The 115343-nt window shown below is 39.3% G+C and carries 104 protein-coding genes (1 of these 104 cut by a window edge); 40 read left to right on the top strand and 64 right to left on the bottom strand.

Going from position 1 to position 115343, the window contains the following annotated elements:
• Window positions 1-26 precede the first annotated feature (26 nt).
• The 3 genes from IE199_RS03115 to IE199_RS03105 all read right to left on the bottom strand — a co-directional run bounded on the left by IE199_RS03115 (window position 27) and on the right by IE199_RS03105 (window position 2337).
• The gene (locus tag IE199_RS03115; protein ID WP_189767239.1) at window positions 27-1211 is read right to left on the bottom strand and encodes a mandelate racemase/muconate lactonizing enzyme family protein; all 1185 of its coding nucleotides are present in this window, start codon (window positions 1209-1211) and stop codon (window positions 27-29) included.
• Between the two features lie 19 nt (window positions 1212-1230).
• On the bottom strand, window positions 1231-2001 hold the full coding sequence (locus IE199_RS03110) for a class II aldolase/adducin family protein (protein WP_189767238.1): 771 nt from the start codon (window positions 1999-2001) through the stop codon (window positions 1231-1233).
• Between the two features lie 162 nt (window positions 2002-2163).
• Window positions 2164-2337 carry a hypothetical protein gene (locus IE199_RS03105; RefSeq protein ID WP_189767237.1) on the bottom strand — a complete coding sequence of 58 codons (174 nt, stop codon included), beginning with the start codon at window positions 2335-2337 and terminating at the stop codon, window positions 2164-2166.
• Window positions 2338-2493: 156 nt separating this feature from the next.
• Between IE199_RS03105 and IE199_RS03100 the strand changes: the two genes are divergently transcribed.
• The 3 genes from IE199_RS03100 to IE199_RS03090 all read left to right on the top strand — a co-directional run bounded on the left by IE199_RS03100 (window position 2494) and on the right by IE199_RS03090 (window position 5030).
• Entirely contained in the window at window positions 2494-3723 is a 1230-nt protein-coding gene (locus IE199_RS03100) for a threonine/serine exporter family protein (protein WP_189767236.1), read from the top strand.
• A 9-nt stretch (window positions 3724-3732) separates the two neighbouring features.
• Window positions 3733-4335, top strand: coding sequence for a TetR/AcrR family transcriptional regulator (locus IE199_RS03095; protein WP_189767235.1), 603 nt, complete (start codon window positions 3733-3735; stop codon window positions 4333-4335).
• A 71-nt stretch (window positions 4336-4406) separates the two neighbouring features.
• Complete coding sequence (locus IE199_RS03090) at window positions 4407-5030, top strand: PilZ domain-containing protein (RefSeq protein ID WP_189767234.1); 624 nt, start codon at window positions 4407-4409, stop codon at window positions 5028-5030.
• 427 nt (window positions 5031-5457) lie between these two features.
• On the opposite strand, the gene IE199_RS03085 is transcribed toward IE199_RS03090, so the two are convergent.
• A complete protein-coding gene (locus tag IE199_RS03085; RefSeq protein ID WP_189767233.1) occupies window positions 5458-6624 on the bottom strand; it encodes a methyl-accepting chemotaxis protein in 1167 nt (388 codons plus the stop codon).
• Window positions 6625-6828: 204 nt separating this feature from the next.
• Here IE199_RS03085 and IE199_RS03080 point away from each other — a divergent pair, with 204 nt between their 5' ends.
• Together IE199_RS03080 and IE199_RS03075 are read left to right on the top strand one after the other, a co-directional pair.
• A complete protein-coding gene (locus IE199_RS03080) occupies window positions 6829-6993 on the top strand; it encodes a DUF2897 family protein (protein ID WP_189767232.1) in 165 nt (54 codons plus the stop codon).
• Between the two features lie 605 nt (window positions 6994-7598).
• Window positions 7599-10592, top strand: coding sequence for a TonB-dependent receptor (locus tag IE199_RS03075; RefSeq protein WP_189767231.1), 2994 nt, complete (start codon window positions 7599-7601; stop codon window positions 10590-10592).
• A 65-nt stretch (window positions 10593-10657) separates the two neighbouring features.
• Here IE199_RS03075 and ppiC read toward each other — a convergent pair whose 3' ends face one another.
• Window positions 10658-10936: a peptidylprolyl isomerase PpiC gene (ppiC, locus tag IE199_RS03070; protein WP_189767230.1), complete on the bottom strand. Its 279-nt coding sequence runs from the start codon at window positions 10934-10936 to the stop codon at window positions 10658-10660.
• 130 nt (window positions 10937-11066) lie between these two features.
• On the opposite strand from ppiC, the gene can reads away from it, so the two are divergent.
• Window positions 11067-11714, top strand: a complete 648-nt coding sequence (can, locus tag IE199_RS03065; protein ID WP_189767325.1) for a carbonate dehydratase — start codon at window positions 11067-11069, stop codon at window positions 11712-11714.
• A 62-nt stretch (window positions 11715-11776) separates the two neighbouring features.
• Here can and hppD read toward each other — a convergent pair whose 3' ends face one another.
• From hppD to IE199_RS02975, 18 genes are all read right to left on the bottom strand, one after another.
• A complete protein-coding gene (gene hppD, locus IE199_RS03060; protein WP_189767229.1) occupies window positions 11777-12820 on the bottom strand; it encodes a 4-hydroxyphenylpyruvate dioxygenase in 1044 nt (347 codons plus the stop codon).
• A 274-nt stretch (window positions 12821-13094) separates the two neighbouring features.
• On the bottom strand, window positions 13095-14966 hold the full coding sequence (locus IE199_RS03055) for a DEAD/DEAH box helicase (RefSeq protein ID WP_308436235.1): 1872 nt from the start codon (window positions 14964-14966) through the stop codon (window positions 13095-13097).
• Between the two features lie 134 nt (window positions 14967-15100).
• On the bottom strand, window positions 15101-15871 hold the full coding sequence (locus IE199_RS03050) for a DUF4097 family beta strand repeat-containing protein (protein WP_189767228.1): 771 nt from the start codon (window positions 15869-15871) through the stop codon (window positions 15101-15103).
• Between the two features lie 132 nt (window positions 15872-16003).
• Window positions 16004-17434 (bottom strand): NADH-quinone oxidoreductase subunit N, encoded by a 1431-nt coding sequence (locus IE199_RS03045; protein ID WP_189767227.1) that lies wholly within the window; start codon window positions 17432-17434, stop codon window positions 16004-16006.
• A complete protein-coding gene (locus IE199_RS03040) occupies window positions 17435-18871 on the bottom strand; it encodes a complex I subunit 4 family protein (protein ID WP_189767226.1) in 1437 nt (478 codons plus the stop codon).
• Window positions 18868-20727, bottom strand: coding sequence for an NADH-quinone oxidoreductase subunit L (gene nuoL, locus IE199_RS03035; protein ID WP_189767225.1), 1860 nt, complete (start codon window positions 20725-20727; stop codon window positions 18868-18870). The genes IE199_RS03040 and nuoL overlap by 4 nt, the downstream gene beginning before the upstream one ends.
• 4 nt (window positions 20728-20731) lie before the next feature.
• A complete protein-coding gene (nuoK, locus tag IE199_RS03030) occupies window positions 20732-21040 on the bottom strand; it encodes an NADH-quinone oxidoreductase subunit NuoK (protein WP_189767224.1) in 309 nt (102 codons plus the stop codon).
• The gene (gene nuoJ / locus IE199_RS03025) at window positions 21037-21561 is read right to left on the bottom strand and encodes an NADH-quinone oxidoreductase subunit J (RefSeq protein ID WP_229854502.1); all 525 of its coding nucleotides are present in this window, start codon (window positions 21559-21561) and stop codon (window positions 21037-21039) included. Before nuoJ ends, nuoK begins: the two co-directional genes overlap by 4 nt.
• The gene (nuoI, locus tag IE199_RS03020) at window positions 21558-22073 is read right to left on the bottom strand and encodes an NADH-quinone oxidoreductase subunit NuoI (protein ID WP_189767223.1); all 516 of its coding nucleotides are present in this window, start codon (window positions 22071-22073) and stop codon (window positions 21558-21560) included. The genes nuoJ and nuoI overlap by 4 nt, the downstream gene beginning before the upstream one ends.
• Window positions 22073-23044, bottom strand: coding sequence for an NADH-quinone oxidoreductase subunit NuoH (gene nuoH, locus IE199_RS03015; RefSeq protein WP_189767222.1), 972 nt, complete (start codon window positions 23042-23044; stop codon window positions 22073-22075). The genes nuoI and nuoH overlap by 1 nt, the downstream gene beginning before the upstream one ends.
• Window positions 23037-25835, bottom strand: coding sequence for an NADH-quinone oxidoreductase subunit NuoG (gene nuoG / locus IE199_RS03010; protein WP_189767221.1), 2799 nt, complete (start codon window positions 25833-25835; stop codon window positions 23037-23039). Before nuoG ends, nuoH begins: the two co-directional genes overlap by 8 nt.
• The gene (gene nuoF / locus IE199_RS03005; protein WP_189767220.1) at window positions 25828-27132 is read right to left on the bottom strand and encodes an NADH-quinone oxidoreductase subunit NuoF; all 1305 of its coding nucleotides are present in this window, start codon (window positions 27130-27132) and stop codon (window positions 25828-25830) included. The genes nuoG and nuoF overlap by 8 nt, the downstream gene beginning before the upstream one ends.
• On the bottom strand, window positions 27129-27668 hold the full coding sequence (nuoE, locus tag IE199_RS03000) for an NADH-quinone oxidoreductase subunit NuoE (RefSeq protein WP_189767219.1): 540 nt from the start codon (window positions 27666-27668) through the stop codon (window positions 27129-27131). Before nuoE ends, nuoF begins: the two co-directional genes overlap by 4 nt.
• Window positions 27669-27672: 4 nt before the next feature.
• Window positions 27673-29475: an NADH-quinone oxidoreductase subunit C/D gene (gene nuoC / locus IE199_RS02995; RefSeq protein ID WP_189767218.1), complete on the bottom strand. Its 1803-nt coding sequence runs from the start codon at window positions 29473-29475 to the stop codon at window positions 27673-27675.
• Window positions 29472-30110 (bottom strand): NuoB/complex I 20 kDa subunit family protein, encoded by a 639-nt coding sequence (locus IE199_RS02990; RefSeq protein WP_189767217.1) that lies wholly within the window; start codon window positions 30108-30110, stop codon window positions 29472-29474. Before IE199_RS02990 ends, nuoC begins: the two co-directional genes overlap by 4 nt.
• Window positions 30110-30535: an NADH-quinone oxidoreductase subunit A gene (ndhC, locus tag IE199_RS02985; RefSeq protein ID WP_189767216.1), complete on the bottom strand. Its 426-nt coding sequence runs from the start codon at window positions 30533-30535 to the stop codon at window positions 30110-30112. The genes IE199_RS02990 and ndhC overlap by 1 nt, the downstream gene beginning before the upstream one ends.
• 470 nt (window positions 30536-31005) lie before the next feature.
• Window positions 31006-33399: a Lon protease family protein gene (locus IE199_RS02980; RefSeq protein ID WP_189767215.1), complete on the bottom strand. Its 2394-nt coding sequence runs from the start codon at window positions 33397-33399 to the stop codon at window positions 31006-31008.
• 145 nt (window positions 33400-33544) lie between these two features.
• Complete coding sequence (locus tag IE199_RS02975) at window positions 33545-34027, bottom strand: zinc ribbon-containing protein (RefSeq protein WP_189767214.1); 483 nt, start codon at window positions 34025-34027, stop codon at window positions 33545-33547.
• Window positions 34028-34225: 198 nt separating this feature from the next.
• Here IE199_RS02975 and leuS point away from each other — a divergent pair, with 198 nt between their 5' ends.
• From leuS to lipA, 13 genes are all read left to right on the top strand, one after another.
• Complete coding sequence (gene leuS, locus IE199_RS02970; protein ID WP_189767213.1) at window positions 34226-36805, top strand: leucine--tRNA ligase; 2580 nt, start codon at window positions 34226-34228, stop codon at window positions 36803-36805.
• Window positions 36806-36810: 5 nt separating this feature from the next.
• Window positions 36811-37326, top strand: a complete 516-nt coding sequence (locus tag IE199_RS02965) for an LPS-assembly lipoprotein LptE (protein WP_189767212.1) — start codon at window positions 36811-36813, stop codon at window positions 37324-37326.
• A gap of 14 nt (window positions 37327-37340) precedes the next feature.
• Window positions 37341-38387 (top strand): DNA polymerase III subunit delta, encoded by a 1047-nt coding sequence (gene holA, locus IE199_RS02960; RefSeq protein WP_189767211.1) that lies wholly within the window; start codon window positions 37341-37343, stop codon window positions 38385-38387.
• Window positions 38371-39033, top strand: coding sequence for a nicotinate-nucleotide adenylyltransferase (gene nadD, locus IE199_RS02955; RefSeq protein ID WP_189767210.1), 663 nt, complete (start codon window positions 38371-38373; stop codon window positions 39031-39033). The genes holA and nadD overlap by 17 nt, the downstream gene beginning before the upstream one ends.
• Window positions 39034-39122: 89 nt before the next feature.
• Window positions 39123-39440, top strand: a complete 318-nt coding sequence (gene rsfS, locus IE199_RS02950; RefSeq protein ID WP_189767209.1) for a ribosome silencing factor — start codon at window positions 39123-39125, stop codon at window positions 39438-39440.
• A gap of 9 nt (window positions 39441-39449) precedes the next feature.
• A complete protein-coding gene (gene rlmH, locus IE199_RS02945; protein WP_189767208.1) occupies window positions 39450-39920 on the top strand; it encodes a 23S rRNA (pseudouridine(1915)-N(3))-methyltransferase RlmH in 471 nt (156 codons plus the stop codon).
• A gap of 5 nt (window positions 39921-39925) precedes the next feature.
• Window positions 39926-41908: a penicillin-binding protein 2 gene (mrdA, locus tag IE199_RS02940; RefSeq protein WP_189767207.1), complete on the top strand. Its 1983-nt coding sequence runs from the start codon at window positions 39926-39928 to the stop codon at window positions 41906-41908.
• On the top strand, window positions 41908-43023 hold the full coding sequence (gene rodA, locus IE199_RS02935) for a rod shape-determining protein RodA (protein WP_189767206.1): 1116 nt from the start codon (window positions 41908-41910) through the stop codon (window positions 43021-43023). The genes mrdA and rodA overlap by 1 nt, the downstream gene beginning before the upstream one ends.
• A 1-nt stretch (window position 43024) precedes the next feature.
• Window positions 43025-43795: a septal ring lytic transglycosylase RlpA family protein gene (locus tag IE199_RS02930; protein WP_229854500.1), complete on the top strand. Its 771-nt coding sequence runs from the start codon at window positions 43025-43027 to the stop codon at window positions 43793-43795.
• 142 nt (window positions 43796-43937) lie between these two features.
• Complete coding sequence (locus tag IE199_RS02925) at window positions 43938-45131, top strand: serine hydrolase (protein ID WP_189767204.1); 1194 nt, start codon at window positions 43938-43940, stop codon at window positions 45129-45131.
• Between the two features lie 184 nt (window positions 45132-45315).
• Window positions 45316-45579 (top strand): DUF493 family protein YbeD, encoded by a 264-nt coding sequence (gene ybeD, locus IE199_RS02920; protein WP_189767203.1) that lies wholly within the window; start codon window positions 45316-45318, stop codon window positions 45577-45579.
• Window positions 45580-46260, top strand: coding sequence for a lipoyl(octanoyl) transferase LipB (gene lipB, locus IE199_RS02915; RefSeq protein ID WP_189767202.1), 681 nt, complete (start codon window positions 45580-45582; stop codon window positions 46258-46260). It begins immediately after the preceding gene.
• Complete coding sequence (lipA, locus tag IE199_RS02910) at window positions 46250-47218, top strand: lipoyl synthase (protein ID WP_189767201.1); 969 nt, start codon at window positions 46250-46252, stop codon at window positions 47216-47218. The genes lipB and lipA overlap by 11 nt, the downstream gene beginning before the upstream one ends.
• Before the next feature lie 2 nt (window positions 47219-47220).
• On the opposite strand, the gene IE199_RS02905 is transcribed toward lipA, so the two are convergent.
• From IE199_RS02905 to prmB, 4 genes are all read right to left on the bottom strand, one after another.
• Window positions 47221-47970 carry a substrate-binding periplasmic protein gene (locus tag IE199_RS02905; RefSeq protein WP_189767200.1) on the bottom strand — a complete coding sequence of 250 codons (750 nt, stop codon included), beginning with the start codon at window positions 47968-47970 and terminating at the stop codon, window positions 47221-47223.
• A gap of 65 nt (window positions 47971-48035) precedes the next feature.
• Window positions 48036-49190 (bottom strand): MFS transporter, encoded by a 1155-nt coding sequence (locus tag IE199_RS02900; RefSeq protein WP_189767199.1) that lies wholly within the window; start codon window positions 49188-49190, stop codon window positions 48036-48038.
• Window positions 49191-49236: 46 nt separating this feature from the next.
• Window positions 49237-50331 (bottom strand): chorismate synthase, encoded by a 1095-nt coding sequence (aroC, locus tag IE199_RS02895; RefSeq protein WP_189767198.1) that lies wholly within the window; start codon window positions 50329-50331, stop codon window positions 49237-49239.
• A 3-nt stretch (window positions 50332-50334) separates the two neighbouring features.
• Window positions 50335-51324, bottom strand: coding sequence for a 50S ribosomal protein L3 N(5)-glutamine methyltransferase (gene prmB / locus IE199_RS02890; protein WP_189767197.1), 990 nt, complete (start codon window positions 51322-51324; stop codon window positions 50335-50337).
• A gap of 28 nt (window positions 51325-51352) precedes the next feature.
• On the opposite strand from prmB, the gene smrB reads away from it, so the two are divergent.
• On the top strand, window positions 51353-51901 hold the full coding sequence (gene smrB, locus IE199_RS02885; RefSeq protein ID WP_189767196.1) for an endonuclease SmrB: 549 nt from the start codon (window positions 51353-51355) through the stop codon (window positions 51899-51901).
• Here smrB and sixA read toward each other — a convergent pair.
• Window positions 51898-52374, bottom strand: coding sequence for a phosphohistidine phosphatase SixA (gene sixA / locus IE199_RS02880; protein ID WP_189767195.1), 477 nt, complete (start codon window positions 52372-52374; stop codon window positions 51898-51900). The genes smrB and sixA overlap by 4 nt on opposite strands.
• A 184-nt stretch (window positions 52375-52558) precedes the next feature.
• Here sixA and IE199_RS02875 point away from each other — a divergent pair, with 184 nt between their 5' ends.
• From IE199_RS02875 to IE199_RS02865, 3 genes are all read left to right on the top strand, one after another.
• Complete coding sequence (locus IE199_RS02875; protein WP_189767194.1) at window positions 52559-55315, top strand: insulinase family protein; 2757 nt, start codon at window positions 52559-52561, stop codon at window positions 55313-55315.
• A gap of 145 nt (window positions 55316-55460) precedes the next feature.
• On the top strand, window positions 55461-60014 hold the full coding sequence (locus IE199_RS02870; protein ID WP_189767193.1) for an EAL domain-containing protein: 4554 nt from the start codon (window positions 55461-55463) through the stop codon (window positions 60012-60014).
• Window positions 60015-60169: 155 nt separating this feature from the next.
• Window positions 60170-60523, top strand: coding sequence for a hypothetical protein (locus IE199_RS02865; RefSeq protein ID WP_189767192.1), 354 nt, complete (start codon window positions 60170-60172; stop codon window positions 60521-60523).
• Window positions 60524-60708: 185 nt separating this feature from the next.
• Here IE199_RS02865 and IE199_RS02860 read toward each other — a convergent pair whose 3' ends face one another.
• From IE199_RS02860 to fadI, 3 genes are all read right to left on the bottom strand, one after another.
• Window positions 60709-60909, bottom strand: coding sequence for a hypothetical protein (locus tag IE199_RS02860; RefSeq protein ID WP_189767191.1), 201 nt, complete (start codon window positions 60907-60909; stop codon window positions 60709-60711).
• Between the two features lie 231 nt (window positions 60910-61140).
• Window positions 61141-63282 carry a fatty acid oxidation complex subunit alpha FadJ gene (fadJ, locus tag IE199_RS02855; RefSeq protein WP_189767190.1) on the bottom strand — a complete coding sequence of 714 codons (2142 nt, stop codon included), beginning with the start codon at window positions 63280-63282 and terminating at the stop codon, window positions 61141-61143.
• Window positions 63282-64586 (bottom strand): acetyl-CoA C-acyltransferase FadI, encoded by a 1305-nt coding sequence (gene fadI / locus IE199_RS02850; protein ID WP_189767189.1) that lies wholly within the window; start codon window positions 64584-64586, stop codon window positions 63282-63284. Before fadI ends, fadJ begins: the two co-directional genes overlap by 1 nt.
• Window positions 64587-64876: 290 nt before the next feature.
• Here fadI and IE199_RS02845 point away from each other — a divergent pair, with 290 nt between their 5' ends.
• The 8 genes from IE199_RS02845 to IE199_RS02810 all read left to right on the top strand — a co-directional run bounded on the left by IE199_RS02845 (window position 64877) and on the right by IE199_RS02810 (window position 73142).
• Window positions 64877-65833: an AAA family ATPase gene (locus tag IE199_RS02845; protein WP_189767188.1), complete on the top strand. Its 957-nt coding sequence runs from the start codon at window positions 64877-64879 to the stop codon at window positions 65831-65833.
• 11 nt (window positions 65834-65844) lie between these two features.
• A complete protein-coding gene (locus IE199_RS02840) occupies window positions 65845-66849 on the top strand; it encodes a DUF58 domain-containing protein (RefSeq protein ID WP_189767187.1) in 1005 nt (334 codons plus the stop codon).
• Window positions 66837-67322 (top strand): DUF4381 domain-containing protein, encoded by a 486-nt coding sequence (locus IE199_RS02835; RefSeq protein ID WP_189767186.1) that lies wholly within the window; start codon window positions 66837-66839, stop codon window positions 67320-67322. Before IE199_RS02840 ends, IE199_RS02835 begins: the two co-directional genes overlap by 13 nt.
• Window positions 67319-68341 (top strand): vWA domain-containing protein, encoded by a 1023-nt coding sequence (locus tag IE199_RS02830; RefSeq protein WP_189767185.1) that lies wholly within the window; start codon window positions 67319-67321, stop codon window positions 68339-68341. Before IE199_RS02835 ends, IE199_RS02830 begins: the two co-directional genes overlap by 4 nt.
• On the top strand, window positions 68334-70154 hold the full coding sequence (locus IE199_RS02825; RefSeq protein WP_229854498.1) for a vWA domain-containing protein: 1821 nt from the start codon (window positions 68334-68336) through the stop codon (window positions 70152-70154). The genes IE199_RS02830 and IE199_RS02825 overlap by 8 nt, the downstream gene beginning before the upstream one ends.
• A complete protein-coding gene (locus IE199_RS02820; protein WP_229854496.1) occupies window positions 70148-71794 on the top strand; it encodes a BatD family protein in 1647 nt (548 codons plus the stop codon). Before IE199_RS02825 ends, IE199_RS02820 begins: the two co-directional genes overlap by 7 nt.
• 126 nt (window positions 71795-71920) lie before the next feature.
• Window positions 71921-72436, top strand: a complete 516-nt coding sequence (locus IE199_RS02815; protein WP_189767184.1) for a sigma-70 family RNA polymerase sigma factor — start codon at window positions 71921-71923, stop codon at window positions 72434-72436.
• The gene (locus IE199_RS02810; protein ID WP_189767183.1) at window positions 72429-73142 is read left to right on the top strand and encodes a DUF3379 family protein; all 714 of its coding nucleotides are present in this window, start codon (window positions 72429-72431) and stop codon (window positions 73140-73142) included. Before IE199_RS02815 ends, IE199_RS02810 begins: the two co-directional genes overlap by 8 nt.
• An 80-nt stretch (window positions 73143-73222) precedes the next feature.
• Here IE199_RS02810 and putP read toward each other — a convergent pair whose 3' ends face one another.
• On the bottom strand, window positions 73223-74704 hold the full coding sequence (gene putP, locus IE199_RS02805; RefSeq protein ID WP_189767182.1) for a sodium/proline symporter PutP: 1482 nt from the start codon (window positions 74702-74704) through the stop codon (window positions 73223-73225).
• A 245-nt stretch (window positions 74705-74949) separates the two neighbouring features.
• Between putP and IE199_RS02800 the strand changes: the two genes are divergently transcribed.
• A complete protein-coding gene (locus tag IE199_RS02800; protein WP_189767181.1) occupies window positions 74950-76170 on the top strand; it encodes an EAL and HDOD domain-containing protein in 1221 nt (406 codons plus the stop codon).
• Window positions 76171-76217: 47 nt separating this feature from the next.
• Here IE199_RS02800 and galE read toward each other — a convergent pair whose 3' ends face one another.
• From galE to galU, 7 genes are all read right to left on the bottom strand, one after another.
• Window positions 76218-77225 carry a UDP-glucose 4-epimerase GalE gene (gene galE / locus IE199_RS02795; protein ID WP_189767180.1) on the bottom strand — a complete coding sequence of 336 codons (1008 nt, stop codon included), beginning with the start codon at window positions 77223-77225 and terminating at the stop codon, window positions 76218-76220.
• Window positions 77226-77233: 8 nt separating this feature from the next.
• Window positions 77234-78199 carry a DHHA1 domain-containing protein gene (locus IE199_RS02790; protein ID WP_189767179.1) on the bottom strand — a complete coding sequence of 322 codons (966 nt, stop codon included), beginning with the start codon at window positions 78197-78199 and terminating at the stop codon, window positions 77234-77236.
• 5 nt (window positions 78200-78204) lie between these two features.
• On the bottom strand, window positions 78205-78804 hold the full coding sequence (cysC, locus tag IE199_RS02785) for an adenylyl-sulfate kinase (protein ID WP_189767178.1): 600 nt from the start codon (window positions 78802-78804) through the stop codon (window positions 78205-78207).
• A 21-nt stretch (window positions 78805-78825) separates the two neighbouring features.
• Window positions 78826-80553: an SLC13 family permease gene (locus IE199_RS02780; RefSeq protein WP_189767177.1), complete on the bottom strand. Its 1728-nt coding sequence runs from the start codon at window positions 80551-80553 to the stop codon at window positions 78826-78828.
• A gap of 91 nt (window positions 80554-80644) precedes the next feature.
• The gene (gene cysN / locus IE199_RS02775) at window positions 80645-82057 is read right to left on the bottom strand and encodes a sulfate adenylyltransferase subunit CysN (RefSeq protein ID WP_189767176.1); all 1413 of its coding nucleotides are present in this window, start codon (window positions 82055-82057) and stop codon (window positions 80645-80647) included.
• 45 nt (window positions 82058-82102) lie between these two features.
• Entirely contained in the window at window positions 82103-83005 is a 903-nt protein-coding gene (cysD, locus tag IE199_RS02770) for a sulfate adenylyltransferase subunit CysD (protein ID WP_189767175.1), read from the bottom strand.
• 157 nt (window positions 83006-83162) lie between these two features.
• The gene (galU, locus tag IE199_RS02765; protein WP_189767174.1) at window positions 83163-84056 is read right to left on the bottom strand and encodes a UTP--glucose-1-phosphate uridylyltransferase GalU; all 894 of its coding nucleotides are present in this window, start codon (window positions 84054-84056) and stop codon (window positions 83163-83165) included.
• Window positions 84057-84407: 351 nt separating this feature from the next.
• On the opposite strand from galU, the gene IE199_RS02760 reads away from it, so the two are divergent.
• The 4 genes from IE199_RS02760 (at window position 84408) to serA (ending at window position 88773) form a co-directional block, all read left to right on the top strand.
• A complete protein-coding gene (locus tag IE199_RS02760) occupies window positions 84408-85946 on the top strand; it encodes a peptide MFS transporter (protein WP_189767173.1) in 1539 nt (512 codons plus the stop codon).
• 38 nt (window positions 85947-85984) lie between these two features.
• On the top strand, window positions 85985-86578 hold the full coding sequence (locus IE199_RS02755) for a 5-formyltetrahydrofolate cyclo-ligase (RefSeq protein ID WP_189767172.1): 594 nt from the start codon (window positions 85985-85987) through the stop codon (window positions 86576-86578).
• 159 nt (window positions 86579-86737) lie between these two features.
• Window positions 86738-87394 (top strand): ribose-5-phosphate isomerase RpiA, encoded by a 657-nt coding sequence (gene rpiA / locus IE199_RS02750; RefSeq protein WP_189767171.1) that lies wholly within the window; start codon window positions 86738-86740, stop codon window positions 87392-87394.
• 149 nt (window positions 87395-87543) lie between these two features.
• Window positions 87544-88773 carry a phosphoglycerate dehydrogenase gene (gene serA / locus IE199_RS02745; RefSeq protein ID WP_189767170.1) on the top strand — a complete coding sequence of 410 codons (1230 nt, stop codon included), beginning with the start codon at window positions 87544-87546 and terminating at the stop codon, window positions 88771-88773.
• A 54-nt stretch (window positions 88774-88827) separates the two neighbouring features.
• Here serA and IE199_RS02740 read toward each other — a convergent pair whose 3' ends face one another.
• From IE199_RS02740 to ribH, 4 genes are all read right to left on the bottom strand, one after another.
• Window positions 88828-89286 carry a phosphatidylglycerophosphatase A family protein gene (locus IE199_RS02740; protein ID WP_189767169.1) on the bottom strand — a complete coding sequence of 153 codons (459 nt, stop codon included), beginning with the start codon at window positions 89284-89286 and terminating at the stop codon, window positions 88828-88830.
• A gap of 9 nt (window positions 89287-89295) precedes the next feature.
• Window positions 89296-90264 carry a thiamine-phosphate kinase gene (gene thiL, locus IE199_RS02735; protein ID WP_189767168.1) on the bottom strand — a complete coding sequence of 323 codons (969 nt, stop codon included), beginning with the start codon at window positions 90262-90264 and terminating at the stop codon, window positions 89296-89298.
• 91 nt (window positions 90265-90355) lie between these two features.
• Window positions 90356-90772 (bottom strand): transcription antitermination factor NusB, encoded by a 417-nt coding sequence (gene nusB, locus IE199_RS02730; protein ID WP_189767167.1) that lies wholly within the window; start codon window positions 90770-90772, stop codon window positions 90356-90358.
• Between the two features lie 14 nt (window positions 90773-90786).
• A complete protein-coding gene (gene ribH / locus IE199_RS02725; RefSeq protein WP_189767166.1) occupies window positions 90787-91251 on the bottom strand; it encodes a 6,7-dimethyl-8-ribityllumazine synthase in 465 nt (154 codons plus the stop codon).
• Window positions 91252-91973: 722 nt separating this feature from the next.
• Here ribH and IE199_RS02720 point away from each other — a divergent pair.
• From IE199_RS02720 to IE199_RS02700, 4 genes are all read left to right on the top strand, one after another.
• Window positions 91974-92216, top strand: a complete 243-nt coding sequence (locus tag IE199_RS02720) for a helix-turn-helix domain-containing protein (RefSeq protein WP_189767165.1) — start codon at window positions 91974-91976, stop codon at window positions 92214-92216.
• A 13-nt stretch (window positions 92217-92229) separates the two neighbouring features.
• Window positions 92230-92418: a hypothetical protein gene (locus IE199_RS02715; RefSeq protein WP_189767164.1), complete on the top strand. Its 189-nt coding sequence runs from the start codon at window positions 92230-92232 to the stop codon at window positions 92416-92418.
• A 45-nt stretch (window positions 92419-92463) separates the two neighbouring features.
• Window positions 92464-92604: a hypothetical protein gene (locus tag IE199_RS02710; RefSeq protein WP_189767163.1), complete on the top strand. Its 141-nt coding sequence runs from the start codon at window positions 92464-92466 to the stop codon at window positions 92602-92604.
• Window positions 92605-92880: 276 nt separating this feature from the next.
• A complete protein-coding gene (locus IE199_RS02700; RefSeq protein WP_189767162.1) occupies window positions 92881-93171 on the top strand; it encodes a DUF6170 family protein in 291 nt (96 codons plus the stop codon).
• A 329-nt stretch (window positions 93172-93500) separates the two neighbouring features.
• Here the strand turns inward: IE199_RS02700 and IE199_RS02695 are convergent, their stop codons facing one another.
• The 21 genes from IE199_RS02695 to IE199_RS02595 all read right to left on the bottom strand — a co-directional run.
• A complete protein-coding gene (locus IE199_RS02695; protein ID WP_189767161.1) occupies window positions 93501-94817 on the bottom strand; it encodes a hypothetical protein in 1317 nt (438 codons plus the stop codon).
• Window positions 94814-96214 (bottom strand): oligosaccharide flippase family protein, encoded by a 1401-nt coding sequence (locus tag IE199_RS02690; protein ID WP_189767160.1) that lies wholly within the window; start codon window positions 96212-96214, stop codon window positions 94814-94816. The genes IE199_RS02695 and IE199_RS02690 overlap by 4 nt, the downstream gene beginning before the upstream one ends.
• 149 nt (window positions 96215-96363) lie before the next feature.
• On the bottom strand, window positions 96364-97260 hold the full coding sequence (locus tag IE199_RS02685) for a Wzz/FepE/Etk N-terminal domain-containing protein (protein ID WP_189767159.1): 897 nt from the start codon (window positions 97258-97260) through the stop codon (window positions 96364-96366).
• A 20-nt stretch (window positions 97261-97280) separates the two neighbouring features.
• Window positions 97281-98408 (bottom strand): glycosyltransferase family 4 protein, encoded by a 1128-nt coding sequence (locus IE199_RS02680; RefSeq protein WP_189767158.1) that lies wholly within the window; start codon window positions 98406-98408, stop codon window positions 97281-97283.
• The gene (locus IE199_RS02675; protein ID WP_189767157.1) at window positions 98405-99562 is read right to left on the bottom strand and encodes a hypothetical protein; all 1158 of its coding nucleotides are present in this window, start codon (window positions 99560-99562) and stop codon (window positions 98405-98407) included. The genes IE199_RS02680 and IE199_RS02675 overlap by 4 nt, the downstream gene beginning before the upstream one ends.
• Window positions 99562-100575 carry a glycosyltransferase gene (locus IE199_RS02670; protein WP_189767156.1) on the bottom strand — a complete coding sequence of 338 codons (1014 nt, stop codon included), beginning with the start codon at window positions 100573-100575 and terminating at the stop codon, window positions 99562-99564. The genes IE199_RS02675 and IE199_RS02670 overlap by 1 nt, the downstream gene beginning before the upstream one ends.
• A 6-nt stretch (window positions 100576-100581) precedes the next feature.
• Complete coding sequence (locus IE199_RS02665; RefSeq protein WP_189767155.1) at window positions 100582-101457, bottom strand: glycosyltransferase family 2 protein; 876 nt, start codon at window positions 101455-101457, stop codon at window positions 100582-100584.
• A gap of 14 nt (window positions 101458-101471) precedes the next feature.
• Window positions 101472-102356 (bottom strand): glucose-1-phosphate thymidylyltransferase RfbA, encoded by an 885-nt coding sequence (gene rfbA, locus IE199_RS02660; protein WP_189767154.1) that lies wholly within the window; start codon window positions 102354-102356, stop codon window positions 101472-101474.
• 59 nt (window positions 102357-102415) lie between these two features.
• Entirely contained in the window at window positions 102416-103495 is a 1080-nt protein-coding gene (locus IE199_RS02655) for a TDP-N-acetylfucosamine:lipid II N-acetylfucosaminyltransferase family protein (RefSeq protein WP_189767153.1), read from the bottom strand.
• 19 nt (window positions 103496-103514) lie between these two features.
• Entirely contained in the window at window positions 103515-104585 is a 1071-nt protein-coding gene (gene rfbB / locus IE199_RS02650; RefSeq protein WP_229854495.1) for a dTDP-glucose 4,6-dehydratase, read from the bottom strand.
• 104 nt (window positions 104586-104689) lie between these two features.
• Entirely contained in the window at window positions 104690-105793 is a 1104-nt protein-coding gene (locus IE199_RS02645; protein WP_189767152.1) for a DegT/DnrJ/EryC1/StrS family aminotransferase, read from the bottom strand.
• A 151-nt stretch (window positions 105794-105944) separates the two neighbouring features.
• Window positions 105945-107297, bottom strand: coding sequence for a Slr4 family S-layer protein (locus tag IE199_RS02640; RefSeq protein WP_189767151.1), 1353 nt, complete (start codon window positions 107295-107297; stop codon window positions 105945-105947).
• A gap of 295 nt (window positions 107298-107592) precedes the next feature.
• A complete protein-coding gene (locus IE199_RS02635; protein ID WP_189767150.1) occupies window positions 107593-109665 on the bottom strand; it encodes a secretin GspD/PilQ domain-containing protein in 2073 nt (690 codons plus the stop codon).
• Between the two features lies 1 nt (window position 109666).
• Window positions 109667-110215, bottom strand: a complete 549-nt coding sequence (locus IE199_RS02630; RefSeq protein ID WP_189767149.1) for a hypothetical protein — start codon at window positions 110213-110215, stop codon at window positions 109667-109669.
• 11 nt (window positions 110216-110226) lie between these two features.
• Complete coding sequence (locus tag IE199_RS02625; RefSeq protein WP_189767148.1) at window positions 110227-110802, bottom strand: GspMb/PilO family protein; 576 nt, start codon at window positions 110800-110802, stop codon at window positions 110227-110229.
• A gap of 1 nt (window position 110803) precedes the next feature.
• Window positions 110804-111958 carry a hypothetical protein gene (locus tag IE199_RS02620; RefSeq protein WP_189767147.1) on the bottom strand — a complete coding sequence of 385 codons (1155 nt, stop codon included), beginning with the start codon at window positions 111956-111958 and terminating at the stop codon, window positions 110804-110806.
• Window positions 111959-111961: 3 nt separating this feature from the next.
• The gene (locus IE199_RS02615) at window positions 111962-112846 is read right to left on the bottom strand and encodes a type II secretion system protein GspK (protein WP_189767146.1); all 885 of its coding nucleotides are present in this window, start codon (window positions 112844-112846) and stop codon (window positions 111962-111964) included.
• Complete coding sequence (locus tag IE199_RS02610) at window positions 112846-113553, bottom strand: prepilin-type N-terminal cleavage/methylation domain-containing protein (protein WP_189767145.1); 708 nt, start codon at window positions 113551-113553, stop codon at window positions 112846-112848. The genes IE199_RS02615 and IE199_RS02610 overlap by 1 nt, the downstream gene beginning before the upstream one ends.
• Window position 113554: 1 nt before the next feature.
• Window positions 113555-114040, bottom strand: a complete 486-nt coding sequence (locus IE199_RS02605) for a hypothetical protein (RefSeq protein WP_189767144.1) — start codon at window positions 114038-114040, stop codon at window positions 113555-113557.
• Entirely contained in the window at window positions 114018-114440 is a 423-nt protein-coding gene (locus tag IE199_RS02600) for a type II secretion system protein (RefSeq protein WP_189767143.1), read from the bottom strand. The genes IE199_RS02605 and IE199_RS02600 overlap by 23 nt, the downstream gene beginning before the upstream one ends.
• Window positions 114441-114461: 21 nt before the next feature.
• On the bottom strand, window positions 114462-115343 hold the 3' portion of the coding sequence (locus IE199_RS02595) for a type II secretion system F family protein (protein WP_189767142.1). 321 nt of this gene lie beyond the right edge of the window; only the last 882 of its 1203 coding nucleotides appear in the window; its start codon lies beyond the right edge, outside the window — the gene reads right to left on this strand; the stop codon is at window positions 114462-114464.

Raw genomic sequence — 115343 nt, 5'->3', positions numbered from 1 at the left:
TTGAAGCCACAATGGTTAAATCGAAGTTATTTCAATGCGTTGACGATAACGTGAGGTGAACGTTTTACCACTTCATCATTTAATTCTATGCCAATGCCTGGCTCTTCTGATACTTGGAATATGCCGTTTTTAGGCTGTGGATCTTGAATACATAATTCACGGTTCCAGTGTTTAATCGCATAAGTATGATGCTCATGGATCAAAAAGTTAGGAATTGCAGTTTCTAGATGAAGTGACGCCGCCGTTGCTACCGGGCCACCACAAACATGAGCTTGAATGCGAATATCATAAGTATCTGCATAATCACATACTTTTTTCGCTTCAGTAAAGCCACCACATAAACCTACATCTGGCTGTAATACATCGATACTTTGATCTTCAAAATAAGGGCGAACATCCCAACGATGATACAAACGCTCACCACCAGCGATTGGCACATTAACACGATCAGATACTTTTTTATGTACTTTAGAGTTTAAGTAATTCACTGGCTCTTCGTACATCATACAGCCAACTTCTTCTATGATTTCGCCCATTTGAATAGCAGAAGCCGCCCCCATTAACGAATGAGATTCAAAAATAATATCAACGTCTTCGCCAACAGCATTTCTTATGGCTCTTAATCTATCACCAAATAGACGCATTTGTGGCTTGGTAAATAGTTTGGTGCGATCAAATGAAGAACTGCCATCTTGGTTATAGACAATTGGATCAACTTTAACGGCATCATAACCTTCGGCAACAGCTTTTAATGCCGCTTCAGCATACTCTTGTGGTTCAATCAGCTTTTTACATTCTTTATCCCAGTCAAACTGTAATTGACTCGCATAAGTACGTAATTTGTCATTCACCTTTCCACCAAGAAGTTGGTATACCGGTACACCTAACGCTTTACCTTTAATATCCCATAGAGCAGTATCAATTGCGCTCATTGCGGCATAAAGTACAGGACCTCCGCCTAAGCCCCAAAAACTCTCGCGCAACATGCGCGACCACAGTAGCTCAGTTTGAAACGGATTAAAGCCAATTAATACAGCTTCAGATATTTCTTTAATCATCGCAGCGGCTGCGCTGTGGCCCCAGTCGTAAGCCAAACCAGCTTCACCGACACCAGTTATGCCTTGGTCAGTATGAACACGGATAAAAACAGGGTTCCATGGTGGCCTTTCAGGACAGTGGATATCAAAAATTTCAACGTGAGTTACTTTCATTTTTTTCTCTTAATTGGGGTTAACTGGCAAATGATGGATCGTGTTTATAAACCTTTCTTAACATAGCAGGCCAAGATTTTTGCCCGCCAGTTAAACCAGTATGAACAATATTCGCTTGTGCTTTTATGCCATCAACAATGCTTTGATCAACTAAAACTGGTTTCATTCCAGTAGCCATTATTTGCAACTGCACCTGACATGCTCTAGTTAAATCATACATATGCATAAAGGCATCACCAATGGTTTTACCCAGTGTTAAACCGCCGTGATTTCGCAGTAGCATAAAATTTGCTGTGCCTAAATCATCTTGCAATCTTTGTTTCTCATCCGCGTTAACGGCTAAACCTTCATAGTCATGGTAGCTCATTGACGCCAATGCAAACATCGCATACTGACTTAACGGTAATAAGCCCTCTTCTAAGCTTGCAACCGCAATAGTTTCGTTAGTATGCAGATGCAATACACATTGATCTTCATGGCGCGCCTCATGAACAGCACTATGAATGGTGAAACCTGCTGGGTTAATATCAAATGGACAATCTGGGTCAATTTTGTTGCCGTGAATGTCAATTTTAACCAAGTTAGACGCGGTGATTTCATCAAATGCCAAACCAAAGGCATTAATTAAAATATGCTCAGTACCAGGAATTCTCGCAGAGATATGGGTATAGATAAGATCATCCCATCCATGCATGGCCACTAGACGGTAACAGGCCGCTAAATCAATACGGGTTTGCCACTCTTCTTGAGAAACTTTTTCTTTTAAATTTAATTGTGGAATATCGAACATTTAAGATCCTTGCTTAGCGCAACATCAGAATTACAGTCGCTAAGTTATAACCATTTTAAATAATGAGTGCTTTGAGATAAAGCAAAGTATAGCGTTAAAAGGGCATAACTTATGCGAATTCCCTTCAATGCATCAGCTTTGCTTAAAGATAAGTAATAGAGCTTAAAACATCATTTTTAACAGTGCGGCGAAAATGAGCGCAAAAACTAAAATACGGATCCACTTACTGTATTTAGCTTGCTGCTCTACATCCATTGGTTTTCCGTACCTTTCGCCAAAAAATACCATCAATGCGACACCAGCAAAAACTAGCCCTAAAATAATTAATAGCGTCATAATAAAATTACTTATTTTGCGATATCTAAAACTTAACATAAAATATCAAACAGTTAACGCTATTTTATTAGGGGCTGTTGAACTTTTTTGTTTAACTTAACCAAGTAGCAAAGAACGTAATACCACCGGTATATGCCCTTAACATTGGAAAACGAGATGACTAGTTCAAGCGATTTTGACGATAAACGTCGATTTATTATTAGGTTAGGAAAGGCTTTGCATAAATTTGGCACACCAGCCTATCGTATGGAAGCCCACTTACAAACAGTAGCTAACTTTTTGGGCATTTATGCCAGTTTTATCGTTACGCCAACGTCATTAACCTTTATTTTATCTGACAACGAAGAACACCAAGAATATAACCATATGGTTAGGGTTACTCCTGGAGAAATAGACTTGGGATCGTTAGCCCGTACCGATGAACTTGTAGATGAATTAAGTTCAGGTCAACGTACTTTATCTGAAGCTATTGAACGACTAGATGAGATTGTTAACAAACCCAATCCCTATGGTCGATTTTTAACATTTTTAGCCTTTGGTGCGTCAAGTGGTGCATTTGCCATGTTAATGCATACCAGCTGGAACGATGTATTTTGGTCAACCGTTTTAGGCTTACTTGTTAGTATTTATGTCTTTTGGGCCGAACGTTCCAAACGTGTTACTGCAATGCTAGAACCTTTGTCTGCGCTAACTTGTGCGTTACTTGCCTCGTTAATTTCACAATATGACCCCAGTATTAACGCAAACTTGGTTGTATTGTCTGCGGTAATTGCCTTTATTCCTGGTCTAGCGTTAACGCTAGGCTTTTCAGAGCTTGCCGAACGAAATTTAATTTCAGGAACAGCACGTATCATGGACGCCATCATGGTGTTATTTAAGCTGTTTTTTGGCGCAATTTTGGGTATGGCTTTAGGGGTTAAATTTTGGGGCGTACCGGAGTTTGTTCAACCGAGTGTAATGCCAGATTGGACGTCATGGGCCGCGGTAACGACTTTATCAATCAGCCTTGTTATTTTATTTAGAGCACGTATCAAAGACGCTCCTTGGGGCATTATCTCAGGTTATGTTGCCTTTGCTGCCAGCATTTGGGGCGCTAGTTACTTAGGCCCAGCACTAGGTGCTTTTGTTGGAGCCTTTGCTTTAGGTATTTACGGCAACTTGTTTTCAAGAATTATGAATTTACCGTCAAGTATTGTTAAAACATTAGGTATGGTTGTACTGGTTCCAGGAAGTAAGGTGTACATGGGGCTAAATATTGCTGTTTCAGGGCAAATGATTTTAGCAAACACTACCGATATAAATTCACAAGCATTTTTAATATTTATGTCGTTAGTTGCAGGGCTTATCTTTGCCAATGTTATTGTAACGCCGCGTAAATTGTTATAGCTGGGCACTATGTCAAAGGAAAACTATCACCACGGTGATTTACATCAAGCGTTACTTGAGGCAGCAAAAATAATGCTAACCGAAAACGGCGTTGACGCATTATCACTAAGAAAACTGGCTGAACGAGTCGGTGTTTCGCGAACAGCTGCGTATCATCACTTTGCCGATAAACACGCTCTTTTGTGTGATATCGCCGCCAGTGGTTTTCATTTGTGGCAAGAACAAATGAACCAAATTCAAGCAACATCTTATGCAAGTAAAAAAGCACAATATCGAGATTTTGTTTATCGATATTTGGCATTTGCCACACAAAACCCACACCTGTATAACTTAATGTTTGGTCAAGTGGTTTGGCAGGAGCAACAAGCGACAGAAGCTCTAAAAGCAGCTGCATTTCCCACCTTTGACAATCAGGTAAGCGTGGTAAAACAGTGGCAACAACAGGCGTTACTGCCTAAAAGTCACTCACCACTACGTTTATCACAGGTCATATGGGGCACTTTACATGGCATCGCCAAGCTGACTATTGATGGAATTTATACCGAACAATCAAGTATTGATGAAATGTGTGAATGTGCAATTGAAATGATGTTACAACAAGCAGTTGATTAGTCACTGTTAGGCATTGTTAAGTTGCAAACTTTCTTTCATAATCAAATAACTAACCATAGCTCTAATTTAATATGACTGGATCAGATTTAACTGACAAACTTGCTCAATTTAATGAGTTTTTTTCTATTGACGATGACTTTACTGTCAACGTAACCCTGTTAGATCCACAGCACATTGGCAGCTACCAAACATTTGTAGATTGCATACCTGCGCCTTTTAAAATGGCTTCTGAGATTGCAACAATTGATCAATCGGCATTAAAACCTATACAGGCACTTAGCGGAATTGCAGGCCAACTTGTTGATTACCTCAACTTTCAAGCTCAAAAAATTGACTTAATGATGAGTTATATCGTGCAGCAAGAAAATCAAAAAGAAAATAGGCATCAAGGCAAAAGCTTTGGTGGTGGTGGTTTTAGCTTTGAAAGCAACACTGAATTTTCAGTAGGTGACATGCTCGAAGCTAAAATATTTATCCCCGCAGATAACTGCGCTATTTTCTGTTACGGTGAAGTGATTACGGTCAATCACGCTGACTCCTCTTTACCAGAAGGTGACCTATTCACCTACCAAGTTATCTATCACTATATCCAAGATGAAGACCGTGATTTATTAGTGCGAGCCAGTTTGCACAAACAGTCAAAACAACTTAAAAAGTTGGCCGAGGAAAGGCGCCAACATAAAACTAATGATTAAGAGAAAATGCTAAAAGACAAAAAAAGCGCGATCCTAAACCCCAAGTTGTTTTTTTTGGGGGGGGGAGGCACTTGGATAGGATCATCTATTGGAATGTTACTAGATTTAAATCTTCCTGCAATGATGTTGACTATCATCATAGGCATGACAATTGGCATTGCTCTCGGTCGCCTAGAAGCAAATAAATCAAACGAAAACTAAAACCAAAGATGCGTCGTAACGCTTTCTAAATAACTTCAGGTTTGTATAAGAAATAGCGCTAAATCAAAGAAAACAATAAGTTAGCAGTCTCTTATTTTTCTAGGTTGATATTTTTGTCTGAATTCAAGGTGTTTTGCAGCAGGAATAGCTAGCTATTTCGCTTCAAAATAACGCAGAAGTCAGTAAAAATAGCACCTAGAAACGCATTGCTTATGCGAAGCTGAGGTTAAATACACACTCTATTTAAGGTTGAGTCAACATCTTCCGAAGTCGCCTTTTGACGCTCAGCGTGTTCTGCCACTTTATTCAATGCGCTATTAATATCTTGGCTTAAAGCTACAACGGCAGCCATATTATCGTTAATTGATGCCGTAGCATGTTGCTGTTGTTCAGTGCCACTAGCAATTTGGGAAGTGAGATTATTCACTTCATTAAAGACATCCGCCACTTTGTTTAATGCTGCAACCACATCTTCCGATTGCGCCAAGCTATCTTGAGTTAACGCTTGCCCTTTGCCAATTGCACTCACTGCATTATTCGACTTTTCTTGAAGGCCTTCTACCATAGATTGGATTTCAACCGTAGACTCTTGTGTACGATGCGCTAAAGCTCTAACTTCATCGGCCACTACTGCAAACCCCCTGCCTTGTTCACCTGCTCGTGCTGCCTCAATGGCAGCGTTTAAAGCGAGTAGATTAGTTTGATCCGCAATCCCTCTAATGACATCTAGCACAGAGCCTATTCTTGCGCATTCTTCTTGCAAAAGCGCCAAGTCGTTTGCCATTTCATTAACTTCTGAGGCAAACGCAGTGATAGTTTGCTGACTTGTACTAGAAGCTGTTTCCCCCTGACGTAAAATATCCACTACTTGGTGGGTTGTATCACTTACTTGTGCAGCACTCTGAGATAATGTTGCCGATGTTGATGCGATATCATCGATTGAATTTGCCATTTGAGTAATTTGTTCACTCGATTGATCAACAGCCAACACAGCATCACTTATTTGACTTGTAAGCGCTCCGGCACCACCTCGTAGTTGTTCAGACTCTTGTCGAATATCTGCTAATACTCTGCTTAATTCATCAATAAATTGACTCAGTTCATTAGTCACTTCTGCCAATTCATCTTGTTTATCATCTTTAAAATTTGAAGGAGGAGCTTTATCAATATCTGTCGCTAAACTTAAATACTGCTTTAAACTAACAAGCCTTTGAATTAGTTGGTGTTGATAAAAGAAAAAACAGCAGATAACTTGGAATAACAAGCTTGCTAAAACTAAGGTAATAGCACCCGTTTTAGACAACTGATCAACAAACACAGCAACCATTAATAGTACTAGCAAACCACTAGCCAAAAGTGGAATCATTAACTTGAAATGCAGCTTATTATTCATATCACGTCCAGTTTACTTTTGTTATATTTCACAGGGGCTTAAATTAACTTACAGGTAAATGTTAATTTTTGCGAATATTTTTTAAGCGTTGTACTGTAAAATTAACAAACATTAGAGCCATTTATATTTGTTATACATCAAAGTACGTACCCAGCTTTATTTATCTTTAAGTGGCTCGAAATTTAAAACAAGGAGAAAAGGACATTGGCTACCTATTTAATCATCGGGCTCGTCATTATTGTTATTGTCGGTGCTTTACTACACATTTTATCAACCGCGAAAAAGTTTAAGTTAGATGAGTCACAACTAAAAAAGATAAAACAACGAGAGCGTGAACAAAAAATTAAAGATCAGCAGTTTAAAAAGTAAATTTCACCGAGTTCATGACTATTATATGTTGTACGACGCTACACGCTTATTAAGTGTGTTTCTTAAGTTTATCGGTATATATACATCTAAAAGCCTTAGATAAATTCAGTTACAGTTTATTGAGCAATTATCCCCCACACAAATCGTTCAAAAAAGTAACGTTAACTGTACAAAAATCATTAAACCCCACATTATCAATAAGTTAAATTTTACTGTTTGGATACAAATTTTCAGACAAAACATCTCCAGCCTTTAACATTATTTCAATAATCCACGTCCGTAAACACATGTTTTAATTGCACTTTAAAGCCATACCTCCAGGTTTTTATATAAACTGGCCATTCGATATGTTTCATTTGTGAAACATTTCAGTATCCGCTGCACTCAATCCCTTACTTTTTATGCATACATAGAAATCAAATATATTTCAAAGTGTTTCAAACCACTTATGTTTACCCCTTAGCGTTATTGCACTTTTTTAGATGCTAGACCTACTATCAAACGAGCGTCTAAAAATACAGCAACGATTTTTAAACACGATCGATAAAAAGCTAGCGACGCTAAACAATAATCATAAATTTATAAAAATATTCAGGGAGAACACTATGAAAAAATCTAGTTACACTAAGATTTTTACCCGTTCATTAACTGCAATCGCTATATCCTCCGTAATCGGCATGTCTACGGCAAGCGCTGAAGATATTCGTGGTGTGATATCAATCACCAAAGGTGTTGCAGAAGGTATTACGGTAAAAGCGGTCAATGTTGATACAGGCACATCGCGAACAATAGAATTAGATGCTGATGGTAGCTACCGTTTAGCGAAATTACCTACAGGTAACTATGAAGTTACGGTTTCAAAAGGCAATCAGGTGTTAGCACTAGAAAAAGTGCGCTTATCACTGGGTGCAAATACCATCACTAACTTTGAAATTGAAGCACCTAATGATGATACGGAAGTCATCGAAGTGGTAGCTTCATCAGTTGCTACTTTAGATTTAACCTCTTCAGATTCAGGCTTAGTTATCGGTGAAGCAGAAATTGATCGCCTGCCCGTATCACGTACTTTAACTTCTGTTGCACTATTAGCACCTGGTGTTATCGGTGGTGACCAAGCGTTTGGTGCTAACACAGCATCTTTTGGTGGTTCGTCGGTCGCAGAGAACATATGTTACATCAATGGTATGGAAGTTACTAACACACGTAACGGCTTAGGTTGCGGGGAACTACCATTCGAATTTTATAAAGAATTCCAAGTAAAAACCGGCGGATATTCAGCTCGCTATGGGCGTGCAACAGGTGGTGCTATTAACGCGACAGCTAAAAAAGGTACTAATGAGTGGGAATTTGCTGTAACAGGTACATACACACCAGATGCTTGGCGCAGTGATAATGAGCAAATAGCCCGCGCTAATGGAGGTACCGGAACAATTTATCGTGACGATACGCTCAATGAACAAACAAACAAAGAAATGACTTTTTCAGTTGGTGGTCCAATCATCGAAGATAAGTTGTTCTTCTATGCGATTATCAACCCTAAAGATGATACCCGCACATTAACTTTCCAACCATCATTTTGGAATCACTACTTAGCAAACAGTCAATACATTAAGCGCGAAGCGTCTGGTAGCGATAATTTGTTCTGGGGTGCAACAGTAGATTGGGATATTAATGACAACCACCGTTTAAGCTATTTTGGTTATTCTAATCGAACTGACTCACTTGAAACCATCTATGCATACAATGCTAATTTAGGTAAAGAAGGTATTGGCGACGTTACTGGTACACAACTTCGTAGTCGTGGTGGTGAAACACACAGTATTAGTTATACAGGTTATATCACTGACGATTTAATTGTTACCGCAATGGCTGGCCGTATTGAAACTGAATATGAAACCAGTGCATCGAATATTGAATGTTCAACTGTTAACGATGGACGCACTAATCCGGCTAACCCTGCTGTAAGTTGTGGCCCTGGTGGTTCATTTGGTGAAAACAACGACACCAATACACAGTATGCGTTGGATTTAGAATACACCATTGGTAACCATACCATCACTGCTGGTTATGAAAAACAAGAACGTGATACAACAAGGTTCACGATACCAACTGGTCCTGGCGGCGGCCACTCATATACATACTACACAGTTCAACCAGGTGCTTCGATTCAGGGTACTGATGGCGTGTTATTCACTAATACCAGTGACCAACCACAAGACTACGTTCAAGATCGCGTATTTTCTAATGCTGAAAAAGGCGGCGGATTTACCAGTGATATTAAAGCTTACTTTATTGAGGATGTTTGGACAGTTTCTGACGACTTGACTCTAACTCTAGGCTTACGTGTTGATGATTTCACCAACACAGGGGTTACTGGTCGTGTCATCAGTTCATTTACTACAGACGTTGCTCCACGCTTGGGCTTCTCTTGGGATCCTACAGGAAATGGCGAAAGTAAATTGTTTGGTACTTTTGGTCAGTATTACTTGCCGATTGCTAATAACACAATTTACCGCGCCGCGTCAGGGGTTGACGATAGAACCACGCACTACACGTTTACTGGTATTGATGCTAACGGTGAGCCAATTGGTGCAACACCTGTCAACGGAACAATGGAAAACTCACAAGTAGTAAACTCAATTGCAACCTTCCCAGAAGAGAAAACGTTTGTATCGAATAATGCGGAGCCTTTCTCTAAAATTGAATATATTTTAGGCTACGAAACCACCTTAACTGACGAATATACCATGTTAGTTAAAGGTACATATCGCTACGTAGACTCAGCATTAGATGATTATTGTGGTGCATATTCCAACGCACACTGTTTAATGATCAACCCTGGTAAAGATGCTATTTTTTACGTAGACGCTGATGATGATGGCCTAGCTGATACCGACACCCCTGTAACCTACGACAACAAAACGACTGTTCGATTACCAAAAGGTGAGAATAAGTACTATGCGTTAGAAACAACATTGAATTACCGTGTTGATGACTTCGCTTGGACTGCAAGTTATACCTGGTCACACAGCTATGGAAACTTTGAAGGTGCTGTTAAATCAGATAATGGTCAGCAAGACGCTGGTATTACGACTGATTTTGACTTCCCAGCACTAATGGATGGTTCATACGGTAATCTGCCAAATGATAGACGTCATGTATTTAAATTCTTTGGTAGTTACAATCTAACCGAAAACTTTGTTGTTGGTTGGAACTCAACATTAGCTAGTGGTCGTCCACGCTCTGTTGTTGGTGGTAGCTATTGGAGTGATGATCCAGACTTATATGGCAGCTATGGTGATACTTACTACGTAACACAAGATGATGGCACGATTACTTACCACCCTAGAGGTAGTAATGGCACAACGCCATGGACCTTTAAGTTGGATCTATCGGCAAGTTACTCGTTTGAATTCAAAGGTGTTGACATGAAAGCATCATTGGATATCTTCAACGTGTTAGATAGCAGCCAACCAACAAGTTATGTAGATAACTATGAAGCATTCTGGACCGCAGGTTCTCGCAACCAGTTCTACAATGCACCACTAGCATGGCAAACGCCACGTTATGCGACACTTAACCTAGAAGCTCGCTTTTAGGTTAGATAATTAATCAATCAAAAGCCGCTAACATATTTAGCGGCTTTTTCATTTGATAAGCAGTATTAAGAGCGGTAAATGGTTTGAATAATATGAAAGCCAAATCGGGTTTTTACTGGACCATGAAATTTCAAGACTTCCTTTTTAAATACCACATCATCAAATGCCTTAACCATTTGACCACGTCGAAACTCCCCTAAATCACCACCTTTTTTACCCGACGGACACGTTGAAAACTTTTTAGCAAGCTGGCCAAAATCAGCACCATTGTGCAGCTTTTCAATAAGTTCTTTAGCCTGCTTTTCCGTTTTTACTAAAATATGTCGAGCACATGCTGTAGACATGCCTAAACTCCAATAAACGAGGTCAAGTAGCCATTATAGCGGTTTAACAAAGCAATTCGCAGTAAAACATTTACTTATCATTTCTAAGGCGGCTACAATGCGTTACTTTTTCATCATAATCCAATACCCCATGTCATATATTGAACAGCTATTTGAAAATAATCGCAATTGGGCAGATAAAATTAATCAAGAAGATCCTACGTTTTTTGATACCCTTTCCAAACAACAATCTCCCGAATATTTATGGATAGGCTGCTCAGACTCAAGAGTCCCAGCAAACCAGTTACTAGGGTTAATGCCCGGTGAGATATTTGTTCATCGCAATATTGCAAACCAAGTAGTACATACCGATATCAACTGCTTATCGGTAATACAGTTTGCCGTGGAGTACTTAAAAGTTAAGCACATTATTGTGTGTGGGCATTACGGCTGTGGTGGTGTTCAAGCTTCATTAGATGATAAAAGTTATGGATTAATGGACAATTGGCTCAGGCATTTAGAAGACGTTCAACGTATGCATATGGAAGAGCTAAATGCGGTGTCAGATCCGCAACAGAAATGGGACTTGTTATGTGAACTGAATGTTGTTGAACAAGTTGCTAATGTAAGTAAAACTACAGCGGTAATTGACGCATGGAAAAGAAATCAAGAACTTACTGTTCATGGATTGGTTTACAAACTAACGGATGGGTTACTACGAAATTTAAACGTAACTGTATCAAATGAAACTTATCAAAGTGACACCCTCAAATTCCACACAAAAAGCAGCAGTAAATAATCCTAAATATTCCCATTAAAAAGCCGGCAATATGCCGGCTTAAAAACTAATATGGTTGTAGCTTACAAGACGCCACGTTCCATTTGGTTAAGTTCAATTGACTTAAACAGTGCAGTAAAGTTACCTTCACCAAATCCTTTATCGTCTACACGCTGGATCATCTCGATAAAGATAGGGCCAAAAATGTTCTTAGTGAAGATTTGCAACAAGTAAGAATTTTCTTTTTGACTATCTACCAAAATTTGGTGCTCTTTAATACGCTCTTTGTCTTCTTTAACCCATGGAATACGGTCAAAAACGTCATCATAGTACTCTGGCACAATGTTTAATGTATCGATAATCGATTTATCGATTTTATCCAAAGAACCAACTAAGTCATCAGTGATGAATGCTAAATGTTGTACACCAGGACCATTATACTCGTCTAAGTACTCATCAATCTGGTTATTATTAGTGCCTTTACCTTCGTTGATTGGAATAGAAAAGTTTCCACACGGAGATTGTAGGGCATATGAAACAAGCGCTGTTTTTTCACCTTTGATATCAAAGTAACGTACTTCAGTAAAACCAAATACATCTTTGTAAAAGTTAGCCCAGTGCTCCATTGTGCCTTGGTAAACGTTATTAGTTAGATGATCTACAGCCTTGAAGCCTTTGTCTTCAACAATTACTGGCTCAGCTAAATCTTCAAAGTCATCTTGATAGATATTACCCGCTGCGCCAAACTTGTCGATAAAATAAATCAAACTATCGCCAATGCCATAAATAGCAGGGTAAGGTAATTTGTTTTCTTCTTGCTGTGCAGATTTTGCACCACGAGCAATCGCTTGTTCAAAAGCAAAAGCTGCGTCTTCTACACGCCAACCCATTGAGCAAATCGCTGGACCATGAGATTTAGCAAACTCACGTGAAAAACCTTTTTGCTCATTGTTTAATAAAAAGTGAATATCGTTTTGATTAAAGTAAACAATGTCACGTCCTTTAAACTTTTTAGTTTTAGAAAAGCCAAAGCCATAAAAAGCTTTTTCCATGAAATCCGAATCAGGAGTTGCATATTCGGTAAACTCAATACCGCATAGTTTAAGAGGGTTAGTCACTTCAGTCATTGTTTTATCTCTCCAACAGTTATGCTCCTATTATTACCAGCTAACGGTTGCGGGAAAAGCATTGCCGATCAGTGAAATTAAAATCAGGCGTAAATCAAAATGTACGTCACTTTTGATTATTAATTATTACACTCAAATACAGGCCATACACTGCATAGCGCCGGCCTGTAAACTTTTGGATACACATAAGAATTAAGCGTGAATTAAAGCCATTATTTGCTTAATTAACACCGACATTATAGGAAAAAAAAAGCGCCTTAACGGCGCTTTATTTTTAAGAAACTCTTGGTGACTTTCTTGGTTTGTCACTTCGACGTTTTGGCTTGTCATTAATCACAGGAGCACCTGCGACTGAAATTTCCAACGCCTGACGACGAACGCGAACACGTTTCAATTGACTAAACACTTTGTCAGGCATACCTTTCGGTAGCTGAACTAAGCTGTGTCTATCGTGTAAGTTGATTTGACCAATGTAACTGCTGTCTAATGCAATTTCATTTGCAATAGCACCAACAATGTCACCTGGCTTAGCGCCATGCTCTTTACCAACTTCTAAACGATAAGTTTCCCAATCAACATCGCTACGTAAAGATTTAGCTTTACGAGGTGCTCTTTCTTTACCAGCTCTATTCTCACGACTTCTATCATCTCTTCGACGACCTTGATCACGGTCACGGCTTTCACGATTTTCACGACGTGGACGTGGATCTTCTTTTGGTCTCAGAGGTTGCTTTAACTGGTTGTTATACAACAAGGCTGCAGCAAGATCTGTCATTGACAATTCACTTTCGTTTGCCATTGACTCTAAAATCTCACGCATCTCAGATAAATCGTGTTCTGCCACTAATTTAGCCAAAGCATTTTTTGTGCGTTCAATACGCGTTTCACCTATGGCTTGAATTGTTGGTAATTCAAACACTCCAATTACGCCAGAAGTTAATCGCTCATATTGACGCAATAAATACATCTCTCTTGGACGTACAAAAGAAATAGCAGTACCTGTGCGACCTGCTCTACCTGTTCGACCAATACGATGTACATATGATTCATTATCACCTGGTAAGTCATAGTTGATAACTAATGAAATTCTTGGAATGTCTAAACCACGTGCAACAACATCTGTTGCAATTAAAATAGATGCTTTACCCGATTTAATTTGATCAACTGCACGCTCACGTTGCGCCTGGTTCATGTCACCATTTAACGCAAGTGCGGGGTAACCTGAACGCTCAAGTTTTTCAGCGACTTCTACCGTATCACTACGTGTACGAACAAAAATGATCATCGCATCATAATCTTGTGTTTCAGCGATACGCTCTAATGCTGTTACTTTATTGATGCCACTTACTTTCCAAGCAAGTTGCTCAATATTAGCTTTTTCTTGTTTAACTGCAGCAATTTTTACATGAACAGGATCTTTTAAAAATCTATTGGCTACTTTTCTAATCTGGCTTGGCATAGTTGCAGAAAATAGCGCCATTTGAGTCGATTCTGGTAAATGTTCTAAAATCCATTCAATGTCTTCTAAAAAGCCCATGTTTAACATTTCATCGGCTTCATCTAACACACAAACAGAAACGTCTTGAAGCTTTAAGCTTTTACGACGTAAGTGATCCATTAAACGCCCAGGTGTACCAACAACAACTTGCGCACCGCGCTCTAGCTGTTGGAATTGTGGGCCATATGATTGACCACCATATAAAGTAGCAACACGCAAACCTCGAATATTTTTAGCAAAAGCTTCGATAGCTTCTGCTACCTGAATTGCTAATTCACGCGTAGGTGCTAATACAAGCATTTGCGGTTTACGTAATTGAACGTCGATTTTAGTTAATGCAGGTAAACTGAATGCCGCTGTTTTACCAGTACCGGTTTGTGCCTCACCTAACACGTCATAACCTTCAAGTAATGAAGGAATAGTTTTCGCTTGAATAGGAGTTGCTTGTGTAAAACCAAGTTCAGTAACAGCAGAAAGGATATTTTCAGGCAAGCCGAGGCTAGCAAAGCCGGTTTCGGCATTGTCAATATTTAACATAAATTGTCTTCCCAAGGTAAAGCGAGATATAGCTAACTGCGCTTTACGTGATATTAAGAGGAAATCACCAGGAAGACTCATCACAGGATCTGATGTTTTTATATACTGCAAACATCAGCTAAGTCTATTGGGATCGCCCCACTCGTTTCGTGTTAAAGGACTACCTTTAACAGTGAGGCGCGCATTATACAGAGGTTCAGTGAATATACAAGTTTTAATGCATATTTTTTAAACACGAGGGCAATTTAGCTGTCAATTTCAAACCCAGCTTTAACGTTTTTAACAGATAAACCACCTGAGCCAGACTCAACAATAGTTAAAGAGCCGACATTATCAATGACAATGCCACCAGAACCATCATCTACTTTTACATGACCTGTAACTTGTTTTACTGTTAGCGAGCCTGAGCCGTCTTCTATTTCAGCATTTCCCGCGACTTGCTCAAGTAAAATACTGCCTGAGCCATCATTTATTTGCACATCACCATTGACGTCTTGAACATTGATTGAACCTGAACCATCGTCAATCTTTAAATTACCTTTAACATTGTTAATTGCAATACCACCAGAGCCATCCTTTATCTTGGTATCACCGACAATATTATCAATTGTTAATGCACCTGAGCCATCTTCAATATCAAGCATCATGCTTTGTGGCACCTGAACTGTTAAATCTATTTTTGGAGATTGGCCATTCCAAATACCACTAGTGTTGCCATTTTTCGCAACCAATTTAGCGCTATCACCTTGTTTAACAAGTGTCAGTTGATAATCATCACGGGCCTTTTTATCAGTATAAATATCAGCAGTTACTTGAATCGTGTCTAGCCCTTCAACGCCTTTAATTTTTAAAAAGCCAGCACCAGCTTCAACATTTAACGCAGTCAAATCACTTGCCTGTATATCTAACGTTTTTTGCTGATGAAAATCAGCTTTGGAAGGAGTTCCAGCAATAACCACGCAACCTGACACTGTGGTCACTACACTTAATGCAATTAAAGACTTTAATAAATTCATATGGCTTCCTAATTTAGTTTTTATAAGTTTCCCAAACTACAGCAATGTTCAAACCAACTATCAAAAACATTATTTTTCAACAACTTAATTATTAATATAAATTTTAACTAACTAAATAAACCAATTTATTCGTCAATTTGCTAAAAAATTGGCGAATACGTCGGGGTAAAGACCAAACACTAAGGTTGTTACAACAATAAACATTGAGAAAATTCTTTGCCCGGCACTTGTTACTAACGTTGAAGGTTGTTGTACTTCATCATCTTTAAACAAAGCAAATATTAATGGCATGTAGTAACCTAAAGCGATTCCACTCCCCACAATTAGTGCACTTAACATCCACCATAACTGCCCATGACTTGCCGAGATTATTAAATAAAATTTACCAATAAAGCCTGCAGTTAATGGGATACCAGCCAGTCCTAACACAGATACCAGCACAACGATTCCTTGGCTAGGGTTACGCCAAATCAAACCACGCCAATGACATAAATGAATATCCGGTTCGTTTTTGTTTTGTTTTTCTTGCCAACATAACACTGAAAAAAGACCTGCATTGGCCAACAAATAGGCAAATAAATAATACGAGGCACTGTATTGGATCATGGAGTGATGTTGCTTGCCCAAGACCATAAGCAATACTACAAGATAGCCCATATGTGCAATCGACGAATAAGCCAATAAACGTTTTATTGATTGTTGACCAAGGGCTAAGCAATTTCCCACTATCATTGACGCAATACTAATAAACATCATTGCCAACAAGATTTTTTCACCAGCAAGTAAATTTATTAAATTAGAATCGACAAGACATTTATAAAGCGCAACAAACATCGCAGTTTTTGACACGCTAGCCAATATAAAAGTTACAGCACTACTTGCGCCTTGATATACATCGGGAGTCCAATAATGAAAAGGGACCAGTGATAATTTAAATGCAATACCAGAAAATAACAGTAAAACTCCTAGCTGCATGATCATGTTTTGAATATCAGTTACACCAGCCAAACTAAAATTTAATGTTCCTGTTTGGCTGTAAATAAATGCGATGCCTAGCAACATAAAACTTGAGGCACTCGCGCTTAAAATTAAATATTTAAAACTCGCTTCTACACTGTGCTGCCTATTTCGAAAGTAGCCCGTTAAGCCGACCAGCGAAATACTTAACAGTTCAAACCCTAAAAACAAACTCGCATAGTGCTGACTAGTGACTAATACCCCTGCCCCTAGTAGTGTCAGTAACAGTAATATATAAAATTCATCGTGCACTTCAGTGCCAGTTTCTAACTCTCCCATAGCTAAAAGGGTGGCAATAGCGCCAGCTATTAGCACTAATATCCACATGGTTTTAGCAAACAAATCCACTTTAACAAGTTGAGTTAGCTCGATACTAGGTATAGGGAAAATGTACAAGGTTGCCAAAATCGCTAGGGTAATAACCGCTAGAGAAAAATAACCAATGAGGCGGTGGCTTCTGCGCCAAGCAATCGTAAGCATCCCAAATATAATGCCGGTTGCAACAATAAGCTGTGGGGTAAAAGCGAGCCAAGCAGTGACATCCATTTAAACACCTCCAACAAAACCGAGGTTCAACAATATATTTGGCCACAAGCCAAGAACAACCAGTAACAATATCAAGGGCAATAGAATCAGCCACTCTCGCACAGTTAAATCACTAATCACATGAGTCGAAGGCCCATGAAATGTAGATTGAAACAGCCGTATACCATAAACAGCCGAGCCAATAATTGCCATCGCTGCAGCCGTAGCATGTATTGGATATTTACTAAATACCCCAACAAGACTATAAAATTCGCCAATAAAATTAGCAAAACCCGGTAAACCTGTTGCAGCTGCCACTAACATCAGAGAAAGCCCCGCAAAAAAAGGAGCGCTTTGCCAAAAGCCTCCCATATTGTTGAGTTGACGAGAGTGAATTCGCTGGTAAATCATCCCTGCTAAACAAAATAGTGCCGCACTACTTAATCCGTGGGCAATCATAGTAATGATGGCTCCTTGATAAGCGTTAACGTTAAAAGCAAATATTGCCATCATCACAAAGCCCATGTGACTGATACTGCTATAGGCAACTAATCGTTTAAAGTCTTGCTGAGCAAAGGCGAGTTTCGCCCCATACAAAACACTAATTGCGCCAAGTGTCATCGCCACGTAAGCAAAACTTTTTGCCGCATCTGGAAACAATTGAATGACAAAACGGATCAGGCCATAAGCACCGGTTTTTAATAAAATGCCAGCTAACAATACACTGCCTGCTGTGGGTGCTTGAGTGTGCGCGTCAGGTAGCCAAGAGTGAACTGGCACTGAGGGTAATTTGACGGCAAAGGCAATAAAAAAGCCCAGCATAATATAAAACATCCAAGCGTTTGGTTTGGCCATTTGCTGCCAATCAAACCAAGACCAACTTAAATGCCCTACTTGGTTTTTATAAAGAATTGCCATAGTGACAATTGCCACTAACATGCAAAGGCTACTTAACTGGGTAAATATAAAAAACTTAATTGCGGCAAAACGCCGGTTTTCGTGCCCCCAAATCGCGATAAGTGCGGTAATGGGTAGTAACATTACTTCCCAGAAAAAGAAAAATAAAAAAACGTCTGTGGCAAGAAAGACACCGACAGTGCCAGCTACTGCCAAAAGTAAGTTGAAATAATAAAAGCCAAGGTTTTCATTTATTTCCCGCCAGGAAATGAGTACAGCGATAAAGCCAAGTAATAAGGTCAAAGCGATCAGCGTGAGGCTAAGATAATCAACAGCCAGTAAAAAGAAAATGTTTAAGCTGCTTATCCACATATGTTTGTCTGTCACGACCAAACGAGTCAGCGAATTATCGATGCTTAAACAAAACACTAATAGATAAATTGCAGCACCAAGCAAAGTAAAAAAAGCGATCCAGGGGGCGCTACCTTTTTTTGTTCTATCCCCCTGCCACGCAGCCATAGCCCCAACAAACATAATTAAAAGAAGTGGTAGCATCGTCATAACAACCACCCAGCAGTGAGTAACACAAAACCAAGAGCAAAAGCAGAGGCATACCAGCGCAAATGTCCGTTTTGGCTTGATTGCCATACTTCTTTAAATAGATGAGTGTACCAAGCTAACAACATCACAGCGCCGTCAATGATATCTTTGCGATTTAACTGACTTAGCCGAATATAGGGTGTCACTAATAAGACCTGGTAAAGCCTATCGATACCTAACCCGCGATGACAAAATAGGTAAAATGTTTTCTCATTTAAATTTTTACCTGATTGGCTAATTTGCTGTTTATCGCCCTGCCTAAAGCCAGAGAAATAAAACCAGGAAAACAATAGCCCGATAAATGGCGTTACGATGGCAATAACGTGTAGCCAAGCAGGATCATTTGTCGTTTTTGTAATTTCGGCGCTAAACCAAGGCGTTAAATCAGCATAAAACCAGCTTCCTATTAACGACAACATTGCCAAGGTAAATAAAGCGACCTTGAAAGCGATGTGCATTGTTGGCTCTAGGTTTACCGTATTTCTTGCCGTCCCCAAGCACACTAAAAAAAACAGTCGACAGCTATAAATACTGGTAATGAACGCCCCGATTATGGCAGCCCACCAAAAAACGGGGCCCGCTGTTGGTGAAGACCAAAGCTCGGCAATTATTGCTTCTTTTGAAAAAAAGCCCGAAGTGCCAGGAAGGGCAATCAAACACACAAGCCCAATGGTCAATAATATGGATTCAACGGGTAAACGCTTAAACATGCCGCCCATGCGATAGATATTTTGCTCATGGTGCAATGCCCAAATAATGCTGCCTGCAGTTAAAAACAGTAAAGCTTTGAAAAAAGCGTGGGTCATTAAATGAAAAATACCTGCGCTCCATGCACCAGCCCCAAGTGCCAGCATCATATAGCCTATTTGGCTCATGGTTGAATATGCTAGTACGCGTTTAATATCGTATTGAAATAATGCGGCAATTCCAGCAAGTAATAAGGTCAACGCGCCTATCATAGCGACAATTGTCATTACCTCTGGCGCTAAAATAAAAACATCATGTAAGCGAGCAATAAGATATACACCGGCTGTCACCATAGTGGCAGCATGGATCAGTGCACTGACAGGTGTTGGACCCGCCATGGCATCAGGCAGCCAAGTGTGTAATGGCAATTGCGCTGATTTACCGACGGCTCCACCGAGTAACAATAATGCGATCCAAAAAACGGTATTGTCACCCGTTTGCCAAGTTTGAATGGCTAACTGATTAACACTTTCGATGTTTAAAGAACCTAAACTGTTAAAAAGCCAAAATAAACCTATCGCCATTGAAGTATCGCCAATGCGGGTAACGATAAACGCCTTGCGCGCAGCAGCGACATTTTCTTTTGACTGATACCAAAAACCAATCAATAAAAAGCTACAAAGTCCTACACCTTCCCAGCCTAAATATAAAAGCACTAAGTTATCAGCTAACACTAAAATTAACATGGCGACGATAAATAGGTTCATAAACGCCATAAACCGATGAAAATTATCATCTGTTTTCATGTAGGCAGCGGCATATAAATGGATCAAGAAGCCAACACCACTGACCACAGCACACATCACCGCAGACAGTGCATCAAAGTTAAAGGCAACATTTACCGGCACTTCACCATTGCCGTAAAGTGAAAACCAAGACCATAACGTTACTTGGATTGCACCTTGTTCTTGTATAGCTAATTGCGACATCAAGATGGCAGTAGAAATTGCAGAAGCTAAAACACTAGTAACACTTAACACCGACGCCAAGAACCATGGCAAACGTTTACCTAAGGTTAGCAATGCCATTGCACTTATTAGAGGGTAGAAAGGTAAAAGTGCCAAGATCATTAGCTCACCCCTTTAACCGACTTAGCACGTCAACATCTAAGGTTTGGTGTTTGTTTTGCAAACAAATGAGTAACGCCAAACCCACTGCAACTTCAGCAGCAGCCAAAGTTAATATCAAAATAAACATCACTTGGCCGTCAGCTTGTTGCCATGTCGCGCCAGCCCCAATAAAAGCAACGCCTGTGGCGTTTAACATCACTTCTAAGCTCATCAACATAAACAAAGCGTTTTTGCGGACAATGACACCTACAAAGCCAATACCAAAAAGCGTGCTGGCTAAGATTAATACATGCATCAGTGGGATAGTCGTCATAAATCACCACCTTGCTCACGTGGTTTTGCAAAATGAAATCCGGCAATTAAGCCTGCAAGCAATAAAAACGAGGCAATCTCTACCGCCAACAAATAAGGGCCATAAAGTAAAATTCCCACTTGTTTTGAGTCAACAACCGTCGCCGATAATTGTGCTTGAATTCCATCATGTTGTAAGACATAGACAAGTTCAGCTAATAAACACAGCGCCAGCACACAAGGCCCAAGCCAAACACTAAAGCCAGTATTTTTTGGCGCGAGTCGCGTTTCATCTTGACGTAAACCAAACAACATAATGGCAAAAACAAATAACACCAAAATAGCGCCAGCATAAACAATCACTTCAAGACCAGCAGCAAACGGTGCTCCCATAAGGTAAAAGCACACCGCCACGGCAACCAGTGAAATAACCAGATAAAGCAGAGCATGAACTGTATTATTGCGTGTTACGACTTTAATACTGGCAACGATGGCGATCAGCGCAGCTAAATAAAATAAAATCACCAAAGGATTAGCGTTCATGGCATGAGTCCTTTTACATCCACTGGTGGCTTTTCCTTAGCTCCCTGCCCTTTGCCTTTTTTAGCAATAGCAATGCCCGAATGTTGATAAAAACTATAATCTGGGTATTTGCCGACACCATCTATTAATAAGTGTTCTTTTTCATAAACTAGGTTTTGCCTATCATATTCAGCGAGTTCAACATCAGGCGTTAATTGAATGGCATAAGTTGGGCAGGCTTCTTCACAAAAGCCACATAAAATACAGCGGGAAAAGTTTATACGGAAAAACTCTGCACGTTTACGGCCGTCATCATCAATTGTTTGTTGCAGCGCAATACAGTCAACAGGGCAAGCAACGGCACATAAATTACAAGCGACACAGCGCTCTTGGCCATCAGGCTCTCGGGTCAGGACTATGCGACCACGATAACGAGGCGCTAAATAGGGCTTTTTCTCTGGATACTCAACGGTATCAGCCTTAGTAAAGGTATGTTTTAACACTAACCAGATAGTGCGTAATTGACTCCACATTACAACACCTCCAATAACGATAATAATGCGGTAACTAACAAATTTAATAACGCCAGCGGTAACATCACTTTCCAGCCAAATCCCAACAACTGATCAAACCTTGGCCTAGGTAAAGCCGTTCTTAACAAAATGAAAAAGACGACAAAAAAGCTCACTTTTAAGACAAACCACATAAAGGGCGGTAGCCAATTATCAAGCGGCTCAGGCATTAACCAGCCACCAAAAAATAACACCACTGACATACAAGAAATGAGCGTGACACCTAAATATTCTCCCAGAAAAAACAGGGCAAATTTAAGGCCTGAATACTCGGTATGAAAACCTGCTGTTAACTCGGTTTCAGCTTCGGGTAAATCAAATGGCAAACGATGGCTTTCAGCAATGCCAGCAATAAAAAACACGACAAAACCAACAAATTGTGACTGGATAAACCAACCGTGCTGCTGGGCAAGAACAATTTCAGTTAGATTAAAACTACCAGCTAATAACACCACGCCCATTAACGACAAGCCCATAAACACTTCATAACTCACCGTTTGCGCCGCTGCTCGCATACCGCCAAGTAAGGCATATTTGGAATTAGAGGCCCAGCCTGCAAGCACAACGGAATAAACAGCCAACGACGCCATGGCTAAAAAGAAAAGTAAGCCAATGTTTAAATCCGCAATTAAAATATCGGGGGAAAATGGCAGCACAGCAAAGCTCATTAACACGCACACAGCTCCAATAACAGGCGCTAACACAAACACTAATTTATCGGCAAATGGTGGAACCCAGTCTTCTTTACCAAGGATTTTTAATAGGTCCGCAAACGATTGCAAAACCCCAAAAGGTCCAACACGATTTGGCCCAAGTCTGTCTTGCCAAATACCAATAAGCCTGCGCTCTACCCACACTAACATCGCGGCAATTGGAATGAGCAGTGCCAACATAATGGTGATTTGTATTAACTTGATCACATTATCAGGCATCGTCTAAGCCTCCCGCGACAAGGCGAATAGGAATGTACTGATCTTTTTGCTTTAACCTTACAAGTGTTGCTTGTTTTTCGGCTAATGCCGCCTGGTACTGATCTTCTTTTGCTGTTAAATATTTATCTATAGCTGATGTTGACGCGATCGAGGCACTGTTTAATTCCGCGGTGCCTGCGCAATACTCGTCGAGTTTTAACGCCATGTGCAAACCACTAAATCTAGGTTCAATGATAACTTTTGCCATGATGCTTTTGCGTTCAACATTAAAGTCAATATCCAGTTCAAGCCAAGTACCTTGCTGCCAATGTTCTCGTTGTGCCCATTCATTGGAAACCAATAACTGATTGCCTTGATGTAACAACTGAAATTCTGGAATACACTGGCTTTGATACTGTTGGCAATACCACGCAAGCATGATTGGCAATTGACGCTCAGCAGTATGTTGATGGCTGTTTTCGAAAAGCTCAGGGTTATAGTCAATTGTCACTTGTTTTACGTCTTTTTTATGAATTAACTCATCATTCACTTGTCGCTGATATTTACTAATGGCTTGATTTGAGTTCCAACCTGGTGACCAAACATAAGGCATATTGGCATCTAATGAGGCTTTGCCCCCTTCCATAGAAAATCGATAACCATCATCATTGCTTTGTGTGACTTTAGGTTCATGAACTGATTGATTGGCGGATTTTGCCGTTCTTCCACTGACTCTTGGTGTTTCTCTTGCGATATTTTTTGCTAGCTCTTCAGTCGAAATAGACCAGTTATCAATATCAGTGGCCAATTGCTCATGCAGTTGATGAAAATCCTTAATGCCTTGCCATTTACTTTTTGATGAAGTAACCGCTTCAGCCAGTAACACTAACCACTGCCAGTTTTCTTGGACAGGGCGTTGTGTGGGTAATGCAGGAAAATAATGTTGAATCACACCTTGATAATTCACCAAATGACCATGGCTTTCACTTATCGGTGCACAAGGTAAAACTACATCTGCAATGTGACTCAGTTCAGAATGACAATGATCGATCACCAGCAACTTTTTACCGCTGTGTTTTAGCGCGTCTCGATCGGCTTCAGTTAAACAATTCAGTTCATTTTCTAAAACAACTACCCCAGCAATGTCAGGGTTAGTTATCGCTAAATGCCACGCTTGCTGCACTGTTAACGTCTTACCATCCAATAAGGTTAGCTGCCCTAACGTATTGGCATCGGGCGGCACAATGACAAAGCGCGAATTGGCATTAAGCGCTATTAAAAATTCAATGCAAGCTAATGTATGGGTGAAGGCTTTAATGTTTTGATGCTGCCAGCCACAAATAAACACAGGAGATTTTGCATGTTGCCACGCGTGAATAAATGCTTTGATAAATGTGCAATAGTGATGAGCTGTCACATCTTGCTCAATCAACTGGTGCAGCACCTCAGTGATCATCAAATGAGAGCCAAGCAATAATTGTTCGGCTTCTTGATCTAATTTTGACGGTTGGCTAGATAAAATAAAAAGAGGCGACTTTTTCTCGCCGGCAATAGTGCGCACCGCGCTGTCTTGCCATTGAGGAATGCCCATGGACTCAGCTTTTTTGATGCCTTTATTGCGTAGTGCCTGTCTGACTGACAACGCCATTCTTGGCGCTGTTTGACTAATATCTTCATCGACTATAAAAACACAATCAGCCTGTTCAATTTGATGCAAGTTAACACTTTTATTCGCATCAAAATAATGTGCGTGATATTTCGCTAATTCAAAGGCTTTGTTACTAAATCCTGCACTAAACTGTTCATTGCCAACTAACTGTTTAAGTAAGGCATTTGCCTCTAAACTTGACCGAGAAGAACCTATACCAATCAGCGATTGTCCATTCATCCAAGCGAGGCTTTTTAGTACATCTGTGCGGCTTATTCCCGTGGGCAAAGATGCTGCTATGCCTTTAGTTTCTGTCATTCGGTTTTGTTGATTAACATGGGCAATGCCATAACGGCCATGATCACATAGAAAATAGCCGTTAATATCATGCTTATAACGATTGACCACGCGGCGAACACTGCCATAACGTTCACCTATACTGGTATTACAACCTACCGAACACAAATGACATACAGACGGTGCAGATTGCAAATCCCATTTTCGCGCATAGTGTTCTGAAAACAACTTGTTGGTAAATACCCCTGTTGGACACACTTCCACCAAGTTGCCACTAAATTCACTTTCAAGCTGTCCATCCTCATGTCGGCCAAAATACACTTGGTTTTTTGAGCCAAAGACACCAAAATCTTGCCCGCCCGCGTAATCATGATAAAAACGCACGCAGCGATAACACGTTATACAGCGATTCATTTCATGACCAACAAATTGACCTAAATCTTGGTTTACAAAGGTACGTTTTTCACCACTATATTGGCGTTTGGTATGCCCAGTCATGACTGTCATATCTTGCAGATGACATTCACCTCCTTCAGCACAAACAGGGCAATCATGAGGATGATTGGTCATCATGGCAGCAATCACTTGTTCGCGAAACTCACTTGCCGCTAGATCTTTAATGGAAATGCGCATGCCATCAAATACTGGCGTGGTACAAGCCATGGCTAAACGACCACGGGTATCATTTTCATCTTGAAACAAGGTAACAGCACATTGACGACATGCACCAACAGAGCCCATTGCAGGGTGCCAGCAAAAATAAGGCAAATCGAACTTGTTAGATAATACACCGGCCAATAAATTATCATTGGCATTCACTAACACTGGCACATTATCAATGTAGATGGTTAATTGATTGTCAGCCATGGCGTTCTCCATGGTGATAGGGGCAATGATGCAATTCAATGTGTTGAACAAAGTCATCATTAAAATAATTGAGTGCACTTCTAAGTGGTTCAACCGCACCAGGCGCTAATGCACAATGTGTTTTACCAATCCACATAAAGTCACATAAACGATACAGTTCATCAATATCAGCTAACTGCCCCTTGCCTTGCTCGATTTTTTCTAAAAGCTGAACCGCCCATGGCGTACCGTCTCGACACGGTGTACACCAACCACACGACTCCTGAGCAAAAAAGCGCAATAAATTTAGCACCATAGCCACAGGGCATTGTTTATCGTCTAAAACAATCAGCCCGCCAGTGCCTAAGCGACTACCAGCTTTAGCAACATGGTCATAATCCATAGGCACATCCAAATGTTGAGGTAATAAAAAGTCGGTTGATGCACCACCGGGTAATAAACCTTTTAACTTTAATCCTGATTGCATTCCACCAGCACAGTCATTTAGCACCTTGCCAATGGGGGCCCCCATAGGTAATTCCCACAGCCCTGGCTTAGCAACGCGGCCGCAAGCCCCATAAATTTTTGTGCCAGCATCACTTTCGGGCGCATGGCTTTGATACCACTCAATACCATGCCTGAAAATATGTGGTAAATTGCATAATGTTTCGACATTGTTGACTATGGTTGGTTGGCCAAAAAGCCCAGCCACTTGCGGAAATGGTGGTTTAGCCCGAGGGTTAGCGCGCTTACCTTCAAGCGCGTTAATTAATGCAGTTTCTTCACCGCAGATGTATCGCCCAGCACTGGTGTGTAAATGCAGTTCAAAATTAAACCCTGTACCTTGAATATTATCTCCCAGCCAATTGGCGGTTTTGGCTTCGTTTAATGCATGAGTGATTCGCTGCGCTGCTAAATGGTATTCACCTCGCAAAAAGATGTAGCCTTTATTGGCACCAATAGCATAAGCCGCGATAACCATAGCCTCAATGAGTTGATGAGGAACTCCTTCTAACAATAACCGGTCTTTAAATGTTCCTGGTTCCATTTCATCTGCATTACAAACAAGGTAGGTGTTTTCATTTTCTGTTTTTGTTGCCTTTCGAGGTACAAAACTCCACTTCATCCCCGTGGGAAACCCAGCTCCGCCCCGCCCTTTTAAACCTGAGGCTTTAACTTGCTCAACCGCTTGTTCAGGACTAAATTGTGTTAACGCAATACGAGCGCCTTGATAACCGCCATCGTCACAATAAGCCGAGAGTGTTTTAGGTGATGTTAAGTTCACTTGGTAAGTTAGTGGATGAGAAAGCGCGGTCATTGCTTGCTCCCCTCTTGTTCACCTAAGTTTTCCCCTTGAACACTATTAAGAAGGTCAATGACGCTTGTTGAAGTCAAATTGCCATGATGCTCTTTGCCTATCATTAGAACGGGCGCTTTATCACAGCCCCCTAAACATGCATTTGATAACAAGGTAAAGTTGCCATCAGCAGTAGTTTCACCGTAATCGATTTGCAAATGCTGCTTAATTGCGCGCAACACCTCGTCATAACCACATAAATGACATGCCACACTATTGCAGACATGAATGACGTGTTTTCCCACGGGCTGGCGATAAATCAAATTATAAAACGTGGCGACCCCTTCAAGATCAGCAACAGGAATTTGTAAATAATCTGCAATCGCCTTTAACGATTGATCACTTATCCAACCGCGATGACGCTGAACTATTTTTAACGCTTCAATACTAGCGGCTTGCCGTGTCTCCAATAGCGTCAATTCATGGTCAATTTCCTCGTATTCTGCCGCTGACAGAGTGTCGACTTGGGTAATGGGAATTTGCTGAGAATGGGTCATAACATCACCTGTCTACATCGGCCATGACATAATCAATACTGCCCAGTGTGGCGATTAAGTCTGCTACCATTTGGCCACGAGCCATCACAGGGATCATTTGCAAATGTGGGAAACTCGGTGTTCGGATCCTAGTTCGGTAGCTGATCGTTGATCCGTCACTAACCAAGTGATACGCCATAATACCTTTGGTCGCCTCAACGGCAACACTCACTTCACCTGCTGGGATCCTTGGCCCCCAAGACACGTTAATAAAATGTGGAATAAGGCTGTCGATGTCAGTCATCGTTTTTGATTTATCTGGTGGCGTAGTTTGTGGGTGTTCTGCTTTGTATGGTCCTTCAGGCATATTATTTAAACATTGCTCTATGATACGAATGCTTTGTCGCATTTCTTCTACACGCACCCGACATCTATCATAACAATCACCGTTTGCCCCAGTGGGCACGTCAAAATCAAATTGATCGTAACCAGAATAAGGTCGCTGTTTACGGAGATCCCAAGCAAACCCCGTTGCTCTTAGTCCTGGACCTGTGATGCCCCAGTCAATCGCCTCTTGTGTTGAGTAAGCACCTATGCCTTGAGTTCTCGCCTTCAAAATACTGTTTTGCATGACCATTTTTTCGTATTGGTCTAAGCGTGCTGGTAAATAGTTAACATATTCACGTACTAACGTATTCCACCCTTTGGGTAAGTCAGACGCTATGCCACCTATGCGAAACCAACTAGGATGCATACGTGCGCCAGTGAAGGCTTCAATAATGCCAAACAACTTTTCTCTATCGATAAACATATAAAATATCGGTGATAGTGCACCAACATCTTGGGCAAAGGTGCCGTAAAAAAGTAAATGACTTAAAATGCGAAACATTTCCGCGGTCATAATACGGATCACTTTGGCCCTGTCTGGCACTTGAATACCAGCCAGTTGTTCCACCGCCATCACATAGGGAAAGTTATTCATCACACCGCCCAAATAGTCGATGCGATCGGTGTATGGAATATAACTATGCCAAGATTGCCTTTCCCCCATTTTTTCCGCGCCACGGTGGTGATAGCCAATATCTGGCACACAGTCGACAATCTCTTCACCATCCATTTGCAACACAATACGAAAAGCGCCATGAACACTGGGATGATTTGGTCCTAGATTTAAAAACATAAAATCGGTGTTTTCATGCTGGCGTTTCATCCCCCACGCTTCTGGCTGAAACTTTAACGCCTCTTGCTCTTCGTCTTGTTTGTATGCTGGTAAGGTAAAAGGATCCATTTCAGTTGCTCGTGCTGGGTGCACTTTGAGCAATGGGTGACCTTGCCAAGTATGCGGCATTAAAATGCGGGTTAAATGTGGGTGTCCTTGAAAAACGATGCCAAACATGTCCCAAACTTCGCGTTCGTACCAATTGGCGTTTGGCCAATAAAGACAAACACTTGGTATAGTTTTGTCATCTTTTGTTAAAGCAACTTTAATACGTAAATCTTGATTACGATCTGGTGATACCAAATGATAGCTAACGGTAAAATCGCTCACTTGCTCTGATCTATATTCTCGCTCTGTTTCATCAATTGCCGTAATATCAAAACACAAAGTAAAAGGCATACTCAGCTCATGCCGTATTACTTGCATCAAGGTAACGAGATCTTGTCTATCAACCCAACACGTCGCAGTATCATCTCGAATATTATCCAGTAATGACGCCTCCGTTAATCTGACGTCAGGTAGGTGAGCACGCAGCTCATTAAAAATTGCCGCAGCATGGGGTTGATGCCAATCTTTACTGTTTGAGAAGTTGAGCGCGCTATTGTTCATATTGAATCAGGCTCATTTAAATTAGTGGTTTTGATGCGGTGAGGGTGTTTAATATCGCGCATTGACGGCTTTTTCACTTCGGTTATCTGACCACCATCGACCATCCAACTTACCGTTCGTGGCTGATGAGCGATTTGCTGTTGCAGTAATAAAATGGCTTCAAGCAAAGCTTCTGGGCGCGGTGGGCAACCGGGCACATAGACATCAACAGGTATAAATTTATCTACACCTTGCACCACGCTATAAATGTCATACATTCCACCGGAGTTGGCACATGATCCCATAGAAATAATCCATTTAGGCTCGAGTAACTGTTGATAAAGATGTTGAATAACTGGCGCCATTTTACGAAAACAGGTACCAGAAATGACCATCAAATCCGCTTGTCTTGGCGTGGCCCGAATAACTTCTGCACCAAAACGAGCAATATCGTGCCGAGAGGTGAAACTGGTGGCCATTTCTACGTAGCAACAACTTAAGCCAAAATTGAACGGCCAAATTGAGTTTTTACGTCCCCAGTTAACCAGATCATCGAGCTTCGTCAGCAACACATTACGCTCCAACTCTTGCTCCACTTCTGATTTTGCTTGTTGGAAATGGTTATCAAGCTCAGCTTTAGTTAGTGACCATTCCATTAGCGTAACCGCCTTATTTGTTGATGTGGTTGCGCCCGAAATGGTTGGTGTCGCCTTTTCAACGTGAGTGCACCAACACGCCATAAATAAATTAAAGCAACCAATAGCACTAAAATAAAAATGCTTGCCTCAATAAATCCAGGCCAGCCTGACTCTTTGAAGGCAATTACCCAAGCAAATAAAAAAATGGTTTCTAGATCAAAAATGACAAAAAATATGGCATACAAAAAGAAATGACTGGTAAAGCGGGTTTTGTTTTCATTTACTGAAACAATGCCCGATTCGTAAGGTAGATTTTTTGCGGGGCTTTTTGTTTTATTTCCAAGTAAATAAGACAAAATCATCATGCCAATTAGCATTAATACTAAGATCAGAAAAAAAGCAGCAATTGGCCAAGCTTGTGTTAACTGAGTTGAAACCGTCATGCATTCGCCCCCTAATCGCTAGTGCATTACTAGCTACGCGATAGACGGCCCACTTATCGACAATTTATTATGGTTTTACTCAACGTGTTCATTTAATGAACAGACAATAATTAAAGCATAAGACAGCTTTTGCAATTTGCAAATATCAGTAATAAATCAAGTGGCTCATAGCAATACTATTAAATATTTTGGCAACTTAGCGTTTGATTAGCCTGTTTAGAACACGCTAATACACTTAAGCAAAGCCGTTTTGCGATGAGATTGTTTAAAGAAGTGTTCAGGGCGACAATGAGCAGCCAAAGGCAAGTTTAAAAGGTATACAAATAGCGCTCAATTTTCCTTTTTCCCTAATTAATTGCACGCAGTCTGGCTGTTGATGTTGTTATCAACTTAACTAAGTGATAACAACATGCATAACCAAAACAGTAAAAATTCAGTGTATATACACAAAAGCGCTAAAAATTGACTATTTACTCTTCCATGCCGTTAATAAGCTCTGAAAGTTTATTCAATTTATCAAGGACTTGAGCATGAATTGATTTACGAGGGTAACGACCAACACTATTAATTTTACCTGCCGTTATGCCCATTAAGATTTCCATGGATTGCTCGACATTTTCTACTGCATAAATATGAAACTGCCCGGCTTCTACAGCGGTGATCACTTCTTCTGACAACATTAAGTTAATCACATTGGTTTTAGGGATAATAACACCTTGCTGTCCCGTCAACCCTTCGTCCTTGCATAACCGATAAAAGCCTTCAATTTTTTCATTGACGCCACCAATTGATTGCACTTCACCATGCTGGTTCATTGAGCCAGTTATCGCGATACTCTGATCAATTGGAATTTGCGAAATTGCCGATATTAGCGCACACAGCTCAGCCATCGAAGCGCTATCACCGTCGATGTGTCCATATGACTGTTCAATGGCAATATTGGCCGAAATGGAGACAGGAAAATCCTGACCATATTTATGACCTAAATATCCAGAAAGTAGCAATACACCTTTTGAGTGAATAGATTTGCCCAAATCAACTTCACGCTCAATATCAGTAATACCATGGCTACCTGCGTAAACAGTCGCGGTAATACGTGCTGGTGTGCCAAAAACACTGTCGCCAATTTCCAATACCGTTAAGCCATTAACTTTGCCAACATGTTTACCTGATGTACTGATTAGCACCTGCTCTTCTTTAATTTCATTGAGCCAAGTTTCACTGATACGACCAATGCGTTTATCTTTGGCTAACATGGCATTTTTCACATACTTCTCAGTAAGTTCACCTTGCGCGCCATCGTTGCGCCATAAATAATTAGCCTCATCAAGCAGGTCATTTACTTGCACGATATTGGCAGAAATTTTATGTTGATGTTCGGCTTTTCTTAACGCATAACGTACCAACTCAATGACGGCTTTGTCACTGACGTTAGCGTAATTATATTTGTAAGCGCGTTGTCGAATAAGCTGTGCATATTCTTTTAAGTTATGTTCAGTGTTATCTAGGTGGCGATCAAAATCGGCTAACACTCGAAATAACTCAGTAAACTCTTGATCGTAATCTTGCAACATATAATACAAACTAGAATCTCCCAGCAATACCACTTTGACTTGCAAAGGAATTTTCTCTGGTTGCAAACTCAGTGCACCAGGTTGAGAGTATTCGTTGTATGGATTTTCAATAGTAATTTGTTGGGTTTTCAACGCCAGTTTTAAACGTGACCACACCAAAGGTTGATTCAATAATTTTTCAGCATCAAGCAACAAATAGCCACCATTTGCTCGATGTAATGCACCCGGTCTAATCAAACGATAACTGGTATATGTTGCACCTTGAAATGAAGCTACATCCACTTGTCCAAACAAATTTTGAAAGGTTGGATTTTCTTCATACACCACAGGTGCACCTGAATCTACCGCTCTTGGCACAATTAAATTAGGTAAAAAGCGCTCTACCATGAGTTTGCGCAAGTCTTTATCTTTGACTAATGCGTCATTTGTTTCATCACACAAAATTTCTAACACAGCGTCAACAACGTGTTCTTTGACTGTTGATAAGTACTTAAGTACTCCAATATTACTGGAAAACTCGTGTTCAAGTTCTTTTAGCAGCGGTCTAATATTTTGCTCAGCAGTTTCATGTTTAAGGCGACGCATTTTGTCGGAAGAAATACGCTTCCACTGAGGTAATTCAATTAACTGTTCTGATAATAAGTTTTCTAATTTTTCTAATAGCTCATAAAACGCTGTGCGCTGTTCTTCATCTAAATTTGCAAACTCTTTGTCATTGAGTGGTTTACCTTCCACTAATGGTGCAAATCCAATTTCACCCGCTTCTTCAAAAAGCACTACTTCGTGGCTTAGCGCCGTCGCTTCAACATTAGCGATTGCTTGGTCGTATTTTTGATTAAATTCTCGATCAATTGCTGCTTTTTGACGTTGATACCCAGGGTTGTCAAAAATTTCAGGAAATAGCCCCATCAATTCATCAATGAAGGTATTCATGCGAGTAAGTAGCTGCTTACCAACACCAGGACTCAAATATAGCTTTAGCGGCGAATGTGCATCATCAAAGTTATTGGTATAACACCATTCGTCAGGCGTTGGTTGATTGGCTGCTGTTTTAGCCAACATTTGCATAATAAGTGTTTGTCTGCCCGTGCCATGATCGCCCATGGCATAAACGTTGAATCCCCTAGCCTGCATTGATAAGCCAAACTCTAGCGCTTCCTTTGCTCTTTGGTGCCCTAGAAATATTTTTGACTGCTGAGGATCATATTCTGATTGTGCAAAAATAGAAGGCTCTAATTGCGCTGTAAGCTGTGCAGATGCCAATTTGTATTGGCTCAAAGTTGGGGTCATAGCAGACTACCTAAGAATAGAGAAGTGTAATACACAATGGATAATTGTTATCTTTACTGCCAAGTTTACTCGCAACTATCCGTTTGAAGCAAAGTTTTCTCTCAAACTGTCATAATTTAATCAATAGCTTATCATTTGCACATTACTAAGGTGTTAAGCTAATTCGGGTAAATTCATTGTGACCGCAATGTATGCAATCAACCACTTTAGCCATATGAGTCACAGGCGTAGACTGTCGACATTGTCTGCATTGCAACAAGCCAAAACCAATAACATCACCCGATTTGTATACACCATGATGTTTAAAATCATCAGTCAGCTCAGCCCATTCTACTTGTGATTGATCGGTTATTTTTGCCATCAATGCCCAAAAAGATTCACGCATTAAAGCTAAATAAATCGAGTGTTTAGCCTGTTCTTGATTTTGTAAATAAAACTCATGTAAATCATAGGTAAAATTATCAACAAACTGCTTCATTTTTTCTTCAGGTAATTGCTCCATAGCAACAAGTAATGCTTTAGCTTGTTCAACCAATTCAACAATTTGAGTTACTTCATGTTTTTTGACATCAGTTAGCCATTGCGCCATGCCTTGGTAGAAGTCTGAGAAGCGATCTTTATCCATCATTTCACTCCAATTTGTTGCGTATAAATTCAGTATAGCAGTAGCGACAAAACAATAGCGAAGTGACCTGCTATAAAAATGTGCATAAAACAGGTATTAAACTTGTCGTTAATGCGGCAAATCATGTATTCTATGGCGATTATTTTAAGCACATATTTGACGCGCATTTCGCATCACATCAAATAATTGAGAAAATCATTAATGGAATCCATTTACAATCCCCAGTCTATCGAAGCTGAAGTTCAGAAGTACTGGACTGAAAACAAAACGTTTAAAGCCGTTGAGCAGCCAGGAAAAGAAAAGTTTTATTGTTTGTCTATGTTCCCTTACCCAAGTGGCAAACTCCACATGGGGCATGTTCGCAATTACAGCTTAGGTGATGTGATTTCACGCTATCAGCGCTTACAAGGTAAAAACGTGATGCAACCTATGGGTTGGGACTCTTTTGGTTTACCAGCTGAAAATGCAGCGATCAAAAACAATTCTGCACCAGCCAAATGGACTTATCAAAATATTGACTACATGAAAGGTCAATTAAAGTCTTTAGGTTTTGGTTATGACTGGGATCGTGAACTAGCGACATGTCGTAAAGACTACTACCGCTGGGAACAATGGTTCTTTACTAAGCTTTATGAAAAAGGCTTAGTTTACAAGAAAAATGCCACGGTTAACTGGGATCCTGTCGACCAAACAGTACTTGCTAACGAACAAGTAATCGATGGCCGTGGCTGGCGTTCTGGCGCCATTGTTGAGCGCAAAGAAATCCCTCAGTGGTTTATCAAGATCACCGATTACGCCGAAGAATTATTAAATGACTTAGACCAATTAGAAGGTTGGCCTGAGCAAGTGAAGACCATGCAAAGAAACTGGATTGGTCGTTCACAAGGTGTAGAAATGACCTTTGCTATTGCTGACAGCGAAGAGCAGTTTGATATCTACACCACACGTCCAGATACTGTCATGGGTGTTACTTATGTTGCCCTAGCTGCTCAACATCCATTAGCACTTGCAGCAGCAAAAAGTAATCCAGAGCTAGCGGCTTTTATCGACGAGTGTAAACAAAGTAAAGCAACTGAAGCTGACATTGCTGCGATGGAGAAAAAAGGCGTAGACACCGGCCTTAAAGCTGTTCATCCATTAACCGGTGAATTAGTACCAGTATGGGCTGCTAACTTCGTATTAATGGATTACGGCTCAGGTGCTGTGATGTCAGTTCCAGGTCACGACCAACGTGACTACGAATTTGCCAAAAAATATGGTCTAGCGATAAAACAAGTCATTGAAGCAAGTGAAGACGACAACATCGATGAAGCAGCTATCGTTGATAAAAACACCTTGATCAATTCAGGTGAATTTGACGGTTTAAGCTTTGAGCAAGCTTTTGACGCCATTGCACAAAAGTTAGTTTCACTAGGTAAAGGCTCAGTTAAAGTGAACTACCGTTTACGCGACTGGGGTGTATCTCGCCAGCGTTATTGGGGTGCACCAATCCCAATGATCAATTTAGCGAACGGTGAATCTGTACCAGTTCCTGAAGATCAACTACCGGTTGAATTACCAGAAGATGTCGTGATGAACGGTGTAACCTCACCGATTAAAGACGATCCTGAGTGGGCAAAAACAACCTATAACGGTGAAGCGGCGTTAAAAGAAACAGATACTTTTGATACCTTTATGGAATCGTCATGGTATTACGCGCGTTTTTGTAGTCCAAACGATGATACCCAAATGTTAGACCCAGAAAAAGCTAACTATTGGTTACCTGTAGACCAATATGTTGGTGGTATTGAACACGCTATTTTGCACTTATTGTACGCACGTTTTTTCCACAAACTATTACGTGATGTTGGATTAGTTGACAGTGATGAGCCGTTCAAGAGCTTGTTATGTCAGGGCATGGTTTTAGCTGATACTTACTACCGTGAAGGTGAAAATGGCGGCCAAGAGTGGATTGCCCCTTCGGATGTTGAAGTTGAGCGCAATGACAAAGGCCAAATCACCAAGGCGACAAGTAAATTAGATGGTGAACCTGTTATTTCTGCTGGCATGAGTAAAATGTCTAAATCGAAAAATAACGGTATTGACCCTCAAGAAGTTATCGAGCAATTTGGTGCAGACACCGTACGTTTGTTTGTGATGTTTACTTCACCACCAGAGCAAACATTAGAATGGTCTGACTCAGGCGTTGAAGGTGCACATCGCTTCTTAAAACGTGTTTGGAAGCTTGCCTATGACTTTACTCAAAGTGGTGACGTAGCAGATATCGACGTTAAGACGCTAAACAGCGCTCAAAAAACATTGCGCCGCGAACTTCACAAAACGATCAGTAAAGTTAGTGATGATATTGGTCGTCGTAACACCTTTAACACGGCTATTGCAGCTATCATGGAGTTAATGAACCATTTAGCCAAAGCGCCTCTTGAGTCAAATGAAGACCGCGCTGTCATGCAAGAAGCAATTCGTGCTGTTGTTTTAATGTTATCGCCTATCGTACCTCACTTAGGTCACAACTTATGGCAACAAATTGGCGACGGCTCTTCGCTTGAAGAAGCTTCATGGCCACAAGTTGATGAGTCAGCTCTAGTTGAAGATGAAAAACTTATTATTGTGCAAGTTAACGGCAAAGTTCGTGCAAAAATCACGGTTGCAGCCGATGCGAGTCAAGAACAAGTGGAACATTTAGGTACCACGGAAGAGAATGTTGCTAAGTTTATCGACGATAAAACAATCCGTAAGGTAATTTACGTACCAGGTAAATTACTCAATATTGTGGCCAATTAATTGACATGACTAAAAAAAACAAAACTCGTTTTTTTAAGTTAGCTAAAGCGTATAGCCTCGTGCTATGCGCTTTATTGCTAAGTGCTTGTGGTTTTAAGTTGCGTGGTGATTACCTGCTTGATCCTCAATTGCAAACCATCTACCTAAGTTCTGCCGACAAACACGGAGAACTTACCCGTTTAACCAAAAAACACCTACAGCGTAATAAAGTCACTCTGTTGGCAAATTATGAAATTAGTCATCCAGAACTACGTATTTTAAAAGATTCACTAGACCGTCGTACTTTGTCTGTATTCCCTAATGGCCAAGTCGCCGAGTATGAATTGATTTATACGGTAAAGTATCAATTGCGCATGGACGGTAAAACACCTCAAACATTTACTTTTGAGCTTAACCGCGATTATCAAGACGATCCGGATATCGCATTAGCAAAAAGTCGCGAATTATCACTAATGCTAAAAGAAATGCGTATGGAAGCGGCTGATAAAATTTTGCGTAATATGGCCAGCATACAGCTATAAATTGAAGGCAATTCATGCGGATTTATCATAACCAACTATCTAATACACTAAACAAAAGCTTAGCGCCTGTTTGGATGATATTTGGTGATGAACCTTGGCAAAAACTCAACAGCCTACAGCAAATAAAACAACATTATTTGCAGCAAGGTTTTGATGAAGTTATTCAGCTAACGGTTGACGATAAATTTGATTGGTCATTGGTCGCTCAGGAGTATCAAGCATTAAGCTTGTTTGCCAGCAGACGCATCATTGAATTAGATTTGATGACGCTAAAATTAAACGAAACTGCTGCCAAAATTTTAGTTGATCTAATGGCCTCTCCCTCGCCTGATGTATTGTTATTACTGCACGGCGACAAAATTGATGCCGCCACTCAAAAACGTAAATGGTTTAAAGCTTTAGACAAAGATGGTGTATTTTTGCCACTTTACGATATCGAAGGAAAACATTTACAACAGTGGATACAAAAGCAGGCAAGGCAATATCAAGTCAATATGTTGCCCGATGTAGTTTTTCTATTGGCAGAGTTATTTGAAGGTAACTTAAACGCCCTAGACCAAGAATTACAAAAGTTCGCTATTTTATTTGGCCAACAATTGATCACCGCAGAGCAAGCACAACAACTGCTTATCAAACAGGCAAAATTTAATCCATTTCAAATTATCGACGCTTTGTTATTAGGTGATATCACGAAATGCATCAACATGTTAGATCAATTACAACATGATGGTACGCCATTTCAACAACTGGTTTGGTTTATTCACAAAGAAATAAAACAGCTGGCCGACATGCAAGAAAAAATGCAAAGCGGACAAGATTTCACAAATCTTTGTAAAGAATACCGAATCTGGGATAAGCGAAAGCCCATGTATCAAAAGGCATTAAGCAATATATCACCAAGCAACCTTGCTATCGCGCAAGCACGCTTAGCAGATACCGATTTAATTTCGAAGACGTCCAGTGATTTTAACCCCTTTATTTTGCTAAGCGACACCATTATCACTTTATATCATGGCCAGTTAACTCAACAATTTGCATTAGATTATGAGTTCAACCACTAACGTTTTAGCTCCTTACCGCGTTGGTATTTTGGGTGGCACATTCGACCCTATTCACTACGGCCATATAAAGCCAGCTCTCGATATCGCTAAGCAATTGAAGCTTGATGAACTAAGTTTGATGCCTGCACATATTCCGCCGCACAAACAGGGAACTCATGCTGATGCGATGCACAGGTTAAAAATGACTGAACTGGCAGCAAAAGAAGGAGCATCTATCACAGTAGATAACCGTGAGCTTACACGTAATACGCCATCATATACCGTAGATACCCTTGCACAAATAAGACAAGAGCGCCCCAATGTTCAACTATTCTTTTTAGTTGGCATGGACTCTTTACTTAGCTTTACTCGTTGGTATAAATGGCAAGAGATCCTAACGTATTGTCATTTAGTCGTGTCAGTGCGTCCTGGCTATGACAAAGCTTTATTAAACGAACAAGATCAACAAGCGTTAGCACCTTACTTCTGTGATTCAACCGAATCGCTAGTGCATCACCATGCAGGAAAAATCGTCTTACTCAATCAACCAAGTATTGACGTTTCTTCAACAGAACTACGAAGCGCTATTACAAACAATTGTTTCGACGAGTCATTACAGCCAAAATCAGTAATAGACTACATAAAACGTCACAATTTATATCGCTAAAATCCCACAGACACATGCCCCTAGGCTATTAACCTTAGTAAATAATAGTGCTATTATTCCGCTAATATTTTTCAAAAAGAGATTTAACGTTGCAAATAGACGCACTAGCTGATTTTATCGTCGAAAAAATTGATGATATGAAAGGCCGAGATATTACTTCCATCAATGTTGCAGAAAAGTCCGACTTCGCGGATTACATGATCATCGCATCAGGCAACTCAACCCGCCATGTAAAATCAATCGCACAAAATGTTACTACAGAATGTCGTGCCCAAGGTATTGAGCCTTTGGGTGTTGAAGGTGTTGATATTGGCGAATGGTCTTTAGTAGACCTTGGCGATATCGTCGTGCATATCATGACCGACGAAATGCGTGATAAATATCAACTAGAACAACTTTGGGAGTAATAACTTCCGATGCGCATTACCTTGTATGCCGTTGGCAATAAAATGCCAGCCTGGGTTACCCAAGGCTTTAATGAGTACAGCCGTCGCTTTCCGCGTGATTTAACCTTTGACCTTGTCGAAATCCCACCAGGAAAGCGAGGGAAAAACGCGGACATCGCCCGCATCTTGGAAAAAGAAGGACAGCAAACTCTCGCTGCTATTCCAAAAGGCAACCGTATAGTGACTTTGGAAGTCACTGGCAAACCTTGGACAACACCAGATCTAGCTCAAAACTTGGAAAAATGGCAATTAGATGGCAGAGATGTTGCGCTTTTAGTAGGTGGTCCTGAAGGATTAGCACCTGCATGCATTCAAGCTTCTGAACAAAAATGGTCATTATCTGCTTTAACCTTACCTCACCCAATGGTAAGAATAATTGTGGCAGAGAGCTTATACCGCGCTTGGAGCGTCAATAATAACCACCCCTACCACAGAGAGTAAACTCGGTGAAACAACGACGCGTTTCGATTAGGAATCATACCGCGGAAGCAAACTTGTTTGCCCGACGGGCATTTATTGCTTTAATGGCTGTAACAGCCATGCTACTGCTCTTGTTTAGTAAAGCTTATAACTTACAAGTCAGTTCGTATGAGAAATATCAAACGCGTTCTAACTCAAACCGCATTAAATTACTTCCGGTAGCACCTAATCGTGGGCTCATCTACGATAGAAACGGCGTATTATTAGCCGATAACAAACCTATTTACAGTATTGAGATTATTCCAGAACAGGTTGAAGACTTGTCGCAAACTGTGGGCGAAATCAGTGAATTACTGGATATTTCACAAGATCATCAGGCGAAGTTTTTTAACGCTCTGCGTAGTAAACGACGTTTTAAACCTATTGAATTGAAATCTCGACTTAGTGAACAACAAGTTGCACTTTTTTCCGTAAACCAACACAAATTTCCTGGTGTATTTATTGATGCGCGTTTAAAGCGCTATTACCCATTTGCAGATTTAACCACGCATTCTCTCGGATATGTTGCACGTATTAACCGACGAGATGCCATCAAACTCGAAGAACAAGGCAAAGACGAGAACTACGCTGCTACTCGCAATATCGGCAAATTAGGCTTAGAAAAATATTACCAAGACGAGTTACATGGTGAAGTGGGCCACCAAGAGGTTGAAATTAACAATCAAGGGCGGGTTATCCGCACACTTGATTTTACGCCGCCAAAACCTGGAAAAGATTTAACCTTAACTTTAGATATAGAACTACAAATGGTTGCTAAAAGAGCATTAGCCGGCCATCGAGGGGCAATTGTTGCCATTGACCCAAGAGACGGTGGCGTTTTAGCAATGTACTCTAACCCTGCTTACGATGGTAATCTGTTTGTCCATGGAATTAGCAGCAAAAATTACAATAAACTTTTAAAATCAAGACACAGGCCACTCATTAACAGGACAGTTCAAGGGTACCCACCCGCGTCAACCATTAAACCATTACTGGCTTTAACCGGACTTGAAGAAGGCATTGTTACTCCTGAAACCGAAATATACGATCCTGGCTTTTACCAGTTAAAAGGGGTAGAAAATAGACGCCGAGATTGGAAACGTTGGGGGCATGGTAAAGTTAACCTAACAAAATCATTAGAACAGTCTTGCAATGTTTATTATTACGACTTGTCGTTTAAGTTAGGCATTACACGTATTGCTCGTATGATGGAAAAATTTGGTTTTGGTGATTATACCGGTATCGATATTCATGAAGAAAACAGTGCCATTATGCCAAGCGTGGAATGGAAGCGTGCTCGATACAATCAGCCATGGTATACAGGTGAAACACTGTCTGTTGGTATCGGTCAAAGTTTTTGGACTGTAACGCCATTACAACTTGCGCAATCTATATCAATTTTGGTTAACCGTGGTGATATTAAAGTGCCACACTTAGTTAAAGCCAAAACCAGTTATGATCAAGTTAACCCTGAAACTGGTGAGCGAACCAGCATATTTGAAGAAGTGCCTGTCGATCATAAGCCCCCTATTGTTTTAAAAGATAATAAAAATTGGGAAATAGTCTTAGATGCAATGCACAACACAGTGCAGAAAAAAGGCGCAACAGGCTATAACGCGTTCAAAGGCCACACTTATGATGCAGCAGGTAAAACCGGCTCTGCACAAACCGCCAACCTAGCTCAGGACGAAAGGTATGACGCAGAAAGTACCGCAGAGAGTCAACGTGATAATGCAATGTTTGTTGCTTTTGCTCCCTATGAAAACCCAGAAATTGTCGTTGCTGTAGCTATTGAAAACGTTGCCAAAGGTGGTGGTGCGGCCAACGCAGCTCCAGTCGCTCGCCAGATACTCGATCAATATTTTGGTGACCGCGTAATCGTCAGTGAACACCCCCATTTATTGCATGAAGAAACCTATGGCGAGCAACACCTTAAAACTATTCCAGCAAGTGTACGAGGAAGTCGTTAATGCGCTCTACGGGACATGACCAACAAAAACGAAAAACCATTTGGCAAAGTCTCCACATCGATATTCCGCTTCTTGCAGGTTTATTGTGTTTGTTAACCTTGAGTATCTGTGTAGTTTACAGCGCTAGCGGCGGCGACATGGACATGGTAATTCGACATAGTAAACGACTAGGTTTTGCCTTTACAGCCATGATCGTCATAGCCCAGATACCACCGCAATTTTGGCGCAAGTGGGCAGTACCTGCCTTTATCGCTGGTGTTGCTTTACTGGTGGCCGTACTACTGTTTGGCCATGTGGGTAAAGGAGCTAAACGATGGATAAATTTGGGTTTTACCATGTTTCAACCCTCAGAGATAATGAAGCTTGCAGTGCCTATGATGACAGCTTGGTACGTCAGCCAATATGACTTACCCACCAAGCTACAACATATTATCATCGCCTTCATTATCGTATTGATACCAACGTTGTTAATCGCAAAACAACCCGATTTGGGCACATCTTTATTAATTGCCAGTTCAGGCATATTTGTTATTTTTTTAGCCGGTGCAAGCTGGAAATTGATCGGCAGTTGCGCTGTATTAGCGTCGGCATTTGCCCCAATTTTGTGGACGTTTTTGATGAAAGATTATCAAAAACAACGAGTATTAACCTTTCTTAATCCCGAACAAGACCCATTAGGTAGTGGCTATCATATTATTCAATCAAAGATAGCCATTGGCTCAGGTGGTTTGCAGGGTAAAGGCTGGATGCAAGGTACCCAATCACAGTTGGAGTTTCTACCGGAGCGACACACTGACTTCATTTTTGCTGTTTTCAGTGAAGAGTTTGGCTTAATCGGCGTCGCTCTACTGTTAACTGTGTACCTTGCCATTGTTATACGTGGTCTTTGGATTGCGATAAATGCGCAACAAGCGTTTACCAAGCTGCTTGCTGGCAGCTTAACACTGACATTTTTTGTCTATGTTTTTGTTAATATCGGTATGGTTTCAGGCCTATTACCTGTCGTTGGTGTGCCATTACCTTTGGTCAGCTACGGCGGTACATCAATGGTGACATTAATGGCAGGCTTCGGTATTTTAATGTCTATCAGTACTCGACGACGTTTCAATGCTTAACATGAATTATATTGTTCTACTTTTTCTTATCATTGTCATTAGTGGTTGTAGTGCTAACTATGGACGTTATCAGCAAAAACATGACAGCACCCCAACACGTAAACCAACCGCTGTTGAGCTGCAAGATGCCGTACCTCGTACAGAAGTAAAAAGCCGAGGCGGTAACAGACACTATACCGTTAGGGGCAAATACTACAAAGTTTTACAGAGCGCTGAAGGGTTTACTGAAGTTGGTGAAGCGTCTTGGTACGGGAAAAAGTTTCACGGTCATCTAACGTCTAATGGTGAAATTTATAACATGTATGGTATGTCTGCAGCGCATAAAAACCTGCCTTTACCTACATATGTCAAAGTGACAAACTTAGCGAACGACAAGTCAGTTATTGTGCGAGTAAACGACAGAGGCCCATTCCACCAAGATCGAATTATTGATTTATCCTACAGTGCCGCTTATAAACTCGATATGTTAAAAACCGGCACAACAAAAGTTCAGATCCAGGCAATTACCGAACAAACAGTATCACCACCATTAGTCAAAAAATCCAATATTAAAGGCAATTACATCCAAGTATTTGCTACTTCAAATGAAGATGTTGCCAAGAAAACATCTCAGGCCATTAGTAGCTTATATAAATACCCGACTGAGATTATGCGGATTAGTCAATTGTACAAAGTAAAAGTAGGTCCAATTGAAGACTCTCAGGAATTACAGTCAATCTTGGAGCAACTAAAATCTCAAGGTTACCCTGAAGCTTTTAGAGTAATTTTTTAATTTAAAAAAAAGATACAATTTCAATTTGGCTAAGCCATAGAATTCAATATCAAAGCTGGTATACTCTGACGGAAAATATGATTTAAACATGCTCGCTGTCATGTTGTTCAATACATTTTTAAGAATTTTTATAAGGTAAATTATGCCCAAAACACTGGTGAAAAAATTAACCAACAAACAGAAACTACTCTCTTTAATCGGATGCATTGCATTTTCATTTTCTTCATATTCAAGTGCAAATACCATCATTCCTTCCCCACCTGAAGTAAACGCCAAAGGTCATATACTTATTGATTACACGACAGGTAAAGTTATTGCCGAAGGTAATGCTGACATCTTATTAGCACCAGCTAGCTTAACCAAAATGATGACAAGTTATATCATAGGTAAAGAGTTGCAATCGGGAAATATCACTAATACAGACATGGTGAAAATCAGTGCCAAAGCATGGGCAACGGGAAACCCAGTGTTAAAAGGCTCTTCACTGATGTTTTTAGAAGTAGGCAAAGAAGTGCCTGTTTCTGAGCTTAATCTAGGCATAATCATTGCCTCAGGTAACGATGCTTGTATCGCGATGGCTGAACACATAGCCGGTAGTGAAGATGCTTTTGCCGACTTGATGAATGCACATGCCGAACAACTAGGGATGAGCAGCAGCTATTTTGAAAACAGCCATGGTTTAGACAGTACTGAACACAAAACCACAGCAAGAGACATGGCTACCTTAGCGAGTGCTATTATTCGCGACGTTCCTGAAGAGTATGCGCTTTACAAGCAAAAATCATTTACCTTCAACAATATTAAACAAATTAACCGCAATGGCTTACTTTGGGATAAAAGTATGAATGTTGACGGGTTAAAAACTGGCCATACTGCGCAAGCTGGCTACAGTTTAGTAACCTCAGCAACCAAAGGTGATATGCGCTTAGTAGCGGTAGTAATGGGTACAGAAAGTGAACGAGCTCGTAAAGTAGAAAGTAAAAAACTACTCAACTACGGTTTCCGATTCTTTGAAACTTATACGCCGTACAAAGCGGGAGAAAAATTCGTCACTGATCGCGTTTGGATGGGTAATAGTAAAGAAGTGGAATTAGGCATAATGCAAGATACACCTATTACTATTCCTCGTGGACAACGCAAAAACTTAAAAGCTAACTTTGAATTAAACAAAAAGTTAATTGCACCTTTAGCAAAAGGTGAAGTTGTTGGTACTGTTTTCCTTCAACTTGACGGCGAAGACATCGGGCAATACCCACTTGTTACTTTACAAGAAATTACTGAAGGTGGGTTATTTGACCGCTTAGTTGACTACGTAAAACTGCAGTTTGCCGAATAACATTTAATTAATTCAAGTTATTACAAGTAATACTTTTGAAGAGCCTTGCCACTGTGCAAGGCTTTTTGTTTTTACTATGCTTGAAATTAAAACAAACGCCACCATTTTGCTCAACAATAAACAATGATAAAATACCCGCAATTTGTTGGCTAACACGCCAACCTGATGACAAGAGCAGTAATAGATGAATACCAAATTTGACGAATTGTTGGACTTTCCAACCGTTTTAAATTTCAAAGTGATGGGCATAGCTTGTGATGAGTTACCTGATCTGGTTGTCGCTGAACTACAAAAACACACACCTGGTGATTATTCACCAAGAATAAAGCCAAGTTCAAAAGGCAACTATCACTCGGTTTCTATCGCAGTGACAGTAACAAGCAAAGAGCACATAGAGCTAATTTATAAAACGTTAAATGACATTGAACAAGTCAGATACGTACTTTAGATGACCTCGGCAGATAACACTTTGAGCCAATCGCTAATTGTTCGGCAACTTGATCAAATGGACTATGTTACCGTTTGGCAAGCGATGAAAGATTTCACTGATCAACGTGATGAATCAACCATTGATGAGCTTTGGCTGGTAGAGCACCCTGCAGTATTTACCCTAGGACAAGCCAGTAAAGAAGAACACTTGCTGATGCCCGGCGACATTCCTGTTGTACAAGCAGACCGAGGTGGTCAAGTTACCTATCACGGCCCGGGTCAACAAGTGATGTATTTTTTGATCAACCTTAAACGTCGAAAGTTAGGAGTACGTGCACTCGTTACCTTAATTGAAAACGGCATAATCAACACCTTAGCAGATTTTGGTGTAACCGCTTATGCAAAGCCTGACGCTCCAGGTGTTTACGTTGATGAGAAAAAAATAGCATCTTTAGGGTTACGGGTAAGAAAAGGCTGCTCGTTTCATGGTTTAGCACTTAACGTCGCCATGGATATGGAACCATTTTTACGCATAAACCCATGTGGCTATGCAGGATTGGAAATGGTGCAAAGTGCCGCAATAAGTTCACTTACATCGGTTGAACAAGCGGGAAAATCTTTAACAGAACATATGGCTTCGCTATTGAGTGCAGCCCCTATTGAATACCAACACGGTTTGGAGTCATTACATGACCATTAAATCATCACGTATGGAAGCGGGAGTAAAATTAAGAGACGCCGATAAAATGGCGCACATCCCGATCAAAGTTGTACCATCAGAACGTGAAAAAATGCTACGTAAGCCTGAATGGTTACGCATTAAATTACCACGCAGCAGTGAGCGCATTGACAGTATTAAAGCTGCTCTGCGTAAACACGATTTACACTCAGTATGTGAAGAGGCATCTTGTCCTAACTTATCTGAGTGTTTTAACCACGGTACGGCAACTTTCATGATACTCGGTGCTATCTGCACAAGACGCTGTCCTTTCTGTGACGTTGCACACGGCAGACCACTTAAGGTAGATCCAGAAGAGCCTAAAAAATTAGCCCGTACGCTAAAAGATATGGCACTTAAATACGTTGTTATTACATCGGTTGACCGAGACGATCTTCGTGATGGTGGCGCACAGCAATTTGCTGACTGTATTACTGAAATTGCAGAACATTCTCCTAACACTAAAGTTGAAATTTTAGTTCCAGATTTTCGTGGTCGTATGGACCGAGCGTTGGAGATCTTAAACCAAAACCCACCACATGTGTTTAACCATAACATGGAAACAGCGCCACGTTTGTATACCAAGGCACGACCTGGTGCTAACTACCAGTGGTCATTAGATTTATTAAAGAAATTTGGTGAAGCAAACCCTGATGTTCCAACCAAGTCAGGCTTAATGGTAGGCTTAGGTGAAACCAACGAAGAAATTCTAGAGGTCATGCGTGACTTACGTGCTCATGGCGTGACTATGTTAACTATCGGCCAATACTTACAACCTAGTAAAGACCATTTACCCGTTGAACGTTATGTGCATCCTGATGAGTTTAAAATGTTCCATGATGAAGCCATGAAAATGGGCTTTGAGCATGCGGCATGTGGACCACTAGTGCGCTCTTCTTACCATGCAGACAAACAAGCTGCTGGTGAAGAAGTTAAATAAATCTACTCAGATTCTGGCACTACGCCAGTCTCTGGTAATTTAGTGTACTTTAGGTAACTAGCAAAGATTTTATCTGTGTCTAGTTGCCTAATTGCATCATCGAGTATCTTTTTCAATCGCTTACCTTGATCAGTATTGGCAACCGCAATACTCGCTGGAACTTGCCCTATCGATTTATAAAACACATTTTTAACGTTACGTTCCTGTAACAAGTGCATGACTGACGCCCGTTCAAATACCAAAACATCAACTCTGCCTGAAACAAACATGCTGACTAAGTGATTCAGCTCTTTCACTTCGATAAAGCGTGATTGGTCAATCTTTAAAATTTCAGCTAAAAACCCGGCATTACCTGTCGTTGTCCCTATTTTGCCCGATGCTACATTTGATAAATCGAAATACTTCTCGTCAAAAGTAAACAGGTCGGAAGTAGTATCAATTTTCCAGTCTAATTCGATGGCATATTGATAAAAATCATCGGATTCTAAATTTTTAGGCGTGTGTCCTGCTATAGTCAGCATGTTACGGCTCAACTGATATTTAGCACGTGCGTAAGTCATGATATTGACTTCAAATTTAAGGTTGGTTAGCTGTTCAATTTCCTTAAACATATTAACTGTCAGCCCTTGACCACTTTTATCAATAAAAGGCGGAAATGGCTCTAGGCCAACAGTAACTATCTGTTGTTCTTGGGCAAAACCTATTCGAAAAACAAAAGCACTAAGTAGTACTAAAAGAAAAGTATTTTTCACATTAAGGTAATTTTTACTTCACGATAATTTAATACTACTTAAGTTTTTGAAAATTATCTAATTGATTAACATCTTTGTTTCTCTCGCATAAAGAGAATCAATAGCCCTGCGACCAAAGAACAATAGGCTGCTAGCTCAAATGTTAGAGTTGCACCTTGACCGTTATTCCAGAATACACCAGCCAGATAAGCGCCTAGCGCACCACCAATACCGTAGACACCGGCGATATATATTGCTTGTGCCCTATTTTGTTGTCTAACCGTAAAATGCTGCTGCAAATATTGAATCGATGCGGTGTGGTAAAGACCAAAGCTAGCAGCATGAATTAATTGAGCAGCAAATAAAATAAGCGCAGAATCTGCAAAATTTCCGGTTAAGTACCAACGTAAAGCCGTTACTAACAAGCTAAATGCCAATAAAATTCTAGGACCAAATAATTGGTACAATTTACCGGCTATGATAAATATGCCAATTTCCGCAACTGCCCCTAAACTAATAAACAAACCAATACTTATACTGGGGTAACCTAAATCTCTTAGGTAAAGGGCAAAGAAACTGTAATAAACCCCAAAACTGAGCTGCAATAACAAGCCTGCAATAAAAAATAAAACAAAGCTTTGCTCTTTTAAACGCCCCCAAATTTCCTCATTTACCTGAGTAGTTTTAGCGGTAGCTTTAGCTTTTTGCTCAAGCAAACAACTTGAAACAAAGAGGGCAAGCAATATAAACCACCCCATATAAACAAAGGCTTCACTGTGATACGACACTAAAACTTCGCCAGCGAGTGTCACCGTAATAATAAAACCTATGCTCCCCCATAAACGTATGCGAGCATAAATATGTGCACTGCGTCTTATACTGGCAAGTGTCATAACCTCTAACTGTGGCTGTATTCCCGTCCAAAACAAACTAAATACCGCCAATACAAAAGCAATTGGCCAATAGCTTTGAACAAAGAATAGAAAACTAAAAGACAACAGAGCTAACAGTGAGCCCAGTTGAATTATGCCCTTAAGATTACCTGATTTGTCTGCCGCATTTGCCCACATGGTAGGACCAATAATTTTGGTGGCAGTAAATATGGCTAAAAGCTCACCTATTTCACGCGAGTTAAAGTCTCGACCATCTAGAAACAAAGCTAAAAATGGTACAACAAGTGCCAGTACAGAAAAGTAGGTGAAATAGGAAAAAGAAAAAGTGTAAAACTTAGGTGAACTCATGATGTTATACGTCTCAACATAGAGTTCACCTTTAAACTAGACTTGATCAAGGTTTTGAAATATCCGGGGTTGAACAATGCACATCAGCATTTTGTGCTCGATGTCGCATAAAATGATCCATCAAGGTTAAAGCCAACATGGCTTCTGCAATTGGCACAGCTCTGATGCCAACACATGGATCATGGCGGCCGCGGGTAATGATATCTGCTTGATTACCCTCTAAATCGATGGTTTTACCACTAACACCAATACTTGATGTTGGTTTAAGCGCAAGGTGTGCAACAATCGGTTGACCTGAAGATATTCCACCTAGTACACCTCCAGCATGGTTGGAAGCAAAGCCGTCAGGTGTTAATTCATCACGATGCTCTGAGCCTTTTTGAGTTACCACATCAAATCCATCACCTACTTCAACACCTTTAACTGCATTAATTCCCATTAAAGCATGTGCGATGTCAGCGTCTAAACGGTCAAAAATAGGCTCACCTAAACCAACCGGTACATTACTAGCAACTACCGTTAATTTAGCGCCGATAGAATCTTTCTGTTTGATGATATCGCGAAGTAGCTCGTCTAATGCCTCTAGTTTAGTGTCATCAGGAAAAAAGAAAGGGTTACCTTCCACTACATCCCAATCAATTTTCTCAGCTTTGACCGCGCCAATTTGAGTAACACAGGCGTTAATTTCAATACCAAACTTTTGTTTTAAGAACTTTTTAGCCACTGCCCCTGCTGCTACGCGCATTGCTGTTTCGCGAGCGGAAGAACGACCACCGCCTCGGTAATCTCGCAAGCCATATTTATGCCAGTAGGTATAATCTGCGTGGCCAGGTCTAAAACTTTGAGCAATTTCACTATAGTCTTTTGAACGTTGATCAGTGTTCTCAATAACAAGACCAATTGGGGTGCCTGTGGTTTTCCCTTCAAAAACACCAGACATGATCTTCACTTGATCTGGTTCACGTCGTGCAGTGGTATAACGAGAAGTACCTGGACGCCTGCGATCGAGATCGTGTTGTAGATCGGCTTCTGTGATTTCTAAGCCAGGAGGACAACCATCAATAATTGCTCCTAAACCTAAACCGTGGCTTTCACCAAATGTTGTAACAGTAAACAACTTACCAAAAGTATTACCCGACATAATTTATCGCTTCACTCGTTCTTCAAATATTGTTTGAAATTGCTCTAATTGTTCCTTAGTAATAAAGAAAACACCGTGCCCACCACGTTCAAAAGACAACCACTGAAAGTCCACTTCTGGATATGCTGCTTCCAAGTGAACCATTGAATTACCAACTTCACAAACCAATATGCCGTTTTCATTCAAGTGCTCTGCCGCTTGTGCCAATATCACTCGTGTTATATCTAAACCGTCAGGACCACTACCCAGCCCCATTTCAGGCTCATGCAAGTATTCCTGTGGCAAATTGTCTACGTCTTCTTGATCAACATAAGGTGGGTTAGTGACAATTAAATCATATTTTTGCTCAGGGATTGAAGAGAAGATGTCAGATTGAATTGGAATAACTTGTTCGCTAAGCCCATGATTTTCAATATTGATTTGTGCAACTTCTAACGCATCTAGCGATAGGTCCAGTGCGTCAACTTCTGCTTCAGGAAAATAATGTGCACAGGCAATTGCGATACAACCGCTGCCTGTACACAAATCTAAAATACGACTCACTTCTTTATCAGGTGCAACCAAGGGCTCAAAACGCTTTTCAATCCACTCACCAATTGGCGAGCGAGGCACAAGTACTCGTTCATCAACATAAAACGGTAGTCCAGCAAAGTTTGCTTGGTTGGTAATATACGAAACAGGGATCTGCTCGGTTACTCGACGCTCTATAAGCGACAAACAATGCAATTTTTCGTCTCGCGTTAAACGGCACTGCATAACATGTTCTGTTAATGCGTTGGGAAGTTCTAAAGCGTACATAATCAAGGTAATAGCTTCATCCCACGCATTATCACTGCCATGACCAAAATACAAATCAGCGCGATTAAACTCGCTGGTGGCATATCGAATAAAATCGCCAATAGTTATTAATTGCTCACTTAGGTCTTGATGATGCTCTTGAGTCACAGAAATAATCCAATTCGTTGATAAACAGTTTGTGGTTTTACTTGTCATTGTGACGCGTTATTTTTAGACTTCCACCATGAAAGAGAAAAATCCCGTTAACGCGCAAGACAAACAGTTGTTTAAAGATGCTGTAGGTAAGGTTAAACCTATGGTGCAGGACACAATACACCCGCATAAACAAAGCATCAAGCCCCAACAACAGATTATTAAAGAAAAAGTCGCCAAACAAAAAGCGACATTCCATTTTTCTGATGAATTTGAGCCAGACTTATCAAATAATGGCCCTATGCAATACGTTAGAGATGGTGCTAGTAGTTATGAAGCGAAGAACTTGCGCCGGGGTATATATCACCCTGAACTTATCTTAGATTTACACGGCCTAGATCAGCACAGCGCCAAACAAGAAATAGCCGCACTACTGTATGAAAGTCAAAAAGAACACGCACAATGTGTTTGTATTGTTCATGGCCTAGGGCAACATATACTAAAAAATAAAGTACCTCACTGGTTGGTTCAACATCCTGATGTCATAGCGTTTCACCAAGCACCATTAGAATATGGAGGAAATGGCGCTTTATTAGTACTGCTCGATATTCACGATAAACTCATGATAAAAAGTGACTAACAAAGATCGTACGGAGAGGTGAATGACTTTAAATCACCTTTCATTCGCTGCAAGTCATAATCAATATGTGCTATGCCAGCAGTTGGGAAAATAGGTGCATTATGCTCAAAGGTCATTTCAGCAACTAAATAACTCACCAAAGGCATATGTGACACAATCAACACGCTCGATAACTTTTCCAATTGGCATATGCCATCAATGTAATCGTGCACTTCGTTTGCTTGGCCTTCTGGGGTTATAAAGCTTACGGTTTGCATTTCTACAACTTGATCAAGTTCTTTGATAAACGCTTGAGCCGTTTGTTGCGCTCGAATAAATGGACTGACAATAACTCTGTCAAAGCAAAGCTTTTGCTCTTTAGCCCACTTTGCCATAACTTTAGCTTCTAAAAAGCCTTGCTCTGTTAATTGGCGCTGAGCATCGCTCGACGCAGAATTTGACGCCTGTCCGTGACGCATAACATAAAGCTGCATAATAATACCAACAGACAATAAATTGTAAATAAACCGTAAAATTGCGGCTATAGTAAAGGAATACAACGAATTATTGTAACATCAGTTAAGAATAAAATGGACTCTCTATATTCCATAGGGTAATTTAGATATTCTGACCTGAACATTTTGACAAAAGCCTGTTGGCTTTTAGAGGGAGCGGATAGTGATACAAAGCCCCAATGACACCAAGCAGTACCAAAACATAAAGTTACAGAACGGACTTAAGGTGCTATTGGTACATAATGGCGAAACACAAAAGTCAGCCGCTGCTCTCGCTGTAAATGTTGGTCACTTTAGCGATCCTTGTCATCGTCAAGGTTTAGCTCACTTCCTAGAGCACATGCTTTTTTTGGGCACGGAAAAGTTCCCAGATGGTAGCGAATACCAAAAGTTTATTAGTCAATATGGTGGCGCAAACAATGCCTGGACCGCTACCGAACATACCTGTTTTTTCTTCGACATTCATTTTAGTCATTTTGAACAAGCGATAGACCGTTTCAGCCAGTTTTTTATCGCACCATTGCTATCAGAAGAATTTGTCAACAAAGAACGAAAAAACATTGATGCTGAATTTAAGCTCAAATTAAAAGACGAGATCAGACGTCTGTACGATGTTCACAAAGAAACCATAAACCCGCAACATCCATTTTCTAAATTCTCTGTTGGTAATACAGAAACATTAGCTGATCTTCCCAATCACTCACTGCGTGATGAAGTTGAAACGTTTTACCAACAACATTATGTTGCTTCGTCAATGACCTTGGTACTGGAAGGTCCTCAGTCTCTAGCTGAGCTAAATGATTTAGCGACTCAATACTTTTCTGCTGTTTCTGGCACGCCAAAAACCTATGAATTACCGGATACCCCGCTTTATTTACCAGAACAACAAGGAGTTGCTATTCACGTTCAACCGGTAAAAAATGATCGCCAATTAATTATTAATTTTGCTCTACCAAGTTTAGATAAATACTATCAGCAAAAACCAGAATCTTTGTTAGCATACTTGATTGGTCATGAGGGAAAAGGCAGTATTTTATCGCTTTTAAAACAAAAGCAATGGGCATTGGCACTCACTGCGGGATCAGGGATAAACGGTTATAACTTTAAAGATTTTAATATCAGCATTCGCCTCACCGAATCAGGTGAGCAACATATCAATGAAATTATCAGTATTGTTTTTTGCTACATTGGCTTGTTAAAAAAACAGCCGTTAGCCAAACATTACTTTCAAGAAAAAAAGGCTATTGCTGAATTGTCCTTCAATTATCATGAAAAGATAAAGCCATTAGATTCTGTTTGCCAACTTGTCATCAATATGCAGCACTACGATGAGCAGCACTATATTTATGGCGATTACATGATGGAAGATATTTCAGCGGATCTGCTTAACGAACTTTTAAGTTATTTTTCGCCTGCGAACTTTCGCTATACTCATGTAAGCAAAAAGGTTGACGGTGACCTTACAACCCGTTGGTATCGGGTTCCTTACAGAGTTTCCCCGATAGAGCCCGCTTTATTAAAGCAATGGCAAGTTAGTGATAAAGAGTTTTCTTTATCCTTACCAGAGCCTAATCAATATATTGTTTCTTCGCCTAAGGTTTACGCTGATGAACAAGCAGTATGTGCGATACCACAATGTATCACTGAAAAAGATGGCATTAAGGTTTGGTATAAACAAGACCAAACTTTTAAAGTACCTAAAGGTTATATATATATTGGTATAGACAGCCCTTATACTTTAATTTCAAGTCAACATATTGCCATGACTCGGCTCTTTGTCGACTTATACACTGATGCGGTTATTGAACAACATTACGATGCCGAGTTAGCAGGTATTCACTATCACTTGTACGCCCATCAAGGTGGGCTTACATTGCAATTATCAGGCATTAGTACGAAACAAAATCTGCTGTTAAAGCAACTTTTAAGTGAACTAACGAGTTGCCAGTTTAATGAAAATAAATTTACCTTGTTAAAGCGACAACTAATTAATCATTGGCGAAACACAGATACAAGTAAGTCAATATCTCAGTTGTTTTCTGCATTGAGTTCTAATTTACAACCTAAAAACCCTAGCCCAGAAGAGCTAACAGAAGCGCTAGAGCCTGTTAGCTTCAAAGAATTTATCGAACACAGTAAAAGAATATTTGAACAAGTTAATATTGAGGTATTAATTCACGGTAATTGGCAAATTAAACACGCGCGCGACATTGAATCTGTGATCACTCAAACCTTTGCAAACCATGCAAAGAGCTGCTTTAAAGAACAAAGCTATATGTTAGATATCAGTGGAAAAGGCAGTTTAGACTACCCATTGGTTTTACCGCATCATGACCACGCTGCAGTGCTGTATTACCCCATCGCCGAAAAAAACCTGCAACAAGTTGCACTTACTATGATTGTTAGCCAGATTCTTTCTCCGCAATTTTTCCATCAAATGCGAACTGAACGTCAATATGGTTATTTGGTTGGCGTGGGTTTTGTTCCCATTAACCGCTATCCTGGCATTGCTTTTTACATTCAATCACCAAAATTTGACGCCTCGATATTAGTTAACGCCATTTGTGAATTTATCGATGAAAGCCATTTATTAGCGGATGCCATGAGTGATCAGGATTGGCAACACCTACAACATGGCCTTGCCAGTCAGTTACAAGAAAAAGACACCAGCTTACGAATAAAAAGTCAGCGGTTTTGGAGCTGTATTTGTAATGAAGAATATACTTTTGATCAAAAAGCTAAATTAATTGAGATAATCAAACAAATTAATAAACAAGATATTCGAGCCTTTTTATTTGAAAAGCTTAGTAATATGACAGGTGTCAAAGATAGAGTTTGTTTGATGTCTATCAAACAAAAACAAGACACTAGCCTTGAAAAAGTTCACGATATTTTAAAAAATTGCTCAATAAAATATTAGCTTAGCCGATACATCAAAAAGGGAGTGCGCCAGAAGGCAAACACAAGGAAGCAGTAAATGATTGTCAAAAAGTTGACTTACTTGCACGCTTGTTTTGTAATGGGCGAGATAACAATAATAAAATAGTTAAATACTGGAAATATTCGTGCATCAGGTCTTGGTTAAGTTTAAAAATTGTCTTCGTCATTTATGTCGTCTCAAAGCCTCCTTATTGGTGCTTATCTTACTGTTCAGTTCAAACTTACACGCCAATCCGGCTTTTTCTTTTAGTAAGTACCTCAATGCAGATCACTTCTCTCCAGCCGAAGGACTATCACAAAACTATGTCTTTGACGTTGTCCAAGACCATGAAGGCTTTCTCTGGGTAGCGACCCAAGATGGCTTAAATAAGTTTGATGGACAAAGCTTTACTCATTATCGCAATGACTTTTACGATCCTAATTCTATCGCCGATAACTTTATTAGAAACTTGCATATCACTCAGGATGGTACGCTTTGGATTGGCACACAAAATGGCTTAAGTCGATATAATGCTGAACAAGATAATTTTGTTAACTACCGAGCGTCTGAAGACAATAATCAAAGTTTATCCGATAATCTTATTTGGGCAGTATATGAAGATAAATATGCTAGCTTTAACTCAACAGATAAAAAGCAAAACACAAATAATCTTTGGGTTACGACACAAAATGGCCTTCATAAATACAACAGTGAAAGTGATTCGTTTACCCCTATAAAAATAAGGAAAATCAGTAATAGCGAAGTTATTCCGTTAACTGAGGTAAAAACCATATTTCAAGATGATAAAGGCTTTTACTGGATAAGCACCTATGAACAAGGTTTTATTATTCTTAATAAAAACTTAACACTTGCAGATTCGTTTAAAAAACGTATAGAAGCAAGTATCGGTAAACCTATTAATTCGATCAGAGATATTAAGTCAGACAATAATTATTATTGGCTCGCCACCGACGTTGGCCTTCATGTACTTAATAAAAATTATGAAAAACAAAGCCAATTTAATTTTGAAGGATCTGCTCTTGAAAATTCACTGGTTACTGAAGTTAGCATTTTAGAAGAACATCACTATTGGGTCGCAACAGAACAAGGCCTTTATTCAGTTAATCCACTTAATGAATCCTTTGCTAAACATCAATATGAAGAGACTTTGGCTGATAGGATTGTCAGCTTGACTGTTGATACAAATAAAAACCTCTGGATTGGGACTCTCCACGGTTTATTTACCGTTAAAGGCTCAAAAAATGTTGTTAAAAATATACACAGCAACATTACAGGACATATTGATCACATTGACGCTTTACATTATTACAAAAACAAAGTTTGGTTTGAAAGTGATAATGAACTTTTTCAATTTTCTCCCATTACACAAAAAGTTATAAAAGAAGCAGACTTAAATACCAGCATTTATCAAATTTTAAATAACGACGAACATCTTATTCTGTTCTCCGATAGTGGTGATTTAATTGAATTTAACACAGAAACTCAAGAGCAAATAATTCATGCCAATTGGGAGCAACAATCAAGCTATGCTAACGATAAAAGAGTTTTTCACAGCCAAGGCCTGATCTGGTATATCGACATTGGTGGTAAATTATCAACCTATGATTTAAACACTAAAAAGTTCAATGTTATTAATCAAGATCAAGAGTTCATTACAAATGGCGCCAAAACAAAAGATGGCTTTTGGCTGGTGAATAAATCAGGAAAAATATTAGATTATTCTATAGAAAAAAATACGTTTACTGAATTTTCGTTTAAAAATTCAACCAAATTTGATTTGACCAGAGCCAGAACTATTATTGAATCTGCCGACAATTTGGTTATTGGAACTGATGGGACTGGCGCTTTAGTTATCAGCAAAGGCTCAAAACATGCCTATTTTTATAATGAACATAACGGATTAGCAAATAACTTCATCAATGACATTATTGTAGATAAACAAAATAATATTTGGTTTAGTACCAACAAAGCGATAACAGTACTAACACCTCAGCAAAAATTAAGAAATTTCAATCATGAATTTTTAACCAACATAGAATACTTAAGCCAAAGTTCGACAATAGATCAGGCTGGTAATATTTACCTTGGTGGAAACCTTGGTTTTGATTATTTTTCTCCGGATTTATTACTCAATTTTAAACAACAACTTACTCTTCCCGTTTTTACAGATCTGTTAATTGCCAATAAAGTAGTCGAAATTTCTGCTGAAAAAACGGATAACTTCACCATTCCTAAACGCTTTAGTGATCTGGCAAAAATCACCCTTCAATACAGCCATTCACCATTTAGTTTTGAGTTTATCGCCCCAAATTCAAAACTTAGTACTCAAGTGGCGTATCGTTATAAATTGCATGGTGTTGACGACAGGTGGTTAGAAACCACCATTCATAATTTACGTGCTACTTATACTAATTTGGCCTCTGGTCATTATCTATTTGAAGTGCAAGCTTACGACATTTATAACCCCAATGAATTTAAGTCTAACTCAGTTAATATCGAAATCTTGCCACCGTGGTGGTTATCCAACAGCGCAGTCTTAATATATAGCTTAGTGTGTTTGTTAATCCTTGCTTACATGCTTCAGCAGTTCCGTCATAAGCGCCTATATCACTTGCAAATCAAAACCAGTGAAGAGCGCTTAAAGTTATCGCTGTGGGGCAGTGGTGACGAAATGTGGGATTGGAATATTAAAAAAGGCAAAATATATCGTTCAAATATTTGGGGAGTACTAGAGTTTCCTCAAGACGGTAAACGCAATCTTGGTAATAACAATGATAACGAAACCAATATCAATCAAGCTGATATAAAGCGTATCACCCATGCATTGCAAGACCATTTTGATGAAAAAACCGCCCACTTTGAAGCTACCTATAGAGTAAAAGATAAAAATGGCCAGTGGATTTGGGTACTTGATCGCGGCAAAATTGTAGAGCGCGATGAGAAAAATGCACCTATTCGAATGACAGGTACATTAAAAGACATCAGCCAAGTGAAAAAGGCAGATGAACGCTTAAAACTGTTTGCCAAATGTTTTGAAAATATCTCTGATGCTGTAGTGATTTATGACCGCCAGTTTAACGTCGTTGATATAAACAAAGCCTTCCATCGCATTACAGGTAAAACAAAACGTCAAATGATCGGCACACCGCTCAATTTCAGACAATATGACGACAGTTTTACCAATAGCGTAAAACAGCATTTGTTAACCAAAGGCAGCTGGCATGGTGAAATTGAAAGCCAACGCGAAAATGGCGAATGTTATTTAACTGACCTTAACATTGACATCATTCGTGATGAAAATAACAGCATTAGCCATTTTGTTGGGGTATTTTCAGATATAACCAAACGTAAAGAAACAGAAGCTGAACTAAGAAAACTCGCTAATACCGATACACTGACCGGCTTACCAAATCGCTCTTACTTTCAAGCAAACCAATCACGTTTAGTAAAAAATAAAATTCCTCACGCCTTATTAGTATTTGATCTCGATAACTTCAAGAAGGTTAATGACTCCATGGGCCATGAAGTTGGTGATGTTTTGTTATGTAAAGTAGCGGAGCGCATCAGAAGTGTTGGTCGTAAGCAAGATACCGTATACCGTCTGGGTGGTGATGAATTTAGTATCATTATTGAAAATACTAACGATATACATACTATTACTTCAATCGCTAAACATATACTACGTACTATTGCCGAACCTCTTAAACTGAAAAATCATGAAATAGTGCTTTATTCAAGTATAGGTATAGTGCTGTATCCAGAAGATGGCACAACGCCACAAGAATTGCTAAAAAATGCAGATACTGCGATGTACCATGCTAAAAATGAAGGTGGCAATCGTTACAAATTCTTTAATGGCACCATGAACGAACAAGCGGTTAAACGTTTGCAGATTGAAGGGTTAATTCGCCATGGTTTAAAAGAAGACTACTTCTCTGTGTTTTACCAACCTAAAATTGAGATTGCTACGGGTAAAATTGCAGGTATGGAAGCTCTAGTACGTTTTGAAACCCCTTCGAAGGGTATTATTAGCCCAGTGACTTTTATTCCAGTTTCTGAAGAAACAGGACAAATTATTGAAATAGGTGAAGTTGTATTAAGAAAAGCCTGTTTTGCAACTAAAAAGTGGATTGATGAAGGTTTGTTTGATGGCCGATGTGCAGTCAACTTGTCAGCAGTACAGTTTACTCAACCTAATTTGGTTGGCATGATCACAGACATATTGAAAGAAGCAAACTTACCTTCTAAATATTTGGAATTAGAAATCACCGAAGGCACGGTAATGAATTCTCCACAACAAGCAATTGACACTATGTTGCAGCTTAGGGCGATGGGTATACACCTATCTCTTGACGACTTTGGCACAGGTTATTCGTCATTAGCTTACCTTAAGAAGTTTCCATTAAACACCCTTAAAATAGATAAAGCCTTTGTTGATGATATTGAACATTCTGAACAAGGTAGAAATATGGTTGCCACAATTGTCACCATTGCACATAACTTAGGTCTACAAGTAGTAGCCGAAGGTGTGGAAACCAATCAACAATTGAGCTTTTTGTCCGGTTTAAGATGTGAACAGTTACAAGGCTATTTATATAGTAAGCCTCTCTCAACAAACAACTTCCGCAGTTATTTGTTTTCTCACCAGATCACCGACAAATCTACGTCGTTCAGTTAATTAAGCTGAACGACCTAGTGCCATATTAATGACACCCATATCCCCGCCCTTTAAAAACAGGGCACTACAATTGATAATTTTTTGATCAAAAAGTTGGCACGCATATCGCTTTATTAACATCGATTTTACAACAATAATCGAAGGAATAATAAAAAATGCTTAGCTCAATTATTTTATCTCTAGCAATCAATACTTCACCAGCTCCAGTTACTGACTTGAACGACTTTATTGTTGAACAGGCAGGTAAAAACCGTGGTGAAGGTATCCGCGTTGGCAAGAACCGTGGTGAAGGTATCCGTGTTGGTAAAAACCGTGGTGAAGGTATCCGTGTTGGTAAAAACCGTGGTGAAGGTATCCGTGTTGGTAAAAACCGTGGTGAAGGTATCCGTGTTGGTAAAAACCGTGGCGAAGGCATCCGCGTTGGTAAAAACCGTGGCGAAGGCATCCGTGTTGGTAAAAACCGTGGCGAAGGTATCCGTGTATCTTACTCGTTAACAACAGACTTCTAAATGTTAGGAGAGCAATATGATTAAATTATTAAAATCACTGTTTGCAATAGGTCCAAAAGAAAACGCTATCGCTGCCAAAATTACTATTTCAGAAATGCCTGCAGCTAAGTCGCTTTAACAGCGCACCATTTTGACTATATTCGCTACAAGGAAGTTAGCGGCTATATTTTAAGGATAAAATACCCTTACGCTCTAAAGAGCAAATAATCAAAGCCAAATTGGCGATTTACTTTCATTCTTTTATTCATACAAAACATTGGCCAAATCAATGGGCCAAAAATAAATCCTGCAAATGCCCAACGTTTACGCCCTAAACCACTAGATAAAGCCTGACAATAGAAAAAAGCAGAAGAAACAAAAGCTAAAAACGGAATTAAAAACAGCACAATAATAAAAACCTAGTTACAACCCAGAATCGCGCACATTATAACCACTTAGAGCATTTATTCAACACATTTAGAGTAAATATCCTATTGTTAACTTTTTACCTGTTCCCCATTGTTTGACGTATTACTCTGTTCACCTCCCACATTTAAAAAAGGCATTAAAAAAAGAGCACCAATGTGCTCTTTTTAACGACATTTATCATGTTAAAACATGGCAATTATTTGCCTATGTTATGGGTAAAATTTGTCACCTTTAGTTGCCATATCAACCAGTAATTGGCAAGGCTCGAAACGCTCTCCATGTTCTGCCTTCCAGCGATTTAGTTTTTGTACCACGGTTTCAATCCCTACACTATCCATGTAGCGGAACGGACCACCTAAAAACGGCGGGAATCCGATACCAAAAATGGCACCTATATCACCATCTCGAGCATTTCTAATGATACCTTCATCTAAACAGCGAGCAGCTTCATTTAACATCATGTAAACACATCTAGTTGCAAGTTCATCATTTTGCAATTTGCCTTGTGGTCTAATGTTTAACAAGTTATAGATGCTTTCATCAACTTCTTTCTTTTTAACATCATATCGGTAAAAACCTTTTTTAGATTTTTTACCTAAACGACCATCTTTAAGCAATAAATCAAATGCTGGCGGCGGTGCAAATCTATCACCGAGTTCCGCTTGAAGAATTGGACCAATTTTAGAGCCTACGTCAATACCAACTTCATCTAACAGTTGCATCGGTCCTACAGGAAAACCAAATTTAACCAGTGCTTTATCTAGCTTATCAATAGGTTCGCCGTTAAGCAGCATAATGGCAGCTTCATTCATGTAAGGAGCCAAAATCCTGTTCACATAAAAGCCGGCTTTGTCTTTAACTACGATTGGTGTTTTACCCTGTTTTTTCGCTAAGGCAACCGTTGTAGAGATTGTCTGGTCTGAAGTACCTTCGTGAGGAATAATTTCAGCAAGCGGCATTTTATCTACAGGTGAAAAATAATGTAAGCCAATTACATTTTCTGGACGTTTAGCCTGCTCTGCAATTTGCCCAATGGGTAAACTCGAGGTATTACTGGCAAAAATAGTGTCTTGTGAACAATTCGCTTCTATATCTGCCACCATGCGTTGTTTTAATGGTAAATCTTCAAAAACAGCTTCAATAACAAGGTCAACATCGTGGTAACCACTATAGTCAGTTGTACCTGTGATCATTGACATTTGCTTTTGCATTTCTGTTTTTCGAATAAAGCGACGTTTTACTTTTTTATTTAACAGGTCGAAGCTGTATTTAAGTGCATTTTGAATACCTTGGTGAGCGATATCTTTAATGCGTACAGGTAACTTTGCTTTTGTTGCACTAACAAATGCTATACCGCCTCCCATCAGACCACCGCCCAACACACCAACTTTGCTCAGTGTTCTGGGTTCAACTCCTGCCACACCTTGCTCTTTTTTCATTTCTGTTGTCGCAAAGAAGATTTGTCTCAACTGAAATGATTCTGGGGTCATCACTAAATGGCCAAAATGATCAGCTTCTAATTGATAACCCATAGCAGGTGATTGCTCTACCCCTACTTTTACACATTCAATAATTCTTTCAGGTGCAGGATAGTTACCCGCTGTCTTTTTAGCTACAGTTTTACCCGCTTGATCGAATAAGACTTTGCGCCCAAATGACGTTTTTTCAAGTAGCTTACCCACTAGGTTTAGTTTTACGGGCTTGTAGTGATTTTTTCCCGCTTTGACTTTACCTGATAAAACAAGTTTTTCTGCAACGTCAATTAGAACTGAGTTTGGTACCATATCATCGACCAAACCTGCTTTTAACGCTTGTATGCCACGAAGTTGCTTACCGGTTAGCATCATGTCCAATGCTTTTTGAATCCCAACCAGCTTAGGTAATCTTTGTGTACCACCGCTGCCAGGCAATAATCCTAGCTGTACTTCAGGCAAACCAAGCACTGTTTTAGGGTTATCGCTACAAACTCGAGCATGACATGCCATTGCCAGCTCTAGTCCACCACCTAAACAAGGACCATCAATAGCGGCAACAACCGGGATGGAAAGTGACGCTAACTGATCAAACATCATTTGTCCCTGGCGAGACAATGCTGTCGCTTCTTGAGCACTTGTACAATTAGCTAACATAGAAATATCTGCACCCGCGACAAAAGAGTCTTTTTTGCCACTTGATAACACTACACCAAGTAAATCTCGGTTTTCTTTTAACTGAGTTAAAATTGCTGAAATTTCGTCGGCAAATTCTGCTTTTAACGTATTCATGGACTCACCAGGTACATCCATGACCACATGCGCAATTTTGTTTTCCTTTACCGTTAAGGTAAATGTCTTATTTGCGTTATCTGTCATTATTCCGTCTCCAAAATCATAGCAGCACCTAAACCACCTGCGGCACATGCTGTGGTCAAACCAACACCGCCACCTCGTCGATTTAGTTCATTTAGAACTTGAGTAATTAGACGAGTACCTGTTGCCGCAAAAGGATGCCCATATGCTAAAGAGCCTCCCATGACATTAAATTTATCCATATCAATTTCACCAATCGCCTGATCGCGGCCTAAGTGCTCGTTAGCAAACTTTTTACTGGCAAACATTTTTACGTTGGCTAAAGCTTGTGCGGCAAATGCTTCGTGCATTTCAACAAGATCTAAGTCTTTTAATTCCATACCCGCACGTTTTAAAGCGATAGGCGTTGCGTAGCTTGGCCCCATCAGCATGTCTTGCCAAACATCTATTGCAGCAAAGCCAAAACTTCTAATATAACCAAGAGGCTTATATCCTAACTCTTTTGCTCGACCTTCTCGCATGAGTAATATTGCTGAAGCGCCATCGGTTAAGGCTGTACTATTCGCTGCGGTAACTGTGCCGTGTTTACGGTCAAATACAGGTTTTAACTTTGCGTACCCTGCCAAGTCAGAGTTTTCACGGATACAATTATCTTTATCAATGAAAGATTTGTATGGCTCAACATGGGCTGCCATCACTTCACCAGCAAGTTTGCCTTCCTGCCATGACTGAGTTGCCAATAGATGAGAACGATGCGCTAGCGCGTCTTGATCAGCACGTGAAATTCCATGGGTTTTGGCCATTTGTTCCGCCGTTTGCCCCATCGAAAGACCTGTTGAGTATTCTGCTACTGCTGGCGGTACTGGCAATAAATCTTTAAACCTTAAGTGTTTCAAAATCGCCATTTTTTGACCTAAAGTTTTCGTTTTACTTAGATCTAACAACATACGGGCAAATTTCTTAGACACGCCAATGGGCGCAACAGATGAGGAATCTGCACCACCGGCAATACCGATATCAACGACGCCAGATAAAATAGATTCCGCAACATTAACGGTTGATTGAAAGCTAGTTGCGCAAGCTCTTGATACACTATAAGCATCAGTGTTGACGTGCATGCCTGTGCCAAGAACAATTTCACGGGCAATGTTTGGTGCCTCCGGCATTTGCACAACCTGACCAAAAACCAATTGGTCAATGAGTTTAGGGTCAATTTCCGTGCGATTTACCAATTCGTTAACTACGATCTTACCTAGGTCTACAGCAGGTACACCATGAAACGCTGTAGCCTGTTTCGCAAAAGGAGTACGAAGACCAGCAACAACAGCAATTCTTTCACCGCTTGCAGTTTGTAACTTTAATGACATGACATTTCCTCAATACAAAGAGGTCTGACCTCTTATTGTTTGGTTTCATTCTAACCAGATTTATATAGAATTCAACCGCTATATCTGCGTAACACAATTGTCATTTAAATTATTCGCAGAAAACACGTTTACCCAGCTATAAGCATTAGTTATAGCTAGATTAAATTAATAACACTAAAAATTATTTACAATTTTGTCGTAGCACTTGTGTTTAAGATCATGAACCATATATCAATTCATAGGTCTGACAATCCAATTACAAAATTTTAACAACAAAGAACGAAATCATTATGGCTATTGAGTACTTTTCTTCGCTTAAAGAACATTTATCTTCACAAATTATTGGTCAAGAATCTTTGGTCGAAAACTTATTAATTGCACTACTAGCCAATGGTCATCTTATTGTTGAGGGGCCTCCAGGACTAGCAAAAACACGTGCAGTAAATGCCCTTGCCCAAGGATTAGAAGCTGACTTTCATCGTGTTCAGTTCACCCCTGACCTTTTACCTGCTGATTTAACAGGTACTGATATTTATCGACCTGAAGATGCTAGTTTTACCTTTCAGGCTGGACCGCTATTTCGAAACTTGGTTTTAGCAGACGAAATAAACCGTGCACCAGCTAAAGTACAGTCAGCTCTTTTAGAAGCGATGGCAGAAGGGCAAATTACGGTTGGGCGAAATACTTACAAATTACCTGACTTATTTTTAGTGATGGCAACACAAAACCCGATCGAGCAAGAAGGTACTTATCCGCTACCTGAGGCTCAGCTTGACCGATTTTTGATGCATTTAGAGATAGACTACCCTAATGCTGAAAGTGAATTAGAAATTTTAAAAGTTAATCGTGGTGAAGCTTTAAGCAAAGAAAAAGTCAATGTTAGCCAAATTTCTCAAGCTGATATTTTTGCCGCACGTGAACAAGTTTTGCAAATTCATATGGCGCCAGCTATTGAGAAATATATCGTTGATTTAATCATCGCAACTCGCCAACCAGAAAAATATGACGACAAATTAAAACTTTGGTTAGCCTATGGTGCCAGCCCTCGTGCAACTATCGCACTCGATCGCTGTGCCAGAGCACGTGCATGGTTACATGGTCGTGACTTTGTTGGTCCAGAAGATGTACAAGCGGTATTTCATAATGTGCTACGTCACAGAATTTTACTGACATACCAAGCGGAAGCTGAAGGTATAACGACCAATCAATTACTGGATCATTTACTGAACCTTGTTGCTGTAGGTTAAGGTTTAATTCAATGTGGTCTAGAGCACAACAAGACAAAACCCCATGTAGTACCGGTGAACTATTATCATCGTTACAAACCACAGGGGTTTCACTGTCTATTGAAGAGCTAATTAATTATCAAAACAAAGCATCGTTAATCAACTTAACGTCGACCAAAAACATGCACGGACAATTAGCTGGCAACTATCTGGCACGCACCAAAGGCCGAGGCATGGAGTTTGATGAGGTACGTCATTACCAAACAGGTGACGATATCCGAACCATTGATTGGCGAGTCACTGCTCGTACTGGTAAAACTCATACCAAACTATTTCGCGAAGAAATTGAGCGCCCAGTAATTGTTGCCACAGATTTAAGCGCTAACATGGCTTTTGGCAGTCGATTGCTGTTTAAATCAGTACAAGCTGCTCATTTAGCCGCGTTAATCGCATGGCATACAAAGCAACGTGGCGATCGATTTGGTGGTATTGTTTTTAATGATAATCAGCATTTAGAACTTAAGCCGCGCAGCAGACACCAAGGTGTTTTGCACTATTTACACGCACTGACCACCACACATCAGGCAACGATTGACGCGCTCAATATTGGACAAATAAGCGAAAATAAAACAATATGCTTTGCTGAAAATTGCATGCGGATCAGACAAGTAGCTCGCCCTGGCAGCTTGGTATATTTGATCACAGATGGCCATCATACCTCAAAAGATGCAATTCGCCATTTATCAAATATAAGTCAACATTGTGAACTTGTTGTTTGCTTAATTTCAGACCCATTAGAGCTTGAGCTTCCACAAATTGACGGAAAAATGAATGTCAGCGTAACCGATGGTAGTAGTAAACAAAGCTTAACCTTAGGCGATGAAAAAACCGCTAGGGAATACCACAACAAAGCTTCACAATTTATCAGCGACAACGAATCATTATTAAGTAAAGCGGGTGCTCGATTGATTCATTTCAGCGCGGGCCAATCGTTAGAACAACAAATTAAAAATGGGGTAGCACCATGGATCCGTTAGCCCAATTAAATGATATTCATATACCACAACAAGTACATGGCTGGCCTGTAGCACTTGGGTGGTGGCTGTTAGCAGCAACTGTGTTAATCGCTGTAAGCTATTTTATTTGGCGATATGTCAAACTAAAAAGAATTAATAAGATAAAACAAACAGCACTAAATTTGCTTGTTAGCGAACAACACTCGCCCGCTGAGTTGATAAAAATTTTAAAATGGGCATGTATGCATTACTTCCCAAGAACAGATGTCGCCAATCAATACGGTGACCAATTGGCGAGCTTCTTACGACAAGCCCTACCAGAAAAAAAGCAGTCTGGCTTAAACGAAAATATCGGCAAATTACTAGATACTCATTATAGAAAAGAAACCGATCATCAGACGCAAGAACAGTTGCAACAACAGATTGTTTATTGGCTTCAGCATGCTTTACCTCCCAAAGCAAAACCAAAATCGAATGTGGGAGAAGTTAAATGATTGAATTTGCCTTACCTTGGGCCTTAATTGCCTTACCTCTACCTTTTTTGATTTATTTGCTTCCTGCAAAAAACAACGGTGAAGCTGCAGCCTTGCGGATGCCAACCATGCTGCCAGGAGTAAACAGCGAAAAATCACATTCACAAGGAAGAAAAACTCCGGTTAGTTTACTCATGCTACTTTGGTGTTTATTGGTTGCTGCGGCGAGTCAACCACAATGGCTTGGCGACCCTGTTAGTATACCAACAGAAGGCAGAGAAATGATGGTAGCCGTTGATTTATCAGGCAGTATGCAAGTTGAAGATATGGAACTACAAGGCCGACAGGTAAATCGACTAGATATGCTAAAAATATTACTTGGCGAATTTATCGAGCGCCGTGTCGGCGACAGAATTGGTTTGATACTGTTTGGTGACGATGCTTACATGCAAACACCTATGACCTTTGATCGTGAAACAGTAAAACAAATGCTTGATGAAACCGTTCTTGGCTTAGTGGGTAAACAAACAGCGATAGGTGATGCAATTGCCCTTGCAGTGAAACGTTTTGATGAAAAGAAAACGTCAAATCGAGTATTACTTTTACTAACAGATGGCCAAAACACCGCAGGTAAAATACTGCCAGAGCAAGCGCTCGAATTAGCCATAGCTAAAAAAGTTACTATCTATTCGATTGGTATTGGTGCCGACGTAATGATTCAACGTTCATTATTTGGCAAGCGCAGAGTAAATCCTTCAAGTGAACTTGATGAAGAGACACTAACTAAACTTGCTGAACAAACAGGTGGTAAATACTTTAGGGCTCGCAGCGGTAGTGATATGGAGCAAATCTATCAGTTGCTTGATCAACTTGAACCCGTCGAACAAGAACAGCAACAAATGCGTCCGTTAACAGCATTATTCTATTACCCGCTGGCCATTGCCTTGCTATTAGCGTTGGCGTATATCACGCTTATCAGTTATTTCCCAGGTGGCATTTTAAAACGATCAACAACATTAACGGAGAAACATAGTGGCTGATTTTCACTTTATTCGTCCGTACTGGTTACTGGCAATCGTCGCTCTTATTTTTGCGCTACATTTACTGAAGAAATATCGCATCAGTCAATCTGGTTGGCATAAACTGATCCCAGAGCACCTTGCACATGTATTAATTGATGGCAAAACCGAGCATAAGTCTGCCTCTGTATTGTTGCCGTTTATTATCGGTGTATTAGCTATTGTAGCTCTTGCTGGCCCAACCTGGAAAAAACTCCCCCAACCGGTTTATCAAATGGCTAGAGGTTCAGTGTTAATCATGGACATGTCATACTCCATGTATTCTACTGATGTATCACCTAACCGACTTACCAGAGCACGTTATAAAGCTATTGATTTACTCAACCAATTAAATGAAGGCGAAATGGGTTTAATCGCCTACGCAGGTGATGCTTTTACGATAAGCCCATTAACCGAAGATGTTAACAATATTGAGTTGTTACTGCCGTCACTTAGCCCAGAATTAATGCCAGAGCTCGGCAGTAATCCCTACGCCGCTTTAGTACTTGCAGCACAAACACTGCAAAATGCAGGTCACATTGAAGGTGATATATACTGGTTTACCGACGGTATCGATGACGAAGATTTACAAGATATAGTTGATTGGCAACGAGAATCATCTTATCGCTTAAATATTATGGGTGTTGGTACAACAACTGGTGCGCCAATCAAACTTCCCAATGGGCAGCTGTTAAAGGACGATGATGGTTCCATTGTCATCCCTAAACTCAGTGAAAGCTTGCTAAACACTGCAGCAATTCAGGGCTCAGGCACTTATGCCCGTATGTCTAATAACAATACTGATATAGAAGCTTTAGTAAAGCCACCTATACATACAGATGAAGACAAAAAATCAGAAGCGAATCAAACAGGTGATCAATGGCAAGAATTTGGTCCTTACCTATTGATCCCGGTAATGCTTTTGCTATTACCGTATTTTAGACGTGGTAACCTACTTATAATATTACCTGCAGCCGTTTTATTATTTCCTACACCTCAAGCACAAGCAGATTTTTGGAGCGACTTATGGAAAACCAAAGATCAACAAGGGCAGTCTCTTTACAACGCAGAGCAATATAAAGACGCAGCAACAGCATTTGAACATCCTTCATGGAAAGGCAGCGCTCATTACCGTGCTGGTGAATATGAGGATGCGTTATCCGCTTTTATGCAAAGTAAAGATGCACAAACCAATGCAGACACTCAATACAACATTGGGAATACTTTTGCCAAACTACAACAATTTGATCAAGCCTTGGCGGCTTATGATAAAGCACTAGAGCTAAATCCCGACCACAAAGATGCCAAAGCAAACAAAGAATTGCTGGAAAAGTTGAAGCAACAGCAAGAACAGCAACAGAATCAAGATCAACAACAGCAAGATGACCAGCAACAACAAGATGGTCAGCAAAACGAAGGTGATCAACAGGAAAGCCAAGATCAGCAAAGTAATGAAGCTAGCGATGATCAGCAAAATAAAAATGACCAGCAGCAACAATCTCAAACTGCTGACGAGCGAAACGCTGACGAAAAGCCACCAGAGCAAGAGCCAGAACAAGAGCAGGCACAAGAACAACAGCAAAACGACAAACAAGAAGAAAAACAAGGTGAAGTCGAACAGCAGCAAGCAGAGTTAAGCCAAGATCAGCAAGAAAAAGAAATGGAACTAAAACATCAGCAACTATTAAACAAAGTAACTGATGATCCCTATTTGTTGCTACGAAATAAAATGCAGCTTGAATATCAAAAACGTCGTCAACGCCAAATTAGTTTAGGAGCAAAGAAAAAGTGGTAAAGGCAATTATTTTTCTAATCGGATTAACCATCTCCTTTGGTTCTCAGGCGCTTACTGAAGTGACAGCATCTGTAGACAAAAACCCGGTTATCGTAAACGAGTCTTTTGTGTTAACGGTTATTGCAGACGATGATATTGATACAAATGCATTAGATACTTCAGCGTTAGGTCGAGACTTTATTGTTGGCAGAACTTCTGTTAGTTCTCAAACCAGCATGGTGAACTTTAAGACAACTCGCACCACAAAATGGAGCATTGTACTTATTGCCAGAAAGCCAGGTGAAGTCACTATTCCAGCACTAACCCTTGAAGATAAAAGTACAGCGCCAATTAACCTAAAGGTTATAGAAGCGAGTGAAACCGACAGCTCTACACAACAAGAGTTATTTATCACCTCTGAAGTATCAAGCAAAGAAGTGTATGTTCAACAGCAACTAACACTAACAGTAAAACTGCATTTTGCCGCAGAATTAAAACGAGGAAGCCTAACAGAGCCAGCACTTGATGGCGCCAACATCAACCAAATTGGTAAAGACAAAGAAAGTGAAACCATCATTAATGGTCGTCGCTATAGAGTGATAGAAAGAGCCTACGCCATTAGTCCACAAGAGAGTGGTGAGTTTGTTTTAAAATCGCCAATTTTTTCTGGTGAAATAATGATGCCATCGACCCGCCGCAATAGCTTCTTGAGTTTTGCTGATACCAAACCCGTCAGTGTAATTGGTGATGAAATCCCAATTGTAGTAAAAGCAATTCCGGCACAATATCAAGGCATGTGGTTACCAAGTGAACTATTATCTGTTCATCAAGAATGGCAGCCAGAAGATGGTAATTTCATTGTCGGCGAGCCAATTACCCGAGTTATTACATTGACCGCTGCGGGCTTGTCAGAAGAACAGCTGCCAGAAATAGACATGCCACTTCCTGACGGCTTAAAAGTTTACCCTGACCAAGCACAGTTACATACCGGCTTAAACAGTAATCGATTAGTTAGTCAAAAAGTTCGTAACTTTGCCATTGTTGCTAACCAAGCAGGCACTTATAACATTCCTGAAATTGTTATCCCTTGGTGGAATACCAAAACCAATCAATACCAAGAAGCCGTGATCCCAGCTCAAACGATTGTCGTTGAGCCAAACCCTGACCAAGCACCTGTACCAAGTGCACCTATTGAACAACCGACTTCAGCCAATGTTGAAGCAGCCCCTACGCTGGTAGTACAACAACAAACACTATGGTTACAATGGGTGTTTTTAGCACTATGGCTATTAACACTAGCGGCTTGGATTTATTCAGCAAAAAGAAATGCTCAATCAAGGCAAAATAAAACGGATGTTAAAGTTAATGACGCTTACCTAGCATTGCTAGCAGCGTGTAAAAAGCATCAGGCTGAACAGGCTTTGAGCCTACTTGTTCCTTGGTATAATTCCATTTCTGTTGACAAAGTATCAACGATTGCCCAAATACAAAACCAAGCAGCGTCTACAACACTAAACTTTGAAATTAGTGAATTACAGGCGACACAATTTGGCAAAGAGCCAAAACCATGGCAAGGCCAAGGCTTGGCAAAAGCAATTCAAGAAATTAATAAATCGGGTATACAAAAAAAAGCACCCACTAAAATATCTCTCAACCCTTAATTTCACTAAACTGCCGCACTATCATCAAAGTGCGGCAGAGCCTTTCTATACCTCAACTTGAAATAAACCTCAGTTAAATTAAAATTTTTAAGAAAGTTTTTTTCACTCGTTCGGGTCTGTTCAATCATGGCGACAAAACAAGTTAGATACGAAGCACTCGTGAAGGCATTACATGGCGATCTTTATCGCTATGCCTATTGGCTGACCCACGACCCGCAAGTAGCGGAAGACTTAGTGCAAGAAACATTTTTACGCGCTTGGCGAGCATTAGATTCTTTAAAAGATGAAAAAGCAGCCAAGTCTTGGTTAATCACAATTTTACGCAGAGAAAATGCCCGACGATTTGAACGTAAGCGCTTTGAAATGGCGGAATATGAAGAAGCGGCAATAAAAGATGCCTCATCAACCACTTCAGAGCAAGAAACGGAAAATCACTGGTTACGTGAAAAAATAGCTCAGCTGCCCGAAGAGTACCGAGAGCCTTTGGTATTACAAGTAATTGGAGGATTCAGTGGCGACGAAATTGCTAGCATGCTTTCACTTAACAAAAACACGGTCATGACCAGATTATTTCGAGCTCGTAATCAATTGAAAGAAACGTTAGACGAAGAGCCAACAATGAGAGGTTTTCAAAATGGATGATTTGCAATTTAGACGCAGTATATATGCAGATCCCAAATCTACAGATCCTGATGTGGTTTCTGCAAAACTAAATGACCCTGCAAAACAAAAGTTTGCTCAAGAGCTTGAAGACTTTGATTTACAGATAGCTAAAGCTATGCAAGTGCCAGTGCCTGAAGGTTTAAGCCAAAAGCTTATTCTGAGACAGTCATTAGCAAGTCATCAACAGCAAACTCGTAAAAGTCGTATAAGACTAGCGTTAGCAGCATCTATCACTCTTGCAATAGGGCTTACGGTTAGTCAGTTACAATTTTCGCATGCCTACAATTCGGTTGCTGATTATGCCATTGCACATGTTAATCATGAGGCTAAATACTTTACAAATGAAGATGAAGCCAATGTAACGCTTGCTTCCTTAAATAGTAAGATGACTTCATTCAAAGGTAGCTTTTCCGATACCCTTGGTGAATTGATGATGGCAGACTTTTGCCGATTTGATGGTATGAAGAGTCTGCATTTAGTCTATAGAGGTAGAACAAGCCCAGTTAATGTATTTATTGTGCCTGACAATGATTACATGGCATTTGATAAGCAGTTTTCTAGTAAATCATTCAACGGCGTCGTCAGTAGTTACAATAACAGCCGTGTGATTATTGTTGGTGACAAGCAAGAGCCATTAAATCAATGGCAAGAAAAACTAAATCAGGGAATTCGTTGGGCGACGTAATATCAAATGAAAAGATTTCCCCAATAAGAAACGCCAGGCATAATGCCTGGCGTTTTTATTTTTAAAACACAAACTTGCACTTAAAGCTGTTTAGCACGTTCAAATGTTTCGCTTATCTCTGCTGAAACAGGTTTTGTTACCTTACTGACAATAATAATCGCTATAGTAGCAACGATAAAACCAGGGACAATCTCATAGATAGTAGCGCTTAGCGAAGCACCATTAATTGTTACCGGTGCATAAATCCAAAACAGTACTGTTGCTGCGCCAGCTAACATACCCGCTAAAGCGCCCTGTTTTGTCATACGTGACCAATACAAACTTAATATAACAAGAGGTCCAAACGCTGCTCCAAAGCCAGCCCAAGCATTGCTTACTAAGCTTAAAATGGTGCTATCTCTATCATAAGCTAAAACAATCGCTACTATCGCCACTAAAACTACCGATAAACGTCCAACGCGCACTAATTCAGTTTCACTGGCAGATTTATTCAAAAATATTTTATAAAAATCACCCGTTAATGAACTTGAAGTCACTAATAGTTGCGAAGAAATTGTACTCATAATCGCAGCAAGAATAGCCGCCAATAAAAAGCCGGTAATTAATGGGTGAAACAACACCTGAGATAAATGAATGAAGATGGTTTCTGCATCTTTAAGGTTTGTACCTGTTTTGGAAACATATGCAAGCCCAGTTAACCCTGTTGCCAATGCACCAATAATTGAAACAATCATCCAACTCATGCCAATTCTGCGAGCGACAGGGATATCTTTTACTGAACGAATAGCCATAAACCTTACTATGATGTGAGGTTGTCCAAAGTACCCTAACCCCCAGGCCATCGCAGAAATAATACCTATAGCTGACACACCTCCAAATAAATTCAGCATATCTGGATTAACAGAAGCAATCGTACTTTGCATTTCTGCGTAACCACCAACTTCAGATAATGCCACAACGGGCACTAATACTAAGGCTAAAAACATAATACAGCCTTGAACAAAGTCGGTTAGACTCACTGCAAGAAAACCACCAAACAAAGTGTAAACAACTACAACACCAGCTGTGATATATAGACCTGCCTCGTAAGTTAAACCAAACGATGTTTCAAATAATTTTCCACCAGCAACAACACCAGAAGAGGTATAAAGCGTAAAGAAGATGATGATTACAATAGAAGACGTCACTCTGAGGATATGACTAGAATCATGAAAACGATTTTCGAAAAAATCAGGTAAGGTGATCGAATCATTTGCCAATTCAGTGTAGTTTCTCAAACGCGGCGCAACAATTAAATAATTTAAGAAAGCCCCAATGACCAAGCCAATCGCAATCCACATGCTACTTGCACCTGAAACGTACATCGCCCCGGGTAGCCCCATTAACATCCAGCCACTCATATCAGAAGCACCTGCTGAGAGAGCAGTAACTGACGGGCTAAGATTACGGCCACCAAGCATATAGCCAGATACATCACTAGTAGACTTTCGGTAGGCATACAAGCCAATAGCTAACATGACGATAAAATATATAGATAAAGAAACTAACGTACCTATGGCCAAAAGAATTCTCCTAATTTTTGTAGTTATTAAGTGAGATGTATTTATTCAAATAAATTGCGTTATATACAAATTTGCAACAATATTTAAAGTGGATTGGTGATATTATCTGATTATCAACGGGGATTATAGGATTTTGCGGTAATATTCGAGATTCCTTCGGTCAATGGATGAAAAAGAAAATAATTATCGTGAAATCATGAAGTAAATCTCCTATATTCTAAAAATATATGTTGATAGGAATTTGTATGTATTTTTACGCCGCGCGGCAACCTATACTGGACAAAGAAAAAAATCTTTACGCGTATGAATTGCTGTTTAGAGATAGCATAGACAACGTTTTTCCAGAAATAGATGGTAATGAAGCAACCAGTAAAATGATAGAAGCTAGCCAGTTTAATATGGGCATTAGCGACTTTACTGGTAACAAACCTGCTTTTATCAATTTCACGCTTGATACTTTGAATAAAGGTTATCCTGAAATGCTGACAACCGAAGAATTGGTTGTTGAAGTACTTGAAACGATAAAGCCTGGAAAAAAGCTACTATCTTTGTGCAAAGCCTTATTTGAAAAAGGCTATACATTAGCGCTTGATGATTACGAACACCAAAATGTATGGGCACATTTTTATCCCTACATCAAAATTATTAAAGTCGATTGGAAAGCGACAACAGTAGAAGAAATCGTTCAAATCAAAAAAGCAATCGCATCTTTTGATCACATCCAGTTGCTTGCTGAAAAAATTGAAACATACGAAGAGTATAACCAAGCACTTGAATTAGGATTTGAGCTGTTTCAAGGCTTCTTTTTTGCCAAACCAGAAATGATAAAGGCAAAAAATTTATCTCCTTCACAAATGGCAATGGCAGAGTTGTTATATGAAACATCAAAGCCTGATTTAGACCTAGCCGCGATCACTTCTGTTTTTGAACGCGATGTATCATTGTCATACAAGCTATTACGCTACGCAAATTCAGCTATGTTTAAACGTAGAAGCGAAATATCAACGATAAAACAAGCACTCGTCACCTTAGGATTTGCAGAGCTTAAACGTTTTATCGGGTTAATGTTTGCCACTAATGCCAATCCTGACAAACCATCAGAGTTGATTAAATCTGCTATGGTCAGAGCAAAATTTTGCGAAACGATTAGTGCTGATGCAAAAGGGAATATCCAAAGCTCTATTGCCTTTTTAACTGGCTTGATGTCACTAATAGACGCCATATTAGACGAAGAACTCACTTCGGTATTGGAAAAGTTACCTCTCACACAAGAGATAAAAGACGCACTGATTAACAAAACAGGCGCTCTTTCAGAATTACTATCACTTGTTGAACAACTAGAAAAGGCTAATTGGCAGAGTTGTAACGAATTAGCAGAGGGTTTAAACCTAGATAAAGCCAATGTTGCTAAAGCATTTAATGAAGCTATGTCATGGACTGATGAACAGCTCTCGATGGCTCAATAATTCTAGTTATATTTACCAAAAAGCCGCTCTATGAGCGGCTTTTTTCTTTAATAACCATCTGGATTTTCTGATTGCCAGCGCCAAGTATCAGCTAACATATCAGTCAGACTAAATTTAGCTTGCCAGCCCAAGAGTCGCTCCGCCAGCTCTGCATTTGCATAAACAGTAGCTAAGTCACCTTCTCGTCTTGGCACTACTTGATAAGGTACAGCTTTTCCACTGACTTGCTCAAAACCTTTAACAATATCTAATACGGATGTGCCGTTTCCAGTACCTAAATTAATTGGTTGACAACCTTTGATATCAGCAAGAGACTCCAACGCTTTAACATGCCCTATGGCTAAATCAACCACATGGATATAGTCACGAACTCCGGTGCCATCTGGTGTATTATAGTCATCACCAAACACTTGTAATTGTGGTAAACGCCCTACTGCAACTTGTGCAACATAAGGAAGTAGATTATTTGGGATGCCATTTGGGTTTTCACCAATTAAGCCAGTTTTATGTGCACCAATAGGATTAAAATAACGCAAACTGATAATTGACCAAGCTTCATCACTTTTAGCTAAATCAAACAGTATTTCTTCAATCATCAATTTTGTACGACCATATGGGTTGGTCGCTGAAATCGGCATTTGTTCATGTAAGGGTGAAACATTGCTCTCACCATAAACGGTAGCAGACGAGCTAAACACAAGGCGCTTAACTTGAAACTTTGCCATAACCTCAAACAATGTCACTGAACCCGAGACATTGTTATGGTAATAACTAAGTGGAATTTCATTCGACTCGCCAACTGCTTTTAAGCCAGCAAAATGCACTACGGCATCAAAGCTGTGCTCAAAGAAAATAGCTTCAAGCGCAATACGATCACATATATCAGCTTCAATAAAAGTAGGACGTTGTCCTGTGATCTGCTCTACTCTATCTAACACAAGTGGTGAAGAATTCGATAAATTATCGACAATAACCACCTCATGCCCTAATGTTAAAAGCTCAACAACCGTATGGCTGCCGATATAACCTGTTCCACCAGTAATTAAAAGTTTCATCTTAATCCTCAGGATGATGTTTTATAATAGTGATTAACTGCCTCTATAAAAGCGTCAATTTCAGCTTCTGGAAGTTGGTTGACACCCGCTGCGGCAGCACGTCCGCCACCTGTTGCAAACTTAGAGCAGACATCACCAGCTCCTTGTTTGTTATTCAAAGGTGCTCGAAGGCTAATAGTATAAGTGTCATCACCGTTTGTGGTAAAGACGATATGGGCTTTATCTGGGTTTTGATTGGCTAAATCATTACCATAGACACCGCTAACTCTTCTTGCCCACGCTTCATCAGGTAACAAGATCGCCTTACAAGTACTACAGTCATGCAGTACTTTAGCTGATTTAGCCTGAGATATATCTTGGGTATATGCGGCTTGCAACTTTTCAAAAACCGAGCCTTGTTGTGCAATCAAATCAAATGGATCTTTAAATTGCGTTAACAACTGATACAGTTCGTCTGGCGCATAGTGCAAATCTTCAAGCTTTTGACCATAGCCGTTGTAATTAATGTAGATTCCAAGTTCATTTAACTTAGCTCTTTGCTCTGAACTTAGGTTGTACTTATCTGCTAATTGCTCAGCAGAATTAATCATATTATCACCGTATGCTGCGGCAATTGCCCAAAACACATATTGATCATCTAAATATTTATTGATGATCAAACTAGTACATGTATTTGGATCGGTATCGATCATCGGTTGTAGATATGGCGACGCAGGAATATCCCCTGGTCGGTGATGATCGGCATAAAAAACGTCGATTTCTTTTTCCAGCAAAGTGACTAGAGCGCTGTGGTTTTTTTCCATTGAAATATCAAGCGCGGTAACACTAGTCGCTTTATTCACATCTACGCGCTTTAGCAAACTGATGTCCCGTTTTACACCTGTCACTAAAACAGACTCAATAGGCTCAGCAAACCTCAATTGCAACAGGGCAATGATACCGTCAGCGTCTCCGTTAAATACGTCATAATGCATAGTAATTACCCGATATAGTTATTCTTCTCTAAATACGCAATGATTTGATCAGCGCACTGCTCGATAGACAAATCGGCAGTTTTTACGTGAACTTCAGGCGTACTAGGAATATCATAAGTTGAGTCAATGCCTGTAAAATCTTTGATTTCCCCCGCACGGGCTTTTTTGTATAGGCCTTTTGGATCTCTTTGCTCACAAATTTCAATTGGTGTGTCGATAAACACCTCTATAAATTCGCCACTGGAAAGTTTTTCACGCGCCATTTGGCGGTCAGTCGCAAAAGGAGAAATAAATGCAGTAGAGACAATTAAACCAGCATCAACAAATAATTTAGCTACCTCACTGATACGTCTGATATTTTCAATACGGTCTTCATCACTAAAGCTAAGATCACCATTTAAGCCATGCCTAACATTGTCACCATCTAATAAATAGGTGTGCTGCCCTTTTGCAAATAATTTTGCATCTACTGCATTTGCAATGGTTGATTTCCCTGAGCCACTTAACCCGGTAAACCACAACAAACAAGGTTTTTGAGATTTAATTTGTGCACGTTGAGCTTGGTTAATATGTTGTTCGTGCCAAACAGTATTTTCTGTTTTCATGAGTAACTCTTTAATAAATTTTTAAAAAGGGAAAAAAATGGGTATCAAGGTCAGCACAACAGCTGAATACGCTATTGATATAGGTACACCAAATTTAACGACATCTAACAAAGTATAATTACCCGCGTTATACACCATGACATTGGTTTGATAACCAAACGGGCTAATAAAACTTCCACTAGCAGCAAATGCTACAGCCATAACAAAAGGAATTGGATTCACACCTAAGCCAATTGCGATGTTATAAGCAATTGGAAAAATTAAAGCTGCAGCGGCACTATTAGTCACTAACTCAGTAATTAATAGCGTAGCGACAAAGATGACCACTAGAGTAATAAAAGCACTTTGCCCTTGCAGCAAACTTTCAATGTTGGTTGCCAGTAAACCGGCGACACCACTACTTTCAAGCGCTTTAGCCAAGGTTAATGCCCCTAACACTATCATCCATATTTCTAGTGGAAATCGACGCTTTATTTCATTTACCGTAAGGCAATCGGTGAAAACCAAAATACCGACATAAAAGATCAAGGCTTTTAATAAAGTGACATCCGTTAATACGGAAAATAATACGGTCGCGATAAAACCAAAAACCGTTAAACTGTCTCGCCACCCCGAAAGCATATTGTCAGGTTGGTGGCCTGATAAAATATAAAAATTTTTACTTAAGTTAGTTCGAGTACTAAAGTCGTTACCTACCGCCAACACCAGAATATCTCCGGGCTGGATCACTAAAGAGCCTAGTTTTCCGGATAGCGCCGTCCCCTCTCTTCTCACGGCGACCACAGCTGCGTCAAATCGAGCCCTAAAACCTGCTCGTTTTAATGTTTTACCAACAACTGCTGAATCAGGCTTTATTAATACTTCAGTTAAATTGTCGCGGAGTAAACCGTCTTGTTCAGCAAACAGGGTTAAACCATCAAATTGCTGCAAAACTTTTACCTTTGATACATCACCTGTAAAAATAAGCTTATCACCGCGATTTAACACTTCATCAGGTGCAACCGGCGAAATTAAACGGCCATCTCTAATCACTTCTACGAGAAACAAAGCATCGAGGTTACGCAAGCCATTTTCTTCGACAGTTTGACCAACCATTTTTGAATCAGCGGAAACTCGTGCCTCTAACAAATAATCTTGATTTTTGAGTTGCTCAAGTTCCATATCAGGTAAGCTGTACTGCCTTACAAGTATTATACCTAGGCACACCACCAAAGCCGATGCACCAATAGGGGTAAAATCAAAAAAGCTTAACCCTGCATTCCCTTGTTCGATCAACATGGTATTAACGATCAGGTTTGTTGAAGTACCAACCAAGGTTAACGTTCCGCCAAGAATTGCCGCAAATGACAAAGGTAAAAGTAACTTTCCTGGGTTTACAATACGATTACTTTTAATGGTAGAAATTAATGCAGCAACCACCGCCGTATTATTCATAAAAGCAGAAGCAATAGCGGTGTAAATGAGAGTTTTTAATGTTGATAAAAACGGTTTGCCATTGATCATAACACCAGAAAGGCGGCGTAAAACGCTAGTTCTCTCAAACGAAAAAGACGCTAAAACCAATAAAATAAGAGTCACTAAGCCTGGGTTTACTGCATTTGATAACACGTCATGTGTATCAACGTAAGACAAACTTAAACACGCCAACATCGCAAAAGCAAAAACACGCTCTGGCACTCGTTGATATTTAATTAGCCCGGCAAAAGTGAAGATGAAGATGCCAATTAAGGCCCACTGCATTGCTACCATATATATTATTGTCCCTTAGCAGCAAATCATAAGATTAGATGTATCAGCTGCTTAAGCTTAATGCAAGTTAAGCAGCTGATTTTAACAAGCGTTATTTAAGTAATTTACCTAAATCTCTCGCTCCCCAATGTGGGAAATGCTTCCTTACTAATGCGTTAAGTTCAACCTCAAAAGCACTGTATTGATGCTGATCTTGTAACTCAGATGTGCCGTTGATCATACCTGCACCTACCGTAATATTAGACAGGCGATCAATAATGATAAAAGCACCTGTAGCACGGTTTTCGTGATATGGGTCAAAATGCAACGTTTCAGCTACAGTGAAATTTACCGAGCCAATTTCATTCAACGCTAACTGATTAACCTCTGTTTTTTCCATGGTGTTAACATTGGTTTTATGTTCAATATTAACCACATGGCCAGTTGTCAGTTTTGTTCCATGCTTGATGTAGTATTCGCGACCTGTTTCTAGCTCATCTTCATGCATCCAAACGACAGAGGCATTAAATTCTTTTGAAGAAAGTGGTGCCGCTCCTTTGCGAATAATTAGCTCACCACGGCTAATATCAATTTCATCTTCAAGCGTTAAAGTGACTGCTTGGCCTTTTTCGGCTTTCTCTAAGTCGCCATCAAAGGTAACAATCGACTTAACTTTGCTTTCCTTACCAGATGGCAAGGTTACAATTTCGTCACCAACGCGAATGCTGCCAGAGCCAATTGTGCCTGCAAAACCTCTAAAGTCTAGGTTCGGTCTGTTTACATATTGCACTTGAAAGCGGAAGTCTGTACATACGTCATCGTTACTTACGTTTACCGTATTAAGCAGCTTCATCAAGGTAGCACCAGGATACCAAGGCATATTTGCGCTTTCTTCAACAACGTTGTCACCAAGTAACGCAGAAATTGGTACAAAGCGAACGTCTGTAAATGCTAGTTGATCAGCAAAATCGCGATATTCTTTTTTAATTTCTTGGTATCTGTCTTGACTGTACTCAACTAAGTCCATCTTGTTGACTGCAATTAAGACATGCTTGATGCCCAGTAAAGAACAGATGAATGAATGACGACGAGTTTGTGTTTGTACACCATGACGTGCGTCGATCAATATAATCGCCAAATCACATGTTGATGCACCCGTTGCCATGTTACGCGTGTACTGTTCGTGACCTGGAGTGTCAGCAATAATAAACTTGCGTTTATCGGTAGAGAAATAACGGTATGCAACGTCAATAGTAATGCCCTGCTCTCGTTCAGATTGCAAGCCATCTACTAACAAAGCTAAATCAACAGCTTCCCCTGTGGTACCAACTTTTTTACTGTCTTTTTCAATCGCGGCTAATTGATCTTCAAAGATCATTTTAGAGTCATGTAAAAGTCGGCCAATTAACGTGCTTTTTCCGTCATCTACGCTACCACATGTTAAAAAACGCAGTAGCTCTTTATTTTCATGTTGCTTCAAATAAGCTTGAATGTCTTGTTCAATAAGGTCTGATTGGTGGCTCATAAAAAATCCTAAAAATGTAAATCACTAAAGTAAGAAATTTTTCGGTTAGAAATAACCTTCCATTTTCTTCTTCTCCATTGAACCAGCAGAGTCATGATCAATAACTCGACCTTGTCTTTCAGAGGTTTTTGTCAACAGCATTTCTTGAATAACATCAGTCAAGCTTGTTGCTTCAGATTCAACCGCACCTGTTAACGGATAACAACCTAGTGTTCTAAAGCGAACACTCTTCATTTGAATTTCTTCACCTTCTTCCAGTGGCATACGTTCATCATCAACCATGATTAACGTTCCGTCACGCTCAACAACTGGGCGTTTCGCCGACAAATAAAGTGGAACAATATCGATGTTTTCAAGGTAGATATATTGCCAAATATCAAGCTCTGTCCAGTTTGATAAAGGAAAAACACGAATACTTTCGCCCTTGTCAACTTTACTGTTATAGATATTCCAAAGCTCTGGGCGCTGGTTTTTAGGATCCCAACGGTGGTTTTTATCTCTAAAGGAATAGACACGCTCTTTTGCTCGTGACTTTTCTTCGTCACGACGTGCACCGCCAAATGCTGCATCAAACCCATGTTTATCTAAAGCTTGCTTTAAGCCTTGAGTTTTCATGATATCGGTATGCTTAGCGCTACCATGAACAAATGGATTAATATTCATCGCCAACCCTTCAGGGTTTTTATGAACGATCAAGTCAAAACCATATTCTTTTGCAACACGATCGCGAAATTCGATCATTTCCTTAAATTTCCACGTTGTATCAACATGTAATAATGGAAAAGGAATTTTACCTGGCGCAAAAGCTTTTCTTGCTAAGTGTAATAAAACAGCCGAATCCTTACCGACTGAGTACAACATAACTGGTTTATCAAATTCCGCGACAACTTCGCGAATAATATGAATGGACTCTGCTTCCAATTTTTTTAAATGTGTTTGATTTGTCATCTACCCGTATTTCCTTAGGCAAGGTTAATGGCGTAATTTTGTCACAACAAAGACTAATGTTCCATATAAGAAATCGCTTTGTTAGAACGTTTGAGTATATAAAAATTTATCCCTATACTCATGAGAGCATAATATCGTTATCAGCCCTTAAATTTAACTATTTAATAGCATTCAGATATGTTCTGAATTCTTCACCTATGTCATCGTGACGTAAGCCGTATTCAACAATCGCTTTCATATAACCGATTTTAGAACCACAATCATGCGACTTACCCGTCATATGAAAAGCTTCAACTGGCTCTAATTTCATTAGACTAGCAATTGCGTCTGTTAATTGAATTTCATCACCAGCTCCTGGCGGCGTAAATTCAAGCAAATCCCAAATTTGTGACGATAAAACATAACGCCCTACAACCGCCAAATTAGACGGCGCTTCGTCAATTGCTGGTTTTTCTACTATCGCCGTCATGACCTTTGATTCACCAGGATTCAAGGCATGTCCTTCACAGTCTGCTACTCCATAATTGCTGACTTGTTCAATAGGCACTGGCTCAACCATAATTTGGCTTATCGCTGTATCTTGATAACGCGCTAACATAGCAGCCAAATTTTCAGTTTTTAGATTTGCTGATGCGTCATCCAAGATAACGTCAGGTAAAACAACAATAAAGGGATTATCACCTACTAAAGGCCTTGCTTTTAATACCGCATGTCCTAATCCTTTAGCTTCACCTTGTCTGACGTGCATAATGGTAACGCCTTTGGGACAAATAGCTTGGATTTCTTCAAGTAACTGCCTTTTAACACGCTTTTCTAACGTTGTCTCTAGTTCAAATGATTTGTCAAAGTGATTTTCAATCGAGTTTTTAGATGAATGGGTAACTAGTACGATTTCTTTGATACCTGCATCTATACATTCGTTAACAATATATTGAATTAGTGGTTTGTCGACGATCGGTAGCATTTCCTTCGGTATTGCTTTGGTTGCCGGTAACATTCTAGTTCCAAGACCGGCAACGGGAATGACTGCTTTCGTAATTTTGTTATCCATTTTTACTTCACTTTTTTGTTGACCTAATTTAGCTCTAAAACAAATTTAATAAAAAATATAAGTCAAAAGCTTAAAGCCCTAATATTACTATTTTTTGATGATGCAATTCCACCACCAATCTACGTAAAGATGTTTTCGGGGGACTTATTAAAATCACATACCTTGCCAATTTTCACGACAAAATGATTTAAATGAGTCGTCCTCTATACTTGCACCTTTAAGCGTTCAAAGGTATAAAGTCGATTGAAATAAAATTTAATGCGCAAAATATCACTCGTTAAAAAACATATTTCGGATATAAAAAGAAAAACAAAAACAATATAACGTGCGCACCTTCGGAAGGATTAATCTATGACGACGCAAACCGAAAAGACTTTTTGGGGGCAACCTCAAGGTCTTCAAACGCTGTTTTTCACAGAAATGTGGGAACGATTCAGCTACTACGGCATGAGAATGCTACTAGTTCTTTTTATGACAGCTACACTGCAAGAAGGCGGCTTAGGCCTAACCGTCGCCTCGGCAACAGCGATATATGGACTTTATACTGGTAGTGTGTATTTTATGGGGCTACCTGGAGGTTGGATTTCTGACCGATTAATTGGTGGCCAAAAGGCTGTTTGGTATGGCGGTATTATTATTATGTGTGGACATATTGTCCTCGCAATTCCAAGTGATAAAACCTTTTTTATCGGATTAGTACTTGTGGTACTAGGCACAGGTTTACTTAAGCCAAACATTGGCGCCATGGTTGGTCAACTTTATTCTGAAGAAGACAAGCGCCGTGATTCTGGTTATGCCATTTACTATATGGGTATCAACTTAGGCTCTACACTAGGTTACATTATTTGTGGTTACCTAATGGAAGATGACAGTTTTGGTTGGCACTGGGCGTTTGGTGCTGCAGCTGTAGGTATGGCATTAGGTCTTATTCAATACAGAAAAACACTTAATAAATTGGACGGTGTAGGTTCACTACCAGCGTCACCTTTATCACCACAAGCCGCTAAAATCAGTTGGACTATCATTGCCGCTTTCTTAGTGCTTGTCGTTTTAATTACTAGCATGGCGATGAACGGTTCAATCGTTATTGACCCTGTGTCAGTCGCTCAATATGTTGCAATCAGCTTTACCTTGATGTTCGTTCTTTATTACGCATCAATTTATATCTTCGGTAACTTAACGCCCAACGAAATGAAACGTTTAGGCGCGTTATTGTTAGTGTGTATTGCCTCTGCTTGTTTCTGGTCGGGTTTTGAACAAGCTGGCTCTTCAATGAACTTGTTTGCTCGCGATTACACTGATCGTATGTTAACAAGCGTCGATTTTGAAATCCCGACAGGTTGGTTCCAATCGCTTAACGCTTTCTTTATCGTTTTGTTATCGCCATTTTTTGCTGCACTTTGGATAAATTTAGGTAAGCGCTTAGTTTCGCCTTCATACGGTATCAAGTGTGCTATTGGTCTAATTATCATGGCCAGTGGTTTTATTGTAATGTTCTTTGCAGCTCAATACGCAGCGTCGGGTTTAAAAGTTGCTCCATATTGGTTAGTTGCCACTTATTTCTTGCATACTGTGGGTGAACTTTGTTTAAGCCCTGTAGCATTAAGCGCAGTGAGTAAATTATCACCTCGTCGATTTGCAGGACAAATGATGGGTGCGTTTGTATTAACTTACTCAATCGGTAACATTATCTCTGGCTTATTAGCGGGTAACTTTGATCCTAATAACATTGAGCAATTACCAAACTTATATAGCCAAATTGCATTATTTAGTATTGGCATTGGTATTGTGATCGTTTTAATTGGTTTTAAATCTAGATTCTGGGAAAACCTTGCTGAGGACGAAAAAGAGTCCGAGCAAAAAGATAAAACAACCACAGCGACTGCTTAATTAATCAAACGGTGAGGTAACTCACCGTTTTTTTTATCATGAAAAATACATTAAATTTGAGAACACAGATTCGCCAAGAGATACGCGACAAAAGGCGTTCACTATCGTCATCATTTCAACAACAAGCAGCTAAATCTTTAGTTACTCAGATAGCACCTTTGATGACAAAAGATAAACCTCAATCAGTCGCGTTATACCTTTCTAATGATGGAGAATTGTCCACACAGGAACTAATAGCGTATTGTTGGCAACAGCAAACCAAAGTATACCTGCCCGTTATCCACCCTTTCAGTAAAGGACATTTGCTATTTTTAGCTTACACACCCGATACGCAGATGACTGCAAATAAATATGGAATTGCAGAGCCAGCACTAGATGTTAGCCAAGTTTATCCAGCTCACGCTATCGATATGATATTTACCCCTTTAGTCGCGTTTGACAACACCGGCGCTAGGTTAGGAATGGGAGGTGGTTTTTATGATAGAACTTTAGCACAACTAGAAAAATCAAACGCCCACACTCAAGTGATAGGTTTAGCACATGATTGCCAATGTGTAGAGCAAATTCCAACTGAAGCTTGGGATATGCCGTTAGAGCAAATCATTACACCAACCAGTCATTATCGCTTTTAATACTTTTCCCAGCTGATAATCATTTTAATAACCAGACATTGGTTCTAGATTTAAACCGCAAACTATTAATTAAAGCCAAGGTGTTGAGTTAATTGACGTAGCACTATTTCTTATACAAACCTGAGGTTATAATAGCAAAAAAATTTTCTGGAAAAGATCATGACTCAAGACGAAATGAAAAAAGCAGCTGCAATCAAAGCATTAGAATTTGTAGAAGATGACTCTATTGTTGGCGTAGGTACAGGTTCAACAGTTAACCACTTTATCGATGCACTAGCGAGCAAAAAAAATGACATCAAAGGTGCGGTTTCAAGCTCAGAGGAATCAACCCGTCGTTTAAAAGAACTTGGTATCGAAGTTTACGACTTAAATAGTGTTGATGAAATTGGTGTATATGTTGATGGAGCCGACGAAATTACAGAACACATGCACATGATCAAAGGTGGTGGAGCTGCGTTAACTAGAGAAAAAATAGTCGCTGCCGTTGCTAAAACATTCGTTTGTATTTGTGATGAAACTAAGCTTGTTGGAGTATTAGGCAAATTTCCTTTACCTGTGGAAGTTATCCCAATGGCACGCAGCTATGTTGCCAGAGAGTTAGTAAAACTAGGCGGAGATCCTGAATATCGTCAAGGCGTTGTAACAGATAATGGCAACGTGATCCTTGATGTGCATAACTTAGAGATAATCGATCCAAAAGGACTCGAAGAACGCATCAATGGTATTGTAGGTGTTGTTACCAATGGTTTGTTTGCTCATCGTGGTGCCAATGTGCTTATTTTAGGTACAGAAAATGGTGCAAAAGTCGTAAAATAAAACTTTAGAGTTTTAGCACTATATGATAAGTTCTAGGTGAATTTAGGTATCTAGCCATCTAAACACCAGATATTAACTGGGTAATCGGTACTTTGATTGCGCTAATTAATTACTGGTGTTTTATAACTTAACGAGAACGGTTTAACGCCATGAGCAACAAGTCATTAGCAAAAGAAAAAATTAAGATTTTACTTCTTGAAGGCGTACATCAAAGTGCATTAGAAGAATTAAAGTCAAAAGGTTACACCAACATTGAATATTTAAAAACGTCATTATCAGAGCCAGAGCTGATAGAAAAGATTGCTGACGTTCACTTCATTGGTATTCGTTCTCGTACCATGTTAAATGAAACGGTTTTAAATCACGCAAAAAAACTAGTTGCTATTGGTTGTTTTTGTATTGGCACTAACCAAGTGGATACTAAGGCAGCCCAGAAACGTGGTATTCCTGTATTCAATGCACCTTTTTCCAACACACGCTCTGTAGCAGAATTGGTATTAGGGGAGTTATTACTGATGCTTCGCGGAATTCCAGAGAAAAGTGCTCAAGCACACCGAGGCATTTGGAATAAGTCAGCGGCAGGCTCTGTTGAAGCTCGTGGTAAAACGTTAGGCATTGTTGGCTATGGCCATATTGGAATGCAGGTTGGCATTTTAGCGGAAACCTTAGGCATGAAGGTTAAGTTTTATGATATTGAGACTAAACTACCTCTTGGCAATGCTGAACAAGCACCAAGCCTTACCGCTTTATTGCAACAAGCCGATGTAGTTAGCTTACATGTGCCTGAAACGCCTCAAACTCAAAATATGATGGGTGCAGCAGAATTTGATGTGATGAAAGACGGTGTGGTGTTTATCAATGCTTCTCGTGGCACTGTAGTTGATATCGACGCTTTATGTGAAGCTTTGTCGAGTAAAAAAGTAGCTGGTGCTGCAATTGATGTATTCCCTGTGGAGCCTAAAGGTAATGATGAAGAGTTTGTTTCTCCATTAAGAGCGTTTGACAACGTTATTTTAACGCCACACATTGGTGGTAGCACTAAAGAAGCTCAAGAAAACATTGGCTTAGAAGTGGCTAGTAAATTAGCCAAATATTCAGATAATGGCTCTACCCTATCAGCGGTTAACTTCCCAGAAGTTTCTTTACCTGAACATATTGGCACAAGTCGTTTATTACATATTCACAAAAACCAACCTGGTATATTAACTAAAATTAACCAATCTTTTGCAGAATTTAACATCAATATCGCCGCGCAATATTTACAAACCGATGATCAAATTGGTTATGTTGTTATCGATATTGAAACAGAAAATAGTGAAACCGCTCTAGATCAGTTAAAACAAATTGAAGGGACAATAAAAGCACGTATCCTTCACTAAAAACCATGAAAAAAGCCCTGAAAATTCAGGGCTTTTTTATTACAAAATGCAGTATCAATAAATTAAGTGCATTACCGCCAATGCAGCAAAACCAGCGGCAATATCATCCAGCATTATCCCTAATCCACCATGACAATTTTTATCCAACCAGCTAATCGGCCATGGCTTAAAAATATCGAATATTCGAAAAAGAATAAAACCTACTAACACACTATGCCACGATACGGGTATTAAAAACATCGTGATGACAAAACCAACAATTTCATCCCAAACAATGGCAGGATGATCATGCACACCAGCATCTTGTGCAGCTTTACCACATATATAAATACCGGCTGTCGCCATCACTAACACCACAATCGCATAGATCGGAGCAGCAAGCACAGACATCAATAAAAATATAGGGATGGCAGCAAGCGTACCAAATGTTCCAGGCGCCTTAGGCGCTAATCCACTACCAAAGCCCAACGCCAAAAATTGAATGGGGTTAGATAGCTTAAAAGATTTAGACATAAACTGACATTACACCCCATCAACAAAATGTTGATAACCTTCTGCCTTTATTTCTACAGGTTTTTCATTTAACAATGCAGTAATTTTTTGACTACCATTTAACTGACCAATACAACTAAGTTTAATACCCATATCAGTTAACGCAGTTTCCATACCGACTTTGTTGTCTTCATTTACGGTAAACAACAGCTCGTAGTCATCACCACCGGTTAATGCAAGATCTATTGCTTGTTCAGTCCCTAATACTTGTAAAACTTCTGCGGGTACCGGAAGCTTGTCTAATATGATATTTGCTCCAACAGAGGATGCCTCACATATATGTGTTAGGTCAGCAATAAGTCCATCAGACAAATCTATTGCAGATGATGCATACTGACGTAATGCTTGACCTGCCAATACCCTAGGCATAGGTAAATCAAGTCTTTCCTGTACCACTCTCAACACTTCAGGCACTAATGTTAGCTTTTGATAATAATGCTGCAGTGCCAGTGCAGCGCCCCCAATCTCACCCGTTACATATACCCAATCGCCAGCTTTAGCACCTGAACGAGTGATCTGTTGATTATGCGGCACCAAACCTTGTGCTGTAACCGTAATACTAAGAGGCCCTTGAGTAGTATCTCCGCCAATTAGCTGAACATTGTAGTATTCACAAAGCTCGAACATGCCTGTGCAAAACTCACCAACCCATTCTTCATCTACATTAGGTAAAGTGATCGCAACAGACACCCAGCTTGGATCTGCCCCCATGGCCGCTAAATCTGATAAATTTACCGCAATTGCTTTATGGCCAATCGCTCTTGGTGGTGTGTCTTCTGGGAAATGCACACCCGCAACTAGGGTATCAGTCGTGATAGCGATATTTTGTTTTTCTGAAGGGGCAATTAGAGCACAATCGTCGCCAATGCCTATAAGAACGTCTTTTCGGCTGACTGACTGCTCTTTAAAATAAGTTTTAATCAAATCAAACTCTTTCATCGCATATGTCCTGCTAGAGTGCTCCATATATACAAAAGGCGCACTTTTAAAGTAACGCCTTATTGAATGCTATAAAAAAACGATAAGTGGTTTATTCAGTGGGGCGAATTAACTTAACAGCTTTATCTAATACGCCATTAACAAACTTATGACTATCGTCAGCAGCAAAAAGTTTCGCTAACTCGATAGCTTCGTTAATTACCACTCGATATGGAACATCTAAGCAGTCTTTCAACTCATACACAGCAACACGTAAAATAGCTTTTTCAATGTGATCAACTTCGTCAACATTTCTATCTAGGTGCGGCGCCAACGCTTCGTCTAAAGAACTCGCTTGATTAGTAACACCTCTGAAAAGTTTTTGAAAAAAATCAATTTCAAAACGTCTCTTGGCGTTTTCTGTTAAAAAATGTGCTTCTACATCAGCAACTGAGTTTTCACTCATTTGCCAAGAGTAAACCGCTTGAACGGCAAGCTCTCTCGCTTTACGTCTAGGAGATGGTTTCACCTTTTACCTCAACCTTAAATTTGTGATAGCACGTTAACCATTTCTAACGCGCCCAAGGCAGCTTCACCACCTTTATTACCTGCTTTTGTTCCAGCACGTTCAATTGCTTGTTCAATTGAGTCAGTTGTTATTACACCAAATGAAACTGGTACTTCAGCTTCTAGCGCAACTTGTGCTAAACCTTTGTTACATTCACCAGCAACAAAGTCAAAGTGCGGAGTACCGCCACGAATTACTGCACCTATAGCAATAATAGCGTCAAATTCCCCCTTTGCCGCGGCTTTTTTTGCCACCAATGGTAACTCATAAGCACCAGGTACTTTGATTACTGTAATATCTTGTTCAGCGACATTGCCATGACGCTTTAACGTATCGATAGCACCTTCAAGTAAGCTATCAACGATAAAATGGTTAAAACGAGACACTACAATTGCAAATTTTTTACCTGTAGCAACAAAGCCACCTTCAATAACGTTCATGGAAAAATCACCCACTGATGAAAAAATTGTCGCGAGTTTAACAAAATCCAGAATATAAGGGTATATATTTATTATTAACTTAAACTAATAACTTAAAAACTGATTATAGCTTTATCGTTATAAACAAAACTCTACAACTGGTTCCTGCTACAATTTGTGCCCATTTTCCCAGTACGTTAAAATTTAAGGTTATGACTTAACAATAAAACTCTGCAATGTAGAAAGGTAGCTATTTTCAAAAACTCTATGTCTACTTTTAGTTTTGAGAAGCAAGCACGCACGTTACTAGTCTTATATTTCTTTATTGTAGCCATTAATTTTATAAATAACACAACATGCAAATAATTTGGCATTGATAATTCCCTCTTCATGTTGAAAATTTTGATAGATTCAATGAAGAACTAATGTGTTTGTCCGTGGAAATATCAACTCAGTATCAAAAATTCAATAAATTAACCTTTTGCTTATTGGTCTTTGCTTTTTTAATCTATTATCAAAAATTTATTGAACTTTTTTTCGTCTAACCAAACCTTCCCCCTGACTCGATAGATATGCAGTTGATGGTCGTGCGATTAAATTTAAAAAATGGTAATTTTTTTAAGCTTTTCTCGGAAAACCAAAAACATTTCTATTTCAATTTTTCTATTTATTGTAACTTTGATAAATTCTTAAATGAACTACTCACTGGATTAGAGAACTAAATTAGTTCTGGCCGTCCTAGCTTGCTAACACAACAACAACTAGCGCAATTGAATCAATACATACTGACTAGTACTTATGTAAAACAAGGCGGGAGATTAACTGGAGCTGATATCGGCGACTATATCCATCAGCACTTTAATGTTCGTTTTAACTCTGGTCACGTTTATAAAGTGATTAAGCGTTTAGGTTTTTCATGGATAACCACTCGCTCTAGGCACCCTAGACAACCTCAAGCTGTTCAAGAAGCTTTTGAAAAAGTTTAGGTTGTCAACGATCATGTACACACCATTTCATGTAAAGGCAGAAGATGTTGACGTTTGGTTTCAAGACGAAGGTCGATTCGGTCAACAAAATAACACGACAAGGTTATGGGCGCCTAAAGGCTCACGACCAAGAGCTATTCGACAACAATTTGAGTATGTTTATCTATTCGGTGCTGAATGCCCTAGTACAGGGAAGACATAGGCGCTGATAAGCCCTTTGGCGAATAAAGAAGCGATGACACAGCATATGAAACAAATATCACAAGCAACAGACTATGGCCGCCATGCGGTAGTCATGATGGATGGTGCAGGCTGCCATACTTTTGATATAGCAAAGCCATTTGATAACGTCACACTCATCAAATTGCCACGTACTCCCCAAAGTTAAACCCAATTGAACAGGTTTGGCAGTGGCTACGTCAGCGATATTTATCAAATAAAGTATTCAAAGGATATGACGACATTGTTGAGGTTTGCTCTGATACGTGGAACTCATTTCGAGCTGACATAAATACAGTAAAATCTTTGCGCTCTAGAGATTGGATAAAACTGACTGATTTACTAAATGGTATAACAGCTTTGAATTTTTTAAAATTGAATAGATTTATGTTAGAATTTTCGCCTTTATCAAAATTTGAACAAGAACACTAGGCCTAATTTCTCAATGAAATACTTTATATCATCTCAGCAAGTGCCGGCATTATCCGATTTATCGACTAAAGAAAGGTTTGAGCGCATTGTTGCAACGCAACAACTATTTACTGCACCTGAAAGGCTAATATTAAACCTATTTAAGTTAGTGCTGCTCATCCCACCGTTTATTTTCCTTGCGCGACAGGACTGGGGGGTATTTATTCTAAGTAGTGTGTTATCGGTAGCAGCTTATATTGTCATTTTAAACCCAATTAAACTATTTTTTATTGACCGATATTTACAAAAGCAAGGACGCAAATAACAAACCTAAATTAATCAGTAACGGGGGGCAAACTAAACTTAAATAGTAAATCGTTTCTACATATTTTTTACAAAACCACTTGTTCAAGTTTGTAACTATCGTCATTACCTTTGAGTACAGCAATAATACGCGTTTTTGTAAATCATGACTTTTTTAACGTTACCGAATTCAAAATTCCAGAAAACTGCAATTATATTTGCCTCATGTTTAGAGAAGTAAAGACCGTGAAAAACCGTTATGCCTCTCAACATGAATTCTGACCTTACGAAATGTCAATAATTTTTGGTAATGAAACGAACAAAGAAGTCCACTGTAGCTCCTCCAATCACTCAAACGACCACTATACATTGGCTTTTAATAATGACTTCATTGTTATGATGAATAGCAATAGATTTTGTTTCTTTACTGTAGTTTGCAATAAAGGTTTTACCATTCCTCAACGTAATAAAATCAACGTCAGGAATATTAATTGACTTCTCAGTTGGAATACAAAGACTCAGATCTATCCCTAATATTGCTGAAGACGCAGGTGCATATTGACGGTATTGCATATATAACTCTCTCATCCAGTCTTCACTTTCACCTAAACAAAAAAGTATAACTATTGATTCTAATATTTCGTTAGCTACCCCTGTGCCTGAGCTTTTTCTTTGTATAAAGTTGGTGTAAGAGCGAGATTTTAAACAGTACTTCAACCCTCGTTTTGCAATTGAAGTGAGAGAAGATGTTAATTGATTAGTTCCTTTTTGCTCTATATTCAGCCAGAGCAATAAGCGAGAAATATCCCATATATTAACAATATGATATTCAATAGATTGGCCTGATAACCGTAAATCTCTTTCAATATATCCATCATCAAATATCAAAGCGTGATGTTTTTTCTTAAAATGATAACGAACTCTTTGATAATAAATACGTTCGATTAATGCTGATGCTACTCTTGCTAACAGAGCTTTTCTACCGCTCAACCTAGATAAAAGTCCCCTAAAAATTCGGTCTACTTTTGATAAAAAACCAGTTATTCGATTAGTTTCATTAATAAACTCTCCAAGAGTTTTCAAGGCCTTATCAACTAACATATGTTGGCTGTCACAAAGTTCACCATAATGCCTAAACATAAGTAAAGTAATCAAGGTATCGATATGGGTATTCAAAATAAGTCTATTATGTTTTGCAAATCCTAGAAAGTCTTCTCCATGCCAGTGGGGGTAAAATGAAAACTGATCAGATTCAAGTGAGTCATGTAAAAACCAAACATAGTTTTCATTCTCTTCTTTGTAACTAATATGCTGTTCCAGCGCTTCTTTAATGCAAACATCACTTTTGAGATTTGGAGTGTAATTACAGGCTAATAAAAGTGTTCTAAGAGCTGTGGATGTGAATCTTAAGTGAATCTCATTGTGCCCCCAACACCCACATATCCACAAAGAATTTCCACTATCTGACCAATTAAAATTCAGGCCATTTATTATTTTTTGACCAAGTTCAAGGTCTTTATTATTAAAAGCTATATTAAAAAGCGGTAGAGAGTCCATTTCCATTCTACTACCATTTCTGTTATCTATAAGCCTTTCATTGTCGAAAAACGCGTCTAAATTTTTTTCTAAATCAACAACGGTGCAACTGCCGAGAATAGTAACTTTCATTTAAATATAACCTTAATGCTCTCTCGTTGTTTGTAAGCAAGTAATATGAATGAAACGATTAAAATAAAAGAACCGAAAAGACTTTGATTAACGCTATTGGGAATCAACAATAAAGGGCTATATGTCAAAACTACAGTAACGCAGAGCAAACAGACATAATAAAGCATTTTCTTCGTTTTGAAGGTTCGACAGCTTATTAAAAAGGAAGATAATGGAATAATTAATATCAGCATAATCAACTGAATTAAAGTCATTGCGTAAATGATACTGTTAATCCCTAATTGATAAGTTGACAGTAATGCTAAAGGAATTAAAAGCGTGCCTAATAAGTTCCAATATAAACCAACCTCTGGTCGATTACATGCTAGCCAGAGTGTTGATATTGGCGCGGTAGCAAATCGAATGATAAACCAAGCGCAAATCAACAACGCTAAATCTAAGTAGTTTGTGAAGTTATCACCAAGAAGCAAAGCAACGGCAAATTCAATATTGACAGATATGAATGCATAGGCAAAAAAAGTAAGTATCAGATTTAAGATGAAATAATTCAGGAAAGATATAGTTATCTGTTCACCTAATCGTCTTTTTTCGACTAAAAGAGGATAGAAAAAGCGATGAAATGTTTGAAACATTATTTCACCAACTTTAATGAACATATTTTTAATAACTGAATATATTCCCCCCTGTTCAGAACCTAAAAGTTTTGTTATCAAAAGTATGTCTAAGTTTCTACACAAAAAACTAAGACTAAATTCTCCCAATTGAAATTTTGAGAAGTTTAATATAGGTTTTATCACTTCAAGTTTCGGAACTGTGTTTAACTTTATTAATTTGAAAGAGAATGGAAGTAAAAGAATAAAGTAAGATATCGCAGAACTTAGATTTGAACTGGCTAGTACGGTAATTCCGTCTAATTTTTCGATAAGTAAAATCACCGTTATTAGCGATATTACTTTTGAGGTAATGAGGCATTTACTTATTAGTTCTATTCGCATTTGCTTTTGTAACAACGCTTGGAAAATCGTAGACATGGTGACAAATGGCAGAGCAAGTAAAAGTAAAGGAATCAAATAAGTAAGCTCAGGAATTTTGTAATATGCTGAGATGACAGGACTAAAAAACCAGGCCAGCATGTAAATAAATAGTGCAAGAAACAGCCCTAAATACAAAGTTTGACCAGCAAGCTTTTTGTTCAAATTGTCATGGCTTATCAGTGCATTCCCCAAGCCAGATTCAGAAAAGAGTTGACAAAAACCAAGCACAACAACCGCAATAGCAAAAATACCAAACTCATTAGCATTGAGGTAATGGGCGAGATAACTTAGCTTTATAACGTCAATTGCTGCTCCACCAATGGATGCAAAAGCACTCCAAGAAATCTTTTTTATATTTTTCACTGTTGAATGTATCTTATTACAAAGGAGATTGAGTATATTTAAATTATATACTTCGTCACTGCGTTATTTCTCATATATCATAATGGCTGAAAACATACTTTTATATTCACAGCCAGGAACAAAAAACAGTACTCAATTAGTCAAACACTTCATATTACACGATGTTCTTTCAATGCAAAAAATATAGGGCGAAAACTAAGTAATACCAATGACAACATAAAACCACAGAAAAAACCCATTACTACGATAAGAGCCCGTCTCGGTTTAAACTTGGATTCAGGAGTTTTTACTAGCCCCACTTTCTTTAAAATGTATTCTTCTCTTACTTCTGCTAGCATGAGCTTTTTCATTTGCTCTTGAAGCAATTGATAAAATACGGTTCTCATTTCACTGATATTAGTGCTATCAACTTTTTCACTCAAATAATCAATATTGTTTTTCGAGTCCTGCATATCATTTGCTTGAATTTTCTTATTAATCGCCATTAGTAAGTCGTCTAGCCATTTAGCAGCCAATTCAGGGGAGTAATAGTCAAGACTTGCGGTGATAATCGGACTATTTTTTTGTTGTCTTAAAATAACCCGCTCTTTAAGTTCATTGAAGATTAACCAATCACTAGGTTCTTCGCTCACACCATCGTTCATTTTCCACGTCATGGTTTGATTATCAAAAACACTATCGTCGTAAATAAGCTCATTACTGGCTTTATTCCAACCTACCACAGCATATAAATAGACTTTCAAATTATGCTTACGAATGAATTCGTCAGCAAAAGACCAGTCGTCAATTAGCGCAAGCGCAAGCGCCACTTTTTCATTGGCACCACCGCCAACATTTAAGCCAGCGAGCGACGCAATACCACCTAACTGCCCAGCCATTGCCCCTAAGCCACTGGCTTGCTCTTCATTTACAGGCATTAGCATGACTTCGGCTTTATATTCTTCCGCAGTATTAATCGCAAGGATTGCACTTCCCAGTGTAAATAAAGCCGTTATAGTGATAACCAACCACTTGAAACGTACAACATCTTTTAAAAAATCTATCACGATATTTCCATTAATTGTTATTAAGTTAGCGCTTGACGATACAATTGCTCGTATTCATCTACCATACGTTGTGTCGTAAAATTGTTTAAAATCCTTTCTTTAGCAGCTTTTCCTAAACGCAGCCTTTCATCAGGATGGTCGAGCAAATAGTTTAGTTTTTCAGCCACTTGTTCAGGTTGATGAGGAGCTACTAATAACCCTGTTTTTTCATGGGCAATCACTTCGGGGATGCCCTCTACATTGGTAGCAACCGTTGGTAACTCATACAAACCAGCCTCAGCAAATACTAATCCGAATGCTTCAAATATCGACGGCACACAAAAAATGTCGGCTTGCTGGTAAACGGGTGTTTTATCGGTGACCCAGCCCAAAAACTCAACAACGTCACTCAGTTCATTTTGCTCTACATAATACTGACATTGAGCCATCAACTCACCATCTCCAGCAATTTTAACGTTAAAGTCAGTTCGGTTATATCGATTTTTCAACAATTTAGTTGCTTTTAACAAAGTTAAAGGATCTTTTGCCCTTTCTATCCTAGACAAAAACAGTATCGACAGTTTGTCGTTTCTGTTTGTATCATGCCTTATGTCTTCTATTGGCAATGTTACTGGAATGCCGTTATAAATAACGCGGAACTTTTTGTCTCGTATATATGGATAATATGGTCGATAATAAGCGCTAACAGACGTCAAATAATGCCCGAACAGGCTAGCAACACACTCAACTAAATAGAAAAACAAACGCTTTGCCCAAGGTTCATTTTTATGAAACGCAACGCCATGGATAGTGTGTATCACAGCTTTAACACCTGCAAATCGTGCTGCAATACGTGCTAAAATACCAGGTTTAGTTGAGTGCGAATGCACAATATCAAATTGATGGGATTTAAACAGTGAAAATAAGTCTTTTAGTGCGGTCATGTCTTGAATGCCAATTTCTCGCTTGAGCGATTTGACACGCAAAATCGTCACACCAGCTTTTGCAAAACGTGTTGCGAACTCCTCTGATTCGATATCATCGTCAGCGCAGATTAAATATTTGTCATAAACAGCACTGTCTAATCCATTTAATACATCTAAGGATATATTTTGAACCCCTGATAAAATCGGGAGAACTTGTACATGGGCAATTTTGATCTTATTCATATGGCAAACAACGAGACAACGAAGAGTAGCCCAAAAATACCAACAAAAGCAGACGTTTCAATTGCAGTCAATGACGTATCAAAAGGCTTATTTTGTTCAGTAAAAGGCAAACTTATAGATAAAAAGAGTAAAGTAAGAATGATCGCACGTTGTCGAACGTCGGCAGAACCGTACGCGACCATGTAAATAACTAAAATAGCCATTCCTAATGCGAAAGCAAATACTGCCGCAGGGCTTTGAAACACCGATTGATACCAAGATTTAATATTTTTCGGCAGCACAACGATAAACCAGGTAAGTGCAGCATAATAAACATAGTGTAAAAAAGTGAGTACCACCGCCTGAGAATCAAGGAATGGTTGGACAAAATGGTCCTTATGATAAAAATAATGAAACGGAGTAGGCCCTAAAATAACCTTCGGTAATGAAGCTATAGATATCCCTGAAGTCCCCACAGACGCCTCGTCAGACCAACTGGATGCAACGTACATAATTACGCCCCATTGTGTGACTAGAATAGCACCCATCGCGATAATACTGCCCCCCCAAAAAATGATTTTAAGCCATTTCGAAGCGTTGGTAAAAACAAATGGTGTGCCAGATAAGGGTAAAAACAAAAACGCAAAAGGCCTAACAAGCATCATCGCCCAAATTGAAGTTAGTATCGCTATACTGCTGACAAACTTCGATTTTAATCGACTAACAACCCCAATAGCCAGTAAGCAAACAATCAAAAAATAGTTGTCTTTGAAAAGATTAACACTTAAATAAATGACAGTGTGGCTGATTAAAACCAGACAATAGAACATACTATTACTTTTTCTCAATGACCAAATAATCGCGAAGGCCATAAAAGCACACTGAACAACAAGTGCGTAATAAATATTGTCAAATGGGTGCGTTAGCAATTTCAACGACGCAGGATAATAGTAAAAAAGATAATCTGATATATATTCCCAAGGAGAGTTATATCCTGTGTAGTAAAGGTGTGTATCTGACGGCTTTATATTTATTTGAAATGCAGCTTCTATCCCCTCTAAACCAGCTAATGCAATTAAGGTGTAACAGAAAAACGTATACGCGGCATAAAAGCCTAGTTTTTCGTACTTAATCGCTATTGATAGACTTAATAAGATGATAGCTGCACCGAACACTATGCGATGATTCCCAATAGTTTCTTAAACTGCTTTTCACCATAAACTGCGTCAAATTCATTTTTACTAAAAATCAAAGTATTTGACAGGATTGCCTTGGCGATTTCGTCAAAATGTTCTAGTTTAAATATATTTTCACTAGGCAAAATATATTTGTTAACTTCCATATCATACCCAAAAACGATGCACTGTTTAGTTTTAGCTTCCAAAACCGCCATCGGCATCATTTCGTAATTATTGTATGAAGAGAAAAAGAAGTAATCTGATAATTCAAGGAACTGAAGAGGTTGTTCTTGATAACCCAAAAATCTAATATTTTCCAAAGAAAGTTCTTCGGCTCTATTCTTTGCTAATAAAAGTTCTTCACCATCACCTACGACTAAAAATAAATAGTCACCGGCTGGTAAATGAGCAGCTAGCTCTACTAAATGAACAGCGTTTTTGCCCTGTTTTACAGCTCCGACGAATGAAATTACCTTTCGAGCCCCCTTTTCCGCAATAATATCATTCAACTGAGTATTGACGCTTACATTGTCAACATACGTTTTGGAATGAATATAATTGTTGAAATAAAAAATTTTCTTTTTGCTAAAGTGTTTTGCTAGTAACTTCTCCGAGATAGGCGTAATTTGCACCACTTTTTCTAGAAAACATTGAGTAAAAGATATTAACTTTAACTTACTGGAACTATAGGCTAGATGTTGAATAAAACACAGTTTCACGCGGTTAAAGAAAATCAACTTGAATAATATACCGATCGCTAAAGCTCTAATAGAATGACATATCAACCATGAATTCTTTTCCTTGTCCGACGTAATAACACCAAAAATAAAACAAAGATAACGCCGATAGTTATTAACTAAATGTATTCCCTCGTCATTACTTTTTCTACTGTCTTTAAGCGCTAAAACGCTAGCATCTAGACCTATATCCCTGATGGTTTGGTTGTACGTTATTGCAACTCGTTCACCTCCACCGAAGCAAAATTTATCTAACAATTGAATTACTTTCATGCTTTACTACTTATTAAGAACCAAATTAATATTATCTTTTAACACATGTAACAGCCCGCTAAACTTTACCGTTTTAAAAACATAGGAATAATACGTGGAGAGTTTTTTACTTTTTATAGCAATATAAAACATTTGCCGACCAAGATAAGCTCTTGCTCCGGTACTTGTCATATACTGTTTGTATTGTTCAAACCACTCGATAGAAAACAATAAGTCGCCTCCTTTACGAACTACACTGCCCTCACCTGGTAACGTAATCCAGTTTGCCAGCGGCATATCAATAAATTCAAACTGAGCTCCCTCATTCTCAGCCCTTAGAATAAAATCATAGTCCTGATGCCTGACAAGAGCAGGATTAAATTTTAAGGACTTAGCAAAACTCGTCTTGAGTAAGAAAGTCGTCGTTTGCATCAACCCATCAAACCTAAATAAATAATCACTGACACTAACAGCTTCGATTTTTCTTTGTAAAGGCAAGATTTCAGGTGATTTGGAGTTATCAGCAAATACTTTATTAAGGGCACTGTAAACTATTGTTTTATCGTGTGAACCAGTACTTTTAAACTTCTCGAGTTGCAGTGCTAGCTTTTGTGGCTCCCAAGTGTCATCTGAATCTAAAAATGCAATAAAGTCACCTTTGGCTAGCTCTATTCCAGTGTTACGTGCTTGTGCGCCATTTTTATTTGTCTCGTGGCGAATATAACGGATTTTATCCAATCCAAAAGAAGCGATGATTGCTTGTGCTTTTTCGGAATCCTTAGAACAATCATCGACAACAATCAATTCCCAACATTTATGGCTTTGCGCGATTACAGAGTTGATCAAAGGCCCTAAACATTCAGAGCGATTATAATATGGAACAATAATACTAACTAAATACAAAATAAGTCCCTATGTTACTTAATGCCATTATCAGTTGATGAAATCAGTTTTTCTATATACTCGCCATAACCAGTCTTGCTAAGTGGTTCGATTAAGTCGCGTATTTCAGCCACTGTTAACCACCCTTGATTAAAGGCAATTTCTTCTAAACAAGCAATTTTAAAACCTTGGCGTCTCTCTACTGTGTGAACAAACGAAGAAGCTTCCATCAAGCTATCGTGCGTACCTGTGTCTAACCATGCAAAACCTCGCCCTAACACTTCAACCTTGAGCTGTTTTCGCTCTAAATATTTTTGGTTAATACAGGTAATTTCGAGCTCTCCACGATGCGAGGGCTCTACTTGTTTTGCAATTTCAACCACTTGATTATCATAAAAATATAGCCCAGTTACAGCATAAGATGACTTCGGCTCTTTGGGTTTTTCTTCTATAGAAAGTGCATTATAGTCTTCGTCAATTTCAACTACACCAAATCGTTCAGGATCATGAACTTGGTAGGCAAATACCGCCGCCCCTGCTTCTATTGAAGCCGCTTTAATCAACTTAGGAGAAAAGTTGCTACCATAAAAGATATTATCCCCCAAAATTAAACAGACACTGCTCGTGCCGATAAAGCTTTCACCGATAATAAATGCTTCTGCTAAACCATTAGGCTTTACTTGTTCACGATATTCAATAGATATACCAAATCGACTACCATCTCCAAGTAGATTTATAAACTGATGTTTGTCTTCAGGTGTCGTGATAATGAGGACTTCTCTAATTCCCGCTAACATTAACACAGACAACGGATAATAAATCATTGGCTTATCGTAGACCGGCAAAAGTTGTTTCGAAACACCTTGGGTAATTGGGAACAAACGTGTTCCACTGCCACCGGCAAGTATAATACCTTTCATTATGTGTAATACCTTGTTATTCAGTTCAATGGGGAAAGTCGAAAAATTATATCAGTTTTCTATACGGTAAATAAGCTGTTAATCATGTCAGCCCATTTGGGAGATAGCGCATCAATAGTATAGTTTTGTTCAAACAGCGTAGCATTGCGCGCATTTAACTTGCTAAAAAGCGCTACAACCTTTTCTTTTTCCGTCTTATCAAGCTCAATAGTGTCATTTAATTCGAACTCTAAAGCCGACAAATTTTCAAAACTAGACGTATCGCTTCTCAAAAAAACAGGTTTCCCCATTTGCAACATAGCATAGACAACATAAAGCCCTTGTTGCCTCTTATGACCTAATACGGCACCATCAACCGTATTAAGAAGATTATCGTAGGATTTTTTGTTTAACATATGAGTTATGGCGGTAAACTTCTCACCAAATATTTCATTTCCGAGCTGACAAATTTTTTCAACATAATCTTTATCGGCACCATAATTTAGTGGTGCTGTTATGATGATATCTTCACTAGCTAAAGGTCGCAGCAACTGCAACAACGTTGTATGCTCATTGCTAGGTGCAGCAGAGTTACCGACCAATATATGCACTGGCTTTGAAATATTGTCACGCCCATTAGGGTTAAAAACGAAATCGTTACTAATTAATGGGTATGGCAAAACACCAACGTTTGGTTTGCCAAAGGTGTTAACAGCCAGTTGTGCATCACCAGTATTTAAAGCGAAAACTCTATCGAATCGGTTTAATACAATACTATGAATAACCTTCGCCAGTTTTTGTTTTACCCCGCGTACTTCTTGAGAATGCCGATAAAGCTCAGCCCCCCACAATACACAACTACAGCGTTTTGCAATAGCGCGATATAGAAATTTACTGGCAATACCATTCAAATCAAACAAGCCATGAAATACAAACCGAGTAGATTTATGTAAGGCTTGCATTTCATTGACAAGCTCACGCCCAGTTCGATAAGTCTTTGCTTCAAACGGTAGCTCGAGCGTTTCATCCTCTGAAACTTTTCGTACCCAAAACTGCTGTTTTACATTTATTTGCTCAATCGACGTTAAAAAGCCTTGCATTGGAATGTAATGATGAGGGTTGCCATCAAAAATGTGAATGATTGAAGGTTGTGGTTTCAAGTTTTAGCCCCGGTCAAGCTTATTTTTCTACACCAAGACGCTCTCTTTGATAAGAGCCATCTTGCACAGCTTGGCACCACTGCAAATTATTCAAGTACCAACTTACCGTCTTACGAATGCCAGATTCAAACGTTTCTTCTGGTGTCCAACCAAGTTCACGTTCAATTTTTGATGCATCGATTGCATAACGTAAATCATGTCCTGGTCGGTCTTTAACATAGGTGATCAATTCGGCAAACTTTGTTATGCCCTGTGGTTTTTCTTCTACAAGCTCATCAAGAATGTGACAAATCGTTTTAACTACTTCAATATTCTGTTTCTCGTTATGACCACCAATATTATAAGTTTCGCCAACTTCACCTGTTGATACTACAGTAAAAAGCGCTTTAGCGTGGTCTTCAACATACAGCCAATCTCGAATTTGCTCGCCGTTACCATAAATAGGTAACGCTTTACCTTCTATAGCATTTAAGATCACCAAAGGAATAAGCTTTTCTGGAAAATGATATGGACCATAGTTGTTTGAACAATTAGTTATAATCACAGGCAGCCCATACGTTCTATGCCATGCTCGCACTAGGTGGTCTGAACTTGCTTTACTTGCAGAATAAGGTGAGCTTGGGTCATAACTTGTTGCTTCGGTAAACAACAATCCTGAATTAGCCAAGTCTCCATATACTTCATCTGTAGATATATGGTGAAAGCGAAATGATTCGCGCTTAGCAGGCGATAAATCATTCCAATACTGTCTTGCTACCTCAAGAAGCGTGTAAGTGCCGATAATATTCGTATGTATAAAGGCTGCAGGGCCATCGATGGAGCGATCTACATGAGACTCTGCCGCTAAATGCATTACCGCATCAGGTTCAAACTCGGTAAATACCTTGTGCATAGCAGCGCTGTCACAAATATCGGCGTGAACAAATTGATAATTGTCACTGACTCTAATGTCGTTTAATGACTGTAAATTTCCTGCATAAGTCAACTTATCAACATTAACCACTTCAATGGTTTCACTTAAAGATAAAAGATACCGAATAACAGCACTACCTATAAATCCAGCACCGCCTGTTACTATAATTTTTTTCATATACATCCATTGAGTTTCATCAGCAAATTTTTCGGTCGCCATTATACGCCGTAGCACGTAAATAATGCGAGTCTTGATTACAAAGTTAAACACCTATTGGTGATTTAAGTGGTAGTCCTACCTCGGTATTGCTTGATTACGTTGATGAGCATATCGCTAATCAATTTCACGTCTGTAAGTTGAAGGTCCGCATACAGGGGTAAACACATAATACGACTTGCAATATCGTTGGCTATTGGGGTAACGCCTCGCTGCCCGAATGATTCCACTAATGAAAGTGATGGATAAAAATAGCGCCTAGCTTGAATGCCCTCAACAGCAAGCACATTAATAACATGTAACAATTCAGCTTCATTTTTAAGTAAAACAGGCATGTACGCACCATTATCAGTGACGTTTGCTTGCCATGTTTGAAAACTCATGTAAGTGTTAAGCCTGTCATAGTAGGCGGCTTTTAATTGCTGGCGATGCTTAATCAATGCATCTATAAACGTTAAGTTGGTTAAGCCCATTGCTGCATGTACTTCACTTAGCTTACCGTTTGTTCCAATGAACTCAGGTACTTGTTGACTGTTTAGGCCAAAATTAACTAACAATTTTGCTTTTTCATAAACAGCCTTATCTTTGAAAACAACAGCACCACCTTCAACAGTATGAAATAACTTAGTAGCATGAAAGCTCAAAGTCGCAGCGTCTCCATATGCCAACACAGAGCGATTGTTAATCGTTGTAGCAAAAGCATGTGCGGCATCGTAAATAACTTTACAGTTATGTTTTTTGGCAACTGCTGCAATTTCATCAACCTGACATGGGTGACCAAAAACATGTACCGGCACAATCGCATCAGCTAGAGAGAGTGTTTTATCATCAACAGACGCAATGTCTAAAGTAAAAGATTCTGAGCTAATATCAGCAAATACCGGTGTATTGTGTTGCCAACAAATAGAACTTGTAGTGGCGGCAAAAGTAAAAGGCGTAGTAATTACCAGGCCATCAACCTCTAAAGCGCGGTAGGCAATATCGAGTGCCATAGTGCCATTATTAACCAACAACAAATATTCGACATTTAAGTATTCAGCAAGTTTCCGTTCTAGTTCCTGCACCAACGGGCCGTTATTGGTCAACCAACCGTTATGATAAACTTTAGCCAATTGTTGTTGGTACTTTTCGAGTGGCGGAAAAAACGGTTTATTTACGGGGTATTTCAAAATAAGACTCAAGTGAAGCTAAATAGGCGGCTATTATAACGCTGCATTTGAAAATTGTCTTTAGCCGATGGGCTCATATAAAGTTATTGATATTTTATTGCTAAAAAAAAACGCGCCGAAGCGCGTTTTTTTTTAACTTAAACTAACAATATTAGTTAGAAGTGTTTTCACCAACTAAGATACGATCTTGAGTTGGTTTATGGTAGTAAATACCTTTAACTTCAATGCCTGGTGAGTTAGTTGTAACGTTAATAGCAGCGTTACCTTTAACACCTGATGCAGCAGCAAAGTCTCTAACTTCTTGAGAAATATCAACAACAGACTTACCTGTTGAAGTGGCTGTTAATTCCTTAGAGTAAGTCATACCATCAGCGTGAAGAGTCACGGTAATAGCACCAACTACTGAACCAGAGTTAGTCACAGTAATTGACTGAGAGTAATCTGCACCAAATGGCATAAACGCGATATCAGTTGATGAACCATCTAAAGTGAAAGCACCAGCTGATGCTGCAGCTTCAGTCACAGATGTTGTACCATCAGTAAATACAGCTGAATGAGTGAACGATTGAGGAGCAGCGATTACAGAACCACCAGCAGCATTACCAACGTTTTTGAAACCAAACTTAGTTACAAGATCGATACCGCCGTTAACAGTTTGTACTGCCGTAAGTGTAGTTAGACCTGTATCAATTGCATATGCAACTGTGTCGGCAGCACCAACAGCAGTTGGAGAGAACGCGATTGCAGTTGCTAATTCACCTGGTTCTAATACACCATCAGCATCACCGCCATTTGCAGTTTTGTCATAGTCCATTAACCAACCAAAGTTACCTTTGATAGTATGAGTAACTTTGTTGAATGTTACTGCATCTACGTCAGAGGCGTTATCTGTAACAGTTACAGTTAATTCATCTAAATTTGGAGACGTCACGAACTGTGCACGACCGTTACCAGTTGATACTTGACCATTTAATTTAGTGTATGCAATCTCAGTTTGCTCGCGAACTGTAGCAACAGTAATTGCTGAAGCTTTGTCATATGCACCAATCAATGGGTTTACTGAAATTGCTTGAGTAGCCACTTTTATTTTTGTAGCATCAGCAACACCAGCCAACTTAACAGTAAAGTTGCCTAACACTAGTGCATCAGCTGCATCTACATCAGCGCCAGTAACACGAAAACGTGCAGTATTTGCATTAGAAAAGTCAACAAAAACTAACGTAGAAGTGGCATTTGTTGGAGTACCATCAGCTAACGTTGGAGTAACTGTTGTATCAAACGTTGCACCTGACAAAGTAACTTCTACAATATCGTTAACGATATAATCAACGCCCACATCGATTGTAATATCTGCTACATCAGTATGTTGGATTATAGCAGAGCCAGTCGCGGTATTACCTTCTTTAGCAACATTAATAGCAGTAGCAGAAAGAGAAGCAGCATTTGCAGCACCAGTTAAAGCAGCTGCTGAAACCGCCAAAGCGATTAGTGATTTTTTCAACATTTTTTATGTCCTTTGTTTCATGAAACTTGAAGTATCAAATAATTTTAATACCCAAGATTTATTTTTCGTTAAATTTACACTTAGGTAATTAACACTTAGGCCGTCGCCTAAGCGACTTCTAACATGGCTAAGTTTAAGCCCAGATTTAATATTGTCAACATCAATTTTTCTTCAAACGTTTGATGTCTTCAATCAAAATTATCCGCCTTCACTTAGCACGTAGCAGACGTTACCTAATATTGTTAACCAATACAACCCTTAAGTTTTAATTTTTTCATATTAATGGCTGTTTTTATTAATTAATATCAATATTTGTAAGCTCAGAAATAAATTTCGTCTTTATATCACTCCACTCTTCACCTGAATCTATGACTTTTGGTGTCACCATCACAACAAGTTCAGTCTTGCCAGACGAATCCTCTGTAGAGTCAAATAAACTGCCAATAACAGGAATACTTGAGAAAAAAGGCACAGACTTATCATTAACTGTACGGTTTTCACTGATTAGCCCCCCCAAAATAATCGTTTGACCACTTTCGGCAACTACTTCTGTATCTATACTACGCTCAAAAATAATCGGGGCACCTTCTACTGATGAACCACCAGATTCTTGATTGCTGATCTTTTGGTCTATTTCCATGATCACAACTCCCCTGGCGTTTATCGTCGGTTTTACTCTAAGCTCCACCCCTGTTTTTCGATATACGATTGAAGTTTGACTACCATTAACAGGGTCAGTAACTATACTTCCGACTGTAGGTATATCATCGCCAACCGTAATGTTTGCCGTGACACCATCGCGGACCAAAAGGCTAGGCCTAGAAAGCACGTTAATATTGGTGTTCTTTTGCATCAAGTTTAGTGAAAATCTGCCATCTGCCCCAGTCAATACATAAGACAATCCTGAAGCGTTACTTTTTAGGTTAAATCCACCTACTTTACTAGCAACCCCCTGATTGGTGAGTTCAAATTCAACGCCCTGTTTGTAGTCATCAGACAATTTAACTTCGGCAATTACAACCTCTAGGATAACTTGTCTTGGCATAACATCAAGGCGTTTAATAAGAGGTAAAAACTGTCGATACTTATTGCCAGTCGTACTAAAAATAAGTGAATTTGCTCGTTCATCAACCACCATTGTCATATCTGAATTTGAAGAAGCTTGAGCGCTTATTTGAGAGCTAGTATTAGCACTATTGTTTTCACGTTCGGCTGAGGTAGTATTACCTGCACTTCTATTATCGCCAATACCTCCGCCGGAAATTAACACACTGAGACTGGTGCCTAAATCTGTTGCTCTTGCAAACTGTGGTTGATAAATAAAATACTGTTTTTCATTTCCACTAGGAGCTTGGTCAATTTGATCTGCCCAAAACAAGGTTCGGTCAATAAGAGCTTGATTATTTGCAAAAATAACCACAGTTCCAATTCTATCAAGTGAAACTAAAGACACGGCTAAATCGTTAAGGTTCTGCCCACTAACTGAAACACCGTCTTGTTTTAATAGTTCAGGCAGTTTTTTTACTAAATCTTGGTTGCTAACAAACCTGGTTTTAAAGGTGCCTATGTGGCGATTCTTAAACAAGGGGCGATCTAGCAAATGAATTAACTCTAACGCTTTTATAATCTCTGCTCTTTTCCCCTGCAATATTAACGTATTTCGCTCGAAATCTGGCATCGCCTTAATTGACAATAGTTGCTTTAAGGTATTTGCCAATGATGTTTGCATGCCATATTCGAATGGTATCAACTGTACTATTGTCGATGCTACTGCTGGGACCTTATCAATATTTTTGCCATAACCAAAAGTAACACTACCTTGAACCGCATTATTTTGCGCTTTATGAATATAATAAATACCGTCTTCTAACCGAATTTCGTACCCATTCTCTCGAATCAGTTTTTCACTCAATTCGAAAAGCTTTTTTTCACTGATACTTGATTGCAAATTCAACGTTATTTGCTTTTGCTCATTTTTTACATTTTCACCAAGCACGTAATTAACTTTTAATAATTCTCCAAATACCGTATGGAGGTATTCATTTAATGGCAAATTATCTGAAGTAATAGTGACAAGGGCATTTGAACTAAAGTTACCAATTAAGTTTTGTTCAACTTTGACCTGTTGCAATGCTGGATTAAAGCCGGTAAGCATTTGTGCGTTTTTAACGTCTAGATTGGTTCCGTATTCAGGATTTTGAATTTCGCTATTTTTTTCACTGTCTAGGGTTTGTTTTGTTACCTTAGACCCTTTTAAATAGGAAGCCTCCACCGTTCTTTTTTTTGTATCAGTAACTGAGCATGCAGACAGAGACAAAACGAGTAAGCAGGTCAGCGACATTTCTATGATTATATTTTTGTTTTTCATATTAATTACTTGGCGATTCTTTTCTTGTTTTATACATTGACAAAACGATGTTTTTCTCGGCGTTACCCGTACTATGGTTAAAAACAACTTCCGTATTGTTCACTATGTTAATTTGATATTGCCCAAATGCTCCACCACTAAAATGTTTTTCGACCTCTTTTTCTCCCGTTATGAGGTGTGCATGTTCGATTAGAGCTATCAATTGCTTTTTATTTGGATCTGACGAAGTTACTTCTAAAATTGCCTTTAATGTTAACTTGCTATCTTCTGTAAATAACTCGTTTGGCTCTAATTGATAGTTACCTGATTCTATTGATGTAGTATCAACCAAAGAATTTTCATCATCATTTGAGTTAATAAAGCTTTTTAATCGAGTTTTCAGGCTTTCCAATTCTACTTTTTGCAAAACAGGTAAGTGTAACGCTGCTAAATTCTCCATTTTTTCTTCATTGAACTCGCTATGATCTTCACTAACCAAACGAGAACTAAAATCCTCAAATAGAAAAATTGATGCCAACAGCAGAAAAAGTAATGCTTGCTTATTTTTCAAAAACAACATATTTAATTATTTCTTACTTTATTAGTTTCAAGTTCGTGATAAAAGTTTAAAGTCAAGTTAGCAGTTGTTGCTCTCCCCAAACTTTTTTGATTTTGCCCCCTGATTGTAATAGAAAAGCTATCTATTTCAATATATGGTCGCTGTACTTCTATAGCCCAAAGAAAAGGTAAAATTTTGTCCATATCTCCACTAAGTGACAAGCTCATTGTCAGTTTCTCGATTTCAAACTCATTAAGAGATACGCTTGGTTTCCAACCTATATTCTGAGAAGTTAATTGATGGTTATTTAATAAAGACTCTATTTTTTCTTGCTGTTTCAGTTTAAAGATGGATTCACTTTCACTGGTATGGAGTAATTGTTCCAACCCCTTTAGTTGAATATTGAGCTGTTCATTAATGTCTTTAAAAGAAGATGCATGCTTGATAACATTATGAGTTTTATTAAACTTTTTTTCCATCAACCTAATTTCACTAACTTTATTGTTTTGCCAGTCAATAATAGGAACAACAATAAACTTAGCCACAAGTAGCGTAGCAAGAATCGACAATAGTAGAGTATGTTTTTGCAAACCTTCCACGTTAATAGCCCCCGCTAGCTCTTTCAACTAATTTTGTCGAATCATTATGAATGAAACTAATAACAAATACCTCTTTACCACGATTTTTTCGAACTGGAAAATCAAATTTAGCATCGTGGGCCATTCCACTTTCATTAATAATGTTGAGTAATTTGGTCGACTTTTCAGTGCTTCCTCTAAGTACATAACGACCATCTTCTAATCGTATATTGGAAAATTCGGCGTCGTTAAACAATGTAAAAATTAACTGCCAAACTGTTGACTCCGGAAATTTGTCTTGAAGAAACAGCTTTAACGTTTTATACCTTTGACTCAGCTCAGCAACTGAAGTTTTGACCTGTAAAGAGCTATTTGCGGAAACGGACAACTCGTCGATCCCCTTTTCCAGAGAATAACCTTTGAAAAGTAAATAACCACTCGATACCAGCAAGTAGAGGCTACATATAACTGATAAGGGGATTACAAATGCCTTCAACTGATTCGACACATCTAGCTTAGAAGTCACTTTAACAAAAGACGCTAGTTCAGATAATCCCACTCTGGAAAGACCTATAGCAAATATCTTCAAAAGCTCTTGCTCATCAATATAGATTGCCTTTCTCTGTTCCGCTTCACCAATCGCGGTATGAAATAACTCAGGCGATTTGATCAAGCCCTTTTCTATAATAGAGTGCAAAGAATTTCCCGAGCAGGAAACAAAAAGCTTAGGTAACTTTTCAGAGCGCTGTATTACCACTGTACACTGTTTATCTAGACTAATTTTACTAAGCAACATGGTTTCGGGTAGCATTATATAAGCTTCGGGACAATTGCTCTTAAAATGCCAAATAGTGACGTGACTCTGGCCATTTTTTAAGGGCCATATAAAATACCGATAATTTTTATTATTAGGGTATTGAATCTTTAAGATTTTTTTTAACTGAGCAGGGTCATCTACCGGAAATGTTTGATTAATTTCAGAATAATGTTCTTTTGAAACAATTAGGAAAGCAAACTTTTTCCGTTGTAAACCATCAATTTTTTCCTTACCAGAAGTCCCTATTTTCCATATCTGGCCATCAAAATAATGTCCAAACTGGCATAATATTCGAGTTAATATGGAAATTGACGCAGTGTTGTTTTCCGTCTCAACATTATTTTTTGTTTGAGTTGTCACAAATTAATCACTTATTGCATATTTTATAATAGGAGTTTGATGTTCATCTGCGTGAGGAACTAGCTCAAATAAAATGCGTTTACGGGCCAAAGACTCGTTAACGCGGGCTTGAAGCTCTATAGATAACATATTAGAAGGATAAAGCAAAACACTCTCGCCCTCGTTAATTCCTGTAAGACCGCTAAAGGTTTTAGCCGACAATCTATTTTCTTTTCTTAATTGAACTATCTGTTGTACGACAGATTTGGGTGCCAAAGCATATAATAACTCTTGTGGGCTATTCATCGGATTAAAAATTCCACGACCTAACAATGTAGAATTTCTCACTAATAACTCTTGATACTCAGGTTTTACTTGAGGTAACAAATAGATGTCACTTAAGTCTGGTAAAGCACCATTTCTAATTGCTAAATTTTCATTGCTGGCTTCTCGCCCATTTGGTCTTGGAATGTTATCAAGATCTTGCCAGTCTAACAAGGTACTCACAATTTGCTGTGCCTCTGAGGGACTTGCACCGTGAAAAGTAAGAAGTTTATTCATCAGTTCAATATTGGGAAAATGAGCATTGATCAAAGCTGACTGATCCTGCATTTTCACTTGAACATTATCTCCAATACGGAATGGCTCCGCGTGGAAATTCCAATCTCTTACTATTAAATTTTCCTCAGAAAAATTCTTTTCTTTTTTTTTTGTCAACAAATTAAAAAGTAATTCAGATTCTGCACTATGAAGATGTATCAAAGCATCTGTGCGATCACTAGCCCATTGTGAGATATGGATTTGAGATCGAGCGGTTGTTGATAAGTACAAAGCTAGCGTTGATAAAATACCTACGATAACGAGAACTTGAATCAATGCAATGCCTTTTTCTAACTTGTACAACTTCATTACTGGTTCTCCTTGTAATAAGGAGCTAACAAGCGTTCTGGATTTGGTTGAAATTGTACAGGGTATTGCCAAACTTTGTTCATTAATTCCAAGCGAACAATCAACGATTCTGGTACCAACTTGCTATTAATACCTGAGTAAGTACTGTGCCATCGCCTGTTTAATGCGTTAACTGATGTCGAGTTTTTATCGAATAAATGAGTCCAACCAAAGTAAGTTAAAGAGATTTTATCTAACTGTTCGAATAGTTTAATTGTTCGATCAAACCTAATTTTTTGAGCCGTGCCCACAAGCAAAAAATTTTTAGTACTAACGGTCTGCAAAACTAACTCGAATTTACCAGAGGATCTTTCGATACTTGTTAAACGAAACACTGTAGGATAGCCGTCATTATCCAAACTATAATGACTGACAGCGAGCAGCGAATCTTCTCCACCAATAAAGAAAAATGACGGTTCATTGTTAGAATCAACAACTACATGTGGATAAACACCTTCTAAAAGGTGCGATAATATGTCAAACTTTTTGCCCATAGAAATAGTCTGCTCAAAATGACCAAGCTCTTTATTCCACCTTTCAGACATCATGCTGTAACTATACGAACCCGTGACGAGGAGCAATGATAATATCGCTAACGATATCATTAGCTCCACCAAAGTAAATCCTGATTGGTTTTTAGATGGAATAAATGAAATTACATATGCCATGTTATTTATCATTCCAACTGATTTCTTTGACAGAAAAATGCTTAACAGTATCTGCAAATTGAATAGACAAAACTACATGCCATAACTTATATTTTGGTACTTCTTCCGCTAACTTGCCTGTAGTAATGTTTAGACGAGCTTGAGGTGCTTCAAATACGCTTAAAGTAGCTTCCCAATGATATGATACCCCCCAAACTTCACCTTTGTCAGTTAGTGTTGTTGCTTCGTTATTTCCTTTGTTTCGGATTGAATATCGCATGTTTGCTAAAACGCTCGGTGTTGCTAATGCGATCATGGCATGGTGTTCAGCTTTTTCACTACTTAAATAAGCGCCACGATAAACTAAACTAACTATTGCAAGCGAAGATATCAGAATAACTGTCGCAACGAGCACCTCAATCAGGGTAAATCCCCCTAACTTCTCTCTATTTAAGCTAGAAGAGTAGAGAAGACAATCATAGGCACTATTGATGTGCTTCTTCGCCATTTACCCAATCCCTTAAATCTATTTTGAACTCGTTATTTCGAAATCTTCCAACGATGTAATCTTTATTGGCAAAGCCCATACTATTGAAAACAACAACTTGTGACGTAAAAAATACTGATTCAAAATGTTGAACAACACTGCTTTGCGCATTGTCACCATCAATTATTAATGTAATTTGTTTACCTTCGGCTTTAATTTGATGGGTTCGCCCAGTGTAGTATGCTTTATAGCTGATCTTTTTAATCCAATTTTTAACCGCCAAAAATTCTTCTTTCGCTTCAGCTTTTTCCAAGCTTCGCATTGTCAAAGGACCTACTAACCCCATCAACAATCCTATTATCGTCATAACGACCAACAGCTCTATTAATGTAAAACCTTTTGTTAGCCTAAGATAAGCCATAACGTTGCCATTATCCTTAAGTTAAAAGCCTATCTCATTCATAGAGACCATACTCATTAACATCATAACAACTACACCGCCAACAAAGCCTCCCATAAAAAGTATCATTAAAGGCTCTAACAATGTTGTTATGCGCTGCGTCCAGCTTTCGAATTCTTGGCGGGAACGATTAGCAATTTCATCAAACACTTTGGATAAATTACCAGATTCTTCACCGACTTCTAGCAGTGATATGTAAAAGTCTGGATATAAAGAGCTTTGCTGCAGAGCAGGTGTAAGTTGACTACCACTTTTCACTTTTTTCTTGGCCACATCCATTTCGCGACGCAATTCTCTGTTCCTTATATTACCGGCTGACAACTGAATTGCCTGATCAATTTGAACCCCTGATTTGACCATCATTGCTAAGCCGCTGTTAAATCGAATACGTTCAATAGTTAAAACGGCTTTTCCAACAATAGGTAATTTTAAACTTTTTAACTGCCACCAACGTTTAAAGTTTTCTTGCTTAGCCGCATAAATCAGTAAACAAACTGTCGCAACGCATCCCAAGATCAAAAAACCTTGGTATTTTACCATCCAATCGCTTAGAGAAAGCATTGCTATAGTATACCAAGGAAGATCCTGTGCATTTGCAAACATGGGCGCCATTTTCGGGATGATAAAATTGAAGATAAAAAATACGCTTAAAATACAAACAAAAAAAATGACACTTGGGTATGCCAATGAACTAATAATTTTTTGCTGAAGTTCTCGTTTAAATTTTAAATCAGTTGCTAAACTCCCAAACACATCGCTTAGATTTCCTGATGCTTCACCTAATTGAATTAAATTACAGTAAAGTGCATCGAAAGTGTTCGGGTGTGCTCCAAAGGCTTCTGCCAAGCTTTTGCCCTTTTTTAG

This window comes from Thalassotalea marina, assembly GCF_014656435.1.
GTDB lineage: Bacteria > Pseudomonadota > Gammaproteobacteria > Enterobacterales > Alteromonadaceae > Thalassotalea_C > Thalassotalea_C marina.
This window is presented reverse-complemented; position numbering and strand designations above follow the sequence as displayed.

Coding starts and splice junctions, on each gene's coding strand:
- IE199_RS03115 (WP_189767239.1), bottom strand. CDS start 1,211: ATGAAAGTAACTCACGTTGAAATTTTTGATATCCACTGTCCTGAAAGG.
- IE199_RS03110 (WP_189767238.1), bottom strand. CDS start 2,001: ATGTTCGATATTCCACAATTAAATTTAAAAGAAAAAGTTTCTCAAGAA.
- IE199_RS03105 (WP_189767237.1), bottom strand. CDS start 2,337: ATGACGCTATTAATTATTTTAGGGCTAGTTTTTGCTGGTGTCGCATTG.
- IE199_RS03100 (WP_189767236.1), top strand. CDS start 2,494: ATGACTAGTTCAAGCGATTTTGACGATAAACGTCGATTTATTATTAGG.
- IE199_RS03095 (WP_189767235.1), top strand. CDS start 3,733: ATGTCAAAGGAAAACTATCACCACGGTGATTTACATCAAGCGTTACTT.
- IE199_RS03090 (WP_189767234.1), top strand. CDS start 4,407: ATGACTGGATCAGATTTAACTGACAAACTTGCTCAATTTAATGAGTTT.
- IE199_RS03085 (WP_189767233.1), bottom strand. CDS start 6,624: ATGAATAATAAGCTGCATTTCAAGTTAATGATTCCACTTTTGGCTAGT.
- IE199_RS03075 (WP_189767231.1), top strand. CDS start 7,599: ATGAAAAAATCTAGTTACACTAAGATTTTTACCCGTTCATTAACTGCA.
- ppiC (WP_189767230.1), bottom strand. CDS start 10,936: ATGTCTACAGCATGTGCTCGACATATTTTAGTAAAAACGGAAAAGCAG.
- can (WP_189767325.1), top strand. CDS start 11,067: ATGTCATATATTGAACAGCTATTTGAAAATAATCGCAATTGGGCAGAT.
- hppD (WP_189767229.1), bottom strand. CDS start 12,820: ATGACTGAAGTGACTAACCCTCTTAAACTATGCGGTATTGAGTTTACC.
- IE199_RS03050 (WP_189767228.1), bottom strand. CDS start 15,871: ATGAATTTATTAAAGTCTTTAATTGCATTAAGTGTAGTGACCACAGTG.
- IE199_RS03045 (WP_189767227.1), bottom strand. CDS start 17,434: ATGGATGTCACTGCTTGGCTCGCTTTTACCCCACAGCTTATTGTTGCA.
- IE199_RS03040 (WP_189767226.1), bottom strand. CDS start 18,871: ATGACGATGCTACCACTTCTTTTAATTATGTTTGTTGGGGCTATGGCT.
- nuoL (WP_189767225.1), bottom strand. CDS start 20,727: ATGATCTTGGCACTTTTACCTTTCTACCCTCTAATAAGTGCAATGGCA.
- nuoK (WP_189767224.1), bottom strand. CDS start 21,040: ATGACGACTATCCCACTGATGCATGTATTAATCTTAGCCAGCACGCTT.
- nuoJ (WP_229854502.1), bottom strand. CDS start 21,561: ATGAACGCTAATCCTTTGGTGATTTTATTTTATTTAGCTGCGCTGATC.
- nuoI (WP_189767223.1), bottom strand. CDS start 22,073: ATGTGGAGTCAATTACGCACTATCTGGTTAGTGTTAAAACATACCTTT.
- nuoH (WP_189767222.1), bottom strand. CDS start 23,044: ATGCCTGATAATGTGATCAAGTTAATACAAATCACCATTATGTTGGCA.
- nuoG (WP_189767221.1), bottom strand. CDS start 25,835: ATGGCTGACAATCAATTAACCATCTACATTGATAATGTGCCAGTGTTA.
- nuoF (WP_189767220.1), bottom strand. CDS start 27,132: ATGACCGCGCTTTCTCATCCACTAACTTACCAAGTGAACTTAACATCA.
- nuoE (WP_189767219.1), bottom strand. CDS start 27,668: ATGACCCATTCTCAGCAAATTCCCATTACCCAAGTCGACACTCTGTCA.
- nuoC (WP_189767218.1), bottom strand. CDS start 29,475: ATGAACAATAGCGCGCTCAACTTCTCAAACAGTAAAGATTGGCATCAA.
- IE199_RS02990 (WP_189767217.1), bottom strand. CDS start 30,110: ATGGAATGGTCACTAACTAAAGCTGAGCTTGATAACCATTTCCAACAA.
- ndhC (WP_189767216.1), bottom strand. CDS start 30,535: ATGACGGTTTCAACTCAGTTAACACAAGCTTGGCCAATTGCTGCTTTT.
- IE199_RS02980 (WP_189767215.1), bottom strand. CDS start 33,399: ATGACCCCAACTTTGAGCCAATACAAATTGGCATCTGCACAGCTTACA.
- IE199_RS02975 (WP_189767214.1), bottom strand. CDS start 34,027: ATGATGGATAAAGATCGCTTCTCAGACTTCTACCAAGGCATGGCGCAA.
- leuS (WP_189767213.1), top strand. CDS start 34,226: ATGGAATCCATTTACAATCCCCAGTCTATCGAAGCTGAAGTTCAGAAG.
- IE199_RS02965 (WP_189767212.1), top strand. CDS start 36,811: ATGACTAAAAAAAACAAAACTCGTTTTTTTAAGTTAGCTAAAGCGTAT.
- holA (WP_189767211.1), top strand. CDS start 37,341: ATGCGGATTTATCATAACCAACTATCTAATACACTAAACAAAAGCTTA.
- nadD (WP_189767210.1), top strand. CDS start 38,371: ATGAGTTCAACCACTAACGTTTTAGCTCCTTACCGCGTTGGTATTTTG.
- rlmH (WP_189767208.1), top strand. CDS start 39,450: ATGCGCATTACCTTGTATGCCGTTGGCAATAAAATGCCAGCCTGGGTT.
- rodA (WP_189767206.1), top strand. CDS start 41,908: ATGCGCTCTACGGGACATGACCAACAAAAACGAAAAACCATTTGGCAA.
- IE199_RS02930 (WP_229854500.1), top strand. CDS start 43,025: ATGAATTATATTGTTCTACTTTTTCTTATCATTGTCATTAGTGGTTGT.
- IE199_RS02925 (WP_189767204.1), top strand. CDS start 43,938: ATGCCCAAAACACTGGTGAAAAAATTAACCAACAAACAGAAACTACTC.
- ybeD (WP_189767203.1), top strand. CDS start 45,316: ATGAATACCAAATTTGACGAATTGTTGGACTTTCCAACCGTTTTAAAT.
- lipB (WP_189767202.1), top strand. CDS start 45,580: ATGACCTCGGCAGATAACACTTTGAGCCAATCGCTAATTGTTCGGCAA.
- lipA (WP_189767201.1), top strand. CDS start 46,250: ATGACCATTAAATCATCACGTATGGAAGCGGGAGTAAAATTAAGAGAC.
- IE199_RS02900 (WP_189767199.1), bottom strand. CDS start 49,190: ATGAGTTCACCTAAGTTTTACACTTTTTCTTTTTCCTATTTCACCTAC.
- aroC (WP_189767198.1), bottom strand. CDS start 50,331: ATGTCGGGTAATACTTTTGGTAAGTTGTTTACTGTTACAACATTTGGT.
- prmB (WP_189767197.1), bottom strand. CDS start 51,324: ATGACAAGTAAAACCACAAACTGTTTATCAACGAATTGGATTATTTCT.
- smrB (WP_189767196.1), top strand. CDS start 51,353: ATGAAAGAGAAAAATCCCGTTAACGCGCAAGACAAACAGTTGTTTAAA.
- sixA (WP_189767195.1), bottom strand. CDS start 52,374: ATGCAGCTTTATGTTATGCGTCACGGACAGGCGTCAAATTCTGCGTCG.
- IE199_RS02865 (WP_189767192.1), top strand. CDS start 60,170: ATGCTTAGCTCAATTATTTTATCTCTAGCAATCAATACTTCACCAGCT.
- fadJ (WP_189767190.1), bottom strand. CDS start 63,282: ATGACAGATAACGCAAATAAGACATTTACCTTAACGGTAAAGGAAAAC.
- fadI (WP_189767189.1), bottom strand. CDS start 64,586: ATGTCATTAAAGTTACAAACTGCAAGCGGTGAAAGAATTGCTGTTGTT.
- IE199_RS02845 (WP_189767188.1), top strand. CDS start 64,877: ATGGCTATTGAGTACTTTTCTTCGCTTAAAGAACATTTATCTTCACAA.
- IE199_RS02840 (WP_189767187.1), top strand. CDS start 65,845: ATGTGGTCTAGAGCACAACAAGACAAAACCCCATGTAGTACCGGTGAA.
- IE199_RS02835 (WP_189767186.1), top strand. CDS start 66,837: ATGGATCCGTTAGCCCAATTAAATGATATTCATATACCACAACAAGTA.
- IE199_RS02830 (WP_189767185.1), top strand. CDS start 67,319: ATGATTGAATTTGCCTTACCTTGGGCCTTAATTGCCTTACCTCTACCT.
- IE199_RS02815 (WP_189767184.1), top strand. CDS start 71,921: ATGGCGACAAAACAAGTTAGATACGAAGCACTCGTGAAGGCATTACAT.
- IE199_RS02810 (WP_189767183.1), top strand. CDS start 72,429: ATGGATGATTTGCAATTTAGACGCAGTATATATGCAGATCCCAAATCT.
- IE199_RS02800 (WP_189767181.1), top strand. CDS start 74,950: ATGTATTTTTACGCCGCGCGGCAACCTATACTGGACAAAGAAAAAAAT.
- galE (WP_189767180.1), bottom strand. CDS start 77,225: ATGAAACTTTTAATTACTGGTGGAACAGGTTATATCGGCAGCCATACG.
- IE199_RS02790 (WP_189767179.1), bottom strand. CDS start 78,199: ATGCATTATGACGTATTTAACGGAGACGCTGACGGTATCATTGCCCTG.
- cysC (WP_189767178.1), bottom strand. CDS start 78,804: ATGAAAACAGAAAATACTGTTTGGCACGAACAACATATTAACCAAGCT.
- IE199_RS02780 (WP_189767177.1), bottom strand. CDS start 80,553: ATGGTAGCAATGCAGTGGGCCTTAATTGGCATCTTCATCTTCACTTTT.
- cysN (WP_189767176.1), bottom strand. CDS start 82,057: ATGAGCCACCAATCAGACCTTATTGAACAAGACATTCAAGCTTATTTG.
- cysD (WP_189767175.1), bottom strand. CDS start 83,005: ATGACAAATCAAACACATTTAAAAAAATTGGAAGCAGAGTCCATTCAT.
- galU (WP_189767174.1), bottom strand. CDS start 84,056: ATGGATAACAAAATTACGAAAGCAGTCATTCCCGTTGCCGGTCTTGGA.
- IE199_RS02760 (WP_189767173.1), top strand. CDS start 84,408: ATGACGACGCAAACCGAAAAGACTTTTTGGGGGCAACCTCAAGGTCTT.
- IE199_RS02755 (WP_189767172.1), top strand. CDS start 85,985: ATGAAAAATACATTAAATTTGAGAACACAGATTCGCCAAGAGATACGC.
- rpiA (WP_189767171.1), top strand. CDS start 86,738: ATGACTCAAGACGAAATGAAAAAAGCAGCTGCAATCAAAGCATTAGAA.
- serA (WP_189767170.1), top strand. CDS start 87,544: ATGAGCAACAAGTCATTAGCAAAAGAAAAAATTAAGATTTTACTTCTT.
- IE199_RS02740 (WP_189767169.1), bottom strand. CDS start 89,286: ATGTCTAAATCTTTTAAGCTATCTAACCCCATTCAATTTTTGGCGTTG.
- thiL (WP_189767168.1), bottom strand. CDS start 90,264: ATGAAAGAGTTTGATTTGATTAAAACTTATTTTAAAGAGCAGTCAGTC.
- ribH (WP_189767166.1), bottom strand. CDS start 91,251: ATGAACGTTATTGAAGGTGGCTTTGTTGCTACAGGTAAAAAATTTGCA.
- IE199_RS02715 (WP_189767164.1), top strand. CDS start 92,230: ATGTACACACCATTTCATGTAAAGGCAGAAGATGTTGACGTTTGGTTT.
- IE199_RS02710 (WP_189767163.1), top strand. CDS start 92,464: ATGAAACAAATATCACAAGCAACAGACTATGGCCGCCATGCGGTAGTC.
- IE199_RS02700 (WP_189767162.1), top strand. CDS start 92,881: ATGAAATACTTTATATCATCTCAGCAAGTGCCGGCATTATCCGATTTA.
- IE199_RS02695 (WP_189767161.1), bottom strand. CDS start 94,817: ATGAAAGTTACTATTCTCGGCAGTTGCACCGTTGTTGATTTAGAAAAA.
- IE199_RS02680 (WP_189767158.1), bottom strand. CDS start 98,408: ATGAATAAGATCAAAATTGCCCATGTACAAGTTCTCCCGATTTTATCA.
- IE199_RS02670 (WP_189767156.1), bottom strand. CDS start 100,575: ATGAAAGTAATTCAATTGTTAGATAAATTTTGCTTCGGTGGAGGTGAA.
- rfbA (WP_189767154.1), bottom strand. CDS start 102,356: ATGAAAGGTATTATACTTGCCGGTGGCAGTGGAACACGTTTGTTCCCA.
- rfbB (WP_229854495.1), bottom strand. CDS start 104,585: ATGAAAAAAATTATAGTAACAGGCGGTGCTGGATTTATAGGTAGTGCT.
- IE199_RS02640 (WP_189767151.1), bottom strand. CDS start 107,297: ATGTTGAAAAAATCACTAATCGCTTTGGCGGTTTCAGCAGCTGCTTTA.
- IE199_RS02635 (WP_189767150.1), bottom strand. CDS start 109,665: ATGAAAAACAAAAATATAATCATAGAAATGTCGCTGACCTGCTTACTC.
- IE199_RS02615 (WP_189767146.1), bottom strand. CDS start 112,846: ATGAAGTTGTACAAGTTAGAAAAAGGCATTGCATTGATTCAAGTTCTC.
- IE199_RS02610 (WP_189767145.1), bottom strand. CDS start 113,553: ATGGCATATGTAATTTCATTTATTCCATCTAAAAACCAATCAGGATTT.
- IE199_RS02605 (WP_189767144.1), bottom strand. CDS start 114,040: ATGGCGAAGAAGCACATCAATAGTGCCTATGATTGTCTTCTCTACTCT.
- IE199_RS02600 (WP_189767143.1), bottom strand. CDS start 114,440: ATGGCTTATCTTAGGCTAACAAAAGGTTTTACATTAATAGAGCTGTTG.